The sequence below is a fragment of the Rhodococcus sp. IEGM 27 genome (genome assembly GCF_033142305.1).
GTDB classification, from domain to species: Bacteria; Actinomycetota; Actinomycetes; order Mycobacteriales; family Mycobacteriaceae; genus Rhodococcus_F; species Rhodococcus_F oxybenzonivorans.
In genome coordinates this window covers 344,325-459,667 of record NZ_JAWLSG010000003.1, presented here as the reverse complement: position 1 = coordinate 459,667, position 115,343 = coordinate 344,325, and the positions used below count along the sequence as shown (strand labels likewise).

Annotated in this window: 104 protein-coding genes and 2 pseudogenes (2 of these 106 cut by a window edge); 51 read left to right on the top strand and 55 right to left on the bottom strand. The window is 65.4% G+C overall.

All coding sequences use genetic code 11. The annotated features are described in order from the left end of the window. Both R4P95_RS13055 and R4P95_RS13050 read left to right on the top strand, forming a co-directional pair. Positions 1 to 236: the final stretch of an acyl-CoA dehydrogenase family protein gene (locus R4P95_RS13055; RefSeq protein ID WP_213575901.1), read on the top strand. It extends 799 nt beyond the left edge of the window; 236 of the gene's 1,035 nt are visible here — the last part of the coding sequence; its start codon lies off the left edge, out of view; it ends in the stop codon at positions 234 to 236. Positions 237 to 278: 42 nt separating this feature from the next. Beyond that, positions 279 to 557 carry a hypothetical protein gene (locus R4P95_RS13050; RefSeq protein WP_213575900.1) on the top strand — a complete coding sequence of 93 codons (279 nt, stop codon included), beginning with the start codon at positions 279 to 281 and terminating at the stop codon, positions 555 to 557. 169 nt (positions 558 to 726) lie between these two features. On the opposite strand, the gene R4P95_RS13045 is transcribed toward R4P95_RS13050, so the two are convergent. Beyond that, positions 727 to 1,863: an amidohydrolase family protein gene (locus tag R4P95_RS13045; RefSeq protein ID WP_317744261.1), complete on the bottom strand. Its 1,137-nt coding sequence runs from the start codon at positions 1,861 to 1,863 to the stop codon at positions 727 to 729. A gap of 617 nt (positions 1,864 to 2,480) precedes the next feature. Here R4P95_RS13045 and R4P95_RS13040 point away from each other — a divergent pair. The 4 genes and pseudogenes from R4P95_RS13040 to R4P95_RS13025 all read left to right on the top strand — a co-directional run bounded on the left by R4P95_RS13040 (position 2,481) and on the right by R4P95_RS13025 (position 7,630). Then, the gene (locus R4P95_RS13040; protein WP_213575898.1) at positions 2,481 to 4,052 is read left to right on the top strand and encodes an FAD-dependent oxidoreductase; all 1,572 of its coding nucleotides are present in this window, start codon (positions 2,481 to 2,483) and stop codon (positions 4,050 to 4,052) included. Between the two features lie 1,023 nt (positions 4,053 to 5,075). Then, the gene (locus tag R4P95_RS13035) at positions 5,076 to 6,587 is read left to right on the top strand and encodes an MFS transporter (RefSeq protein WP_317744263.1); all 1,512 of its coding nucleotides are present in this window, start codon (positions 5,076 to 5,078) and stop codon (positions 6,585 to 6,587) included. Between the two features lie 180 nt (positions 6,588 to 6,767). Further along, a pseudogene (locus tag R4P95_RS13030) lies at positions 6,768 to 6,944 on the top strand (transposase); the annotation flags it as partial. Positions 6,945 to 7,006: 62 nt separating this feature from the next. Next, positions 7,007 to 7,630, top strand: coding sequence for a transposase (locus R4P95_RS13025; RefSeq protein ID WP_317744264.1), 624 nt, complete (start codon positions 7,007 to 7,009; stop codon positions 7,628 to 7,630). Positions 7,631 to 7,749: 119 nt separating this feature from the next. On the opposite strand, the gene R4P95_RS13020 is transcribed toward R4P95_RS13025, so the two are convergent. Genes R4P95_RS13020 through R4P95_RS13000 form a run of 5 tightly spaced genes read right to left on the bottom strand, consistent with a single transcriptional unit; the run spans position 7,750 to position 13,130 of the window. Continuing rightward, complete coding sequence (locus R4P95_RS13020; protein ID WP_213575896.1) at positions 7,750 to 8,835, bottom strand: ABC transporter ATP-binding protein; 1,086 nt, start codon at positions 8,833 to 8,835, stop codon at positions 7,750 to 7,752. A 51-nt stretch (positions 8,836 to 8,886) separates the two neighbouring features. Beyond that, positions 8,887 to 9,768 carry a carbohydrate ABC transporter permease gene (locus R4P95_RS13015; RefSeq protein ID WP_317744265.1) on the bottom strand — a complete coding sequence of 294 codons (882 nt, stop codon included), beginning with the start codon at positions 9,766 to 9,768 and terminating at the stop codon, positions 8,887 to 8,889. Then, positions 9,768 to 10,733, bottom strand: coding sequence for a carbohydrate ABC transporter permease (locus tag R4P95_RS13010; RefSeq protein ID WP_213575894.1), 966 nt, complete (start codon positions 10,731 to 10,733; stop codon positions 9,768 to 9,770). Before R4P95_RS13010 ends, R4P95_RS13015 begins: the two co-directional genes overlap by 1 nt. Further along, positions 10,730 to 12,055: a sugar ABC transporter substrate-binding protein gene (locus R4P95_RS13005; RefSeq protein ID WP_317744616.1), complete on the bottom strand. Its 1,326-nt coding sequence runs from the start codon at positions 12,053 to 12,055 to the stop codon at positions 10,730 to 10,732. Before R4P95_RS13005 ends, R4P95_RS13010 begins: the two co-directional genes overlap by 4 nt. Positions 12,056 to 12,107: 52 nt before the next feature. Then, entirely contained in the window at positions 12,108 to 13,130 is a 1,023-nt protein-coding gene (locus R4P95_RS13000; RefSeq protein WP_213575893.1) for a sugar-binding transcriptional regulator, read from the bottom strand. A gap of 142 nt (positions 13,131 to 13,272) precedes the next feature. Here R4P95_RS13000 and R4P95_RS12995 point away from each other — a divergent pair, with 142 nt between their 5' ends. Genes R4P95_RS12995 through xylB form a run of 4 tightly spaced genes read left to right on the top strand, consistent with a single transcriptional unit; the run spans position 13,273 to position 18,077 of the window. Beyond that, entirely contained in the window at positions 13,273 to 14,277 is a 1,005-nt protein-coding gene (locus R4P95_RS12995; protein WP_213577584.1) for an NAD(P)-dependent alcohol dehydrogenase, read from the top strand. A gap of 10 nt (positions 14,278 to 14,287) precedes the next feature. Further along, positions 14,288 to 15,769 (top strand): mannitol dehydrogenase family protein, encoded by a 1,482-nt coding sequence (locus R4P95_RS12990; RefSeq protein WP_317744266.1) that lies wholly within the window; start codon positions 14,288 to 14,290, stop codon positions 15,767 to 15,769. Next, positions 15,766 to 16,689, top strand: a complete 924-nt coding sequence (locus R4P95_RS12985; protein WP_317744267.1) for a carbohydrate kinase — start codon at positions 15,766 to 15,768, stop codon at positions 16,687 to 16,689. The genes R4P95_RS12990 and R4P95_RS12985 overlap by 4 nt, the downstream gene beginning before the upstream one ends. Further along, positions 16,686 to 18,077, top strand: a complete 1,392-nt coding sequence (gene xylB, locus R4P95_RS12980) for a xylulokinase (RefSeq protein ID WP_317744268.1) — start codon at positions 16,686 to 16,688, stop codon at positions 18,075 to 18,077. The genes R4P95_RS12985 and xylB overlap by 4 nt, the downstream gene beginning before the upstream one ends. 43 nt (positions 18,078 to 18,120) lie before the next feature. Here xylB and R4P95_RS12975 read toward each other — a convergent pair whose 3' ends face one another. Then, the gene (locus tag R4P95_RS12975) at positions 18,121 to 19,125 is read right to left on the bottom strand and encodes an NADP-dependent oxidoreductase (RefSeq protein ID WP_213575889.1); all 1,005 of its coding nucleotides are present in this window, start codon (positions 19,123 to 19,125) and stop codon (positions 18,121 to 18,123) included. A gap of 34 nt (positions 19,126 to 19,159) precedes the next feature. Further along, the gene (locus tag R4P95_RS12970) at positions 19,160 to 19,546 is read right to left on the bottom strand and encodes a DUF1304 domain-containing protein (RefSeq protein WP_213575888.1); all 387 of its coding nucleotides are present in this window, start codon (positions 19,544 to 19,546) and stop codon (positions 19,160 to 19,162) included. Positions 19,547 to 19,625: 79 nt separating this feature from the next. Between R4P95_RS12970 and R4P95_RS12965 the strand changes: the two genes are divergently transcribed. Then, the gene (locus R4P95_RS12965) at positions 19,626 to 20,219 is read left to right on the top strand and encodes a helix-turn-helix domain-containing protein (protein WP_317744269.1); all 594 of its coding nucleotides are present in this window, start codon (positions 19,626 to 19,628) and stop codon (positions 20,217 to 20,219) included. 14 nt (positions 20,220 to 20,233) lie between these two features. Here the strand turns inward: R4P95_RS12965 and R4P95_RS12960 are convergent, their stop codons facing one another. Further along, positions 20,234 to 24,709, bottom strand: a complete 4,476-nt coding sequence (locus tag R4P95_RS12960; RefSeq protein WP_317744270.1) for an AAA domain-containing protein — start codon at positions 24,707 to 24,709, stop codon at positions 20,234 to 20,236. 223 nt (positions 24,710 to 24,932) lie between these two features. Between R4P95_RS12960 and R4P95_RS12955 the strand changes: the two genes are divergently transcribed. Further along, positions 24,933 to 26,075 (top strand): beta-mannosidase, encoded by a 1,143-nt coding sequence (locus R4P95_RS12955; protein WP_317744271.1) that lies wholly within the window; start codon positions 24,933 to 24,935, stop codon positions 26,073 to 26,075. Positions 26,076 to 26,079: 4 nt separating this feature from the next. On the opposite strand, the gene R4P95_RS12950 is transcribed toward R4P95_RS12955, so the two are convergent. Genes R4P95_RS12950 through R4P95_RS12940 form a run of 3 tightly spaced genes read right to left on the bottom strand, consistent with a single transcriptional unit; the run spans position 26,080 to position 28,507 of the window. Beyond that, the gene (locus R4P95_RS12950; protein WP_317744272.1) at positions 26,080 to 26,532 is read right to left on the bottom strand and encodes a MaoC family dehydratase; all 453 of its coding nucleotides are present in this window, start codon (positions 26,530 to 26,532) and stop codon (positions 26,080 to 26,082) included. A 45-nt stretch (positions 26,533 to 26,577) separates the two neighbouring features. Next, entirely contained in the window at positions 26,578 to 27,324 is a 747-nt protein-coding gene (locus tag R4P95_RS12945) for a GntR family transcriptional regulator (RefSeq protein ID WP_213575884.1), read from the bottom strand. Between the two features lie 31 nt (positions 27,325 to 27,355). Then, positions 27,356 to 28,507, bottom strand: a complete 1,152-nt coding sequence (locus tag R4P95_RS12940) for an acyl-CoA dehydrogenase family protein (RefSeq protein ID WP_006946138.1) — start codon at positions 28,505 to 28,507, stop codon at positions 27,356 to 27,358. Between the two features lie 193 nt (positions 28,508 to 28,700). On the opposite strand from R4P95_RS12940, the gene R4P95_RS12935 reads away from it, so the two are divergent. The 3 genes from R4P95_RS12935 to R4P95_RS12925 are packed head-to-tail and all read left to right on the top strand — an operon-like array spanning position 28,701 to position 31,778. Next, on the top strand, positions 28,701 to 29,540 hold the full coding sequence (locus R4P95_RS12935; protein ID WP_213575883.1) for an HpcH/HpaI aldolase/citrate lyase family protein: 840 nt from the start codon (positions 28,701 to 28,703) through the stop codon (positions 29,538 to 29,540). Beyond that, positions 29,537 to 30,544, top strand: a complete 1,008-nt coding sequence (locus tag R4P95_RS12930) for a MaoC family dehydratase (protein ID WP_213575882.1) — start codon at positions 29,537 to 29,539, stop codon at positions 30,542 to 30,544. Before R4P95_RS12935 ends, R4P95_RS12930 begins: the two co-directional genes overlap by 4 nt. Positions 30,545 to 30,569: 25 nt before the next feature. After that, a complete protein-coding gene (locus tag R4P95_RS12925) occupies positions 30,570 to 31,778 on the top strand; it encodes a CoA transferase (RefSeq protein ID WP_317744273.1) in 1,209 nt (402 codons plus the stop codon). 9 nt (positions 31,779 to 31,787) lie between these two features. Here the strand turns inward: R4P95_RS12925 and R4P95_RS12920 are convergent, their stop codons facing one another. The 7 genes from R4P95_RS12920 to R4P95_RS12890 form a co-directional block, all read right to left on the bottom strand. After that, on the bottom strand, positions 31,788 to 31,928 hold the full coding sequence (locus R4P95_RS12920) for a hypothetical protein (protein WP_213575880.1): 141 nt from the start codon (positions 31,926 to 31,928) through the stop codon (positions 31,788 to 31,790). A 1,057-nt stretch (positions 31,929 to 32,985) separates the two neighbouring features. Continuing rightward, complete coding sequence (locus tag R4P95_RS12915) at positions 32,986 to 33,222, bottom strand: hypothetical protein (RefSeq protein WP_317744634.1); 237 nt, start codon at positions 33,220 to 33,222, stop codon at positions 32,986 to 32,988. Between the two features lie 232 nt (positions 33,223 to 33,454). Beyond that, positions 33,455 to 33,712 carry an SRPBCC family protein gene (locus R4P95_RS12910; protein WP_397517683.1) on the bottom strand — a complete coding sequence of 86 codons (258 nt, stop codon included), beginning with the start codon at positions 33,710 to 33,712 and terminating at the stop codon, positions 33,455 to 33,457. Positions 33,713 to 33,831: 119 nt separating this feature from the next. Continuing rightward, entirely contained in the window at positions 33,832 to 34,338 is a 507-nt protein-coding gene (locus tag R4P95_RS12905) for a DUF4383 domain-containing protein (protein ID WP_317744274.1), read from the bottom strand. Positions 34,339 to 34,364: 26 nt separating this feature from the next. Then, complete coding sequence (locus R4P95_RS12900; RefSeq protein WP_317744275.1) at positions 34,365 to 35,213, bottom strand: SDR family oxidoreductase; 849 nt, start codon at positions 35,211 to 35,213, stop codon at positions 34,365 to 34,367. Beyond that, on the bottom strand, positions 35,210 to 36,691 hold the full coding sequence (locus R4P95_RS12895) for an NAD(P)/FAD-dependent oxidoreductase (RefSeq protein ID WP_317744276.1): 1,482 nt from the start codon (positions 36,689 to 36,691) through the stop codon (positions 35,210 to 35,212). The genes R4P95_RS12900 and R4P95_RS12895 overlap by 4 nt, the downstream gene beginning before the upstream one ends. Beyond that, positions 36,688 to 37,647 carry a patatin-like phospholipase family protein gene (locus R4P95_RS12890; protein WP_317744277.1) on the bottom strand — a complete coding sequence of 320 codons (960 nt, stop codon included), beginning with the start codon at positions 37,645 to 37,647 and terminating at the stop codon, positions 36,688 to 36,690. Before R4P95_RS12890 ends, R4P95_RS12895 begins: the two co-directional genes overlap by 4 nt. 80 nt (positions 37,648 to 37,727) lie before the next feature. On the opposite strand from R4P95_RS12890, the gene R4P95_RS12885 reads away from it, so the two are divergent. Then, entirely contained in the window at positions 37,728 to 38,318 is a 591-nt protein-coding gene (locus R4P95_RS12885) for a TetR/AcrR family transcriptional regulator (protein WP_317744278.1), read from the top strand. Positions 38,319 to 38,457: 139 nt separating this feature from the next. Here the strand turns inward: R4P95_RS12885 and R4P95_RS12880 are convergent, their stop codons facing one another. Then, positions 38,458 to 38,604, bottom strand: coding sequence for a hypothetical protein (locus tag R4P95_RS12880; RefSeq protein WP_317753824.1), 147 nt, complete (start codon positions 38,602 to 38,604; stop codon positions 38,458 to 38,460). Between R4P95_RS12880 and R4P95_RS12875 the strand changes: the two genes are divergently transcribed. From R4P95_RS12875 to R4P95_RS12860, 4 genes are all read left to right on the top strand, one after another. Continuing rightward, positions 38,597 to 38,881 carry a helix-turn-helix domain-containing protein gene (locus tag R4P95_RS12875; RefSeq protein WP_317753825.1) on the top strand — a complete coding sequence of 95 codons (285 nt, stop codon included), beginning with the start codon at positions 38,597 to 38,599 and terminating at the stop codon, positions 38,879 to 38,881. The genes R4P95_RS12880 and R4P95_RS12875 overlap by 8 nt on opposite strands. Positions 38,882 to 38,923: 42 nt before the next feature. Further along, a complete protein-coding gene (locus R4P95_RS12870) occupies positions 38,924 to 39,913 on the top strand; it encodes a CopD family protein (RefSeq protein ID WP_317744281.1) in 990 nt (329 codons plus the stop codon). A 153-nt stretch (positions 39,914 to 40,066) separates the two neighbouring features. Continuing rightward, positions 40,067 to 40,333, top strand: coding sequence for a hypothetical protein (locus R4P95_RS12865; RefSeq protein WP_317744282.1), 267 nt, complete (start codon positions 40,067 to 40,069; stop codon positions 40,331 to 40,333). 28 nt (positions 40,334 to 40,361) lie between these two features. Further along, complete coding sequence (locus tag R4P95_RS12860; protein WP_317744283.1) at positions 40,362 to 41,504, top strand: zinc-dependent alcohol dehydrogenase; 1,143 nt, start codon at positions 40,362 to 40,364, stop codon at positions 41,502 to 41,504. 4 nt (positions 41,505 to 41,508) lie between these two features. On the opposite strand, the gene R4P95_RS12855 is transcribed toward R4P95_RS12860, so the two are convergent. The 3 genes from R4P95_RS12855 to R4P95_RS12845 form a co-directional block, all read right to left on the bottom strand. Continuing rightward, the gene (locus R4P95_RS12855) at positions 41,509 to 42,615 is read right to left on the bottom strand and encodes a saccharopine dehydrogenase family protein (protein ID WP_317744284.1); all 1,107 of its coding nucleotides are present in this window, start codon (positions 42,613 to 42,615) and stop codon (positions 41,509 to 41,511) included. Positions 42,616 to 42,669: 54 nt separating this feature from the next. Continuing rightward, entirely contained in the window at positions 42,670 to 43,116 is a 447-nt protein-coding gene (locus R4P95_RS12850; RefSeq protein ID WP_317744285.1) for a hypothetical protein, read from the bottom strand. A 275-nt stretch (positions 43,117 to 43,391) separates the two neighbouring features. Beyond that, the gene (locus R4P95_RS12845) at positions 43,392 to 43,937 is read right to left on the bottom strand and encodes a recombinase family protein (protein ID WP_317744286.1); all 546 of its coding nucleotides are present in this window, start codon (positions 43,935 to 43,937) and stop codon (positions 43,392 to 43,394) included. A gap of 388 nt (positions 43,938 to 44,325) precedes the next feature. Here R4P95_RS12845 and R4P95_RS12840 point away from each other — a divergent pair, with 388 nt between their 5' ends. Next, positions 44,326 to 44,586, top strand: coding sequence for a hypothetical protein (locus R4P95_RS12840; RefSeq protein WP_317744287.1), 261 nt, complete (start codon positions 44,326 to 44,328; stop codon positions 44,584 to 44,586). A 278-nt stretch (positions 44,587 to 44,864) separates the two neighbouring features. On the opposite strand, the gene R4P95_RS12835 is transcribed toward R4P95_RS12840, so the two are convergent. The 7 genes from R4P95_RS12835 to R4P95_RS12805 are packed head-to-tail and all read right to left on the bottom strand — an operon-like array spanning position 44,865 to position 52,233. Beyond that, entirely contained in the window at positions 44,865 to 45,428 is a 564-nt protein-coding gene (locus tag R4P95_RS12835; protein ID WP_317744288.1) for a gamma carbonic anhydrase family protein, read from the bottom strand. Then, entirely contained in the window at positions 45,425 to 46,816 is a 1,392-nt protein-coding gene (locus R4P95_RS12830) for an FAD-binding oxidoreductase (protein ID WP_317744289.1), read from the bottom strand. The genes R4P95_RS12835 and R4P95_RS12830 overlap by 4 nt, the downstream gene beginning before the upstream one ends. Next, complete coding sequence (locus R4P95_RS12825; RefSeq protein ID WP_317744290.1) at positions 46,813 to 47,652, bottom strand: SDR family NAD(P)-dependent oxidoreductase; 840 nt, start codon at positions 47,650 to 47,652, stop codon at positions 46,813 to 46,815. Before R4P95_RS12825 ends, R4P95_RS12830 begins: the two co-directional genes overlap by 4 nt. Further along, positions 47,649 to 48,569, bottom strand: a complete 921-nt coding sequence (locus tag R4P95_RS12820) for a PCC domain-containing protein (RefSeq protein WP_317744292.1) — start codon at positions 48,567 to 48,569, stop codon at positions 47,649 to 47,651. The genes R4P95_RS12825 and R4P95_RS12820 overlap by 4 nt, the downstream gene beginning before the upstream one ends. Then, positions 48,566 to 50,176, bottom strand: coding sequence for an AMP-binding protein (locus R4P95_RS12815; protein WP_317744293.1), 1,611 nt, complete (start codon positions 50,174 to 50,176; stop codon positions 48,566 to 48,568). The genes R4P95_RS12820 and R4P95_RS12815 overlap by 4 nt, the downstream gene beginning before the upstream one ends. Positions 50,177 to 50,181: 5 nt before the next feature. After that, a complete protein-coding gene (locus R4P95_RS12810) occupies positions 50,182 to 51,351 on the bottom strand; it encodes an acetyl-CoA acetyltransferase (RefSeq protein WP_317744294.1) in 1,170 nt (389 codons plus the stop codon). Between the two features lie 54 nt (positions 51,352 to 51,405). Next, the gene (locus tag R4P95_RS12805; protein WP_317744295.1) at positions 51,406 to 52,233 is read right to left on the bottom strand and encodes an IclR family transcriptional regulator; all 828 of its coding nucleotides are present in this window, start codon (positions 52,231 to 52,233) and stop codon (positions 51,406 to 51,408) included. 284 nt (positions 52,234 to 52,517) lie between these two features. Between R4P95_RS12805 and R4P95_RS12800 the strand changes: the two genes are divergently transcribed. The 9 genes from R4P95_RS12800 (at position 52,518) to R4P95_RS12760 (ending at position 60,531) form a co-directional block, all read left to right on the top strand. Then, positions 52,518 to 53,849: an MFS transporter gene (locus tag R4P95_RS12800; protein ID WP_317744296.1), complete on the top strand. Its 1,332-nt coding sequence runs from the start codon at positions 52,518 to 52,520 to the stop codon at positions 53,847 to 53,849. A gap of 78 nt (positions 53,850 to 53,927) precedes the next feature. After that, positions 53,928 to 54,683 carry an SDR family NAD(P)-dependent oxidoreductase gene (locus R4P95_RS12795; protein WP_317744297.1) on the top strand — a complete coding sequence of 252 codons (756 nt, stop codon included), beginning with the start codon at positions 53,928 to 53,930 and terminating at the stop codon, positions 54,681 to 54,683. 143 nt (positions 54,684 to 54,826) lie between these two features. Then, the gene (gene ilvC / locus R4P95_RS12790; protein ID WP_317744618.1) at positions 54,827 to 55,840 is read left to right on the top strand and encodes a ketol-acid reductoisomerase; all 1,014 of its coding nucleotides are present in this window, start codon (positions 54,827 to 54,829) and stop codon (positions 55,838 to 55,840) included. Between the two features lie 131 nt (positions 55,841 to 55,971). Further along, positions 55,972 to 56,904: an alpha/beta hydrolase gene (locus tag R4P95_RS12785; protein ID WP_317744298.1), complete on the top strand. Its 933-nt coding sequence runs from the start codon at positions 55,972 to 55,974 to the stop codon at positions 56,902 to 56,904. A 25-nt stretch (positions 56,905 to 56,929) separates the two neighbouring features. Then, positions 56,930 to 58,396 (top strand): APC family permease, encoded by a 1,467-nt coding sequence (locus R4P95_RS12780; protein WP_317744299.1) that lies wholly within the window; start codon positions 56,930 to 56,932, stop codon positions 58,394 to 58,396. Between the two features lie 137 nt (positions 58,397 to 58,533). Further along, complete coding sequence (locus R4P95_RS12775) at positions 58,534 to 59,349, top strand: alpha/beta hydrolase (RefSeq protein WP_317744300.1); 816 nt, start codon at positions 58,534 to 58,536, stop codon at positions 59,347 to 59,349. Positions 59,350 to 59,376: 27 nt separating this feature from the next. Then, positions 59,377 to 59,766 (top strand): MmcQ/YjbR family DNA-binding protein, encoded by a 390-nt coding sequence (locus tag R4P95_RS12770; protein WP_317744302.1) that lies wholly within the window; start codon positions 59,377 to 59,379, stop codon positions 59,764 to 59,766. A 124-nt stretch (positions 59,767 to 59,890) separates the two neighbouring features. Then, positions 59,891 to 60,148, top strand: coding sequence for a hypothetical protein (locus R4P95_RS12765; protein ID WP_317744303.1), 258 nt, complete (start codon positions 59,891 to 59,893; stop codon positions 60,146 to 60,148). Next, on the top strand, positions 60,145 to 60,531 hold the full coding sequence (locus R4P95_RS12760; RefSeq protein ID WP_317744304.1) for a DMT family transporter: 387 nt from the start codon (positions 60,145 to 60,147) through the stop codon (positions 60,529 to 60,531). The genes R4P95_RS12765 and R4P95_RS12760 overlap by 4 nt, the downstream gene beginning before the upstream one ends. Before the next feature lie 605 nt (positions 60,532 to 61,136). Here the strand turns inward: R4P95_RS12760 and R4P95_RS12755 are convergent. Both R4P95_RS12755 and R4P95_RS12750 read right to left on the bottom strand, forming a co-directional pair. Then, positions 61,137 to 61,583, bottom strand: a complete 447-nt coding sequence (locus R4P95_RS12755) for a hypothetical protein (RefSeq protein WP_317744305.1) — start codon at positions 61,581 to 61,583, stop codon at positions 61,137 to 61,139. Positions 61,584 to 61,644: 61 nt separating this feature from the next. After that, a complete protein-coding gene (locus R4P95_RS12750) occupies positions 61,645 to 62,124 on the bottom strand; it encodes an AsnC family protein (protein ID WP_317744306.1) in 480 nt (159 codons plus the stop codon). Between the two features lie 140 nt (positions 62,125 to 62,264). Between R4P95_RS12750 and R4P95_RS12745 the strand changes: the two genes are divergently transcribed. From R4P95_RS12745 to R4P95_RS12730, 4 genes are all read left to right on the top strand, one after another. Next, a complete protein-coding gene (locus R4P95_RS12745; RefSeq protein WP_317744307.1) occupies positions 62,265 to 62,744 on the top strand; it encodes a hypothetical protein in 480 nt (159 codons plus the stop codon). A 72-nt stretch (positions 62,745 to 62,816) separates the two neighbouring features. Continuing rightward, positions 62,817 to 63,233 carry a hypothetical protein gene (locus R4P95_RS12740; RefSeq protein ID WP_317744308.1) on the top strand — a complete coding sequence of 139 codons (417 nt, stop codon included), beginning with the start codon at positions 62,817 to 62,819 and terminating at the stop codon, positions 63,231 to 63,233. A 1,377-nt stretch (positions 63,234 to 64,610) separates the two neighbouring features. Beyond that, positions 64,611 to 65,885 (top strand): alpha/beta fold hydrolase, encoded by a 1,275-nt coding sequence (locus R4P95_RS12735; protein ID WP_317744309.1) that lies wholly within the window; start codon positions 64,611 to 64,613, stop codon positions 65,883 to 65,885. 238 nt (positions 65,886 to 66,123) lie between these two features. Then, the gene (locus tag R4P95_RS12730; RefSeq protein ID WP_317744310.1) at positions 66,124 to 66,366 is read left to right on the top strand and encodes a hypothetical protein; all 243 of its coding nucleotides are present in this window, start codon (positions 66,124 to 66,126) and stop codon (positions 66,364 to 66,366) included. A gap of 452 nt (positions 66,367 to 66,818) precedes the next feature. On the opposite strand, the gene ilvA is transcribed toward R4P95_RS12730, so the two are convergent. The 4 genes from ilvA to R4P95_RS12710 all read right to left on the bottom strand — a co-directional run bounded on the left by ilvA (position 66,819) and on the right by R4P95_RS12710 (position 72,234). After that, positions 66,819 to 68,123, bottom strand: coding sequence for a threonine ammonia-lyase IlvA (ilvA, locus tag R4P95_RS12725; RefSeq protein ID WP_317744311.1), 1,305 nt, complete (start codon positions 68,121 to 68,123; stop codon positions 66,819 to 66,821). A 615-nt stretch (positions 68,124 to 68,738) separates the two neighbouring features. Further along, a complete protein-coding gene (locus tag R4P95_RS12720; protein WP_317744312.1) occupies positions 68,739 to 70,388 on the bottom strand; it encodes an AMP-binding protein in 1,650 nt (549 codons plus the stop codon). Beyond that, positions 70,385 to 70,852 carry a MaoC family dehydratase gene (locus tag R4P95_RS12715; protein WP_317744313.1) on the bottom strand — a complete coding sequence of 156 codons (468 nt, stop codon included), beginning with the start codon at positions 70,850 to 70,852 and terminating at the stop codon, positions 70,385 to 70,387. Before R4P95_RS12715 ends, R4P95_RS12720 begins: the two co-directional genes overlap by 4 nt. Positions 70,853 to 70,881: 29 nt before the next feature. After that, positions 70,882 to 72,234 (bottom strand): MFS transporter, encoded by a 1,353-nt coding sequence (locus R4P95_RS12710; protein WP_317744314.1) that lies wholly within the window; start codon positions 72,232 to 72,234, stop codon positions 70,882 to 70,884. 273 nt (positions 72,235 to 72,507) lie between these two features. On the opposite strand from R4P95_RS12710, the gene R4P95_RS12705 reads away from it, so the two are divergent. The 5 genes from R4P95_RS12705 to R4P95_RS12685 all read left to right on the top strand — a co-directional run bounded on the left by R4P95_RS12705 (position 72,508) and on the right by R4P95_RS12685 (position 78,539). Next, positions 72,508 to 73,176, top strand: a complete 669-nt coding sequence (locus tag R4P95_RS12705) for a TetR/AcrR family transcriptional regulator (RefSeq protein ID WP_317744315.1) — start codon at positions 72,508 to 72,510, stop codon at positions 73,174 to 73,176. A gap of 351 nt (positions 73,177 to 73,527) precedes the next feature. Then, the gene (locus R4P95_RS12700) at positions 73,528 to 75,120 is read left to right on the top strand and encodes a carboxyl transferase domain-containing protein (protein ID WP_317744316.1); all 1,593 of its coding nucleotides are present in this window, start codon (positions 73,528 to 73,530) and stop codon (positions 75,118 to 75,120) included. A 15-nt stretch (positions 75,121 to 75,135) separates the two neighbouring features. Beyond that, positions 75,136 to 77,139: an acetyl/propionyl/methylcrotonyl-CoA carboxylase subunit alpha gene (locus R4P95_RS12695; protein WP_317744620.1), complete on the top strand. Its 2,004-nt coding sequence runs from the start codon at positions 75,136 to 75,138 to the stop codon at positions 77,137 to 77,139. A gap of 9 nt (positions 77,140 to 77,148) precedes the next feature. Further along, a complete protein-coding gene (locus tag R4P95_RS12690) occupies positions 77,149 to 77,712 on the top strand; it encodes a MaoC family dehydratase (protein WP_317744317.1) in 564 nt (187 codons plus the stop codon). A gap of 5 nt (positions 77,713 to 77,717) precedes the next feature. Next, entirely contained in the window at positions 77,718 to 78,539 is an 822-nt protein-coding gene (locus R4P95_RS12685) for a CoA ester lyase (RefSeq protein ID WP_317744622.1), read from the top strand. A gap of 407 nt (positions 78,540 to 78,946) precedes the next feature. Here R4P95_RS12685 and R4P95_RS12680 read toward each other — a convergent pair whose 3' ends face one another. The 3 genes from R4P95_RS12680 to R4P95_RS12670 form a co-directional block, all read right to left on the bottom strand. Beyond that, a complete protein-coding gene (locus R4P95_RS12680) occupies positions 78,947 to 79,210 on the bottom strand; it encodes a DUF3263 domain-containing protein (RefSeq protein ID WP_317744318.1) in 264 nt (87 codons plus the stop codon). 338 nt (positions 79,211 to 79,548) lie between these two features. After that, positions 79,549 to 81,126: a class I adenylate-forming enzyme family protein gene (locus tag R4P95_RS12675; protein ID WP_317744319.1), complete on the bottom strand. Its 1,578-nt coding sequence runs from the start codon at positions 81,124 to 81,126 to the stop codon at positions 79,549 to 79,551. Between the two features lie 249 nt (positions 81,127 to 81,375). Next, the gene (locus R4P95_RS12670; protein WP_317744320.1) at positions 81,376 to 82,542 is read right to left on the bottom strand and encodes a serine hydrolase domain-containing protein; all 1,167 of its coding nucleotides are present in this window, start codon (positions 82,540 to 82,542) and stop codon (positions 81,376 to 81,378) included. Positions 82,543 to 82,797: 255 nt separating this feature from the next. Between R4P95_RS12670 and R4P95_RS12665 the strand changes: the two genes are divergently transcribed. From R4P95_RS12665 to R4P95_RS12655, 3 genes are all read left to right on the top strand, one after another. Then, positions 82,798 to 83,910, top strand: coding sequence for a GAF domain-containing sensor histidine kinase (locus R4P95_RS12665; protein ID WP_317744321.1), 1,113 nt, complete (start codon positions 82,798 to 82,800; stop codon positions 83,908 to 83,910). 5 nt (positions 83,911 to 83,915) lie between these two features. Further along, a complete protein-coding gene (locus tag R4P95_RS12660) occupies positions 83,916 to 84,509 on the top strand; it encodes a response regulator transcription factor (protein ID WP_317744322.1) in 594 nt (197 codons plus the stop codon). Between the two features lie 374 nt (positions 84,510 to 84,883). Next, positions 84,884 to 85,009: a hypothetical protein gene (locus tag R4P95_RS12655; protein ID WP_317744323.1), complete on the top strand. Its 126-nt coding sequence runs from the start codon at positions 84,884 to 84,886 to the stop codon at positions 85,007 to 85,009. 570 nt (positions 85,010 to 85,579) lie between these two features. On the opposite strand, the gene R4P95_RS12650 is transcribed toward R4P95_RS12655, so the two are convergent. The 8 genes and pseudogenes from R4P95_RS12650 to R4P95_RS12615 all read right to left on the bottom strand — a co-directional run bounded on the left by R4P95_RS12650 (position 85,580) and on the right by R4P95_RS12615 (position 96,269). Continuing rightward, positions 85,580 to 86,719 (bottom strand): serine hydrolase domain-containing protein, encoded by a 1,140-nt coding sequence (locus R4P95_RS12650; protein ID WP_317744324.1) that lies wholly within the window; start codon positions 86,717 to 86,719, stop codon positions 85,580 to 85,582. Positions 86,720 to 86,856: 137 nt separating this feature from the next. Next, positions 86,857 to 87,186, bottom strand: a pseudogene (locus R4P95_RS12645) (CorA family divalent cation transporter); the annotation flags it as partial. Between the two features lie 31 nt (positions 87,187 to 87,217). Further along, positions 87,218 to 88,624, bottom strand: a complete 1,407-nt coding sequence (locus R4P95_RS12640; RefSeq protein ID WP_317744325.1) for an MFS transporter — start codon at positions 88,622 to 88,624, stop codon at positions 87,218 to 87,220. 1,332 nt (positions 88,625 to 89,956) lie between these two features. Beyond that, a complete protein-coding gene (locus R4P95_RS12635) occupies positions 89,957 to 90,751 on the bottom strand; it encodes an alpha/beta hydrolase (RefSeq protein WP_317744326.1) in 795 nt (264 codons plus the stop codon). 2 nt (positions 90,752 to 90,753) lie between these two features. Further along, on the bottom strand, positions 90,754 to 91,881 hold the full coding sequence (locus R4P95_RS12630; RefSeq protein ID WP_317744327.1) for an acyl-CoA dehydrogenase family protein: 1,128 nt from the start codon (positions 91,879 to 91,881) through the stop codon (positions 90,754 to 90,756). Between the two features lie 9 nt (positions 91,882 to 91,890). Beyond that, on the bottom strand, positions 91,891 to 93,066 hold the full coding sequence (locus tag R4P95_RS12625; protein WP_317744328.1) for an acyl-CoA dehydrogenase family protein: 1,176 nt from the start codon (positions 93,064 to 93,066) through the stop codon (positions 91,891 to 91,893). A 114-nt stretch (positions 93,067 to 93,180) separates the two neighbouring features. Further along, on the bottom strand, positions 93,181 to 94,551 hold the full coding sequence (locus R4P95_RS12620) for a wax ester/triacylglycerol synthase family O-acyltransferase (protein WP_317744329.1): 1,371 nt from the start codon (positions 94,549 to 94,551) through the stop codon (positions 93,181 to 93,183). A gap of 281 nt (positions 94,552 to 94,832) precedes the next feature. Continuing rightward, positions 94,833 to 96,269, bottom strand: a complete 1,437-nt coding sequence (locus tag R4P95_RS12615; RefSeq protein ID WP_317744330.1) for a serine hydrolase — start codon at positions 96,267 to 96,269, stop codon at positions 94,833 to 94,835. Between the two features lie 50 nt (positions 96,270 to 96,319). Here R4P95_RS12615 and R4P95_RS12610 point away from each other — a divergent pair, with 50 nt between their 5' ends. Continuing rightward, the gene (locus R4P95_RS12610) at positions 96,320 to 97,006 is read left to right on the top strand and encodes a TetR/AcrR family transcriptional regulator (RefSeq protein ID WP_317744331.1); all 687 of its coding nucleotides are present in this window, start codon (positions 96,320 to 96,322) and stop codon (positions 97,004 to 97,006) included. A 281-nt stretch (positions 97,007 to 97,287) separates the two neighbouring features. Beyond that, positions 97,288 to 98,088: an SDR family oxidoreductase gene (locus R4P95_RS12605; RefSeq protein WP_317744624.1), complete on the top strand. Its 801-nt coding sequence runs from the start codon at positions 97,288 to 97,290 to the stop codon at positions 98,086 to 98,088. Between the two features lie 177 nt (positions 98,089 to 98,265). On the opposite strand, the gene R4P95_RS12600 is transcribed toward R4P95_RS12605, so the two are convergent. Together R4P95_RS12600 and R4P95_RS12595 are read right to left on the bottom strand one after the other, a co-directional pair. Continuing rightward, positions 98,266 to 99,702, bottom strand: coding sequence for an APC family permease (locus R4P95_RS12600; RefSeq protein WP_317744332.1), 1,437 nt, complete (start codon positions 99,700 to 99,702; stop codon positions 98,266 to 98,268). A gap of 429 nt (positions 99,703 to 100,131) precedes the next feature. After that, positions 100,132 to 101,193 carry a zinc-dependent alcohol dehydrogenase gene (locus R4P95_RS12595; protein ID WP_317744333.1) on the bottom strand — a complete coding sequence of 354 codons (1,062 nt, stop codon included), beginning with the start codon at positions 101,191 to 101,193 and terminating at the stop codon, positions 100,132 to 100,134. A 207-nt stretch (positions 101,194 to 101,400) separates the two neighbouring features. Here R4P95_RS12595 and R4P95_RS12590 point away from each other — a divergent pair, with 207 nt between their 5' ends. Continuing rightward, positions 101,401 to 102,117, top strand: a complete 717-nt coding sequence (locus tag R4P95_RS12590) for an XRE family transcriptional regulator (RefSeq protein WP_317744334.1) — start codon at positions 101,401 to 101,403, stop codon at positions 102,115 to 102,117. Positions 102,118 to 102,352: 235 nt separating this feature from the next. Here the strand turns inward: R4P95_RS12590 and R4P95_RS12585 are convergent, their stop codons facing one another. From R4P95_RS12585 to R4P95_RS12570, 4 genes are all read right to left on the bottom strand, one after another. Further along, positions 102,353 to 103,207 (bottom strand): NAD(P)-dependent oxidoreductase, encoded by an 855-nt coding sequence (locus tag R4P95_RS12585; RefSeq protein ID WP_317744335.1) that lies wholly within the window; start codon positions 103,205 to 103,207, stop codon positions 102,353 to 102,355. 148 nt (positions 103,208 to 103,355) lie between these two features. After that, positions 103,356 to 104,270 carry a dioxygenase gene (locus tag R4P95_RS12580; protein WP_317744336.1) on the bottom strand — a complete coding sequence of 305 codons (915 nt, stop codon included), beginning with the start codon at positions 104,268 to 104,270 and terminating at the stop codon, positions 103,356 to 103,358. A 1-nt stretch (position 104,271) separates the two neighbouring features. Beyond that, positions 104,272 to 105,336 carry a maleylacetate reductase gene (locus R4P95_RS12575; protein ID WP_317744625.1) on the bottom strand — a complete coding sequence of 355 codons (1,065 nt, stop codon included), beginning with the start codon at positions 105,334 to 105,336 and terminating at the stop codon, positions 104,272 to 104,274. A gap of 32 nt (positions 105,337 to 105,368) precedes the next feature. Then, positions 105,369 to 105,770, bottom strand: a complete 402-nt coding sequence (locus tag R4P95_RS12570; RefSeq protein WP_317744337.1) for a nuclear transport factor 2 family protein — start codon at positions 105,768 to 105,770, stop codon at positions 105,369 to 105,371. Positions 105,771 to 106,289: 519 nt separating this feature from the next. Between R4P95_RS12570 and R4P95_RS12565 the strand changes: the two genes are divergently transcribed. The 3 genes from R4P95_RS12565 to R4P95_RS12555 all read left to right on the top strand — a co-directional run bounded on the left by R4P95_RS12565 (position 106,290) and on the right by R4P95_RS12555 (position 110,437). Then, entirely contained in the window at positions 106,290 to 107,522 is a 1,233-nt protein-coding gene (locus R4P95_RS12565; RefSeq protein ID WP_317744338.1) for an MFS transporter, read from the top strand. 162 nt (positions 107,523 to 107,684) lie between these two features. Next, positions 107,685 to 109,409, top strand: coding sequence for a CocE/NonD family hydrolase (locus tag R4P95_RS12560; RefSeq protein WP_317744339.1), 1,725 nt, complete (start codon positions 107,685 to 107,687; stop codon positions 109,407 to 109,409). Positions 109,410 to 109,501: 92 nt separating this feature from the next. Then, entirely contained in the window at positions 109,502 to 110,437 is a 936-nt protein-coding gene (locus R4P95_RS12555; RefSeq protein ID WP_317744340.1) for an alpha/beta hydrolase, read from the top strand. 130 nt (positions 110,438 to 110,567) lie between these two features. On the opposite strand, the gene R4P95_RS12550 is transcribed toward R4P95_RS12555, so the two are convergent. After that, a complete protein-coding gene (locus tag R4P95_RS12550) occupies positions 110,568 to 111,359 on the bottom strand; it encodes a hypothetical protein (RefSeq protein ID WP_317744341.1) in 792 nt (263 codons plus the stop codon). 318 nt (positions 111,360 to 111,677) lie between these two features. Between R4P95_RS12550 and R4P95_RS12545 the strand changes: the two genes are divergently transcribed. After that, positions 111,678 to 112,559, top strand: coding sequence for a hypothetical protein (locus R4P95_RS12545; protein ID WP_317744342.1), 882 nt, complete (start codon positions 111,678 to 111,680; stop codon positions 112,557 to 112,559). Between the two features lie 175 nt (positions 112,560 to 112,734). Further along, a complete protein-coding gene (locus R4P95_RS12540; RefSeq protein WP_317744343.1) occupies positions 112,735 to 113,310 on the top strand; it encodes a TetR/AcrR family transcriptional regulator in 576 nt (191 codons plus the stop codon). 52 nt (positions 113,311 to 113,362) lie between these two features. Here R4P95_RS12540 and R4P95_RS12535 read toward each other — a convergent pair whose 3' ends face one another. Further along, the gene (locus R4P95_RS12535) at positions 113,363 to 114,349 is read right to left on the bottom strand and encodes an integrase (RefSeq protein ID WP_317744344.1); all 987 of its coding nucleotides are present in this window, start codon (positions 114,347 to 114,349) and stop codon (positions 113,363 to 113,365) included. Between the two features lie 341 nt (positions 114,350 to 114,690). Between R4P95_RS12535 and R4P95_RS12530 the strand changes: the two genes are divergently transcribed. Then, positions 114,691 to 115,343, top strand: partial view of a PAS and ANTAR domain-containing protein gene (locus tag R4P95_RS12530; RefSeq protein WP_317744626.1) — the 5' portion only. 22 nt of this gene lie beyond the right edge of the window; the window shows 653 of its 675 coding nt (coding positions 1-653); its start codon is at positions 114,691 to 114,693; its stop codon lies beyond the right edge, outside the window.

Below are 115,343 nucleotides of genomic sequence, written 5' to 3'. Positions count from 1 at the left end.
CCGCGACAGTTGCCACCCACGTCGACGTGGCCGCACTCGCCACCGTCCTGGCGCGCACCGCCCACGATCTGCATGGAGCGATGGGCGTTGCTCACGAATACGACTTGCACCGATACACCCGCAGGCTGTGGGCATGGGCAGAAGAAGGAATGCGACAGGACACCGCGCGCACCGCGGTGGGACTGCGCACCGTCACCCGCGGCATCGACCACCTATGGTCCGATCTGACCGCCTGAGTCCCGCCCATCCACACAATCGAACGAATTTATGGAGGAAAGATGACCACTCCGGACCCCCATGCCACTCCGACCCTGCTCGACGACGACGAGGACGTTTTCGGCACGCCCAGTTTCGAGATGCTGGTCCGCGACGGCGTTCCGATCGTCAGCGGCTCCTACTTCATCCATCCGCCCTTGCGTGCCAAGAGCGCCGACTGGGATCCCGGCCGCGCCGACCGGTTGGTCGTGCACGCCTCGGACGGCAGTATCTGGGCCGCCGAGGACGTGCCCCTGTCGGGCACCGTCACGGTCTGCCTGCAACCGATCAACGCACAGTAGTCACTCGCACGGCGTAAGCGGACGGTGCTCTCATGCCCGTCCGCTCAGCCATGTCCGCCTCACCCTTCCACGGGTGCAACACAGGTCCGCGGAATGCGAGCGCTGGCACGACAATTGCCCCCGGAGTCTTGGCGACTCCAGGGGCAATTGCGAAACAACTACTGCAAGATTAGAACTCGTCGTTGAGCCCCGCCGGCGGCTCACCGATGTGGGGGAACAGATCCAGGAACGCACCGACGGTGATGCGGTGACGCACCTTGTCATCGACGCCATCGAACAGTTCGTGCAGCGTCTTCTGAGTGTGGCCGTAGGTGCCTTCCAGATGTGGGTAGTCACTACCGAACATCACGTTCTGGTAACCCATCCCCGTCACGGCAGCAACAGCGGTGACGTCGTGCTGGAACGACACATACACCTGGCGGTAGATGTACTCCTTCGGCGGCATCGACAGCGTCGGCCGGACGAACATGCCGTGCTGGCGGTACCCCTCGTTCATGCGATCCCCGAGGAACGGCGCCCACGCCGCGCCACCCTCGGCAATGAGTACCTTCAGGTTCGGATGCCGGTCGAGGGCACCACCCGCGATCAGCTGGGTCGTGGCGCGCTGCCCACCATAAGTTGTTTCGACGTAATTCAATACCGCACCGCCCGGGCCGCGGAACACCGCCGTTTCCCCGTCGGTACCAATATGAATGGTCAGGATCAGGCCGGTCTCCTCCAGGGCGCCCCACAGCGGCTCCCAGTAGTCGTCGTTGTACAACGGCTTGCCCGGCGGCGGCACGGTCGGCAGGTAGACGGCGTAGAAGCCCTTGTCCTTGGCGCGGTATGCCTCTTTCACCGCATCGTTGATGTCGAGCAGGGGAAGCATTGCCGTCGCCACGAGACGCCGTGGGTCGACATTCTGAATCTCATCGAGCGCCCAGTCGTTGAGCGCCTTCGAGCCCTCGGCTACCAGGACCGGGTCCTTGATCGCCCCGGCCCACATGCCGAGTGAGGGAAAGACGATCTCGCCCCAGATTCCCTCCTGGTCGAGATCTTTGAGGCGTTCGCGAGTGTTGCCCGAGCCTGGCGGTCGGTGGGCGAGAGTTGCAATGGTCTCCCCCTTGAACTCCCCGTCCTTCAGCGGCTTGGGAAGGGCACGGACAATCACCTCCCCATCGATGTACACCGTCTCCTTGCTGCCATCGGGATCCTTGACCGATCGCGGCATGCGCTCGGCCAGCGCCGGCGGGAGGATCTGCTGGAACAGATCCGCCGGTTCCAGGAAGTGGGAATCACCGGAATTCGCCCAAATCTTCGTCGCCATGTAGGCCTCCTTTGTCCTTCCGAAGATGGTCCAACTAGAAAGAACTATACACCGTATAGTTCTTTCGTGGAAGGAAGGCCGCCTCGACCCCACGAAGCAGTCGGCCTCTTACGGACAGGAACCCGAGAAACTCCAGGGGAAAGCTCGGCGTACCCCGCCGCTGCATTCGCCGCAAGTGCGCCACATCCCCGGACACGAGTGCGCTGGTCCACAGTCCCCTCCCTGGGCGGGCAACTGGTACAGCGGCCGACCGACATTCGGCTCTGCCAGCATGCCCCGAAAGCAATCAGCGTGCCGACGCCATAGGGGTTGACATGCCAAGACCAGGTCCAGCGCCGATGCATCGCCGCCGAACCGCAGTACGGCGGGATATAGTCGTCACACAGCGTACCTATACACCATACAATCCTGGTGATATCGTCGCTGGGCGTCACGTCGGGCGATCACGGCGCCGCCGTAAGTCTTCCGTTGCACACGCGATTCGCCCGTATGGCAGATCGCGATCACCCGGGACCGGAGTTTGGGCCAACACCGCCCGCCGGCTCGTCGACGGTGTGGCGCGTGCATCTCAACTTTCCCGCCTGACTTCCCTTCTCACGTTCAGAAAGGGCCGAACCGTGCCGACACAGGATGTAGCCCTCCCCGAGGGATCGACGTCGATATGTGACGTCTTGGTACTTGGCGCCGGAGGTTCCGGATTAGCGGCGGCCGTGGCCGCCGCTCAGTCCGGGGCCCGCGTCATCGTGCTCGAGAAGGCGGCGACATTCGGTGGTAGTACCGCAATGGCGGTCGGAGCGTTCGCCGCACCCATGACCTCGTTGCAGCGCAAAGCCGGAATCGCCGACTCGGTCGAGGAATTCATATCGGATCTCGAGCACACCAACGGAGCGTTCGAAGAGCGCGAGAACCACGAACTGCGTCGGTTGTTCGCATTCAACGCCGCCTCGACCCTCGATTGGCTGATCGGCCTAGGCGTCAGATTCCTCGGGCCCTTCCCCGAACCCCCGCACCGTCATCCACGGACTCATCTGGTACTTCCCAATTCCAAAAGCTACACGGCGACGCTCCGAGCTACCGCTCGACGCCTGTCCGTCCGGATAGTGTTGAGCTCTCCGGCCGGCGAACTGCTGCGCAACTCCACCGGAGCAGTCATCGGAGCCAGGTCCGCTGACGGAACCTACCTGGCGAGCCGGGGGGTGGTCATTGCTACCGGTGACTTCTCCGCGTCTGCCGACCTGTTGCGGTCCGGAATCGGAGAGGCGGCCAGCAGGGTCTCACCGGTCAACCCGGGCAATACCGGAGACGGACACCTGCTCGGACAATCGGCTGGTGGTCAACTCGTCCAGATGGATACCGCTTTCGAGACCCTGCGCTACGCTCCCCGAACTCGTCCCGACGTACTCAAAGCAATGCCGGCGCATCCAGCCTTCGCACGCTTGGCTGCACCAGTCGCCAACCACCTGCCCCGCCCTCTGTTCGACTTCTTCACCAAGGGCGCGATGATCAGCTGGCTGGCACCATCTCCCGCGATGTACACGGCCGGCGCCATCCACGTGTCGTCATCCGGTACAAGGGTCGCCAACGAAGAATCGACCAGTGAACTTGCCCGCGGAGTAGCCGCACACGGGAACCGATCCTTCATGCTCTTTGAATCCGGTGTCGCAGCGGCGTTCAGCCGCGGCGGTGATCCCATCGCCGCCTTCCCCGGAGTGGCCCAGGCATACCTTGAAGACGTCCGCCGGTTCCGGCCGGATCTCCTCACCGAGGCGCCGACCCTGCAGGAACTGGCCACGGAACTTCGCGTGCCTGCGTCAGCCTTGATCACCACGGTGACCCGATGGAACGACTCGATCGACACCGGAACCGACACCGACTACGGCCGCGAACATTTCGGTGCAGGAATCCGGCAGGGACCGTTCTTTGCATTGGGGCCGCTGCAAGCAGTCGTGACCCTCACCAACGGAGGGCTTGCCGTCGACACGGACCTGCGCGTCCTCGACCGCACCGGCACTCCAATTGCAGGACTGTTCGCGGCTGGCTCGGCTGGTCAGGGCGGGCTGCAACTTCTCAACAACGGCCTACACATCGGATGGGCGATGACCTCAGGACGACTCGCCGGCACCGCGGCCGCAAGGTCCCCAATTCTGACCGGATCCCCGAATACCCACCTCAGCGCAGCCTTTTTGTAGTTGGTGGACACAAAGGTTGGTCGGTCAGTCGGCTGATCGGCGGTTTGCCACCGAGAGCAGAGTGGACTCCGTGCTGATTGTAGAAATGGAGCCAGCGCGGTAGAGGCTGCGTTGTAGTGGTCGACCCACTCGTACGAGACGTGGCCCCGCCGTCGGCCATGGCGCCGGGAGAGCGCTCGATCTTCCCGCTGATCCGAGCCGGGTGATGGAAACGGCGATCATCTGCCTTACCACTGCAACCGGCGTCGTGGACGAACTGCGGTGCGGAGCGAAAGCACGAATATCTTTGCCGCCGCAGTACAACGTCCAGCCGTCATCGACGAACCGGGCCATGTGCAGACGCGGTCGCGAAGGCTGTTGAGCGTCAGCTGCCGAGCGTTTCCGCCGTGTTTCGACATGAGCACCTCCGCCGATGTCTTTTCGCGGACCGGCGGCCGGAACCGATCTACCCACCGCGCGGGCAGTAGGCACCGGCGATGTCCGGCTGCCCTGACCCATGTGTCCACCGGCAACTTGGCCAACAACTTTCCCTGCCACATGGCGCATCCCGCTCAAGGGATCACCTATACGGGGTATATCTCCTCGATTCCGCGTTTAAGCCACCGGTAAGCCTGTTCACGGCCTATTGACTAATAGGAAATCGACTTCTACTGTATGCCGTATATGTGATTCGCGTCTCACCTTGGTGCGCGCCGGTCGCCCTACGCGATCATGACCATCGCTTCTGACGAGGACTTCCATGACAGCAACGACGTTCCCTGCACAGGGCACGTATCTGAGGCCGAGCACGCAACGAGGCCAACAATTCGCCGTAGGTCTGATCGACCCAGCGCACATGCCTTTAGCTCTATCCGGGACGCCCGACATTCGGCCGGTGTGAAGCGAATCCTATGGTCCTCCATCGTTTGCCGTCTGAACGCTTCCACTTTCGTCCGATTTCTGCGATTGACGGTTTGTGCTCGTGCATCCACACACCACTAGCTCGCTTCGAAACACCACCCCCTAGTAAGGAGATACCTGCTCATGAGTAGCAACCTCGACAAGGACGTATCGGGTGTCCGAAAGAGATCCGTATCGCTGGTGATCGCCGGACTCATCCTGGCCGAACTGGTGGGTGCATTCGAAAGTGGCATGGCGCTTCAGCTGCTCTACTCGAACGACCCCTTCTTCGGCACGGACATCGCCAAGCTCAGCTGGATAGTGACCGCATACTCCCTGGTCGCAGCCGCTTCAGTCGGCATCTGCGGACGGTTGGGCGACCAGTTCGGCCGCCGCAAGGTCCTGATCGTTGTTCTGCTCCTCGCAACAGTCGGATCTCTGGTCAGTGCACTGGCACCGAACGTCGAAATCGTTATCGCGGGTCGCGCTGTCCAAGGAATAGCTGCGTGCATTCTTCCACTGACCTTCGGAATTGCACGGCAGGTGCTGCCAGACAAAAAAGTTCCCTTGGCCTTTACCCTGCTCGGCCTCACAGCCACGGCGGCCGGCGCCGGCGGAATCCTCCTCGCCGGCGTCATCATCGATCACTTCACATGGCCAGTCATGTTCTACGCCTGCGCGGTTCTGTCGCTGATTGCCTGCGTGTCCACCCTGGTCATGATTCCGGAGGATTCCTCCGAGTCCATGGCCGGAGGCAGAATCGATTACTTGGGCGTCGTTCTTTTCGCCGTCGGCATCTGGGCGGTGCTGTACGCCATCACGAAGGCCAGCGATTGGGGATTCACGAGTTCCCGTACATTGCTGTTTGCGGGGATGGGCGCCGCGGTGCTGGCTCTGTGGACGAAATGGGAACTGCGTGTCAGTGATCCGGTGTTCGAGTTGCGTCGATTCCGAAATCCCAAGTTCAGCTTAACGATGGTTGCAACGGCTCTGTGCGGACTCGCACTACTCGGGATGGCGGGTGTCTTCAACAAGGCCGTCATGCGGACCCCCGAATATCTCGCATCGTCTGATGGCACAACGATCGATCTTCCTGTAGGGCTGGGATTCACCGCCACCCAAGCCGGGATTCCGAGCGTTCTCGGCGCACTGATCGGGTACACAATTTCGCCCATGATTGCGCGTCTGTGCCGAACCCTCGGAGCGGCTCGGACCTTGATGATTGCCTTCGTGATCGGGATTGTCGCGTACGTCGGCTTTCTGTTCACCTACTCGTCGGCAGTCGCTTTCGTGATCAACATGGTTGTGCTGGTCGCTCTGGCGCTGGGGTTCGCCCTGGCCGGTCTTCCCATGCTCATTGTCGAATGCGTTCCGCAGACCGAGACGAGCGCTGCGACGGGAATGCAGTTGGTGGTGCGTACCGCCTTCACCGGAGTCGGAACTGCAGGAATCGGAATCATTCTTGCGCTCAGCACCATAGACGTCGGGTCCCGGTCGTTCCTGAGTGAGACAGGTCTACAAGTCGCCGTCCTCGTCGGCGTCACTGTGTCGGTTGTCGGTCTCGCAATAGTTTTTGCCGCCTCCCGTCTGAAGGCCTCGGAACCTGACAACAACCCTAGGCACGCAGACACCCCAGTCACAGTTACCGCAGAATAGCCACCGTTCGACCGGTTGCGGGTTTACCGCAGTTGCATCTCCTGGAAAGTCTCACAGTTCCTGCTCAGAAGGTGTTTGAGAACTCGTGATTGTGGGCGTGTGCCTCGCTGAGAATCGAAGAAAGTGGGCTCCTGGTTGGGTCGGTGAGTGCCAAGTCCCCGCCCACTCCAGGAGCCCACAATGCGATCATCGCCGATTCCGCCATACCCGTCGTGCCCGCCCCAGGCGACGAGCGGGCACGGTTGCGCGGTGTACCCGTCGTCGGTCACCGACGCAGAGTGGGCGACCCTCGAACCGCTGTTGCCCGCGCCCGGCAGCACGGCAGGCCGCGGCGGCAGACCCGAGAAACATTGCCGCCGGCTGATAGTGGACGCCATCTTGTACATCGTGCGCGGTGGTATCGCGTGGGACAACTGCCGATGGAGTTCCCTCCAACCGGGACGGTGTACGCGGTCTTCACCCGCTGGTCCCACAGCGGCGCGCGGCAGCGCATCGTCGACACGCTGCGCGACCGCCTGCGGGTGCGGGCCGGGCGGGACCGGTGCCCGACCGCGGCGATCATCGCCTTGCAGACGGTGCCGGCCGCCGATACCGTGCCCCGATCGAGCCGCGGCTGGGATGGCGGCAAGAGAACGAACGGCGTCAAGCGACACGTTGCTGTGGATGTGAACGGACTGCTGCTCGCCGTCGTCGTCACCGCTGTCTCGATCCAGGTCCGCGACGCCGCGCATCGACTCCTGACCGCACTGCGCGGCAGGTTCTCCACCACCCGGCTGGTCTGGGCCGACTGCGGTCCGCCCGGACGGCTGCCCGTCTGGGCGAAAGACCCTCTCGCCCTGCCTATGCAGATCATCAAACGCATCCCCGGCGCCGCCGGTTTCCACGTCCGACCCCGCGTTGGGGTGGTCGAGAGAAGTTTCGCGTGGATCAACAAGCACCGCCGCTGCGTGCGAGACTACGAAACCAGACCCGACCACCACTACGAGGCCATGGTTCACATCGCAACGATCGCGACCATGACCAGGCGGCTCGCTCGAACCTGACGGTTTTCAAACACACTCTGAGGCATTAGCGACCCCCACTGCGTCAATCCGTCCGCGGGAAATTCATTCGACACAACGGGTGGGCGCGGACCCGATCTCGGATCGGCCGCGCCCACGCTCTAGTCGCCGATCCGCTCCCCCGTTTCCGGGTGGAAGAGATGCACCGCTCCGTCGCGCTTGCGCAGGGACACCGTGTCGGCCAGCCGCGCGGGGGTGCGGGTCAGTGAACGGGCGGTCAGTTGCGTACCGTCGCCGGCGATGTGGGTGTGGACGTAGGATTCACTCCCCAGTTCCTCGACCAGGTCCACGATCACCTCGATGCCGCCCTCACCGGTCGTGAGTTCCAACTGCTCGGGACGCACACCGACCGTGACGGTGTCCAGCCCGGCGGAGTGCAGCGCCGACAGCTGGTCGCGTTCGAGAGCGAGCGTCGAGTTCCCGAGACGCACACCGTCGCTGACGATGGGCATGGTCATGAGGTTCATGGCCGGTGATCCGATGAAGCCTGCGACGAAGGCGTTGTTCGGCCGGTCGTAGAGCTCGGTCGGCGCCGAGAACTGCTGCAGCTTACCGTTCTTCAGGACGGCAACCCGGTCACCCATCGTCATGGCCTCGACCTGGTCGTGGGTGACGTAGACGGTGGTGGTGCCGAGCCTGCGCTGCAATGCCGCGATCTGGGTACGCGTCTGGACGCGCAGTTTGGCGTCGAGGTTGGACAGTGGTTCGTCCATGCAGAACACCTGTGGTTCACGCACGATCGCGCGTCCCATCGCGACGCGCTGCCGCTGGCCGCCGGACAGCTTGCCCGGTTTACGATCGAGGTATTCGGTGAGGTCGAGAACCTTCGCCGCCTCTGCCACTTTCCGCTTGCGTTCCTCGAGTCCGACCCCGCGCATCTTCAGCGCGAATCCCATGTTCTCGCCCACCGTCTTGTTCGGGTAGAGGGCGTAGTTCTGGAAGACCATCGCGATGTCGCGGTCCTTCGACGGCACACCCACCATGTCCTTGCCGTTGATGGTGATGGTGCCCTCGTCGATGTCCTCGAGGCCGGCGAGCATGCGTAGTGCCGTGCTCTTGCCGGAACCGGACGGTCCGACGAGGACGATGAATTCGCCGTCTTCGATCTCGAGGTCGAGCGAATCGACCGCCAGCGTGTCGGCGTTCTCGTAGATGCAGGATGCGCCCTTGTACGCGATGTCAGCCATGATTGCTCCTCTTGTGAGTACCGAAGTCGGGGGAAGTGTTTGTCGGGGTGATCATTTGATCGCGCCGAAGGACAGGCCGCGGACCAGCTTGTTCTGCGCGACCCAGCCGGCCAAGATGACCGGGAGCGCCGCCAGCGTCGCCGCTGCCGACAGCCGGGCCCAGTACAGTCCCTCACCGGTGATGAATCCGACGAGGAACACCGGAATGGTCTGCGCCTGAACGGCGGTGAGGTTGACCGCGAAGAAGAACTCGTTCCACGAGAAGATCACACAGATCAACGCGGTGGCCGCAATGCCGGGAGACACGAGCGGAAGAATTACCTCACGCACGGAGGTCCACAGGCTCGCACCGTCCATACTCGCCGCCTCGAGCAGTTCGCCCGGGACCTCGAGGAAGAACGAGCGCATCATCCACACCGCGATGGGCAGGTTCATCGCCGTGTACAGGATCACCAGCGCCCAGATGTTGTCGAGCAGACCGATGTCGTTGACGATCACGTACAGCGGGATGATCGCGGCCACGATCGGCAACATTTTCGTGCTGATGAAGAAGAACAGGGCGTCCTTCGTCTTGCGTACCGGCCGCAGCGACAGCGCGAACGCCGCCGGCACACCGAGCACCAGCACGAGGATCGTCGACATGGCGGTCGCGAATGCTGAATTGAGCAGTGCGGTACCGATTCCGCTCTCGAGAACTGCCGTGAATTGGTCCAGGGTAGGCGTGAAGAACAGCTTCGGCGGGGTCGTGTAGGCGTCACCCTCCTGTTTGAATGCGGTGAGCACCATCCAGGCCACCGGGAAGAAGAAGCCGAGCGCCACGATCCACGCCACCACGCTCCACGGGCTGAACTTGCGGTGCTTGCGCGCCCGCTTCTTCTCCGGCGCGGTGGGTGGTGTGGACTCCACCGGCACCGCCGCAGTGTCGGTACTCATTACGCTGCCTCCTCGTTACCGGTAAAGCTCTTGAAGATCAGGCGCAACGCCAAGGTCGCGACGACGATGGTCGCGATCACGACGATGACGCCCATCGCAGCGGCCTGCCCTATGTCGAAACCGAGGAACGCGCGCTGATAGATGTAGAAGGGGAGGTTGGCACTGGCCGTGCCGGGTCCACCCTGGGTCATCATGTAGATGGCATCGAACGTGTTGATCAGGTAGATCGCGCCCAGCACCGCGCCGAGTTCGATAAACCGGCGGAGATGCGGGAGGGTCAGTTCGCGGAACATCGCGATCGGCTTGGCGCCGTCCACCCGTGCCGCCTCGAGGATGTCGCGCGGCATGGACTGCAGACCGGCCAGGATCAGCAGCATCATGAACGGGGTCCACTGCCAGATCAGGTTCACCATGACCGCGGCGAGCGGGAACTTGCTGACCCAGTCGACCTGCCCTACCCCGAACGGGGAGAGGACGAAGTTGACGATGCCGAACACCGGGTCGAACATCGTGGTCTTCCACAGCAGCGCACCGGCGACGGGCGTCACCAGGAACGGCGTGATCAGGAGAGTACGTACGATACCGCGGCCGAGGAACGCGCGGTCGAGCAGCAGTGCGAGCAGCAGCCCGAGGACCACGGAGATCAGCACGGTGCCGACGATCAGGATCACGGTGTTGATCGCGACCTCACGGAACTGGCTGTCCTGGAACACGTCCACGTAATTCTGCAGTCCGACGAAGGCCTGGGACCCCGGACGCACCAGGTTCCAGGACTGCGTCGAGTAGTACAGCGTGAACAGGAACGGAATCTGGGTCACCACGATCATGAAGATCAGTGCGGGCAGCAACGGCCCTCGGCGACGCCATCCCTCGGCGCGGGAGACGCTGTCGTCCTTGGCCTCCCGCAGTTCTCGCACCCGGTCGGCGGTGGTATCCGCGGCCGGCTTCTCCGCGATGGTGGTCACTGTTCCTCCCGATATGTCGCGCCGACGACCTCGGCGTACTGCTGTGCCTGGGCGAGCGCCTCGGGCACGGTCTGCTGGCCCGCGATGGCCGCGCTGATCTGCTGACTGACGCGGGTTCCGAGATCCTGGAACTCCGGGATCGCCAGGAACTGCACCCCGGTGTAGGGAACCGGTTGCACAGTGGGCGCCTCCGGTGTCGCGTTCTCGATCGCCTCGAGCGTCAGCGGACCGTAGGCCGCCGAGGCCTCCTTGTACTCGGGAATCTCATAGGTCGACAGCCGGCTGCCTGGGGGCACCCGCTCCCAGCCCAGATCTTCACCGACCGTACGTATGTATTCTTTGTCGGTCATCCACGAGATGAACTTCCACGCCGCATCGGGGTTGTCGCTGCTCTCCGGTATTCCGAGTGACCAGCTGTACAGCCAGCCGGAGTTGTCCTTCACCTCGATCGGTGCGGGTGCGTACCCGATCTTGCCGACGACGGCGCTCGACGACGGATCCTCCAGGGTGGACACCGCGGACGTCGAGTCGTACCACATCGCCACCTGCCCCTGAGCCAGCTGTGTGGCGCACTCACCGAAACCGCTCGTCGCGGCACCGGGCTCGCCGTACTCGCGTACCAGGTCGACGTAGAACTGCACGGCCCGTTCCACCTCCGGACTGGTGAGCTGCGCATTCCAGTCCTCGTCGAACCAGCGGCCACCGAACGTGTTGATGACGGTGTCGAGCGGCGCGAGCAACTCACCCCAGCCCGGCTTGCCACGGAGGCAGATGCCGGCCATGTCCTCGGAGTCGAGTTGCTGTGCGGCTGCGGCGACCTCGGTCCACGTCGGCTTCTCCGACAGGGTGATCCCGGCCTGCTCGAACAGGTCCTTGCGGTACATCAGGAACGAGGACTCGCCGTAGAACGGCACCGAGTACATGTTCCCCTCGTAGGACAGCGACTCGCGCAGGGTGGGGATGAAGTCGGCCTCGTCGTACCCCTCGGTCGCCTGGGCGTACTCCGAAAGATTCTTCAGCCAGCCGTACTTGGCCCATTGCGGAGTCTCGTAATTGCTGATCATCACGACGTCGAACTCGCCGCCACCGGTTGCGGTGGATGCCGTGATTTTCGCGCGCGCCTGATTCTCCGACAGCGTCACGAACTTCAGGTCGATGTCGGGGTTCTCTTCCTCGAACTGCGACGCGAGCTTCTGAGCATCTTGCATCTGTGAGTTGGACACCATCGCAATGGTGATGGTCTGATCCGACGCGCCCAGCGATCCGGCGCCCGCGCAACCACTGAGCGTGAGGCAGAGCGCTCCCGCGCCCGCCACCAGCATTGTCGCCGGTTTCCTATGCTTCTTCACCGATCTTCACCTCTCTTGCGTGGTGCTACTGATCGAGCAGCCAACGCGCGCATTCGATGTCGCAGACCAGCATCTTGGCCAGTCCGCCGTTGAGGGCACCCAGTGCCGCATGGTGTTTCGCGGCTCCACCCGTGACGAGGATCGATCCCTCGCAGGCCCGGATGTCGTCGAGTGGAACAGACATGGCCCGCTCGTTCAGCGGCCCATCCACGTCAGTGCCGTCGAGCCGGAAGAAACGGCCACCCACCTCGCCGACCGCGCCGAGGTCGGTAAGTACGGAGAGCATGTCGGTGTCGAGGAAGCTTCCCTCGAACAACGTGGTCGACGTGGAGACCGCGCCGGTGCCGAACATCATCATCTGCGCCGTGCGACCGACCTCGAGCGCCTTGGAGATCACCGAGTCTCCCCGCATGGATACCACCGTGGACGCATCCGCGTACAGCGGGACGGGAAGCCGAATAGTGTTCGCCTGCAATTGTTCCGCGCACCTACCGAGGACGTATTCGGTGCCGGTCTGGTAATTGATGGCGCTCACCGAGCCGTCGAGCTGCACAACGGTGGCGCACACTGCCGCACCGGAGGGTAGACCCTGCGCCACGGCCACCGTTTCCGGGCCCCAGGTGAAACCGAGCGTGTCGGTGTCGCGGATCCGCCGCACCAGCAACGACGCAGCAGCGCGTCCCACCCCGGCGAAGCTGCCGTGTTGGTCGATCGGGCCGGCGGCGTCCACAGAGTCGGCGACCACCACCGCTTCGACCAGGTTGAACCGTTCTTCGAGAGCACGTTCCTCGTCGGAGCGCAGGGCGTCACTGAGGTGCGCCGGAACCTGCACCTCGATGCGGACCAAGCCCTGCGCCTTGGCGCGGGCAACCAAGCGGCCCGCGGTGGGCCGGGAGACGCCGAGCCGAGTCGCGACCTCGGCTTGCGTCAGCCCGTCGAGGTAGTAGAGCGTTGCCGCTCGTAACGCGAGTCGCAGATCTTCCGTGGTCGACGGTGACGGGACTGCGGTGAGAGACGGCGTCGATGCCGTCGTATCGGGGGATGTCACTGGTTCTCCTCGCCATGATCTCGGGCCGTGGAGCGGATGCCCGAGAAACCCGTGAGCAAATGATCACTATGCGTTCTTCTGCTCAGTACGTTAGCATCGAGGTGTGACCCACACAACACTTCCCTCGAGTATCCCCAGTACGATGCGTGCCAGCGTGCTCGTCGAACCCGGTCGCATCGAGATCAGGGAGCGCGCGGTACCCACCCCCGCTCCCGGCGACGTGCTGGTGCAGGTCTCCTCGGTCGGCGTCTGCGGATCCGATGCGCACTACTACCGCGAGGGACGCATCGGGGAGTTCGTCGTCGAACAGCCCATCGTTCTCGGCCACGAGGCGTCGGGCACCATTGTCGGTGTCGGTGAGGGCGTCCCGACAGGCCGAATCGGGCAGCGGGTGTCGATCGAACCCCAGCGCCCCGATCCCGGTACCGACGAGACCCGGCGCGGTCTCTACAACCTGTGCCCGCACATGCAGTTCTATGCCACCCCGCCGATCGACGGGGCGCTGGCCGAGTACGTGACGATCGGCGCCGCTTTCGCGCACGCCGTCCCCGACGAGATGTCCGACGACGCGGCAGCACTGTGCGAGCCGCTGTCGGTGGCCATCGCCACGGCCCGGAAAGCCGGGCTGACCGCGGGATCGCGGGTGCTCATCGCGGGCGCCGGGCCGATCGGAATTGCCACGGCGCAAACGGCACTGGCCTTCGGCGCCACGGAAGTGATCGTCTCCGATCTCGACGCACAAAGGCGGGCCGTGGCCGCCAAGTTCGGAGCCACCACCGTGCTAGACCCGCGCGAGCAGGACGTGTCGGCCCTCCGAGTGGATGCCTTCGTCGACGCCTCCGGAGCGCCGAGCGCCGTGCTGGCCGGCATCGGCGCGGTTCGGCCGGCGGGCACCGTCGTCCTGGTGGGCATGGGTTCGAGCGAGATGACACTTCCGGTGCAGACGATCCAGAACCGGGAACTGATACTTACCGGCGTCTTCCGGTACGCCAACACCTGGCCCGCCGCGATCGCACTCGCCCGTTCCGGCCGGGTCGATCTCGATTCGATGGTCACCGGAAAGTACCCGTTGGCCGAGGCCGAACAAGCGTTGAATGCAGACCGGATGCCGGGCAGCCTCAAGGCCGTCGTACGCGTCCAGGAATGAGGAGAGAGCGATGCAACTGAACGCGCAGACGCTGGAGCGGCTCAGCGATGCAGTCGAAGTACCCACCTACGACCGAAACGACATATCCGTCGGGATAGTGCATTTCGGTGTCGGTGGATTTCACCGTGCACACCAGGCGATGTACGTCGACAAGCTGCTGCGCCTCGGGCAGGCCAGCGAGTGGGGCATCTGCGGAGTCGGGGTTCTGCCCGGCGATCGGCGCATGAAGGACGTACTCGAGGCACAGGACAGGCTCTATACCCTGGCCCTGAAACATGCCGACGGGACCTGGGACGTGAGCGTCATCGGCTCCATCGTCGACTACCTCTTCGCACCGGACGATCCGGAAGCGGTGATCGAAGAGATCGCCGCCGAGTCCACCCGGATCGTCTCGCTCACGATCACCGAGGGTGGCTACAACTTCACCCACGACACCGGCGAGTTCGACCGCGAGAACCCCGACATCGTCCACGATCTCCGCGATGGTGCCACGCCGACAAGCACATTCGGGCTCATCGTGGAAGCACTGGCCCGTCGACGAGCCCGCGGACTGGCGTCGCCGACCATCATGTCGTGCGACAACATCGAGGGAAACGGCACCGTGGCGCGCAAGATGTTCCTCGCCTACGCCGAGATGAAAGATCCGGAACTCGCGGCGTGGATGCGCACCGAGACCTCCTTCCCCAACTCCATGGTCGACCGCATTACCCCGGTGACCACTGCGGAAGTGACGCAGGCACTCTCGACTCGATTCGGCATCGACGACCAGTGGCCCGTCGCCGCCGAACCGTTCACCTCCTGGGTTCTCGAAGACGCGTTCGTCCTGGGCCGGCCGCCGTTCGAGCAGGCCGGTGTGCAGTTGGTGGACGATGTGGCACCCTACGAACTGATGAAACTCCGCCTGCTCAATGCGAGTCATCAGGCCCTCTGCTATTTCGGGTACCTCTCCGGGTATCGCCTCGTGCACGAGGTCGCGCAGGATCCGCTGTTCGCCGAATTTCTGTTGTCGTACATGGACGACGAGGCCACGCCTACCCTGGCGCCGGTTCCCGGGGTCGACCTCGACGAGTACAAGCGCACGCTCATCGAGCGCTTCTCGAACCCGGAGATCCGCGACACCGTCGCGCGACTGTGCGCCGAGTCCTCGGACCGCATCCCGAAGTGGCTGCTGCCGGTGATTCGCGAGAATTTGATAGCCGACCGGCACATTCGACTGTCGGCCGCGATCGTCGCGAGTTGGGCCCGGTACGCCGAGGGAGTCGACGAGGACGGCGAACCCATCGACGTCGTCGACCAATTGAGGGACTCCCTCGTGCCGATCGCACGCAGCCAGCACGAGAACCCCACGGCCTTCATCGAGAACCAATCGATCTTCGGCGATCTGGCCGACTATCCACGGTTCGTCACCGCCTATCTGTGGGCACTCGATTCGCTACACCGGGTCGGCGCGCGAAAAACACTCGAATCCCTGCTCGAGAAGGTGCAGTCATGAGCATGGTCGTCGGGGAAGCCCTCATCGACATCGTCACCGCTGCCGATGGCACCACCACCGAGTACGCCGGGGGCAGCCCCCTCAACGTGGCGGTCGGACTCGCCCGCCTCGGCAGACCGGTCGAATTCGTCACCCGCATCGGGGAGGACGCACGGGGAGAATTGATCCTCGACCACCTCGCAGCCTCGGGCGTCCGTGTGGCGTCGGGAAGCATGTCCGCAGAGTCCACGGCCACCGCCCGGGCGACACTCGACCCGACAGGTGCGGCCACCTACGCGTTCGACCTCGACTGGGCGCTGCCCGCTCCCGCCTGGGCCTCGACTCCGGAGCTGGTTCACACCGGATCCATTGCCGCCGTCATGGAACCCGGATGTGCCGTGGTGGCCGATATCCTCTACCGCCTACGCCCCGCGGCGACCATCAGTTTCGACCCGAACGTCCGGACCGCACTGATTACCGACGAGGCACGAGCCCGGGAACGAATCGAGCACCTCGTGTCGATGTCCGACATCGTCAAGGCCAGTGACGAGGACCTCGCCTGGTTCGACCCCACCCGGGACCCCGTCGACATCGCCCGCGACTGGTTGGCGCTCGGACCCGCAGTGGTCGCCGTGACAAAAGGCTCCGAAGGTGCTTTCGCGGTGTGCGCGGCGGGTGTCGTCGAGATGGCCGCGCGCGAGGTCCAGGTGATCGATACCGTCGGCGCCGGTGACGCCTTCATGGCCGGATTGCTCGACGGCTTCTGGTCGCAGGGCCTGCTGGGCGCGAAACACCGTGGCGCCCTGCGCGCACTCGATCCCGCACGGCTGCGCACCGTACTGGCCAACGCCGTTCTCATGTCCGCCCTCACCGTCGCCAAGGCCGGCGCAGACCTTCCCGACCGCGAGACGCTCGACCGAGAGGCCGGGATTCTGCAATGACACTCGTCGCAGGAATCGACTCGTCGACCCAGTCGTGCAAAGTGCTCGTCTGCGACGCCGACACCGGAGAACTCGTCCGCAAAGGCACAGCGCCACATCCCGACGGGACCGAAGTGCACCCGCGGGAATGGGCGCGGGCCCTGGACACCGCGATCACCGCGGCCGGTGGTCTCGACGACGTCGCGGCGGTGTCAGTAGGAGCGCAGCAACACGGCATGGTGTGCCTCGACGACAGCGGGTCGGTGGTACGCCCGGCGCTGCTGTGGAACGACACCCGGTCGGCGGAGGCTGCCGCACAGTTGGTGGAGGACCTCGGTGGTCCCGACGCCTGGGCGGACGCCGTGGGTGTCGTCCCGCTCGCAGCCATCACCGTCAGCAAGCTGCGATGGCTCGCGGATTCCGAACCGGCACAGGCCGACCGGACGACCGCGGTGTGCCTGCCGCACGACTGGATCGGCTGGCAGCTCACCGGTGCGCGCGATCTCGATGCCCTGGCCACCGACCGCGGCGACGCGAGCGGCACCGGATACTTCTCGGCCGCGGCCAACGCGTATCGACCCGACCTGTTGTCGCTGGCCCTCCGTGGCCGCTCGGTGCAGGTGCCCCGAGTGGCAGCGCCGTCCGAGCGGATCGGCGAGACGCGGTCGGGCGCGGTACTCGGCCCCGGCACGGGTGACAACGCCGCTGCCGCACTCGCCCTGGACGCACAGGAAGGTGACGTCATCGTCTCGGTGGGCACATCGGGGGTGGTGTCCGCGGTGTCGGACATACCGGCCAACGACCCCGGCGGTTTCGTCGCAGGGTTCGCCGACGCGACCGGACGTCATCTGCCGCTCGTCTGCACACTCAACGCGGCGCGGGTACTCGACGCCACCGCGGCACTACTCGGCGTCGATCACGAAGAGCTGTCGCGGCTTGCGCTGTCGGCGCCGTCCGGCAGCGGCGGCCTGGTGATGGTGCCGTACTTCGAAGGCGAACGCACACCGAACCGACCGAACGCCACAGGGTCGATAGAGGGCCTGCGGCTGAGCAATTCGACGCCCGCCCACCTCGCGCGGGCGGCCGTCGAAGGGTTGCTGTGCGGGTTGGCCGACGGAATCGACCACCTGGTCGCGCAGGGTGTCGCCGTGCGCCGGATCCTGCTCGTCGGTGGTGGCGCACGCTCGCGTGCACTCCGTGAGATCGCCCCGGCCATCTTCGGTGCCCCCGTCCTGGTGCCGCAACCCGGCGAGTACGTCGCGGTCGGCGCATGCCGTCAGGCTGCGTGGACACTCGCCGGCACCACGCAACCACCCAAGTGGGATCAGACCTCCACCCAGCGTTACGAGGCCGACCCTGCCCCCGACGTCCGCGAACGCTATAGGCGCTCCGCGCCCGTGAGTGGTTAACGAGTCTCTGGACTCCTCAACCACTCACGGGCGGCGGAGCCGCCTACACCTTGACCAGCATCTTCCCGACGTTCCCACCACGCATGAGCTGGAGGAATGCGTCCACCGAATTCTCGATGCCCTCGACCACCGTCTCGTCGTGCACTACGTCACCGGACGCGAGCCACGGTCCCATCTTGGCGGCGAACTCGGGGAACACGTGGGTGTAGTTGCCCAGCGTGAATCCCTGCAACGTGAGACCGCGGCTGATGATGTTCATCATGTTGTCCGGTCCCGGCACGCGCTCGGTGGCGTTGTAGCCGGCGATCGCGCCGCACAGCGCGGCTCGTCCCCCGTTGCGCATGGCGGCGAGTGCCGCTTCGAGGTGATCGCCGCCGACGTTGTCGAAGTAGACGTCGATTCCGTCACCCGCGACTCCGAGTAGCTGCTCGCGGATGGGCGCGGCCTTGTAGTCGAGCGCGATGTCATAGCCGTAGCGGTCGGTGAGTAGCGCGACCTTCTCGGCGGAGCCCGCGGATCCGAGGACCCGGGAGGCGCCTTCGAGGCGGGCGATCTGCCCGGCGGCAGTTCCGACGGCACCGGCGGCCCCGGAAATGAACACGGAGTCACCGGGCTTCAGGTGGGCGATGTGCAGAAGACCCACGTAGGCGGTGAGGCCGGTCAACCCCAGAATGCCGAGGTATGCGGACACCGGGACCCCGGGAATCTCCTCCACTACGCGGAATGCGGAGGCATCACCCTGCGCCACGTCGCGCCATCCCAGGTCGTGCACCACGACGGAGCCGACGGGATGGCTGTCGACGGTCGACTCGACGACTCGCCCGACTGCGCCACCGGTCATGGTCTCCCCCAGCACGAACGGCGGAATGTAGGACTTGACGTCGTTCATGCGACCGCGCATGTATGGGTCGACGGAGGTGAACTCGTTGACCACACGAACCTGATCACCGGCGAGGTCGGGCAACTCCACGGTGACAGTCCGGAAGTCGTCCTGGGTGGGCCAGCCCGCCGGCCGGTTGATCAGTTGAATCTGCGTGCTCGATACCACGAGTAGTTCCTTTCACTGCTGTGACGAAAGATGTCTAGAGCGCCAGTCCGAGCGCGAGGAGAAGGACCGCGAGCAACGGAAGCGTGCCCTGGGTGAGAGCGGCGCGTGCCTTGTCGGGTGAAGAAATCAGCAGGACAGCCGCGGCGAGGACCATCGATCCGGCACCGGCGAAGACGAGGGCAGCACCCACCGCAGTCGCGTCGACAGCGACCGCAACGACGCCGACCGCGGTCACGACGGCGAGGAAGAGATTGTAGAAGCCCTGGTTGAAGGCCAGCTCCTTGGTGGCGGCGGCCTCGTCGGCGGTGGTGCCGAAGGTCGCGCGGGTACGCGGCGCGGTCCACAGCACCGACTCGAGCACGAAGATGTACACGTGTAACGCACTGGCGAGAGCGGCGAGAACCAGACCGGCGGTAACCATGCAAGCTCCTCCTGATTGTGAACTGACCATTTCAATATATACTGAAATGAGCGTTTCACAACAGTGAGTGAGGATCGTCATGCCACGGACACAGGACTTCGACACCGCCGAGGTGATCGGCCTCGCACGTGACGTGTTCTGGGACAAGGGTTATGAAGCCACATCGGTGCCCGACCTCGAACGCGCCACCGGACTCAACCGCTCGAGCCTGTACAACGCCTTCACCAGCAAGCGGGGCCTGTTCGACGCCGCCGTGCAGGACTACCTCGACCGTGTCGTCCGCCCCCGTCTGAAAATTCTCACCGCTGAGCCCGCCCGGCCCGACGCGGGCGTGCGCTACTACCGCGCTCTCGCCGAGACCTTGGCCACGCTCCCCGAGGACTGTCCGGGTCGTGGGTGCCTGCTCCTCAACAGCGCTGCCGGGTTCGCCGCCCACGACGAGACTCAGCGGATGGTCGTGGATGCCTATCGCAGTGAACTGTCCGCAGCGCTGACCCACGCGCTGCGTGCCCTCGATCCGGACGCGCCTGCCGCCGTCGTCGAGCACCGCACGCGACTGCTGACGTCGTTGTCGGTCAGCGCGTTCCTGCTCTCGCGCATCAACCGGGACGAGGCGATCGCGGTGGCACACACGGCGATCGAACAGCTCGAGGAGTGGCGCGGCACCGCCTGACCGCGGCCCGCCCGTCAGTCGGCCAGAGCTGGCGCCGCGTGCTTGCCGCGCTCGGGAGTGCCGTCTCCGGACGCCCGCTCGGCGGCCGCCGCCATCTCGATCGCGGTGGCATGGTCGACGGCGTGCGGGGCGATACCCAGGTTGTCCAGGGTGTCCCAGAGGCCGGCCATCGCCGCCTTCGGGTCGAGGTAGTACTCGGATTCGCGCACACGCCAGAAGGTCCAGCCGCACCGCTTGAGTTCCTGCTCGCGTTCGAGGTCGGCGATGCGCTGCGCCGGCGTGGTGGAGAAGGCATCCGCATCACATTCGACGGCCAGCCTCATCGTCCCGCCGGTGACTACGAGGTCGATGCGACGATTGTTCACCTCGACCTGAGGATTGACGTGATAGCCGCGCTCGGCGATGTCGTGGAACACCCGCTGCTCGAGGAGGTTGTCGAACGGTGGCGTCCGGACGTCTCGGCTCACCCCTCGGGGCATCGGCTCGGCCGGCGCCGGTGACGTCGACATGACATAGCTCAGCAGGGAATTACGGAGGTCGGCCCGCTTCAGCTCGTCGACGGTCACCGAGTGGAACAGCCACAACTGGTCCTGCGCCCGCGACGCCGCGACGTTGAATCGACGCTTGTACTGATTAGCCGTCAGCGGAACGAAGTGCTGCTCCGGCGTCACCACCATGGACAGGAAGACGACGCTGCGTTCATCGCCCTGGAAGTCGGGCGGTGTTCCCACCCGCAGTCGCCGTTGCTCCCACTGCTCGATTCCGATGCGCCGCACCAATTCGCCGCGGATCGCGTCGACCTGCGACTGTCCTTGCAATACCACGATTCCGAACGTCTTTCCGTCGTACCGGGGATCGACGAGGCATTCGATGAGCTGATCGACGAGCGCCTTCGCCTCGACGTGGTTGGCGAGCGTGGCATCCTTCCCCGACACCGTGGCGTCGGGAACGTAGGTGTGCCGCAGGGGCGGTAGCCGGTCTGCTCCGAACTGCCGCACCGGCACCAGCGGCAGCTCACCGTAGAACTGGGTACTCGACCAGTTGATGATTTCGGGCATCGACCGGAAATGCTCGCGCAGCCTGACCACCTGGCCGAAACTGGTACGCAGAATGGAGAACAGGCTCGACCGGGGAGTCAGCGTCGCTTGCACGTATTCCGGGAGATCCGGAAGGTAGGCACCCAATCTGGTGAAGACGTCGTCGAGCGTCCCGTTGGTGGGGATATCGGCGGGCGCGCATTGCTTGTCGTCGCCTACCACGATGACCCGCGGTGCCAGCCACAGCAGGAAGAGGTTGGTGATGTCGGCCTGGCTCGCTTCGTCGACGATGACGACGTCGAAGCTGCCCGGGACCGGCGGTATGGACGCGAGGACCTGCTGCAGCGGCATCACCCAGGCGGGCACGGCTCCCTGCGCCTCTCCCATCGCGGATCTGGCTGCACTGCGGTACTTTTCGGCATACTTCCCGCCTCCGGCACCGATGTTGGAGATGTGTTCGCGGTACGTTTGCAGCGCCCGGACCTGATCGGCGGTGAGATTCTCGAGGCAGTCCCGCCACGCGGCGGCGGCCGCCAGCCGAGCGGTCAGATGTGCCAGATCGGCGTCGAGGCCGTTCAGTTCGGCTTCGAGTTCCTGCTCGCGCCCGGCGCGGTGCTGTTCGGTGACCCACTGACGGGCACGACGCCACGCCCACGCCTCCGACAGCTGCCAGCTCATCTCGTCCCATTCGGGAAGCGTCGCTGTCCGGCGCACCAGCTCGTAGAAGGCCGGGGCGACGGGGGCGAGGCGGTCGGCCAACTCGTCGAATAGCAATTGATCGTGCTGCTCGGCGCGCGCCCTGGCGTATTCCGCGAGGGCAGCGGACAGTGCCGCGTTGTCGGCGCGGTCGAGAGCGGAAACCAGAGCGGTGCCCTCGGGGGAGGGACTCGAGTCGATCTCGGCAGACACCGCCGAGACGATGGCGTCGAGTTCTGCACGCGCACTGTCGACGTCGGTTCGGGTGGTGATGGCCTCGGCCGCACCGGCGACCGCGGTGGCGTCGCGAAGTGTGCGCATGCGGGGGGCAGTGGGCGACAGCGCGAACAGCTCACGGGCAAGCGCATCGCGCGCCACGAGCAAGGCACGCACCCGCGCGATCCTGCCGACCATCAGGTTGAGGCTGTCCACCTGAACGGCGCGGGAACCGTTCATCTCCACCGGAATTCCGAGATCGCCCAGCAGTGTTGACGCGGTCAGGGCGGCGTCGTGCGCGCGTAGGTGTTCCGTGACGAGCCGGACGGCAGCGGCCGTGGTGGCGGGTAGCCCGTCGACGGTCGCCTCGATGCCGAGCTCCTCGACGGCCTTCTGCTCGTCGCTGCGACGAAAGCGTGACTTCCATTCCACGGCACCGGATTCCATGGCGACAGCCAGCGCCCCGACCGCGTGGAGTGCAGGCCTGCTCATGACGGAACACTGGACATCGTGCGCACCGATGTAGCGGTCGGCGGCGGCGGCCGCTTCCACAATCGCAGGCAGCGCATCCAATCGGCCCCACAAATGCGTGGCTCGACCGGCGAGAACCGTGTCGGCCAGTTCGTGGAATCTGCTGTCGAGTTCGAGGACGTCGTGCGCCCGGGCCTGCAGTTCCTTGCAATGCCGTCGTACCGTGTGCGCGGTATCGGTGTCGACGCCGCCGAGGACGTCCAGCAAATGTGCCGACTGCGGAGTGTCGATGGGAACGGTGGTCGACGCCCGTGCGCAGAGCCGTTCGAGTTCTGCGCGGTTGGGCAGAAGTGCGTCGAGTGGCGGCAGACTTTGCCGCGAGCGCAGGGCACGTTCCGGTGTTGCCGTCACACACAGTGCGCGCAAGGTGTCGAGCTCGGCGCCCGTCAGCGGCGGTTCCTCGCTCAGCAGGGGTCCGGGGAGCCACTGGAAGTCGGCCTGCAGGGCCATGACCTTGCGGACGATCGTGGCTGCCGTGCCTTCGTAACCCTCGGCCACGGGATCGTGGAGGTACGTCTCGGATTCGCGCAGTGCCGTCACGCGGTCGAGTACGACCGCACGTTTCTGCATTGCCTCCGCCCGCTGGGCGCGCAGGTCGGCGATCCGCTTGCCCTCACTGTCCGGGTTGAACGACGACTTCCGCTCGGCGATCGTCGCGACACTGCGGTTGAGCTCGTCGGATCCACCGCGCGAGAGGTCGGTGATCGAGACGCACAGTTCCTGCATCTCGGGCGGCAGCTTGTCACGGAGCACACGCAGAGCCTGAGCCTTCTCGCTGGTGACCAGCACCCGCTGTCCCCGGGCAAGGAGGGCCGAGACAAGATTCGCGATGGTGTGGGTTTTTCCTGTCCCGGGCGGCCCCTCGACCACCACGCCACTGTCTCCACCGAGGCGCTCGATGATCTGCGACTGCTCGGCGTTGGCGGGGAGGGGGAACAGAGGGTCGTCGGCGAGCGTGGCGGGCGCGGCAGCACCCGTGCGCTGCAGCCACGTCACTCGCTCCGCCGGCTCGATCGCGTCGACCAACTGGGCAAGCCCTAGCGGGACCGTGGCACCGTCGCGTTCGAGATGGGCGATCATCTTCTCGTAGTACTCGACGAGGGCGAATGCGCTGCGCTTGCGGAGCACCAGTGCGGGTGCGGGGGCGAGTGTGGCCGTCCCCGTCTCGTCCGGGGGCTCGACAGCGTCACGGACATCGATAGCGGTGGTGACCGTCAGCGGGGCCCACTCCCGGAGGAACTGCCCGATCTCGGTGCCGAGCGGAGAGGTCGCGACCTCCTGCAACTGCTGTTGCAGTCGCATCGACTGCGAGCTGTCGTAGAGGCCGAGCCCGGTCAGCAGCTGGGAATCTTCGAGTCGAGGCGCTGTGCTCGGCGTCAACCGGACGAGAAGGTCACCTGTCCGAACGTCGCGGGAGATCCCTGCGGGCTGCGTGACGAGGTGGGTGCGGATACCGGCATCCGGACCCACACCGGGAACGGTGAGTAGACCGGAGGCGAGGACGAGTTCGATCGACTCGGGCCGGGCATTCAGCTCCTGCAGCATCGACTGCAGTGACTGGTACAGCTCGGCGTGCGGGCGCTGTTCGCGATCCGTCGCCGCCCAGGCCTTCCACCGCGGCAGGTACGCGTCGAAGGCTTGCCGGACCTCGTACGCCCGGCGGACGTCGTATTCCTCGTCGGAGTCTTCCGCGTAGGCGTCCGATTCGTTCAAGGCGAGTTCGGGACGCGAGCTGTCGGATCGGGCAGCCGCATCCACCCAGCCGTGCAGAACGGGCGGCAGTGCCGGTGGATCGTCCACGGCAGCGACGGGCACTCGGAGGACGATGTCACCCTGCGCTGCATCTGCCGAGAATCGGAGCACCCGGCCTTCGCAGTGCAGCCATTCCACCTGTTCGTGCTGGTCGACACGCAGGACCGGCTTGGTGCGAGCCCTGACGATTTCGCGCAGGAACTGCAGCAGCCGCTGGACGCGGCCTGCAAGCTCGGCGTCGGTTTCGGGACTCGACAATGTAAACCTCTGAGAGTTCTCGGTGATGGTCGGCGCTGGCCCCCGCCCTGCACACTATCGGGTCGATGGGGACGAGATCGAGGCGTAGTCCCCGTTCGGAGTCAAGAAGACCACCCCGCAGTTGCGCAGGTCACAGGGACTGGACGGTCGCCTGGCACCGCCGCGCACCGACGTCCGTCCCCGCCACACTCCATTCCGACCATTCGGTCTCTAGTATCTGTCCATGGCCGATTCGCGCATCACCAAAGCCGGTGCCGTGCTGGCCACCGCCGCTCTCCTGTCCTTCGGAACCGGTGCCGTCGGGGCTGCCGACCCCGCGCCGGACTCGCGGGTCACGGCGTCTTCCGAGGGATTCGCCCTCGACGGTCAACCCTGGTGGCCGACGGGTTTCAACGCCTATCAGTTGGCCACCAACTGGTCGGTGAACTGGGGTTGTGGGGCCATGGTCGATCTCGGGTCCTACTTCTCGTCACTTCCGGCGCACTCGCTGACCCGGTTCAACCTCTTCCAGGCACTGGCGATCAACCGGTTCACCGGGCAGCTCGACTTCGGACCGATCGACGCAGTCTTCGCTGCCGCCGAGGCACACGACCAGATGGTGATTCCCGTCCTCGCACCGCAGGACGGCGCGTGTGAAGACGACGTGTTCAAGGGCCGGCAGTGGTATGTCGACGGGTGGCAGACCATGACACCGGGGGCTCCTCGCACGTTGATGAGCTTCCGGGACTGGATGCACACCGCCGTCGACCGGTACAAGAACTCGTCCTCACTCGCCGCCTGGGAATTGGTGGGCGAACCGGAGACGAGCACTTGCACGGACGCGGCCTGCTCGTGGTGGACTCGGTCGTGTGGCCCAGACGCCGCACAGGTATTGCGGGACTTCTTCGACGACGCCGGGGCCGAGCTCCGCGCGCGCGACCCGCGGACCCTGATCACGGCCGGATTCACCGGCGGCGGGCAATGCGGCACCCAAGGCGATGAGTACCAGTTCGTCGGGGCATCGCCGTATGTCGACGTCGTCCAGTATCACGACTACGGCGCGGACGCCGTCCCGCTGCCGGGCGATCAGTGGAACGGTCTGGGTCGACGACTCGAACAGGCGGAGGCGCTGGGGAAGCCGCTCCTCATGGGCGAGATTGGTGAACTCGCCGGATCGTGCGGCGACCTCGGCGACCGTGCGGCACACATCACCACGAAACTCACCGGTCAACGCGATGCGGGCGCAGCAGGGGCCCTGCTCTGGGCGTTCGTCCCGGATCCCCGGCCCACCGAGTGCACTTACGACGTGGGGCCCGACGACCCGCTGTGGGATGTGGTCGAGCAGTTCGGGTCCCTCGGCACGGGTACCGCCCCGGGCGCCTACTGAGAACTCAGGACACGAGTACGCGCACCGTCTCCGCTACGCACGCCGGCTTGTCGGATCCTTTGATCTCGATGGTGTTCTTCACGACCACCTGGGCACCTTTTGCCGTGCGTTCGCAGGAGACGATCTCGCCGCCGGCGCGGATCGACGCCCCTACCCGGACCGGTTCCGGGAAGCGAACCTTGTTGAGCCCGTAGTTGATCACCATCTTCACTCCGTCGACGCGCATGAGTTCTGCGCCGAGCTTCGGCAGCAGTGAGAGCGTGAGATAGCCGTGCGCGATCGCCGCGCCGAACGGGCCGTCCGCGGCACGCTCCGGGTCGACGTGGATCCACTGGTGATCTTCGGTGGCGTCGGCGAAAAGGTTCACGCGGTCCTGCGTGACCTCCAGCCATTCGCTGAAGCCGAGGGACTCCCCTACAGCAGCTTCGACCTCGTCGATTCCGTTGAACACGTGCATGTCGGTACTTCTCCTCGTCGGTTTACAGTTCAGGGTGGTTGTGGTTCAGCGTCCGCCGCGGCGGAGCGTGACTCGGTAGGTGTAGTGCTCGGGCAGGAAGTAGCTGACCGCGAGTTCGACGATCCGGCCGTCGGCGTCGGTGTACAGGCGGTCTACTCGCAACATCGGGTGCTCGACATCGCAGTCCAGCTCCCGGGCAACGAACTCGGTGGCCGGCGCCACGGTGATCGACTGCGCCGCCTCGACGATGGGACTTCGCAGGTGCGGTTCCAGCAGCCCGATGATGGTGTACGAGCTGACGGCGCCCTCGGCCATCTCGGGCGCGTCGGCGACGAGCCGTGCGATCTCGTCGGGAAGGTAGACGGTGGTCAGCACGAAGGGTGTGTCGTCGTGACGTCGCCGGAACACGACCGTGTGGACGAGGTCGGTATCGAGCCGGAGCCTGCTCGCCGCCTCGATGTCGACCCGGCGGCGCAGCGGCGAGACCACCTCCATGGTGGTGTCCGTGGACAGATTCATCAGGTCTTCGATGGATCCGAGCTGACGCAGGTAGCGGCCATCGGACTCGGCCGCGAAGGTGCCACGCCCGGGCACCCGGTAGACGATGCCCTCGGCCACCAGATCCTGGAACGCCCGCCGGACCGTTTGACGACTCACCCCGTGTTGCTCCGCGAGTTCGAATTCGGTGGGAAGTTTCACGCCGTCGCGGTACTTGCCCGCAGCAATGTGCTCGCGCAGCTGTTTGGACACCAGCTGGTACGCCGGCTCACTCTCTCGTTCCCTACCGTTCATCGCGCACCGATCCTACGTGCAGGTTGTGGGACTACAGACCGCCTCGGGCCACGAGTTGCGAGACGATGACGTTGCGCTGAATCTCATTGGTGCCCTCGCCGACGATCATCAGCGGTGCATCCCGGAAGTACCGCTCGACGTCGTACTCGGTGGAGTAGCCGTACCCACCGTGAATACGGACCGCCGACAGCGCGATCTCCATCGCCACCTCGGACGCGTACAGCTTCGCCATACCCGCCTCCATGTCGCACCTCTCGCCGCTGTCGTACTGCTCGGCCGCATGCCAGGTCAGCTGCCGTGCCGCCGTCAACTTGGTCGCCATGTCGGCCAGATAGTTGCCGATCGACTGGTGCTTCCAGATCGGCTGGCCGAAGCTCTCCCGCTGCTGGGCGTAGGCGAGGGAATCCTCGAGCGCCGCCGTCGCCACTCCCAACGCCCGGCAGGCCACCTGGATGCGACCGGTCTCGAGACCCTTCATCATCTGCCCGAACCCCTTGCCCGGGGTGCCGCCGAGGATCGCCGTGGCCGGAATGCGATAACCGTCGAACGAGAGCTCACACGTCTCGACACCCTTGTACCCGAGCTTCGGCAGATCCCGCGACACCGTGAGCCCCGGACCGTGCTCGACCAACACGATCGAAATACCCCGGTGCTTCGGATTCGCACTCGGATCGGTCTTGCACAGCAAAGCGATCAATCCCGAGCGGCGGGCGTTGGAAATCCACGTCTTCGCACCGCTGATCACCAGATCGTCGCCGTCGGTCTTGGCATTGGTCGACATGGCCTGCAGATCCGATCCCCCACCGGGCTCGGTCAGCGCCATCGTGGCCCGGATCTCGCCCGTCGCCATCTTCGGCAGATACTGCTGCTTCTGCTCCTCGGTGCCGTACAACGACAGCAACTTCGCGACGACGGTATGCCCACCCATCGCCCCGGCCAGGCTCATCCACCCGCGGGCCAACTCCTGCGTCACCTGCGCATAACACGGCATCGACACCGGCGATCCGCCGTACTCCTCCGGTACCGCCAACCCGTAGATCCCGATCTGCTTCATCTGCTCGATCCACTTTTCGGGGTACTCGTTGGCGTGCTCCACCTCCTGCACCGTCGGCTTGACGTCGCGGTCGATGAAAGCCCGCACCGTCTCGACCAGGTAGGTCTCTTCCTCGTTCAGCTTGCCCATGAACCCTCACCTCGCGCGCTCGACATTTGTACGGCCATAGTTGCGCTTTGTTCGTCGCAAGTCAAGAATCCGTCTTGACATAGGCGGTTATCCCCTGCCAGCATCGTGTGCGATCCTGAAGTTCTGGCCGTACATATCGGTCGTGCCCGGCTATCTCGAAACCCGGCAATCCCGAAACGAGGAATGAAGCATCGTGCAGAACCTCACCCGCAGGCGCGCCGTCCTGGTTGCCCCCGGATCCGACGAACGCAAAGCACTGAAGGCTTTGCAGTCGAACGCCGACGAGGTGGTCCTCGATCTCGAGGACGCCGTCGCACCGGCGAAGAAGGCTGCGGCCCGCGATCTCGTCTCTCGCCTCGTGCGCGAATCGGACGGCTCCCGGGCAGTCTCCGTCCGCATCAACGCGCTCACCACACCGTGGGCAGCGGACGACCTCGCCGCATGTGCCGAGCTCGGCCCCTCGTTGACGAGCATCGTCGTTCCCAAGACCGAGACGCACCAGGATCTGCAGGACGCCGCGGACGCCGTCGGGACCGTCCGACTCCAGGCGCTGGTGGAAACACCGCGCGGGGTACAGAACATCGATGCGATCTCACGGGCCGATCACCTCGATGCGGTCATCATCGGCTACGCCGATCTGGGTGCCGCACTGGGACGTTCCCGCGCGGCCCGCCCCGAGCACTGGCTCGCCATTCAGGAGGCGGTCCTCGTGGCCGCTCGCGCCGCAGGTATTCAGGCGATCGACGGCCCCTTCCTCGGCATCGCCGACGACGACGCATTCCGGCACTCGGCGTCGTGGACGAGCGCCCTCGGATTCGACGGCAAGTGGGTGATCCACCCGAACCAGATCTCCTCCGCCGCTGCGGCATTCACCCCCTCGAACGCCGACGTCGACAATGCGCGACGAGTGATCGACGCACTCGCCGACGCGGAGGCGGCCGGGAACGGCGCCGCGCAACTCGACGGTCAGATGCTCGACGAAGCCGTCGCAGTTGCGGCACGACGGGTTCTCGCACAGGTGGGTGGACAATGACGATCACGCAGACGTACGTCGGTGGACCGTATTTCGACGAACTCGAGATCGGTCAAGTTTTCGATTCTGCTCCTGCCGTCACTCTGACGACGGGCCTCTCGGCCACCCACCAGGCGATCCTCGGCGACCGGATGAGGCTGCCACTCGACACTCACCTGTCGCGGGCGGTCACCGGAGCGCCCGAGGGGGTGGCCAACCCGGGACTCGTGTGTGACCTCGCGATCGGACAGTCGACGGTGGCCACCCATCACGTGAAGGCCAACCTCTTCTACCGGGGCCTGCGGTTCCACCACTTCCCGCACCTGGGTGACACCCTCCACACCCGCACGGAGGTAGTGGGATTGCGCGAGAACTCCGCGAAACCCGGGCGGAAGCCCACGGGCCTCGCCGCCCTGCGGATGACGTCGACCGATCAGGACGGCCGGACGGTCCTCGACTTCTACCGCTGCGCGATGCTTCCGCTCTCCGAGAGCCCCGACGAGAACCGCGTCCGGAAGGCGGACGACCTGTCGGCCGTCGGACCGCAATCGGAGCAGCCCTTCGGCGCACCGGAGGGATGGGATCTCGACGTGTACCGCGAGAAGGTGCCCGGCGAACATTTCACCCCCGCCCTCGCCGGTGCGGTGTTCCGCAGCAGCGGTGATGTGGTGTCCAGCGCACCGGAACTCGCACGCCTGACTCTCAACATCGCGGCCACACACCACGACGAGCGCGTCGGCGCCGACGGACGGCTCGTCTACGGCGGCCACACGATCGGGATCGCCCTCGGGCAGGCCACTCGCGCCCTGCCCAATCTCGTCACCGTCCTCGGCTGGAAGTCGTGCGATCACACCGGGCCCGTCCACGAGGGCGACACCCTCACCAGCGAACTCCGGATCGAGAGTGCCGACGCCCTCGCCGCTGGGGGTGGACTACTCCACCTTCGGTCGCTGGTGTTCGCGCACAACGCCACAGCCTCCGACGTTCCCGTACTCGACTGGCGCTTCACCGCCCTCATGGCATGACCTCCACCATCAAGGAGCTTCCCTCGTGACTGCCCACACTCCCCTTGCCGGACTCCGGATCGTCGAGGTCTCCAGCTTCATCGCGTCCCCGCTGTGCGGGCTGACGCTGTCTCAGCTGGGGGCCGAGGTGATCCGGGTCGACCCCATCGGCGGCTCCGCCTGCTACAAGCGCTGGCCGGTCACCGCGGACGGTGAGAGCATCTACTGGACCGGTCTCAACCGCGGTAAGCGGTCCGTGGCCGTCGACATGCGCAGCCCCGAGGGGCAGGAACTGGTGCAGCAACTGGTCACGGTCCCCGGTGCGGGTGGCGGAATCCTCGTCACCAACGCCGGTGGCCGTGACTGGCTCGCCCACGACGCGCTCAGCGCCCTGCGCTCCGACGTCATCACTCTCGAAGTTCTCGGTGGCACCGACGGTTCCCCCGCCGTCGACTACACCGTCAATGCAGGACTCGGTTTCCCGTCCATCACCGGTCCCACCGATCATGCCGGTGTCGTCAACCACGTCCTACCCGCGTGGGACGTGGTGTGTGGGCTGTACGCCGCGCTGGCCGTCGCCGCCGCCGTCCGGCACCGCGACGCCACCGGTGAGGGCACCCACATCCGCCTGCCGCTCGAGGACGTCGCGCTCGCCACCGCCGGCACGCTCGGCTACCTCACCGAAGTCCAGATCAACGGCACCGGCAGGTCGGCGACCGGAAACTCCGTCTACGGCACCTACGGAACGGATTTCACCACCAGCGACGGCGAACGGTTCATGATCGTCGCCCTCACCCCACGTCACTTCCGTGACCTTGTCGCCGTTACCGGAACCACGGCCGCGGTGGAGGCACTCGCCACCGCACTCGACGTGGACTTCGCACGCGAAACCGATCGCTTCACCCACCGCGACGTCCTCACAGCCCTGTTCGCCCGCTGGTTCCGTGAACACACCGCAACCGAAGTGGCCGAGGCACTCTCGAAGACGTCCGTGCTCGCCGAGCGCTACCGCACCTTCGAGGAAGTGGTGAAGTCCGGGGAGCTCGAGAAGAACCCGATGTTCACTCCCCTCGATCAGCCGCGCATCGGCACCTACCTCGCGTCCGGGCATCCCGCGTCGTTCGACGGCCACCACGCCACCGTCGCACCGGCATCCGCGGTGGGAGAAGACACCGCACAGGTCCTGAGGGACTGGCTCGGCACGCCGGCATCCGACATCGCCGCGCTACACGAGCGCGGCGTCGTCGCAGGCTGACCGAAAGAACTACTGCGCCTCCACCAACTCCCAGCCGGTGCTGAGATCACGCACGAGGTCGGGGATACGACGGACGACGCGTTGAGTGTCGACGAAGCCCCGGAACGGCATCGCGAGAATCGCGTGCATCTCTCCGGCACGCGTCTCCACCAGCCGTTGGTAGGACGGAGCGATGTCGCTGACGATGTACTCCCAGCGTGGTTTTCGGTCGGCCCAGTTGAATTCGGTGCAGGGGTGCCCGCAGTCGCAATTGCCGTCCGTCGATGTACCCGGTCACCGACAGCGGTGCCGCCTTTCCCGGCGACCTCGAACCGGGGACCGACGGTTGGGCGGCCACCGTGGTGGCGTAGGTCAGCGCCCTTCCCGCTCCGTCGCGGGTGGCGGAGAACTGACATTTCAATGCCTGAAAAGATTGTCCATGTCGGCAGACCAACACGACGCTCTTGGAGCTCAAACTCACATTCACCGAGCTTCATGCAGGACGAGCGTGGCTCGCCATGGCAGAAGTTGATCTGCAACGTCATCCCGATTGTCTCGGCGGCTGGGTATTCAGTGCGGCTGCTTTGACGCTTTCTGTGTTCGGGCGGCGAGCGGGAGTGCGCGTTACGGCCCACCATCTACGCGGTGACTGTGCCGCAAATTCCGGCGGTGCAGCGTCTCCCGGACCGGGTCGCAGCGGGACCGAACCCTACGACGCACGCGCGCGCCGGCCAGTGTGGTCACTCGCAAGGGGCCACAGCAAGTTGTCCGTCGCGAGGGGTTCGAACTATACCGACGAGGACAGAACTCTCTAAGAGCGAACCATCATCACCGGCGGCCGCAACCGGCTTCTCGGCGCTCGCTGAGACCGCCGCTCAACTGTGAACAACCGAGGCGGCGGCGCCCCACGGTCTCCTACGGCACGCTACGAACCCGTCGGTTCGAACACGAGGCCACCACGCCATACAAGTCGGAAGCCTAGCCGGGGCGCATCACTTTATCGCCATTGAGCTGCGTCTTCGGCGGTGTATGCACGGAGGGACAGGTTCGTGAAGGTAGGAGACCGAGGGGAAGTCGGTGTTCACCATCCTCAGTCTCGAGGACGATCGCGCACTAATCGAGTCCACGAGCGAGGCGCCAGGACGATATCCGTTCAGCATTCGCGTGCCGTACCTCGTACCTGCGCCCTGAGCCGGAGCCGGAGCGCCCTGGTTGTCGAAAAAGGGTGTCAATGCGCGGCGTCGAACGCTTCCTGGATCTCGGCGGGGATCCGGCCGCGTGCGGACACTGCGTAGCCGCTCGCGGCCGCCCACTCCACCGGGGCGGGGACATGCGGACTGGGGTTGCCGAAGTCGATCGAGTCACCGTCGCGGCAGTCAGTCAGTGCGGCGCGACGGTGGTGTTGCTGCGCTTCCTCGCCGCGCGGGTGTCCGGTGGCCGGAGGCCGGTGGTTATGCAGCGACATCGGGGACCACGGTCGGAATGTGAGATAGCCGAAGTTCTCGGCGCGTTTTGTGCACTGAACTCCACGTGGTCGTCACGCGACAGCAGCGGGCCCGTTCTCGAAATGCGCGGGTGACGTGGAGGAGTGCTCATCCGCGCGGTAACGCCTCGTGGACGTCGTCGGTCGCGGCGCGCGGTGCTTTCGTCATGCCCCGCCGTCGGTCTCGCCACGTGTCCGATGCGCTGCAGTGTTGTCAGCATGTCGCGGCGGTTGCGCCGCTTGCATAAGAAGTACAGCGGTGCGGCGAACTCGAGAGGCCCCAGCGGGAGGTGGAACGATTCGGTGACATCGGTTCCCGGGCCGTTGGCCTCGAGGTGATATGGCCTCTGAAGCGTGCCCACGACACGGGTCCGACGGCGCCGTCGAGCCACTCGGCTTCGATGACCTCGGGCGAGAAGCGCCCGAGGTTCCTGACGTCGGCGGTCAGGTTCCAGATCGTCTCGGGGGGCATCGATGTAGTGCGTGACCGAGCTACGCATGAAGGACTCCTCGCGTGGATGTCGATGTCGGCGGCCTGTTTCACCGATGCGGAAGCGGTGCGCCGCTGTTCGCCCGCGAGCGGCCCAGAGGTCATGCACGTGCGTCGGCGGCTTCGTGTGGCCGGGCGTCGCGGCCGCCGGCGCGGTGGTCCTGCGCCGTCATCTTGTGAACGATGAAGACGACGAACAGGATGGTGCCTTCGACGACGTGCACCCACGACCCGAAGGTGTCGACCCCGAGATGGTGGCGGACGTGGTCACCGCCCGCGAGTCCCAGGATGCCCCAGGCGATGTAGTAGGTGCCGCCGGCCAGGGCATACACGACCGCCCACGATCTGCGGGTGACCGCCACCAACCCGATCAGACCGGTGATCAGATGGCAGAGCATGTGGCAGTAGTTGAGGGTGACGGGGATGAATCCGAAGACGATGGTGGTGGTGCTCTCCATCCCGCGCGAGAACATCTCCGGGTAGATCAGATAAGCGGCCGGGCCGTTACTGGTGAACCAGAGGGCGGTGACGAAGACACCGAATTGGACTCGGGACGAGGTCATCGCGGTGGCGTACCGGATGATTCCACTGCGGATGGACAGAAGCATGTTCTTCTCCCTCTCAGGGGTGAGTGTCACGGTCGACGCTGGGTGTCGAGTCGGTCGAGGTAGGTACGGCGTGCGTCGTCGTCGACACGCGTGATCGCCGCGTCGTCGTGCATCGCCTGCCGGAGTTGCCGCATCGCGGGTTCGGGCAGGAGCGTGAGGACCTTGGCCACCGCGCCGAGGTACCCGGGCACGGACGTCTCGGCTCGTCGTGTCTCGAGCGTGCGGACGATCGCCGCGGCGACGGTCTTCGGGCCCACGGCGGGCAACGCGCCGTAATCGATTCCCGCAGTGAGGTCGGTACGCACGGCAGCCGGCAGCACTGTGCTGATGCTGACACCGGTGTCCTGATACTCCGCTCGCAGGGCGGCCGACAGCCCGACGGCGGCGAACTTGCTTGCGTTGTACACCGCGAGGCCGGGAATGGGGAACTTGCCCGCAAGGGATGCGACGTTGACGATGTGGCCGCGCCCACGTTCGATCATCTCGGGCAGGACCAGTCGAGTGCCGTGGATGACACCGACGACGTTGACGTCGAGAATCATGCGATCGGTGGCGCCGGTCTGGTCGAGGAACCTGCCGTTGGGCATGACGCCGGCGTTGTTCACCAGTACGTGCAGCGGTCGGGAGGATTGCCGGCGAGCCTCGTCGAGGAAGTCGGCGAACGATTCTCGATCCGTCACGTCGAGATGGTGGCCCGATGCGCCCGGTCCGATCGCGGCGGCCTCGGTGCGGGCGAGGTCACCGTCGAGATCGCCGAGGGCGACATGGGCACCCGCGGCCGCGAAGGCCCTGGCGGTCTCGAGCCCGATACCGCGAGCGGCGCCGGTGACGACGACGAGAGCATCGTGCGGAGCCAGTGTGGGATAACGCTTCATGATGCGGTGACCTCCCGGTCCGAGGTGGTGACGATGTAGTCCTGCGGGTCGAACGCGCCCACTCGGCGCGTCATCTCGTGTGTCGACCACGGCCAACTGAAGCTGTTGCGCCCGTTGGCATCGAGGAAGTAGCTGTTGCAGGTGGCGGCGGTGTAGGCGGTGCCCTGCAGCGCCGACTGCACCTGCTCGATGTAGTCGTCGACGACCCCTGGCTCGACCTCGAGCGTCTGCCACCGGCGATCGCGGGCGGCGGTGATGGCCGAGACGACGAGCGCGACCTGGGTCTCCGCGACGGTGAAGGCGGAGGTGTGGCCCGATCCCAGGCTGGGTCCGAGGAGCAGGAACGCGTTAGGGAACCCGGTGACGAAGGTGCCGAGATACGCTGTGGGAGAACCCGACCAGTGCTCCGCCAGACTGCGCCCGTCGGTTCCGTGGACCAGATGCGCGATCGGCATGTCCAGGATGTGGTATCCGGTCCCGAGGATGAGAGTGTCGACCTGGGTGCGGGTGCCGTCGCTGCCGATCACGGCGTCCTTCTCCACGGCGGTCACCTCGCCGGCGTGCACCGTGACGTTCGGCGAGTTCAGAGAACGAAGGTAGTTGTTCGAGAACAGGATTCGCTTGCACCCGAGCAGGTACCGCGGGGTCAGCTTCTCCCGCAGCACCGGATCGGGGACACTGCGCCGCAGGTGACGCCGTCCGAGTGCCTGCAGCGCGTACATCAACGGCTTCGGCGTGCGGAACGCCGCGCCCACCGCCTCCATGAGGGCGTACTCACCGGCGCGCTGCAGGCGATGCGCGATCGGGAGGTGCCGCATGGCCCAGCGTGCGCGCGGCCCCATCCGACGGTCCGGCTTCGGGAGCACCCAGTGCGCGGTGCGCTGGAACAGGTGCAACTCTCCCACGACGCGCTGGATCTGCGGCACGAACTGCACGGCCGATGCGCCCGAGCCGACCACGGCGACGCTGCGGCCGGTGAGATCGTGGTCGTGGTTCCACTGCGCGGAGTGGAAGACCGTGCCGGTGAAGTCGGCCAGACCGGGGAGGTTGGGGATCTTGGGCTCGTTCCACGGCCCGGCGGCCGCCACGAGGAATCGGGCGGTGAAGGTCTCGTCCGCGGTGGCGACCGTCCACACCGACCTCGCCTCGTCCCAGTGCGCCTCCGTCACCTCGGTGTCGAAGCGGGTGCACTCGTCGAGCCCGTTGTCGCGGGCGACGCCGTCGACGTAGGCGAGGATCTCCGGCTGTGTTCCGTAGATACGGGACCAGTCCGGGTTGGGGGCGAAGGAGTAGGAGTACAGCCCCGAGGGCACGTCGCAGGCGCAGCCGGGATAGGTGTTCGCTCGCCAGGTACCGCCGAACGTCGTCGACTTCTCGAGGACGAGCACGTCGTCGACGCCGGCCTCGTGCAATTTGATCGCCGCGGCGATGCCGGAGATGCCGGCTCCGATGACGATGACGTCGTGGTGGGTGGTCATGAGGGTCCTCTACGAGTCGAAGTGGTGGTCGAGGGTGCGAGCGCCGCGGCGACACGGTCGGGAAGAGCGACACGCGACGCGGCGAGGGTGCGTGCGCGGCGACGGGCGTCCATCAGGTTGGGGCCCATCGCGGCGAGTTCGTCGGGCCCCGGTTCTATTCGCCTGACGGTGACGCCGGTGGCCCGCAGTCGAGCGATCTCACGATCGAGGCCGGTGGTCATCTGTCGTCGCAGCAGACGTTCGATCCGTTCGGCGCCACGGCCGGGTACGGGAGTCGCGCTGGTCATCGGCGCGATGACGACGACGCGGTCGAGGCCGAGCGGTGCGAGGAGGTCGGCGGACACCGAGGACACGGCACCACCGTCGACGTAGCGTCGTCCGCCGATCGGGACCGGCGGGAACCATCCGGGGATGGCCCAGGATGCGGCCAGTGCGTCGCCGAGCCGGGCAGGTGGCGACCCCGGCGCGCCGAACGGCACGCGGTCGCCCGACGCGGCGTCCACAGCGACCAACCAGAGATTCGGGTGTGCGACCCACGAGGAATCGTCGGCCAGCGAGTCGCCGAACGACCGGAGCCAGGACGCGTCGTCGCGGCCGCTGGGCAGCAGTCCGGCAACAGCGGTACAGACCGACCGACGACGAAGCCCGGCGCGCACCAGGCCGGTCGCGGGAAGGCGGGGGGACGGCCGCGGCGGAAGTCGGCGCACTCGCGCCGCCCGGTGCGCGAGCAGTTCGGGCCGCACGTCGGTGCTCCCGTAGAGCGAGTCGAGTAGTTCCCACACCGGTACCCCCGCGCCGAGCGCCACCGCGATCTCGGCTCCCGCCGAGGTGCCGATGATCACCTCGGCGTCTCTGGCGTCCCACCCGAGTGCGTCCTGCACCGTCGCGAGCGCCTGCACCGACCACGCGTGTCCGAGGGTGCCGCCGCACCCGATGGCCAATCCCGTCCTCGTCATATTGGAAGACTATCAGTATTCGAATACCGGCGGAAGCCCATTTGGGTTCTGCCGGTATGTGAATTGTTAGGATCGTCCCCATGAGCAGACTGACGCGCCAGCAGAGCCATGCCCGCACGCGCGAGCAGTTGCTCGCCACCGCCGAGCGGATGTTCCTGTCGAACGGGTACAACGCCACCTCCCTCGAGGCGGTGGCCGCCGAGGCGGGTTACTCGAAGGGTGCGGTGTACTCGAATTTCGCCACCAAGTACGACCTCGGCCTCGAGGTGCTCGATCGGGTGCGCTTCGCTCGGGCGGCATCACTCGCCGAGGCCGTCTCCGCAGGTGGCGGCCTGGACGAGCGGATCGCTGCCTTCGAATCGTGGGCGCAGAAATATATCGGCGACGAGGGATGGACCGTGCTCGAGGTCGAGTTCGCCACGGCCTCGCGCACCATCGACGGTGTGCGCACCGAGCTCACCAGCCGTCGACGCGACGTGACGGCAGCTCTGGCACAGGTGATCGACCGTCAGGCCGACGAACTCGGCGTTCGACTGACCCCGTCCGGCGAGGCCCTCGCCGTTCGCCTGCTCGCCGTCGGCATCGGTCTCGGCGTCCAGCGCGCGTACGACCCCGAACTCCCCGTATCCGCACTCGTCGACGTCGTCAGGGAAGCGGTGTCGCAGACCTGATCGCACCCGGCGCGTCCCGCCCGGAGGTGATGTCGACCCGAGTCCCGTCGATCCACCGTGCGGTTGCACTCATGCGCGCTCCTGTTTCCGGTCGATCCCGCTCGACAACGATTGTCAGTCAACCCGACCGACGCTCTATTTACAAGAGCATGCCGTAATCGGCGAAGCCCGTGCCGACCCCGGCTGTCGTGCGGCCCGTCGGTATCGTGACGTGCATGAGCAGCGCGACACCACGGCCCGGGCGACCTGTCCGCGGATCGCGCTCGGGGCGGCCGATCATGGTCACGCTCGACCTCCTCGGGCGCCGGGGAGCCCTGGCCGTGTTGTGGTCGTTGCGCGAGGGCCCCGCGACGTTCCGGGTACTACAGGACCTCGCGGACGGGATGGCCGCCAACACCCTGAACTCCCGGCTCCAGGAACTTCGCGAGGTCGGGCTCGTCGAACGCTCCGACGACGGGTACCGACTCACCGACGACGGTCGAGGGCTCCTCGACGCCGGCCGCCCCCTACTGGAGTGGGCGCACGACTGGGCTCTGCGCCTCCCCGCCCCGCCCGTCGACTGATCTTCTCTCGCGATCGGAGTGGCCATCCGGTTGACTCTGGCCATGACCTTGCGTGGTACCGAGCGCTCGACGCACACTCCCCGCCACTCGGTGCGCCGATCGAGCGCTCTGGTGGCGGTGTCCGCGGTCGGCGTCACGACGGCCGTGCTCCTGGCCACGCTGGTGGACACACCGCTCACCCGTACGCTGTCCGGCTATTGCGACGATTTGGGATCCGCTCTCGCACTGGGCCTCACCACGATCATGCTGATCGGGCGCCGGACACCCTCCTCGGACTCCGGCCGGGAGAAGGAGCGGGCCTGGCTCGCCCTCGCGGCCGTCGCATGCTTCTGGGCCGTCGCCGGTCTCGCCTCCCTCTGGGTGTCGACGGGGGACGCCGTCGGACGATCCTTGCTGACACTGACCGCCGGCGACGTCGAGGCCGCCCTTCACGTGATCACGCCGGCGCAGGTCGCACTCGGACAGGTGGTCGCAGCCGTGGTCGTCACCGGTATCGCCGTCGACACCTACCGGGGTGGACAGGGCTGGTCGCCATGGACGGTGTGGACGACGGCACTCGTCACCACAGCGGTTGGCGGGCTCGGCGGCCACAGCGGATCGGGCCCCGCCGCCGTCGTCGCCGCGGTGCACCTCGTCGCGGCCGCCTTGTGGTTCGGGCCGCTGGCCGCGGCGATCGTCGTGGTCCGCGGTGACCGCGCCTGGGCGAGGTTCCTGGCCACGCACACTCGTGTGGCCTTCTGGTGCGCCGTGGTGACAGCTGCGTCCGGGATCACCCTGGCCGTTCTGCGTCTCGACACTCCGCGATCGCTGGTCGACGACGACTACGGCCGCCTGCTCGTGGTCAAGGCCGCCGTGCTGCTGGTGGTCGTTCTGGCCGCGCGCCGCCTGCGCCGTGTGTGGGTGGGCCCGTCGCAGACCGGCGGGGGTGGGCCCGACGAGCTGTCGGTCCGCCGAGCGGCCGGACATTCGCTGCTGGTGATCACGGCCACCGCCGCGGCGGCGGTCTTGTCCGGGACTCCGCCTCCGGCATGACCGCCGACCCGGGGTTTTCGCCCCGAGGTCGAGGTGTACCTGAACTCCCGCCGCCCGACAGCCGCCGCGCCGCGGATACGATGCTCTTGATTTTAGAGCGCATTGCTGGTGGACTGCCTGCACAATCGACCCCACACCCTCCGAAGGATTCACATGACTGACGTCCCGAGCTCCGCACCCGTCCTCGGCGGACTGGCGATCGCCGCCACCGGGGTGGCGCATTTCGTTGCACCGCAAGCATTTCGCGGCATCACCACCCTCGTCTACCCCGAGAACACTGAGACGTGGACGTTCCGCAATGGTGTGGCCGAGACCCTGATCGGCATCGCCATAGCGGTTCCGCGCACCCGCAGCCTCGGGTGGGCGGGGCTCGCCGCGTACGGCGCCGTTCTCGGCATGCGTGCCGTCATCACACGCTGACCCGACCCGTTCCACGAAAGGACCCCTCGTGCGCGAGCTCAATCTCCTCGGTGCCGGATCGCTCGCCTGGATCGACCGCCCCACCCCGACACTGGAATTCCCGACCGACGCCGTCGTGCGGCCGTTCGTGATGAGCCGATGCGACGGTGACGTGCTCCCGATCCACAACCGAGTCTCGCGTGCGATGCAAGCCGGTCTACGCACCGGACTCATCGACCCGGCAGTCGGCCACATCTGCGGCGCGCGTCCGTTCCAGAGCCCGTTCGCGGTGGGTCACGAGTGCGTCGCCGAGGTCGTCGAGATCGGAGCCGACGTCACCGATCTACGAATCGGAGACCAGGTCGTCGTACCGTGGTCGGTCTCCTGCGGGCAGTGCGCCGCATGCAGGCGCGGCCTGACGTCGAAGTGCACCACCACTCGGGCGACCGCCGGCGGCGAGAGCACGCTGGCGGCCTACGGTTTCGGGCCGTCCAGCGGTACCTACGGCGGCATGGTCAGCGATCTCATCCGAGTTCCCCACGCCGACCACATGCTCGTCCCCCTCCCCGCCGGGCTCGATCCCCTCCGGGTGGCGGCGGCGTCGGACAACCTCAGCGACGGATGGCGGACGGTCGTCCCGCATCTCGCAGCACATCCGGGGGCATCGGTGCTTGTCGTCGGCGGCGGCGCGCAGTCCATCGGCCTCTACGCCGCGGGGCTGGCCGTGGCGCACGGGGCCGGCACGGTGGACTTCCTCGACTCCAGCAGCCGACGCCGCCGCATCGCGGAGGACTTCGGTGCCCGCGCGTTCGAACGCTCACCGAAGTCGACCGACCCCCGCGGCACCTACGACATCGTCGTCGAGGCGTCGAGCAGCACCGCGGGACTGCGATACGCGATCCGATCGGTCGCACCCGGCGGAATCTGCACCGCCGTGGGCTATTACGTGCGCACCAACACCGGAACGCCGTTGATGCACATGTACGCCACCGACATCACCCTCAAGATCGGCGTCTCACATCCCCGCGCGGTCCTGCCCGAGGTGCTCGAGTGGATCCACCGCAACGACTTCCCTGCCGAACGCGTCACCAGCCTGCTGGCGAATTTCGACGACGCCCCCCGCGCGTACGCGGAGAAGACGACGAAGCTCGTCCTGCACCGCGATCCGCTGTCGACACCGGCCACAGGCTGACACGTCACGACACGTCGGCGACGATCCCTCGGATGAGCTCGACACCGGGAATGGTGTCGATGAAGTCGGCCCCGAACGCCTGCGACGGTGTCAGCGCTCCGACCACCGGCCGTGCGGACAGTGCGAACACCGCCTGCACCATGGACTTCGCGGTGAACGCGTAGGTGTTGTCCACCTCGATCGATCGCACGACGCTGCGCCCGGCGTCGTCGGTCAGCCGCACCCAGCCCGCGCTGCGCGTGCGGGCCCGAGCCTCTTCGGATGGTCCCGGCACCGCGCTGAGGAGCTTCTCGAGTGCCTCACCCACACCGCGCAGGCCGAGGAACCGGCGCATCGGTACGTCGAACCGTCGCAACATCGCCGCGCCGGGCAGCGCTGTGAACGTGGTGACGTTACGCAGTCCTGCCGTGCGCGCTGCCGACGCGAGATCGCCCAGCGGAGTGCTTCCGACGGTGGTCTTCCGTGAACCGGGCAGGTCCACCGTGATGATCCGATGACTGTGTGCCGTGGGTACGAACCGCCCCTCGGACCTGACCTTGTTCCCGGCCGCCATGCCGAGCAGCGCCGTGGTCAACGTTCCGCGACTGAAGCCACCGCGACTGATGACGGCGACGTCCGCGCTGGTGGCGCCAGGAAGCTCCAGGATCGCGACTGCCGCTAGATGGTCGGTGGGAACCACATCGAATCCGACTCCGGGTACGAGCGCGATTCCGGCGGCGCGGGCGTCGGAGTCACGCTGGTAGATGGATTCGAAGACGTCCGCCTCCCCCGTGAGGTCGAGGTACTGGGTCCCCGTGCGGAGGCAGGCGTCCACCATCGGCGCCGACGTCCGTTCGTACGGTCCGGCGCAGTGCGCCACGATGTCGATGTCCGCGAGTGCCGCGTCCAGCGCGGCAGCGTCGTCGAGAGCGACGACGCGCGCGGGAACCCCGAGGTCACGCGCCGCCGCCTCGGTCCGGGCGCGGTCACGACCGGCCACGGTGATATTCAGGCCGCGGCATACCGATTCCCGGCCGACGAGTGCGCCTGTGTACCCGTAGATCCCGTAGACGAGAACTCGCGGACGATCGGTCGGGCCGGACTCGGAGACGTGATGCTGCGAAGGGTTCATGAAGCGCAGTCAACACGAACGGTGCTTTCGAAACAAGAGCAGTGTCGACGGCGGTCAGGCGGCGGCGGGGCGCCGTGCGGCCGAACGGGTCGAGTAGACGAGCCAGCCCGCGAAACCGAACAGCAGCAGCCCCGAGAGGGCATCCGTGAAGATGGTCGCCATGAAGAACGGTGGGATCTGCGGAACCCCGCCGGTGAAGTGGAGCGGCGACACGGCGCCGGCGAGACCGAACGCGATCAAGCCGGACGGAACGCCGCGCGTCTTGCCCGCCCGATAGCGTCGGAAGGCCCGAATGCCGAGGTAGGTCAGGAGCGGCCAGAAGACGACGATGCCGACGCGGTAAGCCAAGGCATTGGGGAAGAACGGCCAGACGGGCGGGTAGTCCTCCGCCATCACGAAATTATGTGCGAAATGGACCCCCGTCGACACGACACTGAAGACCATGATCGCCCCGAGTGCGTTCAAATGTCTCGGCTCGCTTCCCACCCCTGAAGTCGTCATGCACGGACACTAACGACGACTTGCTTCAGTTTCAAGAGCGCACGTTTCGAGATCGACTGGCCGAAGCCGCCCAGTGGCGGGAAGAGGATCCACCCTGATCGTCCCGACATTGTTGAGTAGTGAGAGGTGCCTGAGACGTCCAACCAGTTGGGACTCCGCCAGTTCGACAGGGCCCCAGCCGTTCTCAGTCTGCCTCGAACCTCTGCGGATCGAGTTTCAGAAGCGCTGCACAAACACTGTCGCCATTGGGGCAAACGCCTCAACGACTACAGGGCCTAGAGATGCCGGTACAGCGTCGCGCGACCGATCCCCAGAACTGAGGCGATTTCGCTCTTCGGGGTCCCGGCCTCGATCATCTGTCGAATATGACGTGCCTTCGCTGCGTCGATTGCCTTGGGCTGCCCACCGACCCTCCCCCTGGCCCGTGCTGCAGCGAGTCCGGCGACCGTCCGCTCCTGAATCAACGCTCTTTCGAATTGCGCTAGCGCGCCGAAGATTTGAAAGATAAGCATCCCACCGGGAGACGAAGTGTCGATCGTCTCCGTGAGCGATTTGAATGCCACCCCGCGTTCCTGGAGGCCTTCGACCGTCTCGATCAGATGGCTCAACGATCGCCCGAGCCTGTCCAGGCGCCACACGACGAGGGTGTCGCCGGCGCGAAGGTGCCCGAGTAGGTCCAGCAGTTCGGGACGGTCCTTCTTGGCACCGCTCGCCACTTCCTCCCAGACTCTCGAACACCCGGCGGCCGCCAGAGCGTCCCTCTGCAAATCCAGCACCTGATCGGTGCCACTTACCCTCAGATACCCGAATACGGCGCTCACAGGCGATGACTGTCCGAGAAACGTCTGACACGCTCCAGTGGGCACCTGAGAGGGTGAGACGGGTTTCTGAGACACATCACAGTTTGATAACGCCTATGGTCGATTCGGCACCAGAACGTCTGTCGAGCAGCCGTCGGGCTCGTCCAGGACGATGCCCGGCCGGCGACACCCGATTCCGGCCGGTGTCTCAGCTCTGACCGTCTCAGTAACGACCGTTTCTGAAACGTTCGATCGAAACGTCCTTTTGAGATCGCGATACGCTGCGGCCCCTTCGCCGGCATGTCACGGCGGCAAAGGCCGACCGACCGCAAACCTCAAGCGGGCCGATCTGGTTTCGGCCGCTAATTTCGGCCAAAGATAGCCACCGTCGGCCTTGCGATGACTGAAGTTGTCCCCCGACGAGGAGTACGACCAGGGCGACGTCGCCAACAGGATACGCGAGGCGCAGAAGGTCATCGAGAAAATGAGGCTAAAGCTGAAGCGCAACGCGCAGAATCAGGCGAGTGGCGAAATTTTCGTGATGGGGCGGTTCGACCGGGGAGTGGATCGTCCCCGAGCGACGTGCAACGTGAACGGCTCCATGGAGATCATCGTCCGAAAAGAATTCTGGTTTTCGATGGAAAATCGGAAGAAGCAGCGCCGATATTGAACGACATTGTTTCGAGACCGGGCTTAGAGGGAATTTTCGGCCTCCTACTGGAGGCTGGATTAGCGAGAATAACGCGAAGCAGCTGTCCAACCTAGCAAGCATAGCTCAGAATCCCACGGTGCCATCCCGCATGAAACCAAGGATCTACATCAAGCTGATGACGTGGGAGCTCGAGGCTCGTCGCGTGCCCAGACATAACCGCTAGCATCCAAGCACGTCTTTGTCCAAGGGCTCTTGTACATTTTCTCGACTTATGTCGGCTGATGTCACGCGACGCATCACCCAGCGACGTCACCTTTGGGGATGACGATACTAGGACAGCTACCGTCAGGATGCGGGGTGTAGTGGGCCACTCTCTTGACGTAGTTATCGGCGTTGCACCGGATCTGCTCGAGTTCGTCTGGGTTGCAGCTCCGCCGAACTTTGCCGGGTATGCCCGCGACGAGTGAGTTCGGTTCGATGACGACGCTTTCGGAGACCAGGGCACCGGCCGCGATGATGGTTCCTCGTCCGATTCTGGCGTGGTTCATCACGATCGCGCCCATGCCGATCAGGACGTCGTCGTCGATGGTGCAGCCGTGCAGGACGGCGTTGTGTCCGACGGATACTCCGGAGCCGATGGTCAGAGGGGCTCCGGGGTCTGCGTGGAGCACGCATCCGTCTTGGATGTTGGTGCGCGAGCCGATGGTGATGCGGTTGGCGTCGGCGCGTACGACGGCGTTGTACCAGAGGCTGGTTTCTTCGCCGAGGTGTGCGTCACCGATGAGGGTGGCGTTCGGTGCCACCCAGGCGGTGGCGGCGACGGTGGGCGTGTGCCCGTTGATGGTGATCGAGGTCGTCATTCGAGGACCTTTCCGGGGTTGAGGATGCCGCGCGGGTCGAGGGCGTTCTTGATGGCGGTCTGCATTGCTCGGACCGGGTGTGGCAGTTCCCGGGTGAGGCCACTCATTTTGAGTGTGCCGATGCCGTGCTCGCCGGTGATGGTGCCGCCGAGGTCGAGCGCGACGTCCATGATTTCCTCGAATGCCCGGTGGGCGCGGGCTTCTTGGTTGGTGTCGCCGGGGGTGGTGACGATGAGCGGGTGGAGGTTGCCGTCGCCGGCGTGGGCGATGGTCGCGACGAGGGTGTTGTTGCGGTGGGCGATGTCCTCGACCGCGGCGAGCATGGCGGGCAGTTGCTCTTTCGGCACGCACACGTCTTCGGTGAGGACGTTGCCGAGTCGTTCGACGGCGGGGTAGGCGAGTTTGCGGGCGGCGAAGAGAGCTTCGGCCTCGTCGGGATCGCTCGAGCGCATTGCCCAGGTGGCGCCGGCACTGGTGAAGCATTCCACGATGGCGTCGGCTTCCTCGGTACCGGTGCCGCCGGGGGTGTCGGTGCGGGCGAGGAGTAGGACGTTGGCGTCGGTGGACAGGTCCATCTTCTTCCACTGATCGATCGCTTCGAGGCAGTGGCGGTCCATGAGTTCGAGGGCGGCCGGGGTGAGTCCGGCGCGGGCGATGGCGCGGACGGCGTTTCCGGCGTCGACGGTGGAGTCGAAGGAGCCGACGATTGTGGTCGGTGGTGCTTGTCGGGGGCGCAGGCGGACGGTGATCTCGGTGACGATGGCGAGGGTGCCCTCGGATCCGGTGAGGAGTCCGACGAGGTCGTAGCCGGCGACGCCCTTGGCGGTGCGGCGACCGACAGTGGTGAGTTCGCCGGTTCCAGTGACGATTTCGAGGGCGAGTACGTAGTCCCTGGTGACGCCGTACTTGACGCAGCACAGACCGCCGGCGTTGGTGGCGACGTTCCCGCCGAGGGTGGACCAGGGGGAACTCGCCGGGTCGGGTGGATACCAGAGCCCTTCGGCGGCGCAGGCGGCGCGAAGGTCGTCGTTGACGACACCGGGTTCGACGACGGCGAAGCGTTCGAGAGTGTCGATCGTCTTGATGCGGTTCATTTTCTCGAACGAGATCACCACGGCGCCGTCGACGGCGTTCGCAGCTCCCGCGAGACCGGTGCCGGCGCCGCGGGCGACGACGGGCACTCGGTGCTCGTAGCAGGCGCGGATCGTTTGTTGCACTTCGTCTTTGGTGGTGGGGCGGACGAGTGCAATCGGGGTGCCGTGGGCGGCCCAGCTGGCCTGATCACGCGAGTACGTTTCGAGTATGGCGGGGTCGGTTGTGGTGCAGGCGGTGGGGAGTGCGTCGAGCAGTGCGGCCGGTGGTGCGCCGGTGGTCAGGGTGTCGGTCATGCCATGCACCGCGTTCCGAGTCCGCCGTCGACGGCCAGGCAGACGCCGGTGATGTAGCTGGCGTCGTCGCTGGCCAGGAAGCGGGCGGCGTTGGCGAGTTCCCACACGGTGCCCATGCGGCCGATGGGGGCGATTGCGTTGCGGGCTGCGACCATCTCGTCCGCGTCGGCGTACTGGCCGGCGATCTGGCGGTAGATCAGGGGGGTGTCGATCAGTCCCGGCATGATGGCGTTGATGCGGATGCCGTGGGCGGCTTCGTCGACGGCGAGTGTGCTGGTCAGGTGGTTGACCGCTGCCTTGGCCGCGTAGTACGAGCTGTAGGGCAGTCCGGTGTGCCGGATGGCGGCCAGTGACGAGATGTTGATGATGACCCCCGCTTGGGCCTGACGCATATGGGGCAGCACGTACTTGCAGGAATGGAAGACGCCGGTGAGGTTGATGTCGAGCGCGCGGCGCCAGTCTTCGGTGGAGAGGCTGACGGGATCGCCCATCTTCGTCACGCCGACGTTGTTGTGCGCGATGTCGAGACGGTGATGCTGGTCGATCACGGTGGCGACGGCGGCGGCCACGGAGTCTTCGGCCGTGACGTCGACCTGCAGCGCGGTGGCCTTGCCGCCGTCGGCGGTGATGGCGTCCACCGTGCGGTTCGCTGCCGCGGCGTCGATGTCGCCGCAGATGACGGTGGCACCGGCGCGGGCGTAGGTCAGTGCGGCGGCGCCACCGTTGCTCCACCCGTCGGCGGCGGTACCGGCCCCGAACAGGAGGGCGATTTTCCCCTCGAGTGAGGTGTCACCGGTGGTGCGCGGCGGGATGGACTGTCGGAGTGTGTCGGTCATGGGAGGGTGCTTCCTGGTTCGGACATGGCGAGTTCGAAGGTCATGGCGATCGGGTTGTGGCCGCGCACCACCGAGCCGGTGTATACGTTGCCGTCGACGGCGACTGCGGCGCAGGATAATTCGGCGTGCGGCCGCCCGTCAGCGTCTCGGGTGACCGCCCCGTCGAGGTACATCACTTCGGTCGCCGGCCCGGGTGCGGTGACGATCTGGTCGCCTTGGGTGAGGGTGGCGCCGACGAAGGAGCCGACCTTGCCGCGCACGATCGCGGTGTCGAACCCGTGGGTTTCGGCGAGGTGTTCGACGGCGGCCACGATATCGACGTTGGGGTGGATGCGGGCTACGACCGAGCGCATCCCGCCTACGTAGGTGGTGGTGGGTTCATGGACTGGTTGTGGCTGGAACACGGGGAAGTTGATCTCCGGGTCCGGGGTCACCGTCATCGCGACGTCGGCGGTGGCGTACAGGTCGGCCCGCACGCCCGCGCCGAGCACCACGGAGTCCGGGATGAGGTGTCCGGCGCGCATGATGCCGTCGGCGCCGACGAACATGGCGTGGCAGTGCGCGAAGACCTTGCCGTCACGCTTACCGATGGTCACCCCGCCCCGGACGAACGCGGCGGGTCCGTGTCCGCGCCGGGGTTCGCTGAAGGTGGCCACACTCGTGCCTGCGTGGCAGATCGAGGGAATGTAGTAGTCGAATTCAGCGAATGTTCCTCCGCGCAGTTCCCCGAAGGCGCTGGCGAATCCGCGTGCGAACACCGCGTCATGGAGTGCCGGGAGGAGGGCTCGGCCCTCGAGTAGTTCGGTGTCGACGTGGTGGAGTGTGGCCGGATAGTCCTCCACCCGCTGGGCCGCGGGTGGACCCGGGTGCGTGAGTCGCGGTACTCCGGTCAGCGAGGAGGTGTCGGTGGTGCTCACGAGGCGGCCTCTCCGGGCCACAGCCCCAACCGGATGAACTCCGCCTTGAGCAGGATCGTGGTGACCTTGCCGTATCCGGAGGTGGGCAGTGCGGAGATGAATTCGATCCGCTTGGGCACCTTGTAGCGGGCCATGTTCGTTCGGCACCAGGTCGCCAGCTCGTCGGTGGTCAGCTCCGATCCCGGGCGCAGCACGCACAGGGCGTATCCGACTTCACCCCAGGTCGGGTCGGGGGCGCCGACGACTCCGGCGGCGACGACGTCCGGGTGCTTGAGCAGCTTTTCCTCCACTTCCCGGGGGTCGATGTTCGAGCCACCGGAGATGAACATGTCCGAGGCGCGGCCGGTGATGTACAGCAGTCCGGACTCGTCGAGGTAGCCGAGGTCGCCGGTGCGGAACCAGCCGCCCCGGAACGCTTTCCGGTTGGCCTCGGGATTGTCGAGGTAGCCGGCGAAGACGGCCGGCCCGGCGGCGCAGATCTCGCCGCGCTCACCGGCGGGCAGTTCTCGGCCATCGTCGTCCTGGATGCTGATGGTCATGCCGGTGCGGGCGTAGCCGGCGGTGCCGATGCCGTCGCGTTCGGGTGTCTTGCCGTGCAGCTCAGGCGGCAGGACGGTGATGTTGCCGGTTACCTCGCACAGGCCGTAATACTGGACCAGGACCTCCCCGAGGACGTCCAGGGCGATCCGCTGGTCACGCGAGGTCATCGGGGCACCCGCGTAGACGACGTAGCGCAGGCTGCTGGTGGCCGGATCGTGATTGTCGGCGGCCTGGACGAGCTTGTTGAGGATGGTCGGGACGGTGAACATCGTCGACACGGAGTGCTGGTCGATCAGCGCCCACGCCTCGTCGGCGTCGAGGGTGTCGCTGGTGGTCAGCACGACCGCGGCGCCGCGGGCGATGTGCGTGAGAACGTGGACCCCGGCGCCGTGCGAGAGCGGCGCCAGCGCGAGGGTGGCGTCGCGGTCGGTCAGGTGCGGCATCAAATCGCACAGATGGTTGGTGACCACGAACGCCATCTGGTCGTGGGTGAGCATCGCGGCCTTCGGCCGTCCGCTGGTCCCGGACGTGAAAAAGTACCAGGCCGGGGTCCCGACATGAACCGGGGCGTCGACGCTCACGGGGTCGGTCTGGTGCTTGTCGATCAGTTCGGCGACGTGCGCGCTGCCGAACTGCGCGGCGTCGCGGTCGTCGCCGATCGCCCACGTCTCGTACCGGTTCAGGGCCTGGGCGTGGGCGGCGCAGGTGTCGTGGCAGATCACCAGGTCGGGTGCCACGGTCTGAGCGAGGGGGATCACGTCCTCGGGTACCAGCTTGCAGTTGGTGGGGACGATGATCGCGCCGAGCCGCCAGGTAGCAAAGAAGACGGTGAGGGTGTCCATGCAGTTGGGGCTGTGCAGCAGCACCACCGATCCGGCGCCCAGTCCGTGGCCGCGCATCGCGGCGGCGAGGGCGCTGACGCGTGCGTCGAGCCGGGCCCAGGTCCAGGTGGTGTCACCGCGGATGATGGCGGGCCGGTGCGGCAGCCGGGCGGCGGTCTGGGTCAGCAGAGTGGCCAAATTGGTGGTGCGCTGCGGGGCGGTGGTGGTGGTCTCGAGGGTAGACATGCTGGTCACCACCTCTCCAGGACGGAGGCATAGTTGGTGACGGCGGTACCGCCCATGTTGAACACGCCGCCGAGGTCCGCGGTGGGCAGCTGGAAGGTGCCGGCCTCGGCGGTGAGCTGCATGGCAGCGATCGCGTGCATCGACACCCCGGTGGCGCCGATCGGATGGCCCTTCGCCTTCAGACCGCCGGACCGGTTGATGGGCAGCTTGCCGTCGGGCAGGGCCAGTCCCTCGTCGACCACCTCGTGGCCACGGCCGCGCTCGGTGAGCCCGAACACCTCGTACTGGATGAGTTCGGCGATGGTGAAGCAGTCGTGGGTTTCGATGAAGTCGAGGTCGACGGTCGAGGTCGCCGCCTGCGCGAGCGCCCGGTTCCAGGCCAGGCGGGCCCCGGCGAACTCGATCGGATCGCGGCGCGAGAGCGGGAGGAAATCGTTGGCGTGGGCACGGGCGCGGAACGCCACCCGGCGCGGGGCGGTCTTCGCGCGGTCGGCGCTGGTGATTACCAGTGCCACCGCGCCATCGGAGATCAACGAGCAGTCCGTGCGCCGCAGCGGCTGCGCGACGTAGGGGTTCTTGTCGGAGACGCTGTTGCAGAACTCGAAGCTGAGATCCTTGTGCAGCTGGGCGTACGGGTTGCTCATGCCGTTGTGGTGGTTCTTGGCGGCGATGGCGGCCATCGCCGCGCTCGGATCCCCGTACCGTTCGGCGTAGGCGCGGGCGATCCCGGCGAAGACACCGGCGAATCCGCCGGTGACGTTCGATTCTTCGGGCCGGTAGCAGCCCGAGAGCAGGATTTCCCCGGCGCGGGGGGTGTCGACGGCGGTCATCTTTTCGGCGCCGATGACCAACGCGACGTCACCGCGCCCGGAGTCGATGAAGTCGCACGCCGCATAGATCGCGGCGCTTCCTGTGCCACAAGCATTTTCCACGCGCATCGCCGGTGTGTGCTGGAATTCGGGCATCGGGAGGGACACCAGGGACGCCGGGAAGTCCTGGTCGGAGAAGCCGTTGTTGTAGACGCCGACGAAGATGCCGTCGACCTCATCGGGTGCCACCTGGGCGTGGGTGAGTGCTCCCGGAACGACGGACCCGATCAGCGCAGTCACGTCGGGCTGATCGAGTCTGCCGAATTTCGAGTGGTCCCATCCGATGATGGAGGTACGAGATGTCATGTTCTCTCCGTTGTCAGTGGTGCGGCGACGGGCTGGTGCCGCAGACGGTGGTAGTTAGATGGCTGAGGATTCGGTGCGCAGTGTGGGGGCGAGCCGCGCGGCTTCCTCCTTGAGCAGGATCGCCAGCCGCGCTTGCCGGTCCGGTCCCATCCGGGAGCTGATGGCCGCGATGCTCAGCGCGAGTGCGGGTTCGCCGTGGGCATCGAGGACGGCGATTCCGATCGCCCACGATTCGGGGACGACCATGCCCTCATTGACCGCGATGCCACCGCGTCGCCGGGTCCGCTCGGCTTGTTCGAGCAACCGGTCCGGGGTCAGCTCGGGATAGCGCTGGGCGAGTTCGGGTGCATTGGCCGCCATCACACTCGCGGCGACCTGCGGCGGCAGGGCCGCCAGCAGGGCCATGCCGTGCGCTCCGACGCCGAGCGGGTACCGGTCACCGGCCTGCAGTACATGGCTGCGGATCGGCCACGTTCCCTCTTCCCGGTGCACGCACACCGAGTGGGTGCCGCGGCGCACCGAGATGAACGCGGCGTCCTCGGAGACCTGCGCGAGCCGCACCACCGAGGCCAGAGCCTGCTGCTGCAGTCCGTGCCGCCGTTCGGCGGCGCTGCCCACGGTGTACGCCTCCGGTCCGAGCAGGTACCGCCGGTCCTGCGCCTGCTCGAGGTAGCCGGTGCTGACCAACTCCGACAACAACCGGTGCACCGTCGGCTTGCTGAGTCCACTCTCGGAGGCCAGCTCCGCCAGGGACAACCCGCCGACCCGGTCGAAGCCCGCCACCATCGACAGCAGATCGAGGGCGCGGCGCACACTCTGCGAACCCGGCAGCGCGTCCCGGCCGGCCCGGGCCGACACCGATTCGGTGGAATCGTTCCGCATTGTGAAATCCCCTTGAGCTCGCAGTTTGCAAGAGTGGAATGGATGATCGGCCTGCTGGCCATGCAAACGACAGTAGAAGGTGATCTGGATCTCGGTCAACAATTTCATAATGTGGATCGTTTTCCTGGGCGTTTGCCTGCCTGCTTGACGCCGCAGCCCAGGAGGGCACACAGTCACACCAGATCGTGACTCAGGTCACGCCCATTGCTTCCCCGAGAAGAAGGGGGCGGTGCAGATCCCGCCAACTTCTTCCGGCCCTTGCTCAGGAAAGACAGGATCCCGCAATGACTTCGTCGTCCGCGGCCGAACGGCCACCACGCATCGATATCCGACAGGTTCGATGGGCGCGCGTCGGTATCCCGCTGTTCGTGACCTACTTCATCTGCTTCATGGACCGCACCAACATCAGTGTCGCCTCCCCGCACATGGCCGACGAACTGCAGTTGAGCGCGGCCGCGATGGGCCTGGTGTTCTCGGCGTTCTTCTGGGGCTACGTCGTCAGCGGATTGCCCGCCGGCGCCTGGGCCGGCAAGGGACACGCCAAGACCATCATCGTGGCCTGCATGGTCGTCATCGGATTGTCCGCGGCCGTGACCGGTGTCGTCAACAACCTGCCGGTGCTGATGGCGGCACGCATCGTCCTCGGCCTCGCCGAGGGCGCCATCTTCCCGGCTTTCGCTGTGATGTTCATCAGCTGGTTTCCCTCCCGCGAACGCGGTCTCGCCGTCGCCTTGACGATGTACACCGTGCCGCTGTCCTCGGCGGTGATGGCCCCACTGTCCGGGTGGCTGATCGAGGTCACCAACTGGCGCGCCATGTTCATCATCCAAGCCGTCCCCGCCATCCTCGTCGCTGCCTGGCTGCACTTCACGGCCACCGAGAAGCCCGAGAACCACCCGCGGATCAGCGCCGCGGAACGGGACCACATCCTGGCCACGCGCACCGTGGAGACCACCGACGAATCCACCCTGCTGCACGTCTTCATGCGGCCGGTGGTGTGGTTGCTGGCGCTGATCTACTTCTTCTGGGTGATGGGGATCTACGCACTCACGCTCTGGCTGCCCACGGTCATCGGCGACCTCACCGGACAGGGCTCGTTCCTCGTCGGCCTGCTGACCGCGATCCCGTTCCTCGTCGGCACCCTGGCCCTGTATCTCGTCACCAAGCGCGCCGTCGCCAGTGGCCGCTCCCTCGGCTCGTTCATTGCACTGCCCCTCGCGGTCTGTGGCACCGCCATGATCGTCCCGCATTTCGTGCACATCGGAGCGGTCTTCAGTTTCGCGATGCTCGTCGTCGCCGCCGGTTCCATCTTCGCGGCCCTCGCACTCTGGTGGACCTGGGTGATGCAGATCGTCCCGCGCAACCAGGCCGGGGCCTCCGTCGGTTTCGTCAACCTCTGCGGAAACTTCGGCGGCCTGGTCGGACCCCTGCTCATCGGTCTGGTCGCCACCGCCGGCAACACCGCCTCCGGCTTCTGGATCATCGGCGTCGGGGTCATCCTCGCCGCGGCGATCGTGGCGATCCTCGACGCCCGGCGCACCAAGACACACGCTGAATCCGACGACGCCGGACAGCACACGGGGGCCAACCCGGAGCACGCACCCCATCCCCATTGAAGACCGCTCCGGCGCGGGCGTCACCGCAGCACCCGGCACCGCACCCCCTGACCGCCACGAAAGAACGCAGGAACCACGATGAAAGAACGCATTGCCCTTGTCACCGGCTCCGGGGCAGGGATCGGGGCCGCCATCGCCGAACGACTCGGTGAACACGGGCGGCACGTCGTCCTGGCCGACTTGAATCACGATGCCGCGCAGAGTCTCGCGGCCGACATGACCAGCCGCGGCATGAGCGCGGACGCACTGACGATGGACATCGGTGACCGCGCCTCGATCGAGGCCGGCTTCAAGTGGGTTGCCGAAACCTACGGCCGCTGCGACATCCTGGTCAACAATGCCGGTATCGCCAAGACGCTCCCCTTCCTCGACTACCCCGACGATCATTGGGAAGCGACGCTGCGCGTTAATCTCACCGGGGCGTACCGGTGCTCGCAGCAGGCCGCCCGACTGATGCTCGAACAGCGATGGGGGCGCATCATCAACATCGCCTCCATCAGCGGGATACGTGCCGGTGCAGGGCGCACCGCGTACGGCACCTCGAAGGCGGGTCTGATCGGCCTGACCCGCCAGATAGCAGTCGAGTTGGCCCCGCACGGCATCACCGCGAACGCCGTCGCGCCCGGCCCCATCGATACCCCGCTGTCTCAGGCCGTGCACACCCCGGCCACCCGCGAAGCGTACAACCGCCTGGTTCCGGCGCAGCGCTACGGCACAACCGGTGAAGTCGCCGGTGCCGTCAGCTTCCTCGCCTCCGACGACGCGGCCTACATCAACGGCCACGTCATCCCCGTCGACGGCGGATTCATCGCCGCCGGCATGCTCAGTGACTGACAGTCCCGACGCTGCGAATGCGCAGTTGGACGCAACTTCGTTGCAGCACAACATCGTTAACCAACAGGGATCGGCTCATCCCATCGGCCGGACCATCACAGTGAAGGAAAGCAGCACACGTGCTCACCGCAGAAACCAGCACCATGACAGTCGAGATGTTCTACGACGACGATGCCGATCTGTCGATCATCCAGGGCCGTAAGGTCGCTGTGATCGGATACGGAAGCCAGGGCCACGCGCACTCGCTGAGCCTGCGCGATTCGGGCGTCGATGTCCGCATCGGTCTGAAGGAAGGCTCGAAGTCGCGCGCCAAGGCCGAGGAGCAGGGCCTGACGGTCGGCACGCCGGCCGAGGTGTCCGAGTGGGCAGACGTGATCATGGTGCTCGCACCCGACACCGCTCAGGCGTCGATCTTCAGAGGCGACATCGAGCCCAACCTGAAGGACGGCGACGCGCTGTTCTTCGGACACGGCCTCAACATCCACTTCGACCTGATCAAGGCCCCGGAGTTCGTCACGGTCGGCATGGTCGCCCCGAAGGGACCCGGCCACCTGGTTCGCCGTCAGTTCGTCGACGGCAAGGGTGTTCCCGCGCTCATCGCGATCGACCAGGACCCCAAGGGTGAGGGCCAGGCGCTCGCGCTGTCCTACGCCAAGGCCATCGGCGGCACCCGCGCCGGCGTCATCGAGACCACGTTCAAGGAAGAGACCGAGACCGACCTCTTCGGCGAGCAGGCAGTGCTCTGCGGCGGCACCGAGGAACTGGTCAAGACCGGTTTCGAGGTCATGGTCGAGGCCGGCTACGCGCCCGAGATGGCGTACTTCGAGGTGCTGCACGAGCTCAAGCTCATCGTCGACCTCATGTACGAGGGCGGCATCGCCCGCATGAACTACTCGGTGTCCGACACCGCGGAGTTCGGCGGCTACCTCTCCGGCCCGCGCGTCATCGACGCCGGCACCAAGGAGCGCATGAAGGCGATCCTCGCCGACATCCAGTCCGGTGAGTTCACCCGCCGCCTCGTCGCGAATGTCGAGAACGGCAACACCGAGCTCGAGGGTCTGCGCAAGGCCAACGCCGAGCACCCCATCGAGGTCACCGGCAAGAAGCTGCGCGAGATGATGAGCTGGGTCGACCGGCCGATCACCGAAACCACCTGAGCACATGCCCTGGTTCCGCCGGACACCCAGTTCATCGACACCGTCTCATCGAGCCGGTCACGAGCCGGAGCTTTGTCATCTGCCGATCGATATAGACCGGTGACGCGTTTCAATAGGAAAGGAAAATCGTGGTGACTGCTGGGCACGGTAATGCCGGAAACCCGTCGAATTCGGACGAGGAATGGTTCGCCGACAAGAATATGACCGTCGAGGATCGCATGGGATACGCGGCATGCGACGACATCCTGCCCGAGTACAGTCTCAGCCCGTACTCACGTCGGCGCGAGGGCATTCCACAGGGAAGTGTCACCCAGCACACGCATCGAAGCGAGGTGTCCTATCCGGGGGTCGAGCGGGACTACACGCTGTACGTTCCCAGCCAATACGATGGATCCGTCCCCTTGGCGCTCATTGTGTTCCTGGATGCGTACGAGTACCTCGCCGCCGACTTCGGTGCCATCGCAGCGCTGGACAACCTGAACGCCGAGGGGCTGATTCCCCTCACCGCCGCCCTGTTCATCGACGCAGGCAAGACCGGGCCCGGATACCCCATCTTCGGCGGTTCCGATAACCGGAGCATCGAGTTCGATTCGATCGACGACACCTGGGTTCAGTTCTTGGTGGACGAGTTCTTCCCCGCGGCGATCGGGCATCTCAACGTCTCTTCCGAGGCCGCCGATCGCGTCATCGTCGGATACAGCTCCGGTGGGAACGCGGCGTTCACTGCGGCGTGGCATCGGCCGGACGTGTTCAGAAATGTGATCTCTCACTGCGGGTCGTTCGTCGACATCCGTGGTGGACACAATCACATTCCGGAGGTTCGCCGGTCCCCGCGTAAGCCAATTCGCATCTGGATGCAGACCGGTCGACGAGATGCCCGAGTCGTGTTCGGCGACCTCGTCGCGGCGAACCGCGAGATGGCTGCCGCGCTCGAGTGGAGTTACTACGACTACAAGTTCGTCTTCGGTGAAGGCGGACACACATTGCGTCACGGCGGCTTCGAGTTCCCCCGAACGCTCCGATGGTTGTGGCGGGATCATCCGGCCACCGCGAAGACCTACTGAATCAGATGAGATATTGGAGATTTAGGTGAGCACAACTACCACCGTAGCGGGGTCCGGTAATACGATCCCGTCGACAGCCGGCGACTCCACGGCCCTGAAGGGCTCCCTGGGCACGTTCGGACTGTTCTTCAGCATCATGTCATTCAATGCTCCGCTCGTTATTGTCATGGGCGTCATTCCGATCATGGTCGCGACCGGGAACGGAATTGGGACGCCATTCATCTTCATCGTGGGCGGTGCTGTCGTGGCCTGCTTCGCAACCACCTTTCTCAGGATGTCCGCCGTATTGGATCGCCCCGGGGCGTTCTATGCCTACGTGAGCGCCGGGCTGGGAAGGAAGATGGGACTGGGTGCGGGATTGACGATGCTCCTGGCGTACTTCACCTGCGCATGCGGATATCTCGCATTCGCCGGCACGTCCGTGGGCTCGCTCGTTTCCAGCACTTTCAACGGCCCCAGTCTCCCGTGGTACGTGTGGGCTTTCCTCATCTGGGCGCTGGTAGGTGTCCTGGGTTACCTGCGTATCGATGTGTCAGCCAAAGTGATGGCCGTCATCCTGAGCCTGGAGATCGTCGTTGTCATCGTGTACGACGTCGTCGTCTTCGCTGCCGGCGGTGCCGATGGCCTCAGCACAGCACCGTTCGCACCGGCGCACTGGTTCGACGGTTCGTTCGCCAACGGGCTGCTCCTTGCGTGCGCGATGTTCGGTGGTTACGAGATGACGGTGTTGTTCCGCGACGAAGTGAAGCGGCCGGAACGAACCATTCCGCGTGCGGCGTTCGGGCTGATCGTGTTCGCGGTGGTCCTGTACGCAGGTACGAGTTGGCTCTACGTGAACGCCCTCGGTGTCGACGACGCCGTGGCGGTGTCCACAGCCGAGGGGACCGCCGCGTTCGACGCGACGATCCTCGAGTTCGGCGGACGCCTCCTGCTCGATGTCGCCACCGTCCTGCTTGTGACGAGCTCGTTGGCCGTCATCATCTGCGCGCATAACGTGGCAGCGCGGTATCTCTTCAACCTGGGTGCGGACGGGGTCGTATCACCCTCTGTCGCCGTGGCGCATTCCCGGTTCGGTTCACCGTATCGAGCGTCCATGGTGGTGAGCGTCGCGGTGTTGATCGCCAATCTGATTGTGGTCGTCGCGGGGATCGACTCAATGGTGTTCTACGGCGCACTGCTGGGGATCGCGGCATTGACAGGCATCTCCGTGATGGTCCTCACCTCCATCGCGGTACCGGTGTACCTGATCCGACACGACAAGTGGAGAGGTCACGTCTTCGCCTCGTTCGTAGCGCCGTTCGTGGCGCTGATTGGTTTCGGATGGTCCGTGGTGATGTCGATCGTCGACTTCTCGGCGCACACCGGCGGCGTGATGTGGTTGTCCAGCTTGCTGATCGCGATCGTGTACGGAGTCTTCATCAGCGGATTCCTCGTCGCGATGCGGCTAGAGGGTACCAAGCCGGACATCTATCAACGGATCGGTCGCCAATGAGCACAGACCGTACCTACTGAGCCCAGTCAGAGGCGGGAGCCGGCGATCAGAGCGCGTGCCTCAACGCTAGGCTTCCCACCTTTGGCCCCCGCACCGGCTCGAGCACGCGCTGTGAGCCGGAACAGAAAGAGAGATCGATGAGTGGCACGAACCTGCCTCTGATGACCTCCGATGGGGTGACCATTCGGTACGACGACGAGGGTGAAGGTCGTCCCGTCGTGTGTGCTTCCGGCTTCGCAGATCAGGGCTCGAGCTGGGTGTTCCAGCGCGACGCCTTGGTGGAGGCCGGTTATCGTGTCATCCGATTCGATCACCGCATGCACGGTCGGTCCGATTCGCCCAGTCACGGGCAGAGGATGAGCCGTCTCGGCCTCGATCTCGGCGAACTGGTCACCACCCTCGGCCTCCGCGACGTGGTCCTTGTCGGTCACTCCATGGGTGTCTCGGTCAGCCTGGCGTACTTCTCGACCACCGCCGACGCATGGGACCGGGTCACCGCCTTCGTCGCGATCGATCAGTCCCCGAAGATCGTCAACGAAGGGGACTGGCAGTGGGGCGTTCGCGGCATCACCGGCGAAAACCTCTACTCCGCCGCAGACTTCCGATTCGACTGGTCGAATGCCGACCGGGAACCCGCCGTCCCCGAGCATGTGCAGCCCCTCCGACCGGCGGGTGACGAGTGGTGGGAACAGTTCCCCGTGGCACGGGCCCGTCCTCTGCTGATCGACCATTTCGTCGCCGACTGGCGCGACGTCCTGCCCCGCATCCCCGTCCCTACCTGGATCGTCACCGGCCGATACTCGCCCTACTACGAGCTCGACGGCATGCGCTGGTTCGCCGACACCGTCCCACACGGCAGCCTCGCGGTCTTCGAACACAGTGGACACGAACCCCACCTGAACGAGTACCAGACCTTCAACGCCCAGCTGCTCGACTTCATCGGCCAGCACTGACAGCGGCCACCGATCGACGGGAACAGCATGAACGGCGCCACGCTCCACGAACACGCACAATCGCGGGCCGACGAACTTCCGGGCGCGAATCTCGAGCACCCGTTCGGACCGGAATGGGAGGTATACAAGGTCCGGGGCAAGGTGTTCATGCTGTTGACCGCGGTCACCGGCGAGCCGATTGTGATCCTCAAAGCCGCCCCGGCCGACGGTGAGGCGTTGCGCAGCGCCCACGCGGACATCACGCCCGGCTACCACATGAACAAGCGGCACTGGATCACGTTGTCGCCGGGTGAATCGATCGACAAGGCCCTGGTGGACGAACTGGTAACCGAGTCGTATCTGCTCGTGGTGGAGAATCTTCCCCGCACCGAGCGGCCGGTCGACCCGAAGACCTTCGGGCAAAAGTCGTGCAAGTGAGACTGGCTGGTGACCGGATGCAACGGAGGACGCCTTCTGCTGCCCAAGGCCCCTCAGGATTCGCTCTGTGCGAGCAACATTTGACGGGCCGCCGTCCATGGCGCCCGTCCGAGACAAGGAAATCATGTCTGAGAACACAACTACCGACCGCGCCGTCTCCGCGTTGCACGAGACTGTGCGGCGATCCGACGGCATCGTCATATCGCCGACCAGGATTCCCTCCACAGACGAAGTACCTGCCGTGACCGGGTCCGAGACCGGAAACGGCGAAGTACAAGCACCATCGATGGCGTCCGACGTACTCGCTCTGAGGAGCAGGTGGCAGAACTGCCGCCGGACCACCCAGGGCAGTCGTCGTGACCATGCGGGGGTCGACGCGTGATCGGCTACATCCTGCTCATCGGAGCCATCGTCTGCGAGATCGTCGCGACGATGGCGCTGAAGATGTCCGATGGCTTCAGCAAGCTGTCGCCCTCGATCCTCGTGGTGATCGGGTACGTGTGCAGCTTCACTCTGCTCGGCTTGGCACTGAACCGCGGTTTGCCGATCAGCGTCGGCTACGCCATTTGGGCTGCCGCAGGCACAACCGTCGTCGCGATCCTGGGCGTCGTATTCTTTCGAGAAACATTGTCCGGTACGGCGATAGCCGGCATCGCGCTCATCATCGTCGGGGTCGCCCTATTGAATCTCGGGAACAGCGGACACGGCGGTTCGTCTGATCCCACCCGGGATGATCACAGCGCGCACGACGTCGTGGAGAGCTGAAGTCGAATCGTAGTACGCAGGCCGACCCGGTTATCACCGGTCAAAGTCGTCGTCTGCACCCCACTACAACCGGTGCGGTCGTGTTCGGCCACGCTCTCGAACTGTCGGATTGGCGGTTGCGACCAGGCCAGCCACCACCTCAAGGCCACCGGTGACCGCTCCGGTCTGCTGTCGGCGTGCGAGCGCAACCGCCCGGCCAACGACCACACTCATCGAACGCCGACTGTGACCCGCCCCAGGCGACCAATCCGCATCCCGCCCCAAACACGAAGGCCCCGCACCAGATACTCGGTGCGAGGCCTTCGTGTCGGTGGACACTACCCGGCCTTCGGCCTCGCCGCCATTTGATAAGTAGCCGGTCCCAGACCTCGCGCGGCAGGTTGGCCGGCGGGGTATTCCAGTCGGCGTGATGGAGGTCCGCGTAGAGACCGCCGACGTTATGCGTCGCCGCCGCGCCGCGGTGGAGCGCTTTTCGAAGCGATCGCGTCAAGGCGATCCGGGCGATAGAGCACGGTGGAGACTCCTCGAGGTTCAGGTGAGACGCCGCGGTAGCCCATTGTCGGTGGGCGTGACTGTGCGGCAGTGGTAGTCCCGGGACGGGTTGGTCAGATCAGGGGTGTGCCGGTATTTCCCCGCCACGCAGCCACGAGACGTTCGGTGCTGGCGTGCAGCTGGTTGAGTTCATCGACGACCAGGGTCAAGAACTCGCCCGGCTGCTGTGTGGGGTCGGGAAAGCTCGCCGGCACGTCTGCCATTTCTTCCGTGGTCAGCTCGTTCCAGTTGTCCGGAAGATCGGCGAGAATCCCGCCGGTGATCGTCGGCCCGTCCTTCGAGACCATGTAACTGATCACGAGTTCCCGGGGGCGCAGGTCGTCCCGATCTGCGGGCTCGACACCAAGGACCAGGTGCCCCCACACCGCCTTGTCCCAGGTGATGACCTCGGCGTCAACGGCCTTCTGCAGAAGCCAGTGACCCACGAGGCGATAGCCGTCGTTGACCCGACTGGGAGTGAGTCGGTCGAGCCGATCGGTGTGCAGCGTCAGCAGTGCCATCGAGGGTTCCTTCCAGAACGGTGCGACGAGAGGAGAACAGCGGGGAACTCGGGGCTCCCGGTCAGAGGTGTCGCCACCGTTCATGTGCGGACTGCCGGGAGATTCCGACTTCCCGGGCGATCTGAGCCCATGAGGTCCCGGACCGTCGTGCCGCTGCCACGGCTCGGTCGAGGCGAGCGTCGGCGGCATTCAATTCCAGGGCAGCGCGTTTCACCCAGGTGATTACTTCGTGCGGGCGAACATGGTCGAGCCACTCTGCGTGGCAAATCTGCTCCACCCACTCCGATGCGGGTCCGCCCGTGGCTTCGTAGACCTGATCGGGCCGGCGTGCGAGGCCGGGATCGGTCACGCGTTCGAACGGCAGCGGTGCCCGCCACCCGCAGCTGCACCAGCTCTGCCAACCCGTCGTCTCTCCTTCGGGCACCCAGGTTCCGTCGTCGAGTTCCATCTCCGCACCCCGATAACCGATGACGCGGCGCCCACCCGACACCAACGTCGCCGCACACCCCTCGTGGTCGCCGGTTTCCGCCACCCAGGACATGCCTCCTCCTCTACTCTGCGTCAGGAAACCCTGACGCCCACGTGATGTCAGGAAAACCTGACAATAGCCAGCAGCCATCACGTTGTTTAGCTGGCAAAATGGGTTCTTGTATCGCAGTGGAGGGGAGAGTTCGTGACGCAGTGAAGCTTGCCCCGATCGGCGGCGCGCTCATGCCGCCGCCCGGCGTCGGACGGCCGCCACTGCCTGACGTGCCGGCCGCCGGGTCCTGGGACTCGTATTTCTATCCGCCACCCGATCACCGCACGCTGCGCAACCTGTTCGACGAACACGAGGTTGACCAGATAGTCGCGAATCGGCTGGTCCAGCAACTCCCCGACGCGGGCCCCGGCCAGCGCCTCGGCTGCAGCTTCTACTGCGGCTTCTGCTTCGACCAGAACCTGCTGTGCGATCGTCAGGGCGTCGTCGATCCTACGGGCGAAACGGACTGCTTTCAGGCCAAGTTCGTCCAGCTGAGTGGCCAACTGAGGTTCGAGCATCCGAGCCGCGGCCGGCGCTCTCACTCTCCGTGGCTCGATCAGGCTCGACTAGTACACGCCGAACACGCTAAGGGCGGCCCCGACCAGGTGATTCACGGTCGGGCCGACCCGTCGCGGATGTAGGCTGACAGCATCCTTCGGCCTGGCGCCGATATTCGTGACCGGGAGCGAGCCACCGGGCAGGGAGGACCGTCGATGAGACAACGTCACCGTCTACACCGAGCATTCATCGTCGCCGGAGCCGGTGCAGCACTGCTTCTCGCGGCACAACCGGCCGCCGCCGCACCGACCGACACTGTCTTCCCCATTCCCGTCGCCGGTCTCAGCGTCGGTGTGACCGGACTCCCGAGCTCGGGTTACGTCTACCTGACCGCCACTACCGATACTGACACTCCGGGAGTGACCCGCTTGGGGCCGTACACCGGTGTCCACGTCCACTGGCGAAACATCTCCACCGGTGCAGCGGGTGTCACCTACCTCGACAACCGTTACGGCACTTCGGTCGAGACCGGTTCAGGGACGGTGGTCGCCGTGGCCACGGTTCCCCCCGATGGGCCCGGATACCGGATGCTCGTCAGCACGCCCGGCGCCGGTGCCTGGACGGTCCCGTGACCGACTCATCCTCCCGGACCAGCTGGAGCTGCTCGAGGCGTTGACGGGGCCTCACCGACACGGCCGCACCGCCGACGCCGGATTATGTCGGGTTCACGAACCCCCCGGACATCAACACGGAGAAGACTGGAACGGGCAGAACGACTACTCGTGGCGATTGCGAGGGGTAGGACCGGTTCGCGTACAGACTGCGTTGTACTAGTGGTCGTGCCCGATACTGAGAGTTTTGTCCTCACCGCCCAGCCACCACAGGACGTGGTCTCGTGACCGTTGCCAGCCTTCATCGCAGGCATCGCCGCCGCCGTGTTCGCCCTGTTCGCTTGACTCACCGCTCGCCAACGCCAACCGTTTACGTCGAAGCGAGACGGGAACCTCGTGCTACTGACCCGCGCCCGTCGGCCCAGCGTGCAGATACGCCGGGTGTACGTGTTCGGGCACAGCCCCACGCTGGTCTAGGTCACTGCACACTGACCAAAATCATGGATCGTTCACGGTCTCTCGACAAGACTCAGCGGCGCGCGGTTGCGCAGTCGTTGGCGAGTGCGTGGCACGTCGGCGGCGCGCTCATGCCGCCGCCCGGCGTCAGACGGCCGCAACTGCTTGACGTGCCGGCCGCCTGGTCCTGGGAATCGTATTTCTCCGATCACCGCAAGCTGCGCAACCTGCTCGACAAACGCTCAGATCGATGTCGGCCGAGTGAAAGAACTGAAAGTGCCTCTCCCCCAATTATTTTCACGTGTCGATAAGAGATATTATGTCAACCTCGCGCTACAGCAACACTAGTTGACCCCCCACCCAGCCTCGGAAGTGTTCGGAATCCGAACAGATGCTGGTTGATGTACCGGCGCATGATGGGTATCGGAAAAGGGGCACCCATCATACAGACTTGCATACGTGGTTCAGGTCTCACACTTCCTCGCTGACTGGAAAGGCATACCCATGGCACAGACGATTTTCACTGGCGAGAAGATCTTGACCGGCGAGCAGGTCGGACATCTGCGGCACTTCAACAACTTGTCGCGCTTACCGATTAACGACTGGTCATTGATGAGTCGTGTCCGCGGGATCGGGCACACCCCGACCCGCAACAGGCCTGCCTTCCTGCGGCCAGACACGGTGAGCAGACGACGACCCGATGCTGGTGGACGCCATCGCCCACACCGCCGCTGCGGAGACTGGACCGGACGCTGGCCGGCACCCGCGTGTTGAAAGAGTGGTCGCCGACATCGAGTTCGCGCGCTTCACACCCGCCGATACTGAGTGATCGCGGGCAACCTCTGCTGACCGACGCCGCGAAGACTTCGTCATGGAAATGCCGCCATCAAATTCCTCATCTGGCTGCACGACACCCACAAATATCCCCTTAGGAGAGTTCGGATGAAACATTGTCGTTTTCGCGCCGTGACCGCCGCGGCAGTCACGCTCGCTGCGGTAGCAATGTTCGGATCGGCCGGACAAGTGCTGGCGGAACCGGCACCCGTCGCGGCCGCGTCCGATTTCTACCTTCCACCGAATCCGCTGCCCGCCGGTAACAACGGGGATCTGATCCGCAGCGAACCCTTCCGCCCGCTGGGTGGTTCCCCGTTGGCGGCGCTGGTACCGGCCGCGACCGCGACCCGGATCATGTACCGCTCCACCGATACCGGCGGCGCGCCGATCGCGGTCACCGGAATGGTCCTGACCCCGACCGCGGCGTGGTCCGGGCCCGGCCCTCGTCCCCTGGTCAGTTATACCTCCGGCACCCTCGGTGCGGGCGACAACTGCGCTCCGTCGAAACTGCTCGCCGACGGCATCACCATCGATGGTTCCGGAACCCCGATGGCCTATTGGTACACTGCCGACATCATGTCGCTGCTGGCACGCGGCATCACCGTCGTGGTCCCCGACTACGAGGGTTTGGGCACCCCGGGTGCACACACCTACCTGCAACCGGTACCCGAAGCGCACGCCGTGCTCGACGCAATTCGCGCCGCCATCCGCTTCGGCGCGGCGGCACCGACTACGCCGATAGGCATTTGGGGATACTCGCAGGGCGGCTCGGCTGCCGGCGGCGCCGCCGAACACGCCCACAGCTACGCCCCCGACCTCGACCTCAAAGGCATCGTTGTCGCCGCACCGCCAGCGAACGTCGCCTCCACCCTGTCGAACAACGACGGCAAAGCGCTCACCGACGTAATCGGATTCTTCCTCAACGGCCTGCTCGCCAGCCACCCGGAATTCACGGCGACGGTCACGTCGATACTCAACCCGGCCGGCATCGACTTCCTGCACCGCACCGCGACCGAATGCAACGTGAACGCCCTACTCCATGCCTATCAGCCCACCAGCTCGCTGACGGTCAGCGGTCGCCCGATCATGGACGAACTCGAGGCCGATCCCGCGATCAAGGCTGTCCTCGACAGCTTCAACCTTGGCCGAATCACTCCCACCGCCCCCGTACTCGTCGCCCAGAACGTCAACGACGACGTCACCCCTGCCGCGGACACCTACGACATGGCGAACGCCTGGCGTGCAGCGGGTGCCGACGTAACCGTCGCAAAACTCGACACGCCCCCGCTACTCCCGCAGGCCGGGATTGCAGGGCATACGGCCGGACTGCTCCTCGACAATCCAACCGCTGGGCAATGGCTCATCGACCGGTTCAACCAATAGTCCCGCACCCATCGTCAATAGAAGCCGCGTCCGGGATGACGGCGTGGGCGGATGAGGCCAACCGAAGGCGGTGACGAAGTCGGGACGGGTGTCGGCGTGGTCCAACAGTTCCTTGTCGGGTCGGCAGCCGCCGGCAACACCAAACCCAGACCGTGCCAGCGCTTGCCGGCGCCCTGAAGATGGATCCTGGTCAGTTCCAAGACTTCATGGGGCAGAATTTCCCGACGTCGCGACCGGCATGGCGCAGCTCAACACGATCCTTCCCCGGTTCGAGGCACTCGTTGCCGGCATGGAGGCCAACGTCGGCAACTTCCAGCTGGCGGCGAGCATCCCCACCGCGAGCCAGGCTGCCACCACCTTGACATGGTGGTTCATAGTCCCCGGTGTCGCGCTGATCCTGCTCGGCAGTATCGGGATTGCCGTTGGAGAGCAACGGACTATCCGCGTATCTCTCCGGGAGGAAGCCCTCGAAACCGTCTGACCAACCCGTAAGAGCTGAGGACACCCATCGATCATCGATCACTGGTGAGCTCGGTAATTACTGGTGCCGACTTGGCTGGGTACGGGACGTGCCGTGTTCCGTCGGGGGACGGCACGTCCCATGCGTTCACTCCAAGTAGTCGGCTGAACCCCCGATTCGCGTCGAGTGGTCCTGTTCGCGGAGATCAGGTGTGCCGACGTCGCCGCCGCGACCAACCAGTGGATCTACCCGACGGTGGTCGAGAATTCCGATGCAGCGAAACCCCCACCAAGGCGGCCGAGGGATGATCCCATCCAGGATGGGATCGTCAGCAGTTCAGGGTACTCATCTGCTGGCTCAGGTATCGGAGTTCGAAGTGAAAACGCCTGGATATGGACCCGAACAGCCAAGACGCCCGACTCAGCCCCCGGCCGTGCGGACGGTGCTTGTCGTCAAGAACGCGGCCGACACGATCAGACGAGGTAACGAAATGCTGGTGTCTCCGGTTGGAGTCGCTGTACCTCGAAGGGTGAGGCATCCATCCGCGTGAGCAGCGGTGATAGGGCGTCGGCTGTTCCGACTTCGATGCCCACCAGCGCGGCACCGAACTCGCGGTTGTTTCTCTTGACGTACTCGAACACAGTGATGTCGTCGTCGGGTCCGAGTATCTCGTCGAGAAACCGGCGGAGCGCACCAGGCTCCTGTGGGAAGTCCACCAGGAAGTAGTGTTTGAGGCCACGGTGGACGAGAGAGCGTTCGATGACCTCTCCGTAGCGCGAAACATCATTATTCCCACCGGAAATCAAGCACACCACCGTCGCCCCTGGCGTGATAGCGAGACCCTCGAGAACTGCAACAGAAAGCGCGCCCGCCGGTTCTGCGATGATGCCCTCATTCTGGTACAGATCGAGCATCGCGGTGCACACGGCGCCCTCATCGACCCGAGTGATCCTGATCGGCCTGGTGGACAAATCCGCAGCGAAAGGCTCACTCTCGCTGTAGAGTTCGCCGCAGAGGCGGGAGACCACCGCGTACGGCACGTCGCCGACCCGTTTGACGGCCGTCCCGTCGACGAACGAATCCACCTCGGGAAGGGTCACCGGACCACCCGCGACGAGGGCAGCGGACATCGATGCCGCGCCTGCTGGTTCCACTCCGACGATCGCAGTGTGCGGCGACAGATCCGCAAGATATGTGGCGATTCCAGCAAGACATCCGCCACCGCCAACGGGAACCAGGACGAGGTCCGGCGCCTCGGGTAACTGGCCGAGAACTTCCCGGGCGATCGTGCCCTGTCCCGCCGCCGTACGGGCGTCGTCGAACGGCGCGACCATGGTGGCGCCTGTACGTGCGGCGTCGTCGGCGGCGGCGGCGGACGCCGCGTCGAAGGTGTCACCGGTCGCGATGAGCTCAACGAAGGCTCCCCCGTGTGCGTGGATACGGTCTCGCTTCTGCTTTGGAGTTCGGGTGGGCACATAGATCCGGCCCTTTACTCCCATTGCGCGGCAGGCGTAGGCGACGCCCTGCGCGTGGTTTCCCGCGCTGGCCGTCACCACCCCTGCTGCCCGTTCTTCAGCCGAGAGCTGCGCCATGAGGTTGTAGGCACCACGCAGTTTGTAGGAGCGGACGCAGGTAAGGTCCTCGCGTTTGAGGTAGACATTGGCACCGGTGAGGGTCGACAGACGGACGCTGTACTCGAGCGGAGTCGGTGGCACGGCCGCCCCAATTCGCTCTGCCGCATTCTCGATGTCGGCCGCACTCAGGGTGTGAGAGAACATATCACTCCAGATGTCTTGATTCTTGCCTCAACGTGATGCCTTCGGATGCCACGTTGGTGGGCTCATGACGGCGCCCGACGGTTGCCGTTGTTGGGGCCGGCGTGCGGCCGGTCCCGGGCGATTACGCCCTCTGATGGTGGGGCTCCCAACCGGCCGCCGGGGAAGTCGGGTGGCCCTGCCAGTAGGACGCTGGCAGGGCCGGGATGGAGACTCCCCAGGCAAGGGTCTTCATCCCTGCTTCTTCATAGGCGCCTGCGGTGCGAAATCGCCGCGGCGGCCGTACATGTTGTATGTAGAGATTCGACCGGATCTCGGTGACAGTGCGTGTGGTGATGTGCCCAGACGCCTGTCTCCGGACCGGCTTCGTGGGTCTGGGGTGCCTGCCGAGATGCGGGCTGGGTGTGCATCTCGGCAGGCACCGCTAGCGCGCCGGTTGGGCGCGCCTCACCGGGGGCGACGGTGACAGCCCCGGTGAGGTTCGGGTGACCGCCCCGTCCGGCGCCGTGGGCTCGGTCGGAGCGTCACGATGCGGCCGGTGCGTCATTCTCGGACCCGGTCTGTGATCGGCGGCGCGGTCCAGCGCTGGCCGATCGGGGATGGTGTCTTGGATAGGGCTCAGTGCTCGGTCCAGCTTTCGACGGTGATGTGGCGCAATTCCCGTCGCATGATCTTGCCGGTGGTGGTCATCGGCAGTTGGTCGAGAAAGGTGATCTGCCTCGGGTACTGGTAGAACGCCAACCGGCTCTTGACGTGGGCCTGTAGTTCCTGGCGGAGTTCTTCCGTAGCAGTGATCTCGTCGGCGAGGACGACGAAGGCGTGTACCGCTTCCCCGCGCAACTGATCGGGCACCCCGATCACCCCGGCCATCGCCACCGCGTGGTGCGAGAGCAGGCATTCTTCGATTTCGCCGGGGCCGATCCGGTACCCGGCGGAGGAGATGACGTCGTCGGCGCGACCCTGGTACCAGAGATTGCCGTCCGCGTCGGTTCTCCCGAGGTCGCCGGTGTGGATCCAGCCGTCGTGGACCTTCTCCCGGGTCTTGTCCGGTTGATTCCAGTATTCGAGGAACTGTCCGGGATTTCCGGCGGCAACGCAGATCTCACCGACCTGCCCGGTGTCGACCTGTTCGCCGTCCGGGTCGAGGAGGGCGACGGTGAAGCCGGGGAAGGCGCGGCCCATCGAACCGGGCTCGGGATGCCAGCGCGAGCGGCAGGTGCCGACGGTCATGTTCACTTCCGTCTGCCCGTAGAACTCGTTGATCGCCACCCCGAAGGTGTCGGCGACCCATCCCTGCAGGGCGTCGCCGAGGGATTCACCGCCGGTGGCCAGGGACCGTAACTGCACTCCGCGGGCGGCGGCCTGGTCGACGCCGGTGCTGCGCATCTGCTTGAGCGCGGTCGGGGGGATGAAAGAGGCGGTGACCTTGTGCCGGCGCATGACGTCGATCGCCCCGGTGGGGGTGAATTTGTCCGGGGTCGCCACCACCGGGCATCCCATGGCCAGAGCCGGGAACAGCACGTCGAACAGTCCCCCGATCCACGCCCAGTCCGCGGGGGTCCAGAACACGTCCCGCGGCTGCGGGGCGTCGTCGAAGGCCGTGCGCACGCCGGGCATGTGGGCGGGCAGGATCTTGTGCCCGTGCAACGCTCCCTTGGGCCGCCCGGTGGTGCCGGACGTGTAGATGATGATCGCGTGTGAGTCCGGCCCGGTCGGGGTGGTGCCCTCGTCCTCGGCGGCCGCGGTGAGGAGTTGCTGATACGGCAGCACCGGCACCGGCGTCGGATCCGCCGGGCACTCCCCTACCAGGACAACCGCTTCCAGGGAGGTGATCTCGGCCAGTCCGTCCCGGATACGGGCGTAGCCCTCGGTGTCGACGACCAGGATCCGGGCGCCGGAGTCGTTGAGGCGGTGGGCGACCGCGTCCGAGCCGAACTTCACCGACAACGGCACCGTGACGATTCCGGCCCGGAACGCACCCAGGTGAGCGGTGAGAACCTCGATGCCCTGCGGCACCATCACCCCGATCCGATCACCGGCGGTGATACCGAGATCGGCCAGGACGGTGACGAACTTGCGGCTCAGCGCCACGACCTCACCGAAGGTGTACTGGTGCCAGAAGCCGCCGACGTCGACGATCAACGCCGGATCGGCCGGATTCTGGGCGTCCACACACGCCCGGGTGATGTTGAACTCGTCCGGGAGGTGCCAGGTGAACGGGTCACCGTCGAGGTCCTGCCACCAGTCCTGCCGCAGCGGGGTACTCATCGGGTTGCCGCTTCCAGGTCGAGGGCCTGCGCCTTCCCCGCCACCAACAGGGAGAAGAGCCCGGACACGACGAGGGTGCCGTCCTGGTTGATCAGCGAACCCTTGCAGGTCACGACCGCGGTTTCCCCGTCCTTGCGGGGATGGATCGCGACGACCTCGGAGACGGCGTGAACGGTGTCGCCGAAATAGGTCGGGGCATGGAAACGGACCTGGTCGAGGCCGTAGAAGCACTGCAGGTAGCTCGGATGCAGTTCGACCAGGCCGAGCAGAGTGGACAGCATCAGTGCGCCGTGGGCGATCTGGCGGCCGAAACGGGTCCGCTGCGCGTAGCCGGGGTCCAGATGCAGCGGGTGCCGGTCCCAGGTCAGCTCGGCGAAGTCCCGCACATAGTCGTCGGTGATGGTGCGCGATTCGGTGGTGGCGGTATCGCCCACCCGGATGTTTTCGAAATGCGTGGAAATCAACGAATGTCCTTGGAGTTCTTGTCTGCTGGCTATGAGAGGGTGACGGGGCGATAGGTGCCGTCGTCGTCGATGAACATGTCGCTGCTGCCCCGGCTCAGGTCGGATTCGCGGACGAAGAACACGCTGAGCAGTGAGATCAACGACAGTGCCGCGATGTAGACGGCGACGGCCAGCGAGCCGCCGGTGGCGGCGACCAGTGCGGCCGCGATCATCGGGGCGATCGCACCGCCGAGCAGCACGCCGATCTGGAAACTGATCGAGGCGGCGCTGTAACGCACCCGGGCATCGAACAGTTCGGCGATGAAGGTGGCCTGCGGGCCGTAGGAGATGCTGAGCATGAACGCACCGACCGCCAGGGCGCCGGTGGTCAGAAGGAAGTTTCCGGTGTCGATCGCGGCGAACGCGACGAACACCCACACCCCCATCCCACCGATGCCGACCAAAAGGGTGCGGCGGCGGCCGAAGCGTTCGGAGAGCTGGCCGAAGATCGGAATGCAGATCGCCGCGACCGCCGCCGAAATCATGACCGCGGTGAGCATCAGATTGCCCGGCAGCAGATCGAACTGATCGGCGTAGGTCAGGGTGTAGGTATTGAGGATGTAGAAGTAGGCGCCGGTGCTGATCATCGACCCCGCCGCCAGCACGATCTGCCGGGGGTAGGTCCGAAACGCATCGACCAGCGGGATCTTGACCTCGCTCTTCTGCTCCTTGACCCGGGTGAACGCCGGGGTCTCTTCGAGGGCCGTCCGGATGTAGAGCCCGACGGCGACCAAGACGATGCTGAGCAGGAACGGGATACGCCATCCCCAGGTGAGGAATTGGGCCCCGGTGACGGCCTTGGTGCCGAACAGAACGGCGGTGGCCAGCAACAGGCCTGCCGGGACACCGACCTGCGGCATGCTGCCGTAGAACCCGCGGCGATTCTTCGGTGCGTATTCGACGGCGGTCAGCACCGCACCACCCCATTCACCGCCGACGCCGAAGCCCTGGATCAGGCGCAGGACCACCAACAGCGCCGGCGCCCACATACCGATCTGGTTCGAGGTGGGCAGCAGTCCCACCATGAACGTGGCCGCACCCATCAGCAGCAAGGCCACGACCAGGATCTTCTTCCGGCCGATCCGATCACCGAAGTGCCCCATGATCACCCCGCCCAACGGGCGGGCGACGAACCCGACGGCGAAGGTGGCGAACGAGAGGATCGTCGCCAGCCACGGTTCCGAGCCCGAGAAGAACAACGGCGCGAACACCAGTGCGGCGGATGCGCCGTAGATCTGGAAGTCGTACCACTCGATGGTGGTGCCGACGAGCACGGATCCGGCGACGCGCCGCAGCGCCGGCTGGTCGACGGTCGTCGGTGGTGCGGAGTGTGCAACGTCCATGTGTGCTTGCTCCTTATTGACCGAGGGGATGGCGCTCACGCGGAAGGGGCGCCATATGGGATGCACCGTGATCGAGGCGGGAATCCTGGAACACCGGCGCTCCGAGGAGAGAGTAGACAGTGATCGGTGGCACAGTCAAGCAAATTCCAATCAATTGGTTGGCTGAATCACTTGCAAATATCCTGGCAGTACGGTTTTATCAATCAAGTGATTGGGAATCGAACGACTAAGGAAGGGTGTTAGCATGAGGTGGAAGTCGACCGAAAGAGAGCCATGGACCTGGGGCGCGTACAGCGGGCTGCGGTAACCCTCTTCGCCACGAAGGGCTTCGCCGCCACCGGCATCCGCGAACTCGGAGCCGAGGCGGGCATCAACTCCGCAACCCTGTATCACTATGTCGGCAGCAAAGAGTCGCTCTTGGCCCTGATCATCCGGTCGTGCCTGACCGAGTTGACCGAGGCCGGCACGAGCGCGATGCGGGCCAGTGCGGACCCGGTGGTGCAACTCGCCGGACTGGTCTCCTCCCATGTGGGGATTACCGCGGTGAACCAGCTCACCGCCCGGGTCGCCGAATACGAGATGCGGGCTCTCACCGAGGCGAACCGCGCCGAACTGCAGGCCATGCGCGACGAGTACGAGATGCTGTTCGGCCAGGTGCTCGAACGGGGGCACCGAGTCGGCTCGTTCGAGATCGAGGACACCACGATGTGCCGGTTGGCAATCCTCGAGATGTGCACCGGTGTGGCGCACTGGTACCGCCCCGGCGGCCGGCTCGGGCTCGAGGAGGTTCAACGGTACTTCGTCGGCGCAGCCTGCCGCCTGATCGGGGTCGATCGCAGCGAGCTGGACGGGGCAGATTACCTGCAGGAGGTTCGCCGACTCGACAGCGAACCCGAAACGCACTCCGCCGATGTGTGGGGCACTGGAGCCCTGGCGTACTGATACCGTCCGAGGTCACGACGACGGCGATCGAACGAAAACCCTGTTGCCACACCATGTTCGTCCGTGCGCCGCCGGTGGGCCCGGCACTGACGCACGTCCCCCATCGTTTTGGGATTTGGCAACTTTCGCTGCCTTCCCGTCGGAGTGCTAATTCAACGAGCACCACACCTTTCAGGCGTGGGGTTCCACGCACCGAGGTCAGACAGTCCCACCAAAAGCGTTGCATGCCAATTTGTCTCGAGGACTCCCAGCACGCACGGCCACTGGACATCTCGGCTCGTCGCCATTAACCTCTAGTTCAGTTATTTCGCATTAACTCACTTTCCCCATCTCCCAGACGAGGACGGAACTGTGTCAGCTCCCACCACGACGGCTCCGCCGACAACGCATCGCGAACAACACCACCAACTGGTCAGCGAACTCCGCGACAGGCTCGCGGTGGCCGCGCTCGGCGGCAGCGAGAAGTCGCGGGAGCGGCACGTGAGCCGGGGCAAGTTGCTCCCGCGCGAGCGAGTGGACACCCTGCTTGACCCGGGGAGTCCTTTCCTCGAGATCGCCCCGCTCGCGGCCAACGGGTTGTACGACGACGAATGCCCCGGAGCGGGCGTGATCGCGGGTATCGGCCGGGTGTCCGGCCGTGAATGTGTGATCGTGGCCAACGACGCCACGGTCAAGGGCGGCACGTACTACCCGATGACGGTGAAGAAGCACCTGCGGGCGCAGGAGATCGCGCTGCAGAATCAGCTGCCGTGCATTTATCTCGTCGACTCGGGTGGTGCGTTCCTGCCCCGGCAGGACGAAGTATTTCCCGATCGCGAGCATTTCGGCCGGATCTTCTACAACCAGGCGACGATGAGCGCGCAGGGCATCCCGCAGATCGCGGCGGTCCTCGGCTCCTGCACCGCGGGCGGCGCTTATGTGCCGGCGATGAGCGACGAGGCGGTCATCGTCCGGAACCAAGGCACGATCTTCCTGGGCGGTCCGCCGTTGGTGAAGGCCGCGACCGGTGAGGTCGTCACGGCGGAAGAGCTCGGCGGCGGCGATCTGCACTCGAAGGTCTCCGGTGTCACCGATCACCTCGCCGAAGACGATCAGGACGCGCTGCGGATCGTGCGGAACATCGTCGCCACGCTCGGCCCGCGTGCCGCACGTCCGTGGGACGTGATCGGCGCCGTCCCCGCGTCGGCGCCGCAGACCGAGTTGTACGACGTGGTCCCGACCGACCCGCGCACCCCGTACGACGTTCACGAGGTCATCGACCGGATCGTGGACGGCGCCGAGTTTCAGGAGTTCAAGGCGGAGTACGGCAAGACGCTGGTCACCGGTTTCGCGCACATCGAGGGCCACCCGGTCGGCATCGTCGCGAACAACGGGGTGTTGTTCGCCGAGTCGGCGATGAAGGGCGCGCATTTCATCGAACTGTGCGACAAACGGCGGATTCCGTTGCTGTTCCTGCAGAACATCGCGGGTTTCATGGTCGGGCGCGACTACGAGGCGGGCGGTATCGCGAAGCACGGCGCGAAGATGGTGACCGCGGTGGCGTGCGCCCGGGTTCCCAAGCTCACTGTCGTGATCGGCGGTTCCTACGGGGCGGGCAACTACTCGATGTGCGGGCGGGCGTACTCGCCGCGGTTCCTGTGGATGTGGCCGAACGCGCGGATTTCGGTGATGGGCGGGGAGCAGGCGGCGTCGGTGCTCTCGACGGTGCGCAGTGAGCAGTTGGACAGTGCGGGCAACCCGTGGTCGGCGGAGGACGAGGAGGCGTTCAAGGCGCCGATCCGCGAGCAGTACGAGGCGCAGGGCAACCCGTACTACTCGACCGCCCGCCTGTGGGACGACGGCATCATCGATCCCGCCGATACCAGAACTGTTCTCGGGCTGGCTCTTTCGGTGTGCGCGAACGCACCGCTCGAGCCGGTCTCCTACGGCGTTTTCCGGATGTGAACGGACATGACTGACATGACACGGATAGATACCGTCCTCGTCGCCAACCGCGGTGAGATCGCCGTGCGGGTAATCCGCACCCTGAGGACCATGGGAATCCGCTCGGTCGCGGTATACAGCGAAGCCGATCGGGACGCGCGGCACGTCCGCGAGGCCGACACCGCGGTCCTGCTCGGCCCGGCCGCGGCCCGGGAAAGCTACTTGGTGATCGAGAAGGTGATCGCGGCAGCCCAGGCCACCGGAGCGCAGGCCATCCACCCCGGTTACGGGTTCCTGTCGGAGAACGCGAAGTTCGCCGGTTCCTGCGCAGACGCCGGCATCGCCTTCCTCGGTCCCTCCGCTCACGCCATCGAGGTGATGGGCGACAAGATCACCGCCAAGAACGCCGTCGCGAAGTTCGACGTGCCCGTCGTACCGGGCATCGCCCGGCCCGGCCTGTCCGACGACGAACTGATCGCGGCCGCAGGCGAGATCGGCTACCCGGTCCTGGTCAAGCCGTCGGCGGGCGGCGGCGGCAAGGGGATGCGCCTGGTCGAGGAGCCGGGCGCGTTGGCCGACGCCTTGCTCAGTGCACGCCGCGAGGCGGCGTCCGCGTTCGGTGACGACACCCTGTTCCTCGAGCGATTCGTGTTGCGTCCCCGGCACATCGAGGTGCAGATCCTGGCCGACCGGCATGGCAACGTGGTGCACCTCGGTGAGCGTGAGTGCAGTCTGCAGCGTCGCCACCAGAAGGTCATCGAGGAAGCGCCCTCGCCCCTGCTCGACGAGCAGACCCGGGCCCGTATCGGCGAGGCCGCGTGCAACACGGCGCGCAGCGTCGACTACTCGGGTGCCGGAACGGTCGAATTCATCGTCTCCGCCGACAAGCCGGACGAGTTCTTCTTCATGGAGATGAACACCCGGCTTCAGGTCGAACACCCGGTCACCGAGCTCGTGACGGGCCTGGACCTGGTCGAGTGGCAGGTACGGGTGGCCGCCGGTGAACCGCTCGGCTTCACCCAGGGCGAGATCACCCTCACCGGACATGCCATCGAAGCCCGCGTGTACGCCGAGGATCCCAGCCGGGGCTTCTTGCCGACCGGTGGTCTCGTCGCCGACGTCGTCGAACCGGACGGCCCGGGCATCCGCGTCGACTCGGGTCTTCGCGCGGGCACAGTGGTGGGCAGCGACTACGACCCCATGCTCGCGAAGGTGATCGCGCACGCCGACGACCGCGCCGGTGCGTTGCGGAAGCTGGACCGGGCGCTGGCAGGCACCGGTGTGCTCGGTGTGGTGACCAACATCGAGTTCGCGCGCTTCCTGCTCGCCGATCCCGACGTGGTGGCGGGCAACCTCGACACCGGTCTGCTCGACCGCCGGCTCGAGGACTTCGTCGCCGCGGAGGCCACCGATGCCGCCCTCATCGCCGCGGCCGCTTTCCGCTGGTTGCAGCGCTGGCCGGAGCGTTCACAGGCCGATCCGTGGGACGTTCCCAGCGGCTGGCGGGTCGGGGTTCCCGCGCCCACCAGTATTCGGCTGGCATCGCCGACGCGTACCGACCACGTGCGGATCACGGGCAATCCGGCCGACGCCACCGCGCAGGTCGAGGACGGCGACACCCTGTCCCTGACGGCGGCCCTCGACGGAACCACCCTGTCCGTCGTGATCGACGGCAGACGTGAAACCTACCGGGTCGCCCAGACCGACGGGCACATCTGGCTCGCCGGATCCGAGGGCACGACGATGCTCCGGGAAGTCGAGGAACTCAGCGTCCGCACAGGTGACGTGCATGCCGGCGAGGCCGAGATCACCAGCCCCATGCCCGGATCCGTCATCGCCGTCGGCGCCGAAGCGGGCTCCCACGTCACCGCCGGCCAGAGCCTCGTCGTGGTCGAGGCGATGAAGATGGAGCACTCGCTCACCGCGCCCGTCGACGGCGTCGTCGACATCCTCGTCGCACCCGGAGACCAGGTGATGGTCGACCAACTGCTCGCACGAGTCACCCCGGACACCGATCCACAATCCGATTCCTCGAGCTAGGACTTCCGCGTGACGCAATCAATCAACACCGAGTCGGTGAACGAGGACGCGAGCCCCGCGAGACGAATTACCCAACGGGGCCTGTGGTTCGACGAGTTCGAGATCGGAACCGTCTACGAGCACCGTCCCGGCCGCACCGTCACCGAAGCCGACAACGTCCTGTTCACGACCCAAACGATGAACACCCAGGCCCTGCACCTCGACGCGGCGTACAGCGCGGGCACCGAATTCGGGGAGCCGCTGGTGAACTCGATGTTCACCCTGTCCACGCTTGTCGGGCTGTCGGTGGCGCAGTTGACGCAGGGCACCATCGTCGCCAACCTCGGCTTCTCGGAAATTACCTTCCCCAAGCCGGTGCGCCATGGTGACACCCTGTACGCCGAGACCGTGGTCACCGACAAACGGGAATCGAAGTCCCGACCGGGCCAGGGCATCGTCACCTTCGAGCACACTGCCCGAAACCAGCACGGCGACGTGGTCGCCATCGCGGTCCGCAAGACACTCATGCAGTGCCGTCCCGTCGATCCCGAAGCCGAAGCCGAAGCCGAAGCCGAAGCGAAGGAGAACCCGTGACCTCAGTGCAAACAACAGTCGGGGGACCGGCCTGGTTGTTCTGCCCCGCTGATCGACCGGAGCGCTACGGTAAGGCCGCCGCGGCCGCGGACATGGTGATCCTCGATCTCGAAGACGGCGTCGCCCCGACCGACAAGGATTTCGCCCGCCGGTGCCTGCAGGACACTCTCCTCGATCCGGCACACACGGTGGTGCGGCTCAACCCGGTTGGCACTGCAGATCACGACGCCGACCTCGCCGCCCTGGATGACACCCCCTATACCCGGGTCATGCTCGCCAAAACCGAATCCGCCGAGCAGGTCGTCTCCCTCGCTCCGCGGGAGGTCATCGCCCTGATCGAGTCTCCGCTGGGGGCACTCGCGGGCGCGGACATCGCCGCGGCCGCCGGCACGGTCGGCATCATGTGGGGTGCGGAGGACCTGGTTGCCGCGTTGGGCGGACAGTCGAGCCGACGCGCCGACGGGTCCTATCGGGATGTGGCCCGGCAAGTGCGATCCCAGGCGCTACTGGCGGCGAAGGCGCACGGTCGATTTGCACTGGATTCGGTGTACTTGACCATCCAGGACCTCGACGGGTTACAGGATGAAGCGCTCGATGCGGCCGCCGTCGGGTTCGACGCCAAGGTCGCCATCCACCCCTCGCAGCTGCCGGTCATCCGCACGGCGTACGCCCCCAACCCAGATGAGGTCGCCTGGGCGCAGCGGGTGCTGGCAGCAGTGGGCGAAGAACGTGGCGTCTTCCAGTTCGAAGGCCAGATGGTCGACGCACCGGTGTTGCGGCATGCCGAACACATCCTGCACCGGTTCCAGCAGTCCGTGCCGAACTGACATCTGAGGGCCTCCGATCACTCGATCGGAGGCCCTCAGTCGGCGCCGTCGAGGTCGGTCAAGGCGAGCTGGCGCCTCTTCGTCGATGCCACCCGGATGGTCGGGAATCTGTCAGCCCCGAATCCTGGTCGTAACGCCGTGGCCGGACCGACGGGTGCCCTGCCCTGGGTTCATGGATTGCAACAACCGGGGAGACAGGGACCGCGCTGGGCATCCCGGACACGCTCGGCGCACGATGTCACCACGTGATCGGGCGGATGCCCACACTCAGGTAGTGCAGTGAGGGCGTTTTCCTGCTGCCACCCGTTTGGGGTAGCGCTTCGCCGCGCCGGCGAGGCGCGTTGTGGTGCTCGGTTCGCGCGATGCTCTCGCACCTGCGCCGCACCATCAATCAGTCGTCCGCAGGGTCACACGGTACTCGTGGAGTGCCCCGTTCGGGGATTCTTGTGTGATGCGAGTTTGATCTTGCAGATCTCTCGAAGTTGGTTCACTACCTGTGGTGAGAAACCGAGAATGCCCAGCTGCCGCGGGTTGTGCAGAAGCCGGTCGAGGCGGTCATAGTATTGGAGTGGCGAGATTCCAAATGTGACGAAGATGTCCTCGTCGGGAGCGCCTCCCCAATGCCTCCACTTGTTTTCGAACGACACGGGTTCATACACGTCGTTTGTCATGGTCGCCTCATCGTGAGTGTCATGCCTTCCCAAGTGCGGTTGTGGTTATCGCTGTCCTCGAGTCGGGCCGTTGAGCGGCTCTCCGCCGGCCTGCCAGGACCAGTGGTCTGCGGCGACGCTCTCGCGGCGTGGCGCCGAGTCGCGCTTTACCGCCCACTTCTGGGTGGCGAAGCGTGGCGCTCGGCACGTGTCCTGCCCGGCCGATCATGCTCCGCGCGGGCAACTCTCTTCTCGGGTCGGGACGGCTGCGCCGCGGCACAGGGGAAATGCCGCGGCGCAGGTTCATACGACCGGGTCGGTCGTCGGAGCAGGTCGACCGACCATAGTCGTACGGCCTTTCAGCGCGCGCACTCGCGCTTCGATCCCGGAGTCTCGGCCAGGGAGGCGACCGGGTATTGGCTCGCGAGCTTGCGACGCATCAGCTTGCCCGACGCTGTCGTCGGGAGCGAGTCGACGATGACTACTCTCCTCGGTCGCTTGTATGCGGCGAGCTTGTCGCGGCAGTATTCACTCACGTCGTCCGGGGTGAGTTCGGTGCCTTCGACAGGTACGACATATGCCACGGCGACTTCGCCTTTCACGGCATCTCCGATGCCGCCGACCGCGACCATGGCCACAGACGGGTGTGATGCGACGACGCGTTCGATTTCGGCCGGGTACACGTTGTAGCCGCCGGTCAAGATCATGTCCTTGAGGCGGTCAACGACGAAGATATGTCCGGTCTCGTCCCGATACGCGACGTCACCGGTCCGCAACCATCCGTCGTCGGACAGCACCTCTGCGGTCTCGCCGGGACGGCCGAAGTAGCCGAGCATCACCAGGGGGCCGCGGATGAGGAGTTCGCCGTGTTCGCCCGGTGCAACCTCGTAAGCGCTACCTTGCAGCGGGGCGATGCGCAGATCCATTGCCGGCAGGCACACCCCGATAGATCCCGGCGCTGCGGGCGCATGGAGTGCATGGGTGGTTCCCAGGCCGGAGATCTCGGTCATTCCCCATAGTTCGAGGACCGGACCCGGAGCGTGGGTGTTCCACCGCTCGATCAGTTCAGGTGCGAAGGTCTGCCCGCCGATCGTGCACTTGCGCAGCGAGGACAGATCGGTCGAGGTGAAGGTCGGGTCGGACACCATCATCGAGTACATCGCGGGCACACCCTCGAACATGGTTGCTCGTTCGGTGGCGAGGAGCGCCAAGGCTCGGGCAGCGTCGAATCGCTCCATCAGAACGACAGTTCCGCCGGCGAGGAAAACGCTGTTGATCGCGACGTTTCCGTAGACGTGGGCTGACGGCAACGCGGTGACGGTGATGTCGTCGGCGGTGCGCCCGTGCATGGTGGCGGTCAGTGCGCAATTGAGAAGAATCGATTGGTGTGACTGCATCGCACCCTTCGGGTGCCCTGTGGTCCCCGAGGTGTAGCCGATACTGCACAGTGCTGTCCGTTCCGGTCCGGGTGGGGTCCAGGAGCGGCCGGCGCCGGCGGCGATCAACGTACTGAAGGGGACGGCCTCCGGCAGCGGGTCGTCGTCGCGCTCGGTGAGTCTGCAGAACAGTTCCAGGGAGGGAACCTCACCGGCGATCGTTGCGAACACCCGGGCTTGCTCGGCTCCGGCGAAGATCGCCTTGGATCCGCAGTCGGCCAGTACATACGCCAGTTCCGGTCCGGTGAGCATCACATTGACCGGATTGACGACCGCACCGGCCTTCAAGATGCCGTGATAGGCGACGATCCACTCCCAGCTGTTCTGGGAGTAGAGCGAGCACACGTCACCGGCCCCGATGCCCCGGCTTTGCAACGCGACCGCGACGGCGGTCGAGTGGTCGTCGAGTTCTCGGTAGGTGAGCCGCGCGGTGCCGACAACCAGCGCCACCTTGTCCGGGTTCAGACCGGCCGCGTACGGAAAGATCTCAGCGGGGCTCACTTGGGGACGTGAGGGAAGTTCTGCCATCACTGTGCCGTGTCACCTTCAGTCATGTTCGTTCCTGTGGGCACAGCCTCCGACCGCGGGAAGGCGGATTGCGGTCTGTGGGACGTTGTAGGGCGGTCTTGTAGACACATCCTCAGCGTTCTCCTTTGTATCGATATCGCGGATTGGTCCACGGCCACGGCCGGACAAAGTGCAGGATCCCAGCCGGGTGTCAGACCTTGTGGTCTCTGCGGATGCGGGCAGCTAGTGCGCGCGCACCAGGTTCTCGAACTTCTCGAACAGGTCGAGAACGACCGGGTCCGCAAAGGGGAGGATCTGGGTTGCGATCAGCCCGGTATTTCCCTTGTCCCAGTCGACCCAGTAGTAAAGGTTGCTCAATCCCGCCCAGAACAAGCTTCCGGCCGAGCGCCCTGCCGGCGTCTCCTCGACGTTGTACATCCCGAGAAGGCTCCACTTCTTGGTGGTGTCGGGCAGAAAGTCGACCGCGTTGATCACCGCGGGGTCGTATGTGGGAAATGGTCCGATCGAGAGCTCACCGATGTGGTTTCTGCGAGCTGCATCGAGAGTGTTCCGGGAGAGTATCTGGACCCCACCGAGTGTTCCCCCGGCCAGAAGCATCCGCAGGAAGATCAGGTAGTCGGACGGCGAGCCGTACATGCCGCCGCCGCCCATTTGGAATTCCGGTTCCTGCGGAATTTCGAACTCGATCGGGACGAGCCCGTCCGGGGTGCGGGCATTCATGGTGGCAAGCTTCTGCCGGTGCTTGAGGGACAACACGTACGTGGTGTCGCGCATACCGAGGGGCGCGAGGATGTTGTCGTGCAGATAGTCGCCGATTCTCTGACCCGACACGGCCTCGATGGATTTGCCTACCCAATCGATGCTGATGCCGTACTCCCACCCGGATCCGGGGTCGAAGAGCAGAGGTGTGGTCAGGGTCGCTTCGCGGCATTCGATGATGCTGGGCAGCCCGTTGTCCTCCTGGTAGCGCTGCAGTCGTTCGTTGCAGAAGCTGTAGCCGAAGCCCGACGTGTGCGTGAGGAGACTGCGAAGTGTCACCGCGCTCCGCGCGGGCCGCATAACGGCGACACCGGCGTCATCGAATCCCTCCAGCACCACCGGGTCCCCGAGCTCGGGCAGCAACGTGCCCAAAGGCGCGTCGAGGTCGAGTTCTCCGCGTTCGACGAGCTGAAGCGCTGCAACCGACACGACGGCTTTGGTGGTCGAGGCCAGCCAACAAATCGTGTCGGCGGTAAAAGGCTCCGAGCCCTTCCGGGCGCCGAAGGCTCCGCTGTAGATCTGTCCCGAGCGATCGGCGGCCACCGCAGCAACGCCGGTGACGTCACCTCTCTCGATCGCACCAGCTAGCAGTTGGTCGATCTCCACGTTGGATCCAATCGTCGCGGTCATCGTGCGTGCACCTCCTGGTTGGGTGTGCGTAACGTAACCCGCTGCTGTGGTGTGCGACACACCCAAATGGGTGATGCGCCGAGCGCTCCCGAATCAGGCGTCCGCTTCGGCGCCGGAATTGGAGAGAACACCGAATCCACGCCAGTTTCATTGTGCCCCAATACTTCCAACTACTTGCCACCAGAATTTTAGCGACCGATCGGTAGGGTTAGCCCTGTCGTGACTTTTCTCGACCCCCGGCGTTCAATGTGAGTCATGAATCCGCTCGAAGCCCTCAGTGTCGAGCACGCAGCACTGGTGGCCTGCCTCGACCGGCGTGAGGCACTGCGAGCCGCGCTCGAAGTGCTGGCCGCCGACGGCGCCGTTGCCTGGGTTGCCGAGCCGGTCACCGCGGGAACTGATCCGCACGGGGTGACGCTCGGCCAGGTGCGGGGCGATCGAACCGGGCTACTCCGCGGGCTCCACGTCGAAAGCGGGTTGGGCCTGACCGGCAAAGTGCACCATGTCGGGCGCGCCTCGTGGGTGGATGACTACCTCGCAGCCGATGACATCACCCACACCTTCGATGCGCACATCGGCGCCGAGGGAGTCCGCCGACTGCTGGCGGTGCCAGTTCTGCGGCAAGGCGAGGTATCAGCCGTATTGGCGGTCGGCGCAAGGACGAGCGGCGCCTTCGGCGATCGCGAGATACAGCAAGCCGCCGTGGTCGCCAACCAGGTCTCACTGGCCGTCGCAGTCGCTGAGCGCGCCCGGCTCGCCCGCGAGGTCGCGGTTCATGAAGAGCGCAGCAAACTGGCAGCTGAACTGCATGACAGCGTTGGAGCACTGCTGTTCGCCATCGGATCCGGCGTCGCAGGTCTCGCGGAAGTAGCCGCGGGCGACCCCGATCTCAGAGCCAGATTGGAGCAATTGCAACGACAGGCAACCGACGCATCGTCCGCGCTGAGGAAATCACTACGCACGCTGCGCTCTTCCCCCACCGCCCTCGCCCTGACCGTTGCGTTGCAAGGCGATTGCGTGGCATTCGCCGACCGAACCGGCGTGCCGGCCGAATTGATCGTTCTCGACGAGGATCCGCCTGTCCTCGCGCCGTCGAGAACCACCGTCCTGGTTTCCGCCGTGCGGGAAGCTTTGCTCAATATCGAGAAACACGCCCAGGCTGAGGCCGTGGTCGTCACCGTGGGCAACCGACCAGGTGGGGGAATTATCGTCGCCATCACCGATGACGGCGTCGGCCTGTCACCAGGACACACGCCGGGTGTCGGTCTGAGCACCACCGCCGAGGCAATTGGTCGGCTCGGCGGCACCTTGCGCATGATCTCCGAATTTGAGAGCGGGACGACCTGTCGAATCGAACTGCCATGCTGAGTGCGATGGAGACGCGGGTTCTCGTCGTCGATGACCATCCCGTGGTCCGTGACGGCGTCATCACTCAACTCGGTCGATACAGTGATATCCAAGTAGTTGGACACGCCGCGACCGCGGCAGCTGCAATAACTGCCTGTTCTCTCGAACAGCCTGACATCGTTCTTCTGGACCTACGGCTTCCCGACGCGCTCGCGGCGGACGTGGTTCCCCAGTTGAAGGCCGCCGCACCGAACTGTCGCATCCTGCTGTTCACTGCCTTTCCCGAACACGCCGCCGTCGAACCCTCTCTGGCGGCCGGCGCTGTCGGAGTCCTGGTCAAAGACGCCTCCGGAACCGCGCTTGGCGATGCGCTGCGCCAAGTCGCCCGGACCGGCACCTACCAAGGATCAGTTTCGGAGACCAGGGGCGCCGCCGTAAGCCCGCGGGAATACGACGTACTGCGACTAGTCGCCTCTGGGCACACCAACATCGAAGTCGGTCACGAACTCCACCTGTCCGTCAATACGGTCAAGTCCTACCTGAGAAACCTCATGCAGAAGCTTGACGCGCGCAACAGGGCCCAACTCATCACTAACGCTCGAGCCCAGGGTTTGCTGTGAGGATCGCTTTAAACAGAACACCGCACCGAGAAACCCCCACCGACCATCGCAGGGCGTAGATGTGCCGGATCGGACGCGTTCGCGATGGAGCGCTACCTTGCGATGAAAGGTAGCCGGTACAGCGTGGCGCCAATCCCTGCTGCGATTTCAGTTTTCGGGGCTCGCCTCGATCATCTGTCGGATGTGTCGCGCCTTCGCCGCGTCGATGGCCTTGGGCTGACCACCTATCCGGCCCCGTGCCCGCGCTGCCGCTAGACCAGCGACCGTCCACTCCTGAATCAGCGCTCTTTCGATTATGTGGACAGCTCTCGAAAGTCAACATCAGGCGCCACTGCCCTCGTGTCGTTGGAGTATTCGCATGGTTGGTGTCTGGGATGAGAGAGCTTGCCTTGCAACGTCGTTTGGGTCACGCGTCGCCGGAGTCGATCCGCATCTACACCCGGGTGTCCGACGAGCAGGTGGTCGCCGAGTACGACACTGCCCTCAGGCGTCGGTCGTGACATCGCCGGCCAGGATCGGCACAGAAGACACATCTCGAGAGCACGTCCGGGTTGCGCATGTGGATCGGGCCTCCTATCGCGACTGGTTGTGGCGACATGCCAGCAGCGGCGCCCGATACTCACGCCTATACGCCTACGACGACTTCGTTGCGCGCTGGCCGTCGCTGACCGACTGGTTCGCCGCACCGCTGTCGCAGCGGACCTTCGACACCGATAATCCGTTCACCCGTTCTCCCAGGACGAGGCATGCGCCGTGGTTTCTCGGGCCACGAGCTCGAACGCCACACCCATTGGGATAGCCCCGGATGTTCGCTAATGCGAGCCGGACGTCGAGGACGGGATCGAGCGGGAAGGGATCGTATCGGTGGACTCGAAGAGCGGCTGCTGGTCCTTCTTCGGCGGCTTGCGGAAGTCCGGGGCGTCGTGACGGGACAGTTTGCGTTGACGCTCTTTCGCGTCTCGATCCGCCAGCCGCGCAATGTGCGCATCCCTGCCTGGCGGCAGAGGCTGGTCGGATTGCCAGCCCGGCCAGGTCACAGCCCGTCGGGCCGCTCGTGTTGGTACCCGCGCTCAGCCCATCGCCGCGAACGCGGCAGACACGTATTGAGCACTCCGGTCGGAGCCGAGGAGCCCCGGACCCATCTTGTTCATCACGTAGGTCACCGTCATTCGCCGCTCGGTGTCGATGACGACCTGGGATCCACCCCAGCCGCCCCAGAAGCAGATGCGCCCCTCGGGCACGAAGGGAACTGACGCCGGCGTCGGCAGTCCGTAGCCGATTCCGAACCGGATGGGCTGTCCGAGAGCAAGATCCACGCCGTTCGACTGCTCTTCGAAGATAAGCGCGATGGTGTCGGGCGAGAGCAGACGGACACCGTCGATCTCGCCACCGCACGCCACCACCGATTGGATGCGGGCAAGGGATCGCGCGTTACCGTGCCCGCCCGCCGCACCGTTCTCGGCCTGTCGCCACTCTGGGGTCCATGCCGCAGAGGCGTCGGGGCCCGGCCCGGTGAACGTCTTGACGATGACACTCTCGGGGTCGAGTGAAGCCAAATCAATCGGCAGCGGCGGTGGTGGAACGACATTCGACACGCGTCCGAACTCCGAAGGATTCAACCCGATGTGGAAGTCGGCACCGAGCGGTCCGGCGATCTCCTCGGCGACGAACCGCCCGAGGGTGCGTCCGTCGACCCGGCGGATCACCTCACCGATCAGATGCCCGTAGTTGAGTGCGTGATACCCGGACATGGTGCCCGGCTTCCACCACGGAGCCTGGGCTGCAAGCTGTTTGGTCGACTCCGCGAGGTCGAACATATCCTCGACCGTGAACGGCTTGTCCCAGCCGGAGACGCCAGAGGTGTGCGAGAGCAGGTGCCGGACCTCGACGTCGCCCTTGCCGTTCGCAGCAAACTCCGGCCAGTACCGAGCGACAGGCGCGTACACGTCGAGCAGCCCTCGATCGACGAGCACGAGCGCGGCCAGCGCGGTCACCGTCTTGGTACACGACCACACGTTGGTGATCGTGTCCCGACCCCACTCCGTGGTGTGCGTGGCATCGGACCATCCGCCCCAGATGTCGACCACCGGGGCACCGTCGAGGGTGACGACGATGGATGCGCCGAGGTCCTCACCGGAGTCGAGGTTGTCTTTCAACGCTTCCTGCAACGCCGAGAAGCGGCTGTCGCACACACCACCGGTTTTGGTCACGCGGATTCCTTTCACCGAACGGCTACATTCTGATCTTGACTTCGAATTCAAGTTGAATTCAGTGTGGTACCGACGCGCTGTGATGTCAATCACTCGATCCCCGTGGAACCACCTCGGGGGGACCATGTGCGCCGCCGTCACAACCAGCCGCGACGTTTGAACACCACATAGAGCAGGGCGGCGGCGCCCACGATCACGACCGCGCTCGACACCGCTCCGCCGTTGTGACCGAACCCAGGGTAGAGGACGTTCTACCCGTACCAGCCGGTGTCCGCAGTCGGTACCGCGATGATCGCCGCCCACCCGGTGAGCTTCTTCATCACCGTGTTCAGTCGAGCGTCCTGTAGGGACAGATTAGTTTCGAACACGGTAGTTACCGTGTCCCGCAACGATTCCGTCCATTCGGCGGCACGGATGACGTCGTCGTAGAGGCGCCTGGCCCGGGCACGATCCTGTACGTTGCTCACGCTAAGGGTCTGCTGTGGCATGAGCGGGTCTTCAAGCACGCCTGCAAGCTGCGGTTACGGTGTGAATGCCGGGGACGGCGTCCGGATCCTCACGCACGGCCTTACTGTTGGTTTCCGGGAGGAACCAAGCGCTCAGCAGGGTGATGGCCGCCATGGCGGCAATGAACACGGACACGCCCACCGTCGACGCCGTTTCGGCGATGATCCACGTCATCACCAGCGGCGCGGCCCCGGAAACCGCCACCGCCGCGAGCTGGTACGCCAGTGAGGCACCCGAGTAACGCACCCGCGGCTCGAACAGCTCGCCCATGAACGCGGCCAGCGGCCCGTAGGTGAGCGCCTGCCCGGCACTGCTGACGATCATGGCGAGGAACAGCAGCGGACCCGAAGCGGTATTCGCCAGCCAGAAGAACGGAAACGCCCAGGCCATCAGCAGACCGGCACCGACGAGGATCAAGGGACGGCGGCCGATGGTGTCGGAGACCTTCCCGGCCAGCATGATGACGATCGGCATGATCGCCGAGGTGGCCAGAATGGATACCAGGACCACATTCCGATCCATCGCCAGTCCTCCTTCGGAGGTCGACTGAGTGCCGTAGCTGAGGAAGCCGGCGATCGCGACATAGAACGCCGAGTTGGTTGCGGCCAGCAGACCGGCACCCAGCAGAATTGTCTTCCAGTGCTTACGAACGGCCTCCGTCAGCGGAGCCTGCGCGATCTGATCATACTTGCCGCGCTTGGACTCGACCTCGGCCTGCAACTGACGGAACTCCGACGAGTTCTCGACACGGGTGTGGATGTAGAGCACGACCGGGAACAGCAGCGCGCTGGCCCAGAACGGGATTCGCCAGCCCCAGCTGAGGAAGGCAGCGTCCGACATCACCGAGTTAGCGATGATCATCGCCAGGTTGCCCAGGACCAGGCCCAGCGGCACACCCATCTGTCCGAAGGTGCCAGCGAATCCGCGCTTCTTTGGGCCGGTCGATTCGGTGAGCAGCAGGACGATACCGCCCCACTGCCCGCCGCATGCCAGGCCCTGGATGAAACGCAGGGTGACCAGCAGTATCGGCGCGGCCACCCCGATCACGCTTGCCGTGGGCAGACAGCCGATGACAAACGTCGCCACGCCCATCGTGATCAAGCAGATCAGCACCATCGGCTTACGGCCGAGTTTGTCTCCGTAGTGGCCGGCAAGAATGCCGCCGAGGGGTCGTGCGACGAAGCCGATCGAGAAGGTGCTGAACGCGAGCAGCGTTCCTACCAGGACCGATGCCTCGGGGAAGAAGATCTTCGGAAAGACCAACGCTGCGGCGGTGCCGTAAACGAAGAAGTCGTACCACTCGATCGAGCTTCCGATGAGTCCAGCGGCCAGCAGTTTGCGGTGCGACCGCCGGTTTTCGCGTTCCGACACCGTCTGCGCCGGAGTTATTTGAGTCATGCGTCATCTCCCAGTCCGTTTGTGGGCCTCGCCACAGGTGGTGCTTTGCATTGACGTTCATGTCTAGCGCCATCTTTGTGATATCCGCCGTCTGGAATGTCGGCGGCGAAAAGTGCTCTACGGAAGTCGCTCGATGGCAGACCGTCGAGGGACTTGTGGGCGGTCACCGCGCGCGGCCAGGTCGCTGTCTGCGCCTGGGCGTCTGTCCCCGCGGCAGATCCCGGGCTCGCCATCTCGTCGCTGCCGGCGGAGCGCACACCGCACTGAGCGACTTGGCCATTAGCGGCGGCGGGGCCGCACGCATAGTGGCCGTCCACAGGCCGGGATTCCGGCGCTGCCGGCATAGTGCGTTGCTCGGTTCACGTTCACTTGCGTGACCGACTCGACACGACCGGCCCCCGCCCTTCTGTCGCCCTGCACGACCGGATAACCGACACCGCCCTTGTCGGTGACGCGGGTAGGCACCATCAATTTCTCCTGACTTTGGATGAAGGCAATCGGTCGACGGCAGGGTCGGGCAAGCACTGCGGAGCGTCTTCGACTCGCGCCCCGTTCCACCGCCGCACGTCATCGCCTCGACTAGCGCAACACCGATTCGACTTGAACTGCAATTATATACGCTCCCGTATAGAGATAGCATGTTGGTTCGGACGCCGCAAGGGTTCACGGGTACGTCCGCGCCCCGACGAAGAGCCGGCCCACCGCATCAGGGCGCAGCAGCAGGACGAGTCATCGCCGAGACCGTCGGTGAGGCGACCGCAATGCGCCTTGGCCATCGCGTCGACATGCTTCCGACACCACGAATCTGGCGTGTAATTCGCTGCACGACAAACAATTTCAGTGGTGGTCGGCACAGCCTCGACAGCAACGCACCCTCACGCTTCCCACCCGAGTTCGGGAACTCCACCGCGCGACCGACCCACCGCTCAATCGTTCACGTGTCGCAGTCGAGACGGACGACTGTCGGTTCCGGCGGCCCATACAGTTCGCCTCTCGCCGGCCACTTTTCGGGTCGATGGCGGTGGGGGTGTCGAAGTACAGCAATGCACCGTGATCTGGCTATAGCAGTGGCGTCCGTCGCCGGCACGAGTGTGCTTGCGGCGTTGTCGATGACGTGGAACAAGGTGACGACTCTTGGAGACCGTCGGAGCGCAGGCGCGCCGGCGATCCTGCGACGAACGCTTTGTCCGCCACGGCAGCTCCTGGCGTGGATTCGGTGGTCAGGTCAGCCGTTGATCGCAGGTCGAGTCGCACTGCGCGTCCGGCGCCCAGTGCAGAGGGCATTGTGAAGTCGCTCAGGGACCTGACCCTCGGTCGTGGTCCTGATAGGACTCAATCGCGTCGGGCGTCGGGGTAGGCGCAGCGCAGCCACCGGGGCGGGTGGAAGGGTTGCCATTGGCCGTGGGCTTGGCCGAGTCGGTCGGCGATCGCGTACAGCACGGCGGGATGGTGCCCGAGGCCGAGGTGGCTGGCGGTGACTTCGATGTTTTCGGCGTGGGGCGAGTCGTCGTCGAGGCAGGCTCGCCAGGAGACGATGCCGTCGCGGCGGCTGTAGATCGAGGTGGCCGGGACGGGCAGCGGCCCGAGACCGGCTTCCAGCGGCGCGAGCAGCTCCGTGACATGCCGCTTGCGCCACAGATTGTAGATAAAGCGTGCGTGGCTGTGTCGGTCGCTGGCCAATTTGAAGGGGCTACCGAGTGTGATTACCTGCCGCACCGAATCCGGGGCGCTGCGGCTCAGCTGGCGCGCGAAGATGCCGCCCAGGCTCCACCCGATGAGCGTGACCGGCTGCTTGTGCCGGGCGGCGATCTGGTCGAGCCGGGCCGGAGTGCCGTCCACGATCTTGTGGGTGGGGCCGAGGTTGGTTCCGAGGTTCCAACCGTAGGGGGTGTACCCGAGTCGTCGCAGCACCACACGCAGCACGATCGTGGAGGCGTCAGAGGCGACGAGACCGGGCAGCACCAACACGGGGTGCCCGTCCCCGCGGGGGGCGCGGCTGAGGATGGGCCAGGTCAGCATCAGCGCACCGAAGTCGGCCAGCGAGCGTGCGTAGTCCGTCCACAGCAGCGCTCTGCCGGGGGCCCCGTCCAGCGCGGCGGAGTCGACGACCGGCTCCTCGGCCGGCATCACTACAGTTCCACCTTGTCGTAGTCTCCGATGCCGGCCGCGACGGTGCGCAGGTGATCATCGGTGGCGCCCCAGGTGTGTTCGATCGCGGTCAGGCGGGCTACGTAGTGGCCGACCGGATATTCGGCGGTGATGCCGATGCCGCCGTGCAGCTGAATCGCCTCCTGTCCGATGTGGCGGGCAGCGCGTCCGATCTGCAGCTTGGCGCGAGCGGCGATCACCGGGTCGACCGTACCGTCGGCGAGGGCCATCGTCGCGTACAGCGACATGCTGCGTGCGAGCTCGAGCGAGACGTACATGTCGGCGGCCCGCTGGGTGAGTGTCTGGAACTTCGCCAGCGGCACACCGAACTGCTTGCGCTGCTTGAGATATTCGGTGGTCAGCCGCAGCACCTCCTCCATGATCCCCACGGCCTCGGCGCCGAGCGCGGCCTGCGCGGCCACGACCGCGGCATCGATCTGGGTGCTCGCGTCCGTTCCGTCACCGAGCAACTCGGCAGGGGTAGCGGTGAATTCGATCTGCGCGGCGCGCAGCCCGTCATAGGTGCGATACGACTGCCGGTGCAGTCCTTCCGCTCGGGGATGGACGAGGAACAGTCCGATCCCGCCGGCCGGCAGGGCGGCACTGACGACGAGGCTGTCGGCGACGTCGCCGCGCAGGACGGGATTCTTCGTGCCCGTCACCGTCCATGTGCCGCCGCTGTCGGTTGCGACCGTCGTGATCTGACGCGTGGGCCAACGCACTGCGGGTTCGAGGTGCGCGAACGCCAGGACGGTCCGGCCTCCGGCAATCTTGTGTAGCAACTGTGCGCGCTGGTCGGCGGTGCCGACGGCAGCGATCAACCCGCCGGGGACGAGGACACCGTCCAGCAGCGGCTCGGGGGCGAGCCTGCGGCCGATCTCCCCCATCACGGTCATGGTCTCGACCGGACCGGCGCCCAGGCCGCCGTCGTCCTCGGCGAAACTCAAGCCGAGCGCCCCGATTTCGGCGAACTTGCCCCACACGTCCTGGCTCCAGCCCGGATCGGTGTCGATGACCTTGTTACGCTTCTCGGTGTCGTAATGGCGGTCCAGTAGCTCACGTATGGTGTCGCGGAGCATCTGCTGCTCGTCGGACAGTGCGAAATCCATTGCTTTTCCTTACAATCCAAGAATCGTCGATGAGATGATGCTGCGTTGCACTTCACTGCTGCCGCCGTAGATCGTCACCTTGCGATAGTTCAGATACTGTGGGGCAGAAAGCTGAGCCCATTGCGGGGACGCGATATCGGAACCCGCCTCGACCGGTAGCGAATCCATGCCGGCGACGTCGAGGATCAGTTCCGTCGCGGCCTGTTGCAGCTGCGTTCCGCGCAGCTTCAGCACCGACGACGCCGGGTTCGGCTTGCCGTCGGCCGAGCCCGCGACCACCCGCAGCTGGGTGAGCTCGAGCGCCAGCAACTCGTTCTCCACCTCGGCGAGTCGGGCCGCGAACAGCGGATCGTCGAGCACCGTCCCATGTCCTGCCTTGGTCGTGGCGGCGAACTCCTTGGCTTGGGCGAGCCGGACCTTCGTGCGCCCGACACCGGTGATGCCGGTCCGCTCGTTGCCGAGCAGGAACTTCGCGTAGGCCCAGCCCTGATTCTCCTCTCCTACAAGGTTCTCGACCGGGACGCGGACGTCCTCGAAGAACACCTCGTTGACCTCGTAGCTGCCGTCGACCAGTTTGATCGGCCGCACGGTGAGCCCGGGGGTCTGCATGTCGATCAGCAGGAACGAGATGCCCGCCTGCTTCTTCGAGGCCGTCGGATCGGTGCGGACGAGGCAGAAGATCCAGTCGCCGTACTGGCCCATCGTGGTCCAGGTCTTCTGGCCGTTGACGATGTAGGAGTCGCCGTCACGAATCGCAGTGGTCCGCAGCGACGCCAGGTCCGATCCCGCCTCGGGCTCCGAAAAGCCTTGAGCCCACCAGATATCCAGGTTCGCCGTTGGGGGCAGGAACCGCTCCTTGATCTCCTGAGAGCCGAAGTGCGCGATCACCGGGCCGACCATGCCGGTATTGAAGGTCAGCGGCTCGGGGACCGATGCCAGCTGCATCTCGTCGAGCCAGATGTGGTGCTGTATCGGTGTCCACGCCTTGCCACCCCACTCGACCGGCCAGTGCGGCACGGCCAGGCCGGCGGCGTTGAGGATCTGCTGGCTACGGACGCAGTCGTCCTTGTCAAGTTCCACCCCTCGCCGCACCTTCTCTCGCAGCTCAGCGGGGATTTGGGTTGTATAGAACTCGCGCATCTCGTCGCGGAATGCGCGTTCGTCGTCGGTCAATGCGAGTCGCACGTCGACTCCCTTCTGTCTCGGGGCAGAAACAACATGGTGGCGGGACCCGGTCGGTGCCGAGGTCCCGCGGTGACGGAAATCAGGCCACACGGCGGGGTCCGTCGTGCGGCACTTTCAGGGCAGGTTCACGCCTTTCTCCAGCGCTACCAGCGCGTTCTCGAGGTGGGCGAGCAGCCGCTGCAGATGCGGTACCCGTTTGCGGTCACCGATCAATCCGAAATCGAGATAGCCGGCGTGGTTGGTGACGGTGATGTTGAGGGCCTGGCCGTCCATCACGATGGACGTGGGATAGATGCCGTCGAGGCGGGCGCCGTTCAAATACATCGTTTCGGTAGGGCCGGGCACATTGGAGATCACGACGTTGAACGCCGGGGGCACGAGAGCGGCGTAACCGGGGATCTGAGCGAGCAGCAGCTCGTGCATCGCGAGTCCGCCGACCGCGAAGGACGACAGGGGCGACAGCCCCGAGAGCGCCTCCTTACCGCGGCGCATCGACGACGCGATCGCGGCCAACCGTCGGTCGGCGTCAGCGTCGTCGGTGGCGAGATTGCACAACAACGCACTGACCGCGTTGCCACCCGAGCCCTGGCTACTGCGCACCGACACCGGGACCGCCGCGATCAGCGGCTCGAGCGGCAGTGCGTCCAGATCGAGGAGATAGGTGCGCAGTGCGCCGCCGCACATCGCCAGGACGACGTCGTTGAGTGTGCTGTCGCTGCGCCGCGCGACCGCCCGCAGGCGGTCGATCGACCACGATTGTGCCGCGAAGCGTCGCGCACTGCCGACACGGGTGTTCAAGATCGTGCGCGGGGCACTGGGCATCGGGTCGGCCAGGTCACCCTTGCGCATGCTGTCTGCGACCTTGACCGCGTCCACGGCGAATTGTCCTGCCGCGACTGTCGCCCCGGCGACACTGTGGAGCACGCCGACCGGCGATGTGGCTGACGAATCCGGTTCCCCCTGTGCGGGTTCTACCGGTGACCAGTACGCCGGGGTGTTGCGCTCGGTCGGGTTCGTCGAGAGTTGCCGCATGGTCAACCGCATCGAGGCGACACCATCGACCAGCGCGTGGTGCACCTTCTGATAGATCGCGACACGCCCGTCCGCGAGTCCGTCGATGACGTGGTACTCCCACAACGGCTGGTGGCGATCCAGCGGCGACTCGTGCAGCCGGGATACGAGTTCGAACAACTCACGAATCTCGCCCGGTTTTGGTAGCGACCACAGCCGGACGTGATAGTCCAGATCGATATCGTCGTCCACCGTCCACCGCAACGCGTGCAGAAGCGGCAGCAGGTGTGCCGGGCGACGCCGAAACCGAGCACACACGCGCGTGTTTGCCCGCTGCTCCTCGTAGATCTCCCGAGCGAAGCCGTCACCGGCCTCCGGCGGCGGCACCCACAACCCCACCGCGCCGATGTGCATGGGGTGATCACGGGTCTCCGCCATGAGGAACAACGCGTCCGGTGGTGCAACGAAAGCCATGCGAAAGCCTTCTTTCAAATGGGAGTGTTCAAGGGGTCCAGCGACGCCGTGCTGGGGCCGGGTGGGCGGTCGGGATGTCGGCGCCGCGTCGTGACGGGTGGGTGCGGACACCGCGGACCTCCGCGCCGAACCCTCACTTCGGACCTCGCCGAGACCGAGGGCTCGTCGCCGGATACGGCCACCGCGCGCGCGTCACCGCCTACTGCTACGAGCCCGGTGTGTACGTGCGGACTATCCGGTACCCGCACCGCTGGGCAACACCGGGCAACGGTGCGGGGCGACTATTGCCCGTGGCGCTGGGGAACACCGGGCAGCGGGATACAGACGCCGAGCCGGCAGGCGTCCGGGGTATTGCTGAACGGCGGCACCAACGGGGTCGGGCCACACTGCTCCGGAGTGCACCCCGGCGGCGCGAGCGGACCCACACCCACGGCTCCGAGCAGGACGTTCGGGTCGAACATCCCGGGCTGGTCGATCGTGGTGTTCACCGTCGGGACATAAGGTCCCGGGTCGGGCAGCTCGACGTCGGTGACCGCGCGTGCCAGCTTGCGCAGAAACTCGCGATACAGCTCGCTGTTGAGACTGGCCGAGAATACTGTCGCCGGATCGGGAGACACGTCACCGAAGAATCCGGTCCAGGTGACCAGCATGTGCAGGCTCGGCATCACGAAATTGGTTTGCTGCAGGAACCCGACCGTCGCATAGGTGTCGGGCGGCATCGGCAAGAACGGTGGCTGCTCGAACACGTGCTCCGAGGGCAGAGTGACACCGATACACGGGGCCTGGTTGAGCCATACGAGAAATCCGTAACACGCGTTGCGCGGTGAGGGCTGGTGTAGCTGGTCCATGTAGTCGGCAGCGATGATGCGGTTGCCGTTCCATTCACCGTTGTTGAGCAGCAACAGGCCTAGCCTGGCCAGATCGTTCGGCGGGATCATGAGGAACGCGAAACCATAGGTGTGACCGGCCCGGTCGCGCTGCCAGAAGTAGTCCTCGGCGTCGATACCCAACGGGGAGAACAGTTTCTGCTGCGCGAACTGCTGCAGGTCTTGCCCCACCGCCCGTTCGACAACGTAGGCGAGTAGATCGGGAGGCCGCTGCGCGTACGCGAAGTTCGTGCCCGGCTCGTGCTCGAACGGCAGGGTGAGCGCCTGCTCGACAATGTTCAAGTCAGGCACGAGAGCGGTGTAGGCCTCGGCCAGAATGGACTGCTTCAACCCGGACGTCTGCGTCAGCAACTGCCGTACCGTGATCGCGCGATGCGCCGCATCACCCTGCCCCTCGGGCAGATACCTCCCGATCGGGGCCTCCAGATCCAGAAGCCCCTCGGTGTATGCGACACCGGCGACCATCGCCAGCACCGACTTCGTCGAACTCCACAGATTGCTGGCGACATTGCCGCTCACATGGTTCAACGCCCCGGTCCCGATCAGACAGTTGTTGCGATACACCTGAATGTTGGACCGCATCCGAGATGCCGCGAACGCGATCGCCTCGTCCAACGCGGCCTGATCGATGTTCACCGACCCCGGCGCAACCCGCTGCGGCGCAGCGTCCCCCTCCGGCAACGCGCACGCGGCAGGCTCCGCCGACGCGGCAGGCTCCGCCGACGCGACTGGCCCACCAAGCACGGTCACCCCCGCAGCCACGAGTGTCACCACGCTCAGGCAGATGCCCCACGTCCACAGCACTCTCGAGCCCAACCACCGACCGATCATATTAAACACACCTTGACATGGGATTATTTACGGACGGGTATAGTAATAACATGCACGTGACAGAATTCGCAATAGTTCGACGAAAAACACTCGAGGAAGGTGGCACATCGGTGTCGACACCGCGGCCAGGGCCGGTTCCGATCCCCGTAGATCGGTTGCTCACCACGGCAAGTGCAGTCTTCGCGAAAAGTGGCTACGCGGCGGCGACCATGCAGGGGGTCGCCAAGGCCGCACGAGTCACCAAGCCGACGCTGTACTCGCGCTTCAGCGACAAAGCAGAGCTGTACCACGCGTGCTTGAAGTGGGAAGTTGACTACGCACTCGAATACATGTTCGCAGCCTACAGTCGCGCCGAAACTCTCGACACGATCGGCGAGATCGCCGGCGATGTGCAGGCCTTCTTCGACTACGCGCGCGACAGGCCCAACGGTTTCCAACTGATCGTCGAGATCGACCCCAGCAGCCCTCCCGACCAGAACAGACAACGATTCATCGACAGCGTCATCGACCGCATACTCACCCGCATAGTCCCCGGCGGCAACAACGGCCGCTTCGACGATCAAGCCCTCCGCCGTGTCACAGCAATGGCAGTCGATGTCGCGTTCCAAACCGCTCGCGACGCACACCGACATCCACAGACCGATCCGCAATTAGCGGCAGACATGGCTACCTCCTTCATCGCCGGCGGAATTCGATACGCACTGCGACGCGCCAGACTCGACGATCGACCGGACTGAACACGGCCAACGCCTGACGGCCCACGCGCTCCGATCGAATACCTCCGGCCGATCCCACACCGAATACGGCCTTGAACACAAATTTTTTACGTGCTTGTATAGGGCACGGCTGCGTAGCCGTGCCACCGAAATGTCCGACGCTTCCGTGCGAAGCGCCGACGACAACACGACTGGGCGCGCACATCATCGAAGCAATGCGAGAGGTTGTGATGGTCGAAGTTCGTAAGCAATCAGGCGGTCGAGATCGGCACCTGCCGTTGGACCACGATCGGGGCGAACCCGTGGACATCGTCGGCAAGGTCGCGATCGTCACCGGTGGCGCTGCGGGTATCGGCGCAGCGCTGGCGCGGGCACTCGCTGCCGGTGGTGCACGGGTGCTGATTGCCGACATCGCGGCGGCCGACGCCGAGCGCGTCGCGCGCGAGATCGGTCCCGCGTCCGCGATCGCGGCCGGAGGTGATGTGTCCGACGAAGCCGTGATACGAGGCCTCGTCGCGCGCGCCGAAGCCGAATTCGGTCCTGTTGACATGTATTTCGCGAATGCAGGGATCACCGGCGGCGTCGGCCTGGACAGTTCCGAGGAGCACTGGGCCGCCGCATTCGGTGTGAACGTGCTCGCGCACGCGCGTGCCGCGCGAGTATTGGTGCCCGGGTGGCTCGAACGAGGCAGCGGCTACTTCGTCTCCACGGCGTCCGCGGCCGGCCTGTTGACACAGATCGGGTCAGCGCCCTACGCCGTGTCCAAACACGCCGCCGTCGGGTTCGCCGAATGGCTCTCGGTGACCTACGGCGACCGCGGCATCGGCGTCAGCTGCCTGTGCCCGATGGGCGTCAAGACCGCGCTCCTGGACTCCGGCTTCGGTGACGACAACGACGATGCGGGCCTGACGCGACGCGCCGTGACCACCGCGGGCGAAGTACTCGACCCCGACGACGTGGCACAAATCGTCCTCCACGGCATCGCAACCAGACGATTCCTGATTCTCCCGCACACCCAAGTGCTCGATTTCTATCGCCATAAAGCCGCCGACTACGACCACTGGATCACCGGCATGCGCACATACAAGAGCACACTCACCTGAGTGAGACTCCCTACGACATTGCCAGCGCGCTCAACTGCAAATTCGTCCTGTCGTGTCGATGAGTTCTCAACACCGAAGACTCCACCGAGTCGAGGCGCACACAGACTCGGAATGTCCAACATTACAGTCCGACGCACTGTCTCGGCACCCCCCGACCGTGCAGTCCAGCGGACGATGTCAGGGGCGCTGGGCGAAGACATCCCGATCGATCTGCCACTGCTTGAGCGCGCCGAAGAGCGCACAGGTAACGATCATCAGAGGCATTGCATTGACCCACAGCGCCTCAGTCCCGGTGATTTCCCTGTAGTGCAAAACAATCAGGACTCCTGTGGCGACGAAACCGACGATAGCAAGAAGGGGCGCATAGATGGTCGAGTATTTCGACCCGGTGAGCTTGCCATTAAAGGTAGCGACAATTGTACTTGCCGAGGTGGTGCCCATTTTGGTGATCATATTCAGTGCGTTGTATCCAGCAATCGCAGGAAGCAGGTCAGTCATCGGGCTCGCTCCGGTCAGAACGAATGGCAGAAGAAAAGCTAGGGTGATGAGCACTTGGACCATGACCGCGACGTGCGGAGTCTTGTAGCGCGGATGCGTTCGGCTCAGTGCTGAGAACAAGATGCCTGATCGAGACGAGGAGTACATGTACCGAGTCGAAAGGTTGTGAAAGGCAAGGGCTGCGCCAATTATCGTGACTGCGATGATGAAGTTCGTCGCGGTGCTGGTCCATTCACCGAGGTAGCTGCCGAAAAGGGCCGGCACGAGATCGCCTGGATCCCCACCGGCTACTGCGCGGGGGTCCCCGTTTGATGCTGCGACAACGACCCACGTGCCAAGGACGAAGATTCCGCTGAGCAGAAGCAGTGTTACGTAGGTGGCCCTCGGAATTGTGCGGTGTGGATCTCGAACTTCTTCGCCGTACGCGGAACTGGACTCGAATCCTGCGAGCGCGAGGAGAACGAAGACCACAGACAGACCGAAGCCGCCCCACGAAACTCCCGAGAAGGAGAAGACATCGAGCTTGAAATTGGCCGGGCTCTTGAACAATACGGCCAGAAAGAAGATCGCCAGCATGAGGAATTGAAGACCACAGATTATCGTATTGAATCGGCTCGCAATGTTGACGCCGAGGATGCCCAGCACTGCCACCAACGCCAGGACCGCAAGTGAGTAGATCCACCACGGGAGGTCGAGGCCGTGCGGCTTGATGGTGTTGTCGAGGAAGTATCCTCCGATTCCGATGAAGGCGACCGTCGCGAGGTTATAACCCAGTACGGCCGCCACACCCACCGCCGAACCTACCTTGTGTCCTAGGCCGTATGCGGCGTACGCGGCGTAGGCGCCTGAATCAACGACGACGCGCCCGAGCGCGCTATAGCCTGCGGCGAAGAACCCAAGTAACAGCGTCACAAGAAGGGTGACGACGACGGTCGCGGGACCAACACCGAGAATCAGGCTCTCAGCCATGTTCGACGACAAGGTCGTCAGCGGTGTGATCAGTGCAATTGCCATGACCGCGGCACCGAAGACGCCGATGGTGCCCTTTTTCAGGCTGCCTGCGTGCGCGGCACGAGTCGGCAATGCTTCGGTAGTTTCACGTGCTTCTGTGGGCATGAGCGTGGGTGCTTTCTTCAGTGGACGAGGGCATCGTGTTCCAGCAGGCTTCTCGGGGCGGGACTCGCAGGCGCGACTCGAGTCGCGATAGATCACCCAGTTGGTTCGTGAGCACCCGCGCTACTTGTCAAGTACAACGCGCCAGAACAATGTGTGTTTACTTTCACTTCACACTACTGATGATTGAACCGTGTACTGCCGCACCTGTCAAGAGCACGTGTGAGTAGGTTTTGGTTCGAGAAAGCCTATGAATAGCGCATATTCGTAGATGGAGGGGTACCGGCGGCATCGTGGCTCTACGCACCCAGCCGAAGCCTAGTGTTTGACACAGGTATACGAAATGCCAGCAGCAGGACGGGTCAGTTAGGGCCCCAGAGAACGTGACCCGTACATGGCGTGGCGAGCCGGGAGAGGCAAGGCACCGATTGTTTACAGGGACGGGTCGATCAGGACCTTGCCTTCGACCTGCCCGCTGGAAAGGCGGTCGAGTTCGTCGGCTAGGCGGTTGAGGGGGAGCGGGGTTTCGGCGAGCTCGGTGCCGAGTACGCCTTCGGAGAGGATCTCGAGCGCCGAGGGCAGGTCGGTGTCGCACACGTGCGCCAGGGTCGATTCCAGCGTGATCTCCCGGAACACCAGGGAGTGGACGTCGAGGGCCGGATTGTCCTTGGGAATGCCGACTGCCAGCACCCGGCCGCCGTCGGTGACCATCTGCAGCGCGGTGGGGAGCTGATTCGGTGCTCCGGCGGCCTCGATCACGACGTCCGGCTTGTCTCCGCCCAGTGCGTCGGCGATCTCGGCGGCGATGTCCGGGGAGGCGCCGAGGGTGCGGTCCGCGCCGAGACGCACGGCGCGCTCGAGACGGCGGCCGGGGAAGTCGACGACGGTCACGTCCACGTCGAAGAGGTGCTTGATCCCGGCCAGGACGAAGGAGCCGATCGCCCCGGCGCCGATGATGACGACCTTGTCGCCGTGTTGGGCGCCGGAGCGGCGTGCGGCGTGGATGCCGACGGCGAGTGGCTGCGCGAGACCGGCGTGGTCGAAGGACAATTCGTGCGGCAACCCCCGCAGCGTCTGGGACGGCACCGCAACGAATTCGGCCATGCCGCCGTGGACGTTGAGCCCGAGGGTGCGATAGTGCACGCACTGGTTGGTCCGTCCGGCCTTGCAGCGCCGGCATTGCCCGCACCAGATGCCGGCACCGCTCGCGACCCGGTCACCGACCCCGAATCCGGAGGTGGGGTCGGTGACGGCGATCTCGCCGACGAACTCGTGACCGGGGATCAGCGGGCCCTGGTGTCCGCTGTTGGGGTGACGCCGCAGGACGGGAAAGGTCTTGGGGCCGGCCGTCCACTCGGACGCGTCGGTGCCGCAGATCCCCGACCGGGTCACTTTCACGAGACACTCCCCGGGAGCAGGCGTCGGAATCGGGACCTCCTCCACTCGAATGTCACGGGCGCCGTAGTAAATCGCGGCGTTCATGGTCTCGCCCATGCGGAGATCCTCCATAGCTCGGTGTGACCTGCATCATCGAACGAAGTGTATAGTATTACTGCACATATGATCCCTGAATATGCGAAGTGATACCTCACAGAAGAGTTCTTCGTCCTGGCTGGGAGAACGGGTGTGGGAGCGTTCTCGTCCTGCGGGGGAAGACAGTTGATGCGTTAATGTTCAGTTGGAAGTGAAAGGTGAGACGCAATGAGCGAAGCTGTTTCCGCGGTTGCGGACGATGACGGCGCCCAGGCGGGATCCCATCTGGGGCAACGTCTGCGCGCGGCACGGGAGGCGGCGAACATGTCGTTGCGGGAGATGGCGCGCCGTGTCCACCTCTCGCCGAGCTTCATCTCGCAGGTTGAGCTGGGACGGGCGACCCCCTCGGTCGGTACGTTGTACGCGATAGTCACCGAACTGGGGCTGTCCCTGGATACTCTGATGGCCGAACACACCACGCCGACCGACCTGCAAGCCCACGGGTTCACAGCCGTGCCAGGGGCCGGCAACGACACCGCAGATCACGCACCGGCGATCACAAGCGGGAAGTCCGCACCGTCAACCTTGCCAGAGATCGGGTCGTTGCCCGGGCTGCAACGCCACGGAGACCGCCTCGAGCTCTTCCTCGGTGGTGGTGTGCGGTGGGAGCGATTGACACCCGCGGATGACCCGGACGTGGAGTTCCTACGGGTGACGTATCCGCCGGGAACCGAGTCGTGCCCGGCGGACAACCTGATGGTTCACGGCGGAAAGGAGTACTGCCACATACTTTCCGGCAGTCTCGAGGTGCAGGTGGCGTTCGCCCGTCAGGTGCTTGGTCCCGGCGACAGCGTGAACTTCGATTCTTCGACTCCGCACCGGCTCAGCAATCCCTTCGAGGAGACCTGTGTGGCCATCTGGTTCGTGGTGGGCCGCAACCACTGATTGCACCCACGGAGGGCATCTCAATGGGAAGAGCCCTCCCGGACGGCGTGGGCCCTCCTCCATGCCTATTGGTGGACTCTCTATTGGCCAGCTGAGACCGGACGTTCCGAAGACAGGAGACGCGTCCAGCGGTCACGACGTCGTGCTGGTTGGCTGGGTCGTCGACGGATGACCAGCCGGATCTTCACAATCGGCTGGTCATCGGTGACATCGGGCGGCCGTGTTTTCTATCGGCTCAGGAGATCGGCAGGGTGTTGCGCATTCGTAGGGCAGCGAGCACCTGGGCCATATCCTCGTCGCCGAGACCGGCGTCGGTCGCCTCGCTCAACACCATGTAGGCCGCCTCGGCTCCGGGCAGGCTGAGTTGTTGTCTGTGGGCCAGGTCGAGGGCTAAGCCGAGGTCTTTGCGGATCAGTGACACCGGGGCCGCGACGCCGGCAGAGCCCGGCGAGAGGAACGCTTGCTCTTTGTATCCGACGTAGGGAGCACCTGCCGCGCTGTTGCGGAGCACATCGTAGAAGACCTTCAGATCGATCTCGCCTGCCTCGGCGATGAGCAGGCCTTCGGCGATACCTTGACTGAGCGCGGCAAGTACGGCGTTGACCGCGAGTTTTGCTACCGATCCGGAACCGGCGGGCCCGGTGTGGAACTGCGCCGAGGTCATCGCCGCAAGGACCGGGCGGATGCGCTCGAACTGCTCCGCGGTCCCGCCGACCATCGTGGTGATGGTGGCGGTCTCGGCCATCGACACACTGCCGGATACCGGGGCATCGATGATGTCCATCCTCTCGGCACCGGCCATCTCACGCACCAGCTCGGGGCCGACGGTACCCATCACCACGTGGAGGTGGCCCTCCGCGGCGCTCGTCAGCCCCTCCACGACGAGTGCCCGCGTCGTCGCTCCATCCGGCAACATGCTGATGGTCACCGGCGCCTCGGTGAGTTCGGCCGCCGAACCGACGACCGTAACCCCTTCCGGCGCCCCCGTGTTTGGTCCCGGATCGTAGGCGAGGATCGTGTGTCCCGCCCGTGCCAGGTTTGCGGCCATCGGCCGTCCCATCCGGCCGAGACCGGCGAATCCGATCAGCATGATTATTCTCCTCGAGAGTTGTGTGTCGGTCACTGCCGGATCGACTCGATGTACTCGACACCCCGCACCATGGTGTGCTGCCTGGAGGGGCACTGGCACCGCGAGGCCGACGGCCGGTCGGAGTGGTCGATGTGGGCGAGTTACTGAGTCAGTGGGTGTCGTCGGCGAGGACGATGTCGAAGCGGACGCGGGACCAGCTGCGGCCGGTCAGGTCGCGCCCGTCGGGGGCGGGGGTTCCGGGTGCCTGCTCGGCGAAGTCGGCGATCAGGGACTCCTTGACACCGAAAACCGCGTCGGAGTCGGTGAATTCGCCGCCGCGGACGAAGATGTGGGTGATCAGGGTGCGTTTGCCGTCGGCGGTGACCATGAAGTGCAGGTGCGCCGGGCGCATGGGCGAGCGTCCGCACGCCGCCAGGAGTGCACCGACCGGACCGTCGTGCGGGATGGGATAGGGCGTGGGCGTCAACCCCCACAGCCGGTAGCGGCCGTCCTGGTCGGCGAACAGGTGCCCGCGGGCGGCGGTGCGGTCGTCGTCGTACTGGACGTCGTAGAACCCGTCGTCGTCGGCCTCCCAGATCTCGATGCGGGCACCGGGAACTGGAGTGCCGCCGGTGTCGGTGACGGTGCCCTCGATCCAGCACGGTTGGCCTGAGGCTCCGGCGGACAGGTCGCCACCGTGGGCGATCGGCGGGGAGTCGTCGACGAAAAACGGGCCGAACACCGTGGCCTCGGTTGCATCGCCGACGGCCTGGTTGGCGACGGTGACGGTCTGCATGGACACCCCGAAGACATCGGAGAGCAGGATGAATTCCTGCCGGTTGTCGTCGGTGATGTCGCCGACCGCCCGCAGGAAATCGATCCCCTTCGTCCACTCGGACTCGGTCAGACGGACCTCGCGTACGAAGGCGTGCAGGTGTTCGGTCAGGGCAGTGAGGATCTGCGCGAGGCGTTCGTCGGAGTTCCCGGCCCAACTGGCGATCACCCGGTCGGTCAGCGCCCGTTCCCGCTGTGCCTGCAGGTGCTGCTCGTCGTGCACGGGGTCGGTGGTGGTCTCGGTGCTCATGTCACATCCTCGTGTGCTCGGCGTCGGCACCGGACCAGGCGTTACGCAGCAGCGTGGACAGCGCCTGCGCGGTGACCGGTCGTGGATTCGACGGGGGGATCACCGGCATGATCAGTTCCACGGCCTCGGCGAGATTCGCTTCCTCCAGGCCGATCTCCCGCAGCGCGGTGGGGGCGTGCACGTCGCGGCGCAGAGATTCGAGTCCGCATACCGCGTCGTCGGACTCCAGCGCCGCGGCGATGCGGCTGGCCGCCTCCGGGGCACTGGCGGCGTTGAAGGCGAGCACGTGCGGAAGCACGATGGCGTGGGTCTGCGCGTGCGGGAGGTTGTACGCGCCGCCGAGGACGTGGCAGATCTTGTGATGCATCCCCGAGCCGGCGGACGCGAACGACACCGCCGACAGGTAGGCGCCGTACAGGCTCTGCTCGTGTCCGGCCAGGCCGGTGGAGTCGGCGCTGATCGCCCGCATGCCCCGCGCCAGGGCGCGGATCGACTCGGCGGCCAGTGCCCGGTTGATCGGATCGGCCCGCGGCGCCCACATCGCGTCGACCCCATGGGCGAGGGCGTTGAGTCCCGAGGCCACCGCAAGGTCGCCGGGCAGGGTCAGCATGCAGGTCGCGTCGTAGATCACGGTCGTCGGCAGCACACGGGCGTCGACGCCGGTGGTCTTGCGGGCGGCCTCGGTCATGCCCCACACATTCGTTGCCTCGGACCCGGCGTAGGTGGTGGGGACGGCGACGATCGGGATTCCGGTGGTCAGCGCGACGGCCTTGGCCAGACCGGTGGTCGAGCCGCCGCCGATGCTGACCAAAAGGTCGATCCGGTGCTGCGCGGCCACCTCGCGGACCCGTTCGGCGAGGTCCACCGGCACGTGCGGGGCGACATCGTCGAACAGCACCGCGATGTCGATTCCCGCGCAGATCTTCTGGACGAGTTCGCTTTCGGTGGCCGCGATGACCATGACCGCCGAGGCACCGAGTCTGCCGACTTCGGCGGTCAGATTCTCGACCGCGCGCCCGGCCCCGAACAGCACACGTTGGGCCAGTGTCTCGTGCTCGAACACCATCGTCGCTTTCTCGGAGGTCGCGGTCACGGCTCTCATCGGCGTGGGGTGGGCTGATAGGCGAGCAACTTCCATGCACCCTCGTAGCGGGTCCAGACCGCGATGGAGTTGTTGGCCAGTTCCTTGTCCGTACCGTTGGCGGTGATCGCGGCGTTCATCTCGCCGACCACGACCACGACATCCCCGTGCACCAGCACGTCGACGACCGGGTGATCGATGCGGTGGTACACGTAAAACTTGTCGCGGCATTTACGCAGGTAAGACTCGACCGTGTCGCGCGAGCCGTCGGAGTGGCTGTAGGTCAGGTCCGGGTGGCACAGGGCGGCGAACAACTCGAAGTCGCCGCCGATGACCGCGTCGTAGCGCGTGTCCTCGAGCGTCAGGATTTCGGCCTTGATCGCTGCGACCGAGTCGCCGAGCACGTTGGGGGACGTCACAGGAATTCTCCAAAGTTAGTGAGAGGCGCAGGTGAACTGCGGCTGCGCCTCTCACGGTAGGACGCAGATCACGCAAGTGTCAACCAATACAGCACACTGTTGGTGTGCTTCGCGTACGCTTGAGCTCACCGCGCCGCACATTCCAGGCCCATCGGCATACGGTAGAAATCTCTGAACAGGGATAATTGGCTTCCGGGCTGTGCTAAGACACGGGGCTGGTTGACAAAGTGACGACGAGCACATTCAATCAGCACAGGACAGTGGGTCCAGCAATGGTGTACACCTATCCCGTCGGCACTGACAACGCCTTCCGAGCCTTCGGACTTCTCCGCGAGATCATCGGAGTGAGACGTGACGAGTACCGCCGATCCGGGTGTGCCCCTCTCCGGTCGCACCAGGGGTGCGGCACCATCGGCGGCATTGCCCTTCGCCGCAATCCCGGCCGACGTCCCACCATCAGAGAAAAAGACGTTCATTGCTGCCCCATGGGCTTTCGGCAGCGCGACAAGGAGATGAAAGATGCGACGTACTCGTTGGATTGTGTTAGGCGGATGTTTCCTTGCCTATCTGTTCGACGCGCTGGAGATCGTTCTGCTGTCTCTGGCGCTGCCGGCGATTCGCGTTGACATGGGCCTTTCGGTGACCCAGGCCGGTCTCCTCGCGACCGCCACGCTCCTCGGCATCGGTGTCAGCAGCGTCATGGGCGGCTACGTGGCGGACAACTTCGGCCGCAAGAAGGCGCTGATTGCATCGCTCGTCATCTTCGGCCTGTTCACCGCGGCCATCGCGGTCGTGCCGAACTTCACCGTCTTCCTGATCCTGCGGTTCCTCGCAGGAATCGGTCTCGGTGCAGTATGGAGTGTCGTATCCGCATACGTGGTCGAGACGTGGCCGACCAAGAGCCGCGGGCGCGCCGCCGCTTTCGTGATCAGCGCGTTTCCCGCCGGCGGAGCGCTCGCGGCAGTCATCTCCGGACAGTTTCTGCCGGACTGGCGACTGATGTTCCTCGTCGCCGGCACGGCGGTGGTCCTCCCGACCTTCATTGTTCTGGTGTTCTTCCGGGAGTCGGCCACCTGGGCCGCCGATAAGGCCGCGCACGTTACCGACGTCGTCTCGGTCCGTGACGTGCTGGGAGGGTCCCTACGCCGCAGGACCGTGCTGGGCACGGCGATGGCGGCGCTGGCCCTGACCGGGTACTGGGGCGCGACGACCTGGTTGCCGACTTATCTCACCACCGAACGCGATCTGCCCCCGGAATCCGTGGCGTTGTTCGTGATGATATTGAACGTGGGAATGTTTCTCGGCTACAACGGATTCGGCTTTCTGGCGGACAGTATCGGTAGACGACGGACGATCATCCTCACTCTTCTCGGTGTGGCGGTCACCATGCCCGTCTACGCTCTCACCACCGACCAGACCGCTTTGATGTGGCTCGGTCCGTTGTTCGGTGCCTTCACTGCGTTCTTCGGCTTGTTCGGGTCCTATCTGGGTGAGCTGTTCCCGACCCGGGTCCGCGCCACCGGCGCGGGGTTCTGCTTCAACGTCGGCCGCGGTGTGTCCGCATTGGCGCCCTTCGGCCTCGCCGGACTGGCGGGCGTGATCGGCTTCAGTGGTGGACTGATTGTGTGCGCCGGCTTCTTCGCCCTGGCAGCGGTGGTGGCGCTCCTGCTGCCACGCAACGGTGAACAGGCGGCGGATCCGGTTGCTGAGCAGACTGCAGATCTTCGACGCGACGCCACCGCCACCATGTGATGGCCGCTGGTGCCGCAGTCGGCGGCGCACCGGTTCCGCGAGACCGTCTGCGCCGGCGCGAACAACGGTCGAACTCGCGCTCGTCAGAGCGCGTGCGGTGCAGCACCCATCACGACCCCGGAAAGTCAGTTCCTGTGAACCTATTGTGATTACTGGAGGTAGATGATGATCATCGAACGTGACGTACCCATCGAGATGGATGACGGAATCGTCCTGCGGGCCGATGTCTTCCGGCCGGACGACTCGACTCCTGTTCCCGTGATCATGACGCTGGGCCCCTATGGCAAGGGAGTCCCATTCCAGCAGGCCTACCCCAAACAATGGGAATGGCTCGACCGGACCCACCCCGAGTTGCTCGCTGGTTCGACCCGGTCGTACTTGACCTGGGAGACCGCCGATCCGGAGATCTGGGTGGCCTGGGGGTACGCGGTGGTGCGCGTCGACTCCCGCGGCGCGGGCCGGAGTCCCGGCTTCCTGGATCCGCAGTCACCGCGCGAGATCCGCGACTATTACGAGGCGATCGAATGGGCGGGAACACAGCCCTGGAGCACCGGCAAGGTCGGGCTGAACGGCATCTCGTACTACGCGATCACCCAGTGGTTGGTCGCCTGCCTACAGCCGCCGCACCTTACCGCGATGGTCCCCTGGGAGGGTGCCGGTGACGCGTACCGCGACAAGGCACGCCACGGCGGCATCCTGAGTAACAACTTCCAACAAGCCTGGTACCCCCGCCAGGTGCTGTCCGTCCAACACGGCAACCCGGAGGGACCCACCGACCCCTGGCTGGGGGAACCAGCGACTGGCCCGGAGAAACTCACCGAGGCGGATTTGCTAGCCAACCGTATCGAACTCCTCGAAGAGGCACTCGCTCATCCCCTCGACGACGAGCACTACCGCACACGCTCCGCCGATTGGTCACGCGTGACGGTGCCCTTCCTCAGTGCGGCCAGCCTCGCCGGCTACGGGCTGCATCCTCGCGGAAACTTTGAGGCTTTCACCCAGGCCGCGGCAACCGACAAGTGGCTCGAAACCCACCCAGGGCGCCACGAAGAGTGGTTCTACCTCGCCGAAGGGATGGAACTACAGAAACGGTTCCTCGACCACTTCCTCAAAGGCGAAGACAACGGCTGGGATCAGCAACCGCCGGTATTGCTCCGGCTGCGTCGTCCTTTCACCACAGACACCGAGCCGCGGGGCGAGAGGGAGTGGCCCCTCGCCCGCACCGCGTGGACCAACTCCTACCTCGGTGCAGACCTGACACTGGGGCCTGCGCCGGCCACGGGCGAGGCGACCGAGGTGCCCTTTGACGCCCTCGGCGAACCGGTCACCTTTCTGACTGCGCCGCTCGATACCGAGACCGAACTGACCGGGCCGCTCGCGGCGACACTGTTCATCTCCTCCACCACCAGCGACGCCGATCTGTTCCTCACGCTCCAAGCCTTCGCCCCGGACGGGCGCGAGGTGCACTTCCCTGGCACGATCGATCCGGCCACCCCTCTGGCACAAGGGTGGCTGCGAGCATCACACCGCAAGCTCGACACCCGAAAGAGCCTGCCGTACCGGCCATATCACACCCATGACGAATTGCAGCCTCTCCACCCCGGAGAGATTTATGAAGTGCAAGTGGAGATCTGGCCCACCTGCATCATCCTCCCCGCCGGCTATCGCATCGCACTCCAGATCAGCGGACACGACTTCGAACGGCCCACACCGGACGACCCGACCGGTGCATGGACCGCCCGCGGCTCCGGTCCCTTCCTGCACAACCACCCCGCCGACCGTCCCCCCGCCATCTACGGCGGCCGCACCACCGTCCACACCGGACCTGATACACCCTCCCGACTTCTCCTGCCGATCATCCCGAACCCTCTTGGCGCCACAGAGTGATCGTGCCGGAAACCAGCCTCGTCTCCTGACGAGCCCGCAACGCCCAGCTCGTCTTTTCAAGTCCCCGAATCCCTATAGAGGAGGCATCTGTCATGCAGGAGCAGCGCGTCACCTTCACCAGCGACGGCGAAACGCTGGTCGGAACCCTGTTTCGTCCCGAAGGCGCAACCGGTCCGCTTCCCACGGTCGTCGCTGGCGGCGGGTGGTGTTACGTCAAGGAGATCGTCCTGCCGCACGTGGCCCGCATCGTCGCCGAGCAGCAGGTGCAGTTCCTCGGATTCGATTACCGCGGCTTCGGTGAGAGCTCGGGCGAACGCCGCCAGCACATCGATCCGTGGGAGCAGATCTCCGACTACAAGAACGCCCTGACCTATGTCGAGGGCAGGGAGGACGTCGATCCAGACAGGCTCGGTGTTTTCGGCATCTCCTACAGCGGCGGCCACGTGCTGATCCTCGCGGCCTCCGATCCGCGCATCAAGGCAGCGGTCAGCGTGGTGCCCGTGGTGGAGGGCTACGACAACATGCGCCGCGCACACGGGGAGATCGCGTTCGCCGAACTCGCGGCCGCCCTGACCGCCGATCGTCGGACCCGCGCCACCGGTGGCAGCGAGGCCGTGCTGCCGATGAGCTCGACGAACCCGTCTGCGGAGCTGTCGACTTGGCCGTTCCCGCGGATCAACGAGGTCTTCTCCAAGCTTCAACAGTCCGGCGAGGCGGCGCGGCACGAGCATTGGAGCACCATGGAGTCCACCGAACTGCTGCTCAACTACTCGGTGTTCCCGTTCCTGCCCCGCATCCTCGACACCCGGGTGATGATGATCGTCGCCGAGGGCGACAACATCACCATGTGGGATCGGGAGATCGCCGCCTTAAATGAGATCGCGTCCCCACACAAACGGCTCGAGATCCTGCCCGCGGTCAGTCACATGAGCCTGTACTCCGACCAGCGCGACACCAACATCGCCGCCGTCAAGGCGGCAGAGTGGTTCGGTGCCTCGCTCGCACACACTGATACTGCGGCGAAATAGGCGTGTGGGGTCATCTCATCCGTGACCAGTACGGTGTCCATGCCCTCGTCGAGGGCATGGACACCGTACCCGCAACGAAACGGAAGGCATCCCGGGTTGGGCGATCGGGCAGAAATGGCTTGGCTCGCAGCTACGATGCAGCCGCGACCGGAGCTGCCGCGATCATCCAGTTGCTGAACTCGACTGCCAGATGCCACTGGTGTTGACGAATTAGCCTGGCGGGCAGAGTTCCTGGGAACTGCACGGTCAGTAGAGCTTCGAGTGTGCCGTCGCGGTCACGGAGTTGATGACGGACCCCGCCGATGACCAGGCCGTCGTCGAGGACGGCTCGGCCTGCGATCTGGAGGGGATAGCTGGGACTGATCGGGATGGTCAGGGCATCGGTCGGCCCGTAGTCGATGACGAACCGCGATGCAGTCGGCGATCCCCCGGTGGTTTCGACGACTTCCTGACGGCCGTCGGGCAGACCACGCAGCAGGTAATGGTCGGGGCAGGCATCGATCATGTCGGTCTCGACGTTTGCGGCGGTGAGGTTGTCGAACCACGCGGCGAACCGCTCGGCAGAGTAGTTCGGTACTTCGAGACGGGTGACGGCGTGCTTGGTGCGCCCCCTGCTCACGGCTACACCGATCCGGGCCATTCGCTCGGACAGGGCCAGTTCGTGCCTGAGCATGGCGTACACGCCGGCGTGACCGAGCCGGGTTTTCAGTGTCGTCAGTGCGGACCGCTGCACATCGAGAGGAGCATCGAGCAGCTCCTCGATCGTGCGGTCCGGCATGAGTTCAACTACTCCGCGGTGGCCGAGGCGGGTGGCGAACTTCTGAAGTACTGCTTCGGCCCGGCGCGACTCCCACGCCTGGACCTGCGCGCGCGACGCTCTTTCTTCACCCACGACCGCGCGGATTTCGATGGATTCGACCATGGGGTCCTGCCTTTCCTGTTCGGTGATCTCCTCGGGAAGGGGAAGAGTGTTCTCCCGTTTCCCGATCAGCGATCAATGATCACGTGGCCAAACGCGGCACAGGGCCAGCCAACGACCACAACATTAAAGCTAGAAGATCTTGCTTTAAGCATGGTTGCATTCTGGGCCAGGAGACCGCAAGTCCCCGACTTCTCGAGGACGAGAGCCGTTGACAACGTTGATGTGCATCACCGATGCTGTGTTAACGCAAGAATAAGTTGCGTTAATTTGCGTCTCCTCAACGTCCGGCACGTGGGAGCAAGCGAGAGGATTCGGTCGATGCTGACCAGGAGAGACTTCATCATCCGCGCAGCCGGGGCAACGGCGACCGCGGCCGCGGCGTACGCCGGTGCGGGGACGGCGGCTGCAGTCCCGGCTTCGCCGGTGACGGCCCCCCGGTTGCGGACATTCCTCGACGGTGCGCTCGTCGAGCAGTCCAGAGTGGTCGAGTGGGAGCGACGGCGCATTTCCGTTGCGGCCGCGCGGTTGTCGAAGGACTACGCCGGCCTGCTGCGCGGCGAGCTGGATTCGCTCATCGGGCGATACACAGTTGCCGTCGACGACATCCCCGCCGCACGAGCAGCCCTGGCGCGAGTCCGCGCGCTGATCGGCCTAGACGGGCTTCGGGAGCTGGTCGCCGCGGAAATTTCCGCCTCCGAAGTCGGAACGCGGACCGCGCTCGCCGCCTCGGGCGGCCGATGGGCGGTGTCTGTCGCCGAGATCGTCAGCGATCGCGGCAGCGCCGAAGGTTTCGTGGATTGGTTCAATCGGGCCAAAGAGGCTGACGACCGTACGGTGTGGACCGACGCGTGCCCGGACCACTACATCATCACTACCGGCCCTGACGGGCGCCAGGAGGTCATCGAGGTGACCGGCGGCGCCGTGCTGGCCAGTCGTTTCTTCGTCGACTACAGCGACCGGGCACGAGTGACGGTCCCCGCCGACCCGAACTACCCGATCACCGTCGCCGGAACCGCCTCGCTCGCCAGCGGAGAACTCATCGGCAGTGTCTGCCACCAATTCCGCGACGAACCCGGAAGGGGTTTCCGCAGCCAACTCAAAGTCGCCTTCCCCGCTGCGGTTCCAAGTCTGTACATCGCCGAACATCAGTGGCATCTGGCCTGCGAATTCAGTAACTGGATCACCGGATACCTGCGCTGACCGGTACGACGCCGCCGGACAACCTGCCTGCTTGAAGGCCAGCGCGGTTCAGCGGATGTTCCGGCCGTCGAGTAGAAACAGGGCCATGAACCACCAGCGTGGGAACGATCCCCAGAACGCGCAACCGGCAACCTCTCCAGCCCCGCGCAAGCGGACCGGAGGACGCTCCGCACGCGTGCGAGAGGCCGTACTCACCGCCACGCTGGATCAGGTCGCGGAACACGGCATCGAGGGCTTGACCATCGGGGACGTCGCGGCCCGAGCCGGTGTCGCCGAGACAACGATCTACCGACGCTGGGGCACCCGCACCGCCCTCGTCGCCGACGCCGTCACCGAACTCGCGGCCGCGGGCAACCCCACACCGGACACCGGCACCCTGCGCGGAGACCTACACCAACTCGCCGAACAAATCTCCCACCTGATCTCCCGCCCCGGCATCGCGCGGTTACTGGCCACCACCATCGCCCTCTCCGCCGACCCGGACGTCGCCGCCGCACGCCATCGCTTCTGGAACGACCGCTTCGAACGGACCTCCCACGTCATCCGTAGAGCCATCGAACGCGGCGAACTACCCGAAGACGTGAACCCCCGAGAAGTTCTCGAAACCCTGTCCGCCCCCCTGTATTTCCGGTTACTGGTCGGCGACCAGCCCCTCGACAGCGCCTTCGTCACACGCTGCATCGACCACACCATTACCCTTCACGGCATGTCGAAGCGACGTAAAAGACCGGACCCGACGACACGCGCGTGACCCCGGAACGGCTCAGAGACTTGCTCTGCCACCCCGCCCGAATGGGAGTTCCTCACCGACTGGCCTGCGCACGCACCCCGCTTCGCCGCCACCGTGCACCTCGCCGACCACACCGCCACCGCGACCACGAAGACTTCAGCGAAGACCGCTGTCCTGTGTCAGCGAATCGTCCTTGAAGCCGGCGCTTGGACCTGGGGTGAGGAATCTTGAGTGGCGAACTAGTCTTGGTCAAGGCTGCTGGCGGGCCCGGCCGCCCTGCGGTGTCGTAGGCGGCGACGACCTGCGCCCACCGAACATAGGCGCACGGCGGGCAACTCGCGTGCGAGGCGGTGAAGGGCAGCGCCCGCACCGCCCCGGCACCTTCCTGGTCGGTCTTGGACCGCCGCAGCCGCACATGGACGCCGTCGAGCCGGTGCACGGTGACGTCGCCGCAGGTGAGGCCGACGAGGTCGCTGCGTCGGAAGGCGCCGGCGAACCCCATCAGCAGCAACGCGCAATCGCGACGCTCATAGACCTCGGCCGCCCACCCGGTAACAGCCTGCCGAGCAGTTCCGACGATGGCGAGGATGTCCTCGACCAGCAGCGGCGCCCGCGGACTGCGGGGTCGATCACCGTTCGACGCATAGTCACGGCGGATCCCCGACAGCGTCGATGTCACCAGTGCTTCCCCGCACGGGTTGGGGAGGTCGGCGGTGCGGTGGTCGTGCCCGATCACCGACACCCACCGGTTCAGACTCGCCGGTGAGTACGCCCTCTCCCCCGTTTCGGTGAGGGTGTCGGCGGCGTCGACCAGATAGGCGGCGACGGTGACCGGGTGCGCCGGCAACGCCTGGTGCCCGTTCGTGTCGCACCAGCTGCGGAACCGTCGCCAATCCGACGCGTAGACCCGGCGGGTCGCCGGCGCCCGCGACGCGCTAACGGCGCCGGCGATCCGGGCGGCCGTCTCCTCGGTGAGCTCCGGTACCGCACCCCAACCGTCGACGACGTGCGCCATATCCATTGCGCCGCTGACGGTTACCCTCACCTGTTCGATCGTCACAAGCGGACCCTACCGGCAGGACCCGACACCACCAGGCACCAAGGAAACTCGCCGCGAGCGAATGCTCGGCCGGGGCCTACCGGTCTCCGAGGCCTGGCCACCGCGACGATCGACTCCATCACCCAGGCACCGGCAGGGCTGCGATCTCCGGGTCGCCGACCCGCCGCACCAGTCCCGCCGCCCACCGCGGCGGCGGGACTGATCGGAGTGCCCGGCGCGACTGCCCGCACACACCGGCCCGGGCCATCTGTTCCGGGAGCGTTTCCGCCGCTCGCGGCGGGTGTGGGACACTTCCGGTGTCCGCCGAGCCAGCGCGGGATAATGACGACGATGGCTCGCGGATGCGCTGGGCCGGGAGGTACCGGATCGTGAGTGATCTCGACGAAATCGTCGGGGCAGGTGTCCCGCAGCGGGTGGGCAGTTTCCAGTTCTTCCTCGACGGTCACCGATGGGAATGGTCGGACACCGTCGCCGCCATCCACGGCTACACCCCCGGCCAAATCATCCCGACCACCGAGCTGCTGCTCTCCCACAAACACCCCGACGACCACCCCCAGGTCGCCGCCCTGTTCGACAAGATGATCGCCGACGGCCAACCCTTCAGCAGCCGGCACCGCATCCTCGACACCACCGGCCAGGTCCACCACGTCCTCGTCGTCGGCGACCGGATGCTCGACGAGCACGACCAGGTGCTCGGGACGAGCGGGTTCTACATCGACGTCACCGACCTGCGGGACTGGGACCGCCGCGACATGGTCGACGAGATCGTCGTCGAACTCGAGAAGTCGCGGGCGGTGATCGAGCAGGCCAAGGGGGTGCTGATGCTCGCCTACACCATCACCGCCGACCGCGCGTTCGACATCCTCACCTGGCACTCCCAGCAGACCAACACCAAACTCCGCACCGTCGCCGAACTTCTCGTCGCCACCATCACCACCACCACCGTGCTCCCCGACCACGTGCGGGCACGGTTCGACCACCTGCTGCTCACCTC

Bases quoted from the DNA above. Each gene is read 5' to 3' on its own strand.
- R4P95_RS13050 (WP_213575900.1), top strand. From the start codon at position 279: ATGACCACTCCGGACCCCCATGCCACTCCGACCCTGCTCGACGACGAC.
- R4P95_RS13045 (WP_317744261.1), bottom strand. From the start codon at position 1,863: ATGGCGACGAAGATTTGGGCGAATTCCGGTGATTCCCACTTCCTGGAA.
- R4P95_RS13035 (WP_317744263.1), top strand. From the start codon at position 5,076: ATGAGTAGCAACCTCGACAAGGACGTATCGGGTGTCCGAAAGAGATCC.
- R4P95_RS13025 (WP_317744264.1), top strand. From the start codon at position 7,007: ATGGAGTTCCCTCCAACCGGGACGGTGTACGCGGTCTTCACCCGCTGG.
- R4P95_RS13020 (WP_213575896.1), bottom strand. From the start codon at position 8,835: ATGGCTGACATCGCGTACAAGGGCGCATCCTGCATCTACGAGAACGCC.
- R4P95_RS13015 (WP_317744265.1), bottom strand. From the start codon at position 9,768: ATGAGTACCGACACTGCGGCGGTGCCGGTGGAGTCCACACCACCCACC.
- R4P95_RS13005 (WP_317744616.1), bottom strand. From the start codon at position 12,055: ATGCTGGTGGCGGGCGCGGGAGCGCTCTGCCTCACGCTCAGTGGTTGC.
- R4P95_RS12995 (WP_213577584.1), top strand. From the start codon at position 13,273: ATGCGTGCCAGCGTGCTCGTCGAACCCGGTCGCATCGAGATCAGGGAG.
- R4P95_RS12990 (WP_317744266.1), top strand. From the start codon at position 14,288: ATGCAACTGAACGCGCAGACGCTGGAGCGGCTCAGCGATGCAGTCGAA.
- R4P95_RS12985 (WP_317744267.1), top strand. From the start codon at position 15,766: ATGAGCATGGTCGTCGGGGAAGCCCTCATCGACATCGTCACCGCTGCC.
- xylB (WP_317744268.1), top strand. From the start codon at position 16,686: ATGACACTCGTCGCAGGAATCGACTCGTCGACCCAGTCGTGCAAAGTG.
- R4P95_RS12970 (WP_213575888.1), bottom strand. From the start codon at position 19,546: ATGGTTACCGCCGGTCTGGTTCTCGCCGCTCTCGCCAGTGCGTTACAC.
- R4P95_RS12965 (WP_317744269.1), top strand. From the start codon at position 19,626: ATGCCACGGACACAGGACTTCGACACCGCCGAGGTGATCGGCCTCGCA.
- R4P95_RS12955 (WP_317744271.1), top strand. From the start codon at position 24,933: ATGGCCGATTCGCGCATCACCAAAGCCGGTGCCGTGCTGGCCACCGCC.
- R4P95_RS12950 (WP_317744272.1), bottom strand. From the start codon at position 26,532: ATGCACGTGTTCAACGGAATCGACGAGGTCGAAGCTGCTGTAGGGGAG.
- R4P95_RS12945 (WP_213575884.1), bottom strand. From the start codon at position 27,324: ATGAACGGTAGGGAACGAGAGAGTGAGCCGGCGTACCAGCTGGTGTCC.
- R4P95_RS12940 (WP_006946138.1), bottom strand. From the start codon at position 28,507: ATGGGCAAGCTGAACGAGGAAGAGACCTACCTGGTCGAGACGGTGCGG.
- R4P95_RS12930 (WP_213575882.1), top strand. From the start codon at position 29,537: ATGACGATCACGCAGACGTACGTCGGTGGACCGTATTTCGACGAACTC.
- R4P95_RS12915 (WP_317744634.1), bottom strand. From the start codon at position 33,222: ATGTCGCTGCATAACCACCGGCCTCCGGCCACCGGACACCCGCGCGGC.
- R4P95_RS12910 (WP_397517683.1), bottom strand. From the start codon at position 33,712: ATGCCCCCCGAGACGATCTGGAACCTGACCGCCGACGTCAGGAACCTC.
- R4P95_RS12905 (WP_317744274.1), bottom strand. From the start codon at position 34,338: ATGCTTCTGTCCATCCGCAGTGGAATCATCCGGTACGCCACCGCGATG.
- R4P95_RS12900 (WP_317744275.1), bottom strand. From the start codon at position 35,213: ATGAAGCGTTATCCCACACTGGCTCCGCACGATGCTCTCGTCGTCGTC.
- R4P95_RS12895 (WP_317744276.1), bottom strand. From the start codon at position 36,691: ATGACCACCCACCACGACGTCATCGTCATCGGAGCCGGCATCTCCGGC.
- R4P95_RS12890 (WP_317744277.1), bottom strand. From the start codon at position 37,647: ATGACGAGGACGGGATTGGCCATCGGGTGCGGCGGCACCCTCGGACAC.
- R4P95_RS12885 (WP_317744278.1), top strand. From the start codon at position 37,728: ATGAGCAGACTGACGCGCCAGCAGAGCCATGCCCGCACGCGCGAGCAG.
- R4P95_RS12875 (WP_317753825.1), top strand. From the start codon at position 38,597: ATGGTCACGCTCGACCTCCTCGGGCGCCGGGGAGCCCTGGCCGTGTTG.
- R4P95_RS12870 (WP_317744281.1), top strand. From the start codon at position 38,924: ATGACCTTGCGTGGTACCGAGCGCTCGACGCACACTCCCCGCCACTCG.
- R4P95_RS12865 (WP_317744282.1), top strand. From the start codon at position 40,067: ATGACTGACGTCCCGAGCTCCGCACCCGTCCTCGGCGGACTGGCGATC.
- R4P95_RS12855 (WP_317744284.1), bottom strand. From the start codon at position 42,615: ATGAACCCTTCGCAGCATCACGTCTCCGAGTCCGGCCCGACCGATCGT.
- R4P95_RS12850 (WP_317744285.1), bottom strand. From the start codon at position 43,116: ATGACGACTTCAGGGGTGGGAAGCGAGCCGAGACATTTGAACGCACTC.
- R4P95_RS12835 (WP_317744288.1), bottom strand. From the start codon at position 45,428: ATGACGACCTCGATCACCATCAACGGGCACACGCCCACCGTCGCCGCC.
- R4P95_RS12830 (WP_317744289.1), bottom strand. From the start codon at position 46,816: ATGACCGACACCCTGACCACCGGCGCACCACCGGCCGCACTGCTCGAC.
- R4P95_RS12825 (WP_317744290.1), bottom strand. From the start codon at position 47,652: ATGACCGACACACTCCGACAGTCCATCCCGCCGCGCACCACCGGTGAC.
- R4P95_RS12815 (WP_317744293.1), bottom strand. From the start codon at position 50,176: ATGTCTACCCTCGAGACCACCACCACCGCCCCGCAGCGCACCACCAAT.
- R4P95_RS12810 (WP_317744294.1), bottom strand. From the start codon at position 51,351: ATGACATCTCGTACCTCCATCATCGGATGGGACCACTCGAAATTCGGC.
- R4P95_RS12805 (WP_317744295.1), bottom strand. From the start codon at position 52,233: ATGCGGAACGATTCCACCGAATCGGTGTCGGCCCGGGCCGGCCGGGAC.
- R4P95_RS12800 (WP_317744296.1), top strand. From the start codon at position 52,518: ATGACTTCGTCGTCCGCGGCCGAACGGCCACCACGCATCGATATCCGA.
- R4P95_RS12795 (WP_317744297.1), top strand. From the start codon at position 53,928: ATGAAAGAACGCATTGCCCTTGTCACCGGCTCCGGGGCAGGGATCGGG.
- ilvC (WP_317744618.1), top strand. From the start codon at position 54,827: ATGACAGTCGAGATGTTCTACGACGACGATGCCGATCTGTCGATCATC.
- R4P95_RS12775 (WP_317744300.1), top strand. From the start codon at position 58,534: ATGAGTGGCACGAACCTGCCTCTGATGACCTCCGATGGGGTGACCATT.
- R4P95_RS12770 (WP_317744302.1), top strand. From the start codon at position 59,377: ATGAACGGCGCCACGCTCCACGAACACGCACAATCGCGGGCCGACGAA.
- R4P95_RS12765 (WP_317744303.1), top strand. From the start codon at position 59,891: ATGTCTGAGAACACAACTACCGACCGCGCCGTCTCCGCGTTGCACGAG.
- R4P95_RS12755 (WP_317744305.1), bottom strand. From the start codon at position 61,583: ATGGCACTGCTGACGCTGCACACCGATCGGCTCGACCGACTCACTCCC.
- R4P95_RS12750 (WP_317744306.1), bottom strand. From the start codon at position 62,124: ATGTCCTGGGTGGCGGAAACCGGCGACCACGAGGGGTGTGCGGCGACG.
- R4P95_RS12740 (WP_317744308.1), top strand. From the start codon at position 62,817: ATGAGACAACGTCACCGTCTACACCGAGCATTCATCGTCGCCGGAGCC.
- R4P95_RS12735 (WP_317744309.1), top strand. From the start codon at position 64,611: ATGAAACATTGTCGTTTTCGCGCCGTGACCGCCGCGGCAGTCACGCTC.
- R4P95_RS12730 (WP_317744310.1), top strand. From the start codon at position 66,124: ATGGCGCAGCTCAACACGATCCTTCCCCGGTTCGAGGCACTCGTTGCC.
- ilvA (WP_317744311.1), bottom strand. From the start codon at position 68,123: ATGTTCTCTCACACCCTGAGTGCGGCCGACATCGAGAATGCGGCAGAG.
- R4P95_RS12720 (WP_317744312.1), bottom strand. From the start codon at position 70,388: ATGAGTACCCCGCTGCGGCAGGACTGGTGGCAGGACCTCGACGGTGAC.
- R4P95_RS12710 (WP_317744314.1), bottom strand. From the start codon at position 72,234: ATGGACGTTGCACACTCCGCACCACCGACGACCGTCGACCAGCCGGCG.
- R4P95_RS12705 (WP_317744315.1), top strand. From the start codon at position 72,508: ATGGACCTGGGGCGCGTACAGCGGGCTGCGGTAACCCTCTTCGCCACG.
- R4P95_RS12695 (WP_317744620.1), top strand. From the start codon at position 75,136: ATGACACGGATAGATACCGTCCTCGTCGCCAACCGCGGTGAGATCGCC.
- R4P95_RS12680 (WP_317744318.1), bottom strand. From the start codon at position 79,210: ATGACAAACGACGTGTATGAACCCGTGTCGTTCGAAAACAAGTGGAGG.
- R4P95_RS12670 (WP_317744320.1), bottom strand. From the start codon at position 82,542: ATGACCGCGACGATTGGATCCAACGTGGAGATCGACCAACTGCTAGCT.
- R4P95_RS12665 (WP_317744321.1), top strand. From the start codon at position 82,798: ATGAATCCGCTCGAAGCCCTCAGTGTCGAGCACGCAGCACTGGTGGCC.
- R4P95_RS12660 (WP_317744322.1), top strand. From the start codon at position 83,916: ATGGAGACGCGGGTTCTCGTCGTCGATGACCATCCCGTGGTCCGTGAC.
- R4P95_RS12655 (WP_317744323.1), top strand. From the start codon at position 84,884: ATGAGAGAGCTTGCCTTGCAACGTCGTTTGGGTCACGCGTCGCCGGAG.
- R4P95_RS12640 (WP_317744325.1), bottom strand. From the start codon at position 88,624: ATGACTCAAATAACTCCGGCGCAGACGGTGTCGGAACGCGAAAACCGG.
- R4P95_RS12635 (WP_317744326.1), bottom strand. From the start codon at position 90,751: ATGCCGGCCGAGGAGCCGGTCGTCGACTCCGCCGCGCTGGACGGGGCC.
- R4P95_RS12630 (WP_317744327.1), bottom strand. From the start codon at position 91,881: ATGGATTTCGCACTGTCCGACGAGCAGCAGATGCTCCGCGACACCATA.
- R4P95_RS12620 (WP_317744329.1), bottom strand. From the start codon at position 94,551: ATGGCTTTCGTTGCACCACCGGACGCGTTGTTCCTCATGGCGGAGACC.
- R4P95_RS12615 (WP_317744330.1), bottom strand. From the start codon at position 96,269: ATGATCGGTCGGTGGTTGGGCTCGAGAGTGCTGTGGACGTGGGGCATC.
- R4P95_RS12610 (WP_317744331.1), top strand. From the start codon at position 96,320: ATGCACGTGACAGAATTCGCAATAGTTCGACGAAAAACACTCGAGGAA.
- R4P95_RS12600 (WP_317744332.1), bottom strand. From the start codon at position 99,702: ATGCCCACAGAAGCACGTGAAACTACCGAAGCATTGCCGACTCGTGCC.
- R4P95_RS12595 (WP_317744333.1), bottom strand. From the start codon at position 101,193: ATGGGCGAGACCATGAACGCCGCGATTTACTACGGCGCCCGTGACATT.
- R4P95_RS12590 (WP_317744334.1), top strand. From the start codon at position 101,401: ATGAGCGAAGCTGTTTCCGCGGTTGCGGACGATGACGGCGCCCAGGCG.
- R4P95_RS12585 (WP_317744335.1), bottom strand. From the start codon at position 103,207: ATGCTGATCGGATTCGCCGGTCTCGGCCGGATGGGACGGCCGATGGCC.
- R4P95_RS12580 (WP_317744336.1), bottom strand. From the start codon at position 104,270: ATGAGCACCGAGACCACCACCGACCCCGTGCACGACGAGCAGCACCTG.
- R4P95_RS12575 (WP_317744625.1), bottom strand. From the start codon at position 105,336: ATGGTGTTCGAGCACGAGACACTGGCCCAACGTGTGCTGTTCGGGGCC.
- R4P95_RS12565 (WP_317744338.1), top strand. From the start codon at position 106,290: ATGCGACGTACTCGTTGGATTGTGTTAGGCGGATGTTTCCTTGCCTAT.
- R4P95_RS12560 (WP_317744339.1), top strand. From the start codon at position 107,685: ATGATGATCATCGAACGTGACGTACCCATCGAGATGGATGACGGAATC.
- R4P95_RS12555 (WP_317744340.1), top strand. From the start codon at position 109,502: ATGCAGGAGCAGCGCGTCACCTTCACCAGCGACGGCGAAACGCTGGTC.
- R4P95_RS12550 (WP_317744341.1), bottom strand. From the start codon at position 111,359: ATGGTCGAATCCATCGAAATCCGCGCGGTCGTGGGTGAAGAAAGAGCG.
- R4P95_RS12545 (WP_317744342.1), top strand. From the start codon at position 111,678: ATGCTGACCAGGAGAGACTTCATCATCCGCGCAGCCGGGGCAACGGCG.